This is a genomic window from Clostridium sp. DL-VIII (assembly GCF_000230835.1).
Classification (GTDB): Bacteria; Bacillota; Clostridia; order Clostridiales; family Clostridiaceae; genus Clostridium.
Genome location: NZ_CM001240.1, coordinates 3,887,479 through 4,002,821, shown reverse-complemented (window position 1 = coordinate 4,002,821; position 115,343 = coordinate 3,887,479). Strand labels below are relative to the sequence as shown.

Genomic DNA, 115,343 nt, shown 5'->3' with positions numbered 1-115,343 from the left:
ATTTCAACAATTTTATAGTATAGCTGACACATTTATTGTTGGACGTACTATAGGTATTAATGCTTTAGCTGCCGTTGGTTGTACAGGCAGTATAATGTTTTTGATTTTGGGCTTTGCTCAAGGTTTAACAGCGGGTCTTTCAATTATTACGGCTCAGAAATTTGGTGCAGGTGATAAAAAGGCAATTAAAGAAAGTTATTTTACAGGTATAGTAATTAGTATGATAGTAACTATAATTCTTACTGTTATAAGTACAATTTTTGCAAGGACTATATTAGAGGTAATGAATACACCAGTGGAAATTATAGAGGATGCATATAACTTTGTATTTATTATATTTCTTGGAATAATAGCATCAATGTTTTTTAATTTTTTCTCAAACATTATAAGAGCATTAGGTGATAGTAGAACGCCACTACTATATTTAGTGGTAGCATGTATTTTAAATGTAGTTTTAGAGTTTGGATTTATTTTGATTTTTAAAATGGGGGTAAGAGGAGCTGCACTTGCAACTGTGATAGCACAAGGAGTTTCCGCTTTATTATGCATATGGTACATAAAAAGAAACTTACCAATACTTAAGTTAAAAAAGAATGATTTAAAAATATCAAAGGATGTTTTTATAGAACATGTAAAGATGTCCTTACCGATGGCCTTCCAAGCATCTATAATAGCAATTGGTGCTCTTATAGTACAATTTGCACTTAATAATTTAGGTGCTGTTTCTGTTGCTGCATATACAGCAGCTCAAAAAATTGATAGTATTGCAATTCAACCAATGATGTCCTTTGGTATTACAATGGCTACCTATACAGCTCAAAATTATGGTGCTAAAAAATATGAAAGAATAAAAGAAGGAGTAAGAAAATGCATTCTTATATCAGTAACCTTCAGTGTTATTGTTGCAATTATTAATATATTTGGAGGCCATTTTCTAACAGCAATGTTTGTTGGAGATGAGCAAAAAGAAGTTATTTCATTATCACAAACATATTTAACATCTAATGGAATTTTTTACTTTGTACTTTCGCTGCTTTTTATATATAGATATACCCTTCAAGGCTTAGGCCAAAGCTTTATTCCAACTATTGCAGGTATTATGGAATTATTAATGAGAACTTTTGCTGCAATAATGTTATCAGGACCATTTGGATTTTTAGGGGTATGTTTATCAAATCCTTTAGCATGGTTTGGATCATGTATTCCACTTGCTTTTGCGTATTATATTACTATAAGGAAAATAAAACATGACCAATTGGGAAAAGAGAAATATATAAATGACAGTGATATGAGTGAGTGTAGTTGTATGAATAAGTAATAATAAAACTAAAACGTCTAGCTGCAGTGGCAACAATAAACTAATTTTCTACTTTAGACATATCTAAAAACCCATGAAAATCTGAATTTTGGATTTTTGTGGGTTTTATTTTATAGATTTAGAAAAAGGTTTCATATATAATCTTAGAAATGATTTTATTTTTAGATTTTGATATGACGGAGTGAATAAAGATAAATATTAAAATGCATCAAAAAAAGATATTTATCCAATGACAAATATCTTTTTTATTGACACAACAAAATAAAAACGATACAATGAATTAGATATCGCATAAATTATTATGTATAATATACTTCTCTAACTATATTATACATCTTCAAGAAAGTGATGTCAATAGTGTTTGGAAATAATTTCACTAAATTATTTTTTAAAGGAGTGAAACATTATGAACAATAATGACTTAGAATGGAAACTTGAACATGAATGGCTGCAGGAGGTGCTTAAAGAAGCTCAAAAACAATTTGATGAAAAACGTAATTTCAAAGAAAAATTTAAAAGTGACGCAATTGAACTGCAAAGGGAGTTATGGGAGGATGTAGGTTCTGTTTCTATAGAAAATGGATTAGAACAAATTGTAGGTTTCATGCAGTCTATTAATACCATGAAAATACAGAAGAGAAGCCATGAGTTCACAAGAAAGCTTGAGGAAAAATACGAAAAAGTACTTTTGTCACCATATTTTGCAAGGATGGATTTTATTGAAAAAGGTGAGGAGAGGGCTGAAAAGTGCTATATAGGAATATCCAATCTTATTAATGATGATTTTGACTTTCTAGTATATGACTGGAGAGCTCCAATTTCTAGCATGTTTTATGATTATGAAATTGGAGGAGCAGAGTATAAATGCCCTGAAGGAACTGTAGATGGGAAACTCACCCTTAAAAGGCAGTATAAGATTAATAATGGTAAACTTGAGTATATGTTTGACAGCAACCTTAAGATAGATGACGAAGTATTACAGGATATCTTGAGCAAAAACACTGATAGCAAGATGAAGGCTATTGTAACAACTATACAAAGAGAGCAGAATAAAGTGATTCGTAATGATGAGTATAAAAACCTGATTGTTCAGGGGCCTGCTGGAAGTGGGAAAACATCTGTTGCTCTTCATAGAATTGCCTATCTTTTATATAAGAATAGAGATAAAATAACTCCTCGAAATATAGTGATATTTTCTCCAAACGACATTTTCAATGAGTATATTTCTAATGTATTACCTGAACTTGGAGAAGATAATATGAATCAGACTACGTTTAAGGAGTATATGCACAAAGCCTTAGGCAGTGAGCTTAACAAAGAAAATTATAGCGAAATGATGGAGGCTATTTTAACCTCAAAGAAGGAAGCAGCTTATCAAATAAGGATCGATAATATAAAATTTAAAGCTTCAATGGAATTTATAGATATATTAAAGAGGTACGTAATCTTCCTAGAAAAAATGGATAGAAACTTTAAAGATATAACATTTAGAGGCAAGCTGATAATTTCTACGCGGGATTTAGAAGAACTGTATTTCAAAGATTATGTACAGCTGCCACTAAAGAGGAGGCTTCAAAAGATAAGGGAGAGAATTTTATTTCTTTTAAAACCTTATGAAGAACATCGGATAGAAGAAGTAGCTGATGAACTTAAGAATTCGGATTCGTATATGGATAAAATTGAAATTATGAAACATAGTACAGCTAGAGTAAAGGACGAGCTAAAACAGCTTTATTATGAAATCAATAGAATGACAGAGTTTAATTTACTGGATATTTATAAAAAGCTATTTGAGAACCTAGAGTTTTTCTTAAGAGATTTAAATATTGAATACAAGGAGAAAAAAATTGATGAAATAAAAGGCTATACTTTAGAAAACCTAAGGATACGAAAGCTTAATTATGAGGATCAGCCGCCACTCTTATATCTAAAAGGTGCACTGGGAGATCTTCCTAAAACCTCAGAAATTAAATACGTTATTATTGACGAGGCCCAGGACTATTCACCGCTGCAATATGAAATTTTTTATCAGCTCTTTAACCATGCAAGTATGACTATACTTGGAGATTTAAATCAATCCATAAACCCATTCATGAATGTAGGCGATTATAAGAATATCTCTCATATATTCACAGAAGATAGTACCTGCATAATAAATTTAACTAAAAGCTACAGATCCACAATGGAAATTACTAAGTTTTCAAGAAGGCTGCTAAAAAAGGAGATTGAGGCTCAATGTGTAGAAAGAAGTGGAGAAGAGCCTTTACTTCTTGGATTTTCAGATGAAGATGCAATAAAAGAAAAACTTCTTGAAGATATAAAAATATATAATGAGAAAAAATATAAATCCATTGGTATCATAACAAGAACCGCAAAGGAAGCAAATGAGGTATATAATTTCTTAAAAGATAAGATTGACGTTAAGGTAATAGTGAAGGATGATGATGAATATGTGAGTGATACCTTGATAATCCCTTCTTATCTTGCTAAAGGATTAGAATTTGATGTAGTGCTTATATATAATGCAGGAAATGAAAATTACAATTGTGAGGAGGAGAGGCTTTTGATTTACACTGCTTGTACCAGAGCACTCCATATTTTATGCGTATACTACTTAGGAAAGATGACATCATTGATTGAGTAAAGTATAAGTCTTGTTTTTAGATTTTAAGATTTTTTATAAAATTTTATGATTTTTTGCAACACTTCTCTAAGTTGGATTGTATTACTAATAGAAGACACAATTGAAAAATAGCTAGTCCATCTGCTAGTCCCTCTAGTAGGCTATGTTGTATCAGGCTGATTAGGCAGATAAACTTAATATGTCCGGTCAACTATGAGTGCTATCTGTCTTCTTGTCTGATGAAATAAATATATTCATGGCAATTTTGGGACTTGTTATTTTCATTCATGTGTCTAAAAAGAAAAATTAAGATATAAGCACATAAAAATAAATATAATACTCGATTATACGAGCTTAGAAGGAGTAGATAAAATTATGAAAAAATTAATGATAGGTATATTAACAGCAGTAACAATTATGGGGATGTCAGCTCAAGCATTTGCAGCAGATTCATTTAGTCATAAATCTAATCCAGCGCAGATCATCGGAGGTGATATTCCAATATCAAACTCTGCACCTAAAGATGTGGATATCAACAAGGTATCGATAGGCGGGAAAAATATAGAGCTTGGAGTAAATGGTGTTTCAATATATAAAGGTAAGATTATGGTTCCGCTAAACACTACAGCAGAAAGTCTTGGGTTTAAAGTTGAGGCAGGTAATGATGATAAAACTATAACCTTAGATAATGGTAAAATTAAAGTAAATGTTTATGTAGGAACAGATGGTTATTTTATATTAAACAATGATCCTAATTCTATGTCAGTGATGATGATGCATATATTAGGTGCGGAAACTATAAAGATTGATAATGTTGTATATGTACCAATTAATTTGTATAATGAGATATTAAATGATAAAAAAACAGTAGGCAGTTTTTTTGTAAGGAATAAAGATGGACAATGGATTTATTCAATTAATGGAGATCTTGCAACAGGATGGAAGTTAATAAATAATAAGTGGTATTTTATGAATAATAATGGCATAATGCAAAAAGGTTGGGTTCAAACTAATGGCGTGTGGTATTACTTGTTAGATGATGGAGAAATGGCTGTAAATACAGTGACTCCAGATGGATATAAAGTAGATCAAAGCGGTAAATGGGATGGTAGTCCAGCATCTACTGAAGGAATTCAGACTCCAGGTGTTGACGATTTAATAAATCCAGTCGTAAATTATGACACTATAGAAGATGCTCAAAAAATATTAAAATATAAAATCACAGTTCCAAAGGAATTATTAGGTAAATATAATATCAAGTATATAAATACTATATCAAGAGAGTTATTTCAAATATGCTATGTAAGTAATCAAGGTGATATTTTATTTAGAATGGGACAAGGAACTGAAGATATAAGTGGTGACTACAATAACTATACAACTAATAGTACAATAAATATAAATGGTAGCAATGTTAAACTAAAAGGAGACGATAATCTAGTTAAAGTTGCGGCTTGGAGTGCAAATAACATGTCATATTCTATTTCAGTAAATTCTGGCATGGCTCAAGATGATATAATAAAAATAGTAAAAAGCACATTTTAATCATAGATATCAACTTTGAACTTAAACTTATGTGGTGATTAATCGAAATTACATACATTTTTATTCCATAGGACTTATGAAATTTTCACTGGAAAGTTCTAAATGCGAGCTTGCATCCATTTCTGCATGCCCCCGAAACAAGTTCGTGACAAGCAGTAAATGGAACAAGCTATAGAGGAAACTCGACTCACATTCGTTCACTGAGTAAGCGATTCACACCAAATCACAGATTTGGGTTCTCTGCTTAAGAACTTTCATCAGCTTAATTTCAAATGCCTATTTCATAAAAATGTATATAATTTCTAGTATAGGTACACACAAAAGTTTAACTAAAATAGATAATATATATAAATTCTTGAATTGTTTATCTATATAGATAAACAATTTATAAACTTAACTTATATATAGAATAATTATTCACACTTGTTAGATCCTAAGTTGGTCTCTTCACTAGAAATCATAAATATTTTTATAGTTTTTCGGAATAAAAATATTTATGATTTCGGTAAGTTACCACATAAGTCTAAGTGTAAGGAATACATTGTGCTGCTGGATGGAAGGATGAGTTTTTTATGAAAGAGGTTTCATTGCGTACGGATGAAATTATTTCACAAGATTTGGATCAGTATGGAGATATGCTGCTGAGACTTGCATATTCATATATGAAAAATATATATGATGCAGAAGATGCTGTTCAAGATGTTTTTATACAATTGCTTAAAAATATGGAAATATTTGAAAGCGAGGAACATAAAAAGCATTGGCTTATTTGTGTCGTCCGAAATATCTGCAAAAATAAATTGAAATCAGCTTGGTTTAAAAAGCATGTAGAATTAACGGACATGCCTTATTACGATGAATATAAAGATAATAATGTTTTAAATCAGGTTCTAAAGCTCCCACTGAAATATAGGGAGATCATTCATTTATATTATTATGAAGGATATACCACGGTTGAAATATCAAATATAGTGGATAGGAAAGAAGCAACAGTAAGATCATTACTTAGCAGAGGAAGAAACCTGCTAAAAAAAGAGCTAAAGGAGGAGTATGATTTTGAGTAAGAGATATAATGAAGAAATAAATAAAATAGTAATGAATGATGATATGAAAAAAAGAATACTCCAAAATGTCTTGAATGCAAGTGAAAATGGTGATGAAAAAAATATTAAAGTTGAAACTACTTTACCAAAGGTAAAAAAATCTAATAATATTAAAAGAAATATGCAGGCAGCTGCAGCAGGATTTACTGTAATTTTATGTTTAAGTATAGCTAAAGCTTATCCTATGCTTCTAAAAAGTGCACCTGATGGTCTAAAACAGAATGAAGCATCAGAAAATCATGATGATGAAAATAATGACTTAAAATCCAGTGATGATAATGAAGTGGTTAATAATGAGGATAGCAAAGAAGTCTCTGGTAATAATAAAGAAGATCAAACCTTAAATCAGAATAAGAATAATCATAATAGTGGTGATGGTTCTAAAAAAGAAGAGAATAATGCCAGCTCAGAAATAGAAACAGAAGAAAAAAACAAGTATAACTCACAATCAAACTCAGGCTCAGAGGTAGTGCAAAGCCAAGCAGCACCAACTGATGATAATAAAGCTACAGGAAATTCAAATATTTCATCAAAAACAAATACAGAAGAAGCTGTTAATAATAAAGGAAATAGTAATGTAACAAGGCCAGAAACCCAAACACCTCCTGGGGATAAAAAGGAAAATAGAAATGTAGCAGGCACAAAGCCAAAAGCAGAATCTGAAGATGCAATGCTGGATAAAATGCGAGTAAATAATACAGATAATAATGTTTCAGAGAACTCAGTTATGTCAGCTGAAGATGTAAATTATAATCAAGAATATAAGACCTTAGATGAAGCTGAAAAAGCATTAAATTTAAAAGTAAATTCATTAAAAACAGTGCCTAAAGGTTATGAAATGGAAAACGTAAGCACTATATCAAATGAAATAATACAAGTAGACTATAATAATGGTAATAGCAATATAACTTTCAGAGCAGGTATAGGCACTGATAATATAAGTGGGGATTATAATGTGTACCAAGTTAAGAAGACAGTTAAAGTAAATGGACTAAATGTGAATTTAGAAGGAAACAAAAGTGAAGAATATAACTTAGCTGTATGGGAAAAAGACGGCATATCATATTCAATTTCAGCTGAAAATGGAATTGACGAAAAAACGATATTGGATATGATTTCGTAATATCTGAAGGACGTACTTTTTGAGTATCACGGAATTTGAGTTATAAATATTAGCTTAATAAATAAGATAAGTAAATAATATAATAAAAATAGCTGAGGCTTTCTAGATTCAGAGGGTCTCAGTTTTAATTATTTAATGATATTGTATATCAAGCTTTGTCATATTTAAGTTTTATTGAATATTATTAATTAATAAAAGTTTTGAATGGAGTGCGATATATGAAAACTATGGATAAATTTAAGTTTTTTACAAGGTTTGCTGAGTTAGATGGGCTGAAAAACGTAGATGCAGGTAGCAAGATATTGAGAAATTTAGCTGGTCGTGGTGATGAGGTTTGCTTAGGGCAAAGACAAGTAGGAGAGAGAAGTTACCATATTTTCTATTTAAACAAGAGTGAATTTTGTGTTTATTATCATGGAGGTGGCACAGATTCACTATATTGTTCGGAGAAATTAGATGACGTTTTAGGTTATGTAAACAACTTAAAGGCCGAAGATTTCAATTACTAGGGAAATATCTTCTAATAGTTTTTGAAATCTCTAAATTTGGGTAACATGTTAAATTAAAAAAGGGTATAATTGAAGTTTTTGATAATGCACATGAAAATAAGTATTATCAAAAACTTCATAAACAAGATTAAAAAAGAATTAAATATTATAAGTTTATTATTTTTTATAAATTTATTTATTTTTGTTTGTTAATACTAATCATATATCTCTCGTAATAATTTTTTTGTTATAGTTAGTAATTCTCAAAATCATTAGCATTGTCCCACATAGAATTAAATCCTACAGAGTATTCTTTAACTATGTCAGGCTTTTTCATAATTGTTGAAGCATCATTTTCATTTGCACCATCTTCTAGGTAGTTATAGCTGCCTCCTAAAGTTTCAGTATCATCTATTATAATAAAGTTTAAATGTGTTAACCCTGTAGGAGTATTTATTTTTATAGGAATACCACTTTGTCTAAACTTGTCCAAAATTTCTTTTTGAGTTTTGGAATTAGATTTTTCTGAATCTGTTATTACTTTAACATCAATACCTCTTTTCTTGGCATCTAAAATGGCATTAGCTAGGTCTTCTTTTGTAATTAAGTAAGCAGCAATATCTAAGCTCTTTTGTGCTGTATTAATTTCTTTAATCCAAATATCATCTGAGCTTTCATTTTTTTGAGTTGAATAAGTTCCTGTTTGACTATTATCTTCTGGTTGTGTGTTTGGCTTTGGGCTAGCAGTTTCACCACACCCAGAAAGTAATAGTAAAACTGATAATGCTGAAATTAGTGATTTAGAAAGCTGTTTTTTTTTCATAAAATTTCCTCCGTGGTTAAGATATCAATTATAATGCAACATGAAAAATGTAGCTAAATAGATTCTCTTATTAATTTAAAATTGCTAGTATTTAACTCATATAAGTTTAGCACTATAGATATCAAACTTTAAACTTATGTGGTAGCTTACCGAAATCACATACATTTTTATTCCGCAGGACTTGTGAAATTTTCGCTGAAAGTTCTAAATGTGAGCATGCACCCATTTCTGCATGTTCCCGAAACAAGTTCGTGACAAGCAGCAAATGGAACAAGCTATAGAGGAAACTCGACTCACATTCGTTCCCTGAGTAAGTGATTCACACAAAATCATAGATTTTGGTTCACTACTTAAGAACTTTTAGCAGCTCAATTTCAAATGCCTGCTTCACAAAAATGTATATGATTTCTAGTATAGATACGCACAAAAGTTTAACTTGGATAGATAAATATTCTATATAAGTTAAATTTATGATTTATTTATTTATCTATATTATTATATATTTTTTATATTTAAATATAAAGCATTAAATAACAAGTAACTTTAATACTACATTTTCTATATATACTTAATGAATAGTGTAAAGCAATTTATGAAAAAATAGAATTAAAATCTATTTAAGGTATAGGAAAAATGTAGAGAGGATAAGTATTTATGAGAAAATTTATGAGTATGGTCTTTGGAATGGTATTAGTCTGTATTTTTATGATACCTGTTTCTTATTGTAATGGAGACACTGGGGATACCAGTGAAGCTGCTGATAGTAAAATTTATGAATTGCAGCAGAATGCTTTTAAATACTATCAAGTCGAGCATAAAGGAACTTTAGGAATTCCTATTTCATGTTCATGTGAAGGGTCTGAGGCGGGGGATATTAGAAAATATACAGTAGAGCCTAAGTACTCTGAATCCATTAAGGATAATAAGATTGAAATAACTATTTCACAAGTTAATGTTACTGATTCAGAAAATAACTTCAATTCAATTTTAAAAGATAATAAGTATATAAGTGATATAAAGCTAGATAAGCTTGATGAAAATACAGTAAAAGTTAATATTGAGACCTCTGGAAAAATAGATATTAAAGTAAGTCCAGTAAAAAGGAGATATTCTTCACTCGGAGACGATAAATATGAATTTACAACTTTTATAGGAGTTAACTTTGAAGAAAAAGTTAAAGATAATTCTAAAATAATAATTGTTGATCCTGGCCATGGTGGCTCAGAGCTTGGAACAACAGCTAATTTTACCTATGAGAAACAGTTGAATTTGGATATATCTAAAAGAATAAAAGAAAATCTTGAAAAAGCAGGATATCGTATATATATAACTAGAGATGATGATAGCAATGTAGAATTACTTAATAGAACAGATCCTGCAAATCTTTTGAATGCAGATTTATTTTTTTGTGTACATAATAATTCACTTCCGCTAGACGTAAGTATGCAGTGTGTTCATATGTTTAGAGGAACTACGGTACTATATAATTCAACTGCACCAAAATCAGGAAGAAAATTTGCTACTATACTTGTGAGGGAAGTAGCTAGTACCATAAAAACTAATATATATCCACTTCAGGATAGACCAAATCTTGCAGTGTTATCATCAGCATGGTGCCCGGCAGTGCTTATGGAAACTACTGTTTTGACTGATGATGGTGATACAAAGATGATGATGCATAGGATTAACAGCCAGAAAGTCGCAGATGCATCACTTAGAGCTGTAAATAAATATTTTAATGAAAAAACTGAGTGAGGTGGGGATATATATGAGAGATACAAAGACTATTAATAGGTTTGTTTCTTTTACTGCAATTGCGGCATTAATTTTTATTTCATGTAACATGAGTGTAAAAGCTGATACAGGAGGAACCGATTTTGAACATGCGGATTTTGGCACTGTTTCAGGCTTAGCAGTTGAAAAACAAAATCCATATGTTGAATATGCAGGAGTTGACCATTATCCAGTTATAAGTGGTGACAGTGCTAAGATCAACATGACCTCCAAATATAACGGAGGTTATTCAGATTATGGTAACTATGATCCAGTGCAGTATAGAGTGTTTATAGCTAAGGGTGAAGAAAAAGGATACATAGAATTAACTAATGGATATTCAAATGCTATTCCTGCATACAATGAATTTGTTATAGAGGATGATAAACCATTAACTGAAGGTGACTATAAAGTTATGATTTTTGTAAAGAAATCTTCATCTAATGGACTAGATAAAAATTCATATGGAGCTTATGACAATATATATAATTTTAATTTTACCTGCTATGGCAGTTTAAATGCCCCTAAAAATGATGATTCAAAGGTTTCTAATTTATCTGGTAATATTGTAAATGACGGAATGGCTGTAGAAGATGATGATTACATATACTATGTAAACAGGGTTGGAGATGTTTATGGCGCAGCTCCTGATTATTTATATAAAATAAAGAAAAATGATCTTCCTAGAAAGGATTTTTGTGACTTAAGCTATAACACAAAAGTAATTCCAAATAGAGTATGGAATCTTAATCTTGTAGATGACTGGATTTATTATAGCAATTGGAAGGATCCTTTTCATCATAGTATAAATAAAGTTAAAAAAGATGGAACGGAAGACACCTGCATAGTAAATGAGGCAACAGGTAATATGTTTGTGGAAGGAAATTGGATATATTATGTTAAAAGAACAAATTCTCATTCAATTGAGTTAAATAATATATACAAGATATCCTTAGATGGTACCTGCAGAATAAAGCTTAATTCTAATGGTACAGAAGATATGACTGTGGGTAATGAATGGATTTATTATACTAATATATCTGATGGCTATAAAATCTATAGAATGAAATTAGATGGCAGTGAGAATACAAAAATTTGTGATGATGAAACTTTATTTATGACAGTGCATGAAGATACCGTATTCTATAGCAATAAGAGCGATGATAATAAGTTATATAAAATAAATGGAGATGGAACTTTGAAAGCTAAATTGTCTAATAACAAAGCTACATTTATAAATGCAAGCAAAGAATATGTGTATTATGTAAATTATTCAGATAATGAAAATCTTTATAAAGTTCGAGCTAGTGGAGGGAAGTCTAAAAAAATCTCTAGCGAGTATGGAACTAATATAACAATTCTTAAGGATAAAATATATTTTAATGGCATGTTTTATAAAGAGTGAATTTTGCGTTTACTATCATGGATGCGGTGCAGATGTATTATGCTCTTCAGAGAGATTGATTATATCATAAAGGAATGGCTAATTTATTTCTTACTAAGTTTGTTTACTCAGAAATCTATGGATATCCAATTTATCAATTAGGCTTATATAGAATAATCATGTATAATTATTAAACTTTTGCGTGTGCTTATACTAGAAATTACATACATATTTGTGAAAGAGGCATTTGAAATTGAGCTGCTCTAAAGTTGTTAGTGAAAGGTTGTTCTAGTTGATGCTTGTCCTCAACTGGCTTGAAGAGCATGCAGAAATGGGTGCAACCTTTCACCTAGAACTTTTCAGCAAAAATTTCATAAGTCCTGTAGAATAAAAATGTATGTGATTTCGGGAAGCTAACACATAAGTTTCTATATATCATAATTTATCCTTAAGTTTTTCAAGGTCTTTTAACCCTTGATAGATTTCCTCTCTTGAAAAGTTATTTTCCTTTAAGTGTTCGTCACTTTTTTGCAGGAGTGAATTATAAAATTCAATTGCTATTTCATGAACTTCCAATGAATTATTTTTTTCTAATTCATCAAAAATCAAATCTTCTGCTTTATTGTAATTTCTTTCATGAACAGTTTTAGTAAAGATTATTTTAAATAGATCTATTGAATCCATCTTATCCATATTAATTTTTATACTACTTTCTTCTTTTTTATTAGCGATAATCTTGCCAATAGATTTTCCTAATTCATTAATAAGTTTTTCAATATCCATATACTTTAGCCTCATTCTTAGATAAACATAAGATCTTTAGATAATAATCTACCAAAATTATTTATTTAAAATTAACAATATTACTTAAATATCTTTGTATTTATCTTCTCTTTTCTCTTTCATATCTTTTGATATTTGACCTAACAATGTTAAAATTATAAATACTAAAATAAAAATGCCTAGAAAAAATTCACCAATTTTAATAGGTGTTATTGCTTTGCCCATTGTTCTAATGGAAAGTAAAATTGCAAATAATAATGTAGCTATTGATGAAGATATAATGCTGTAAATTAAATTACTTTTTATAGAAGGTTCATTATTATTAAAACTCCATAATCCATTTTTTAAACAGCTCCAAATTGTAAAAAGGCCTCCACACGCAAGTATGATTGTTTCACCAGACACTTGCTTTAAAGTGGCTTTCATAAATAGCAATTGTACTATAATTACTATTACTGATATACCAAACATAACTCTAAATCCTAGATGTTCGCATTTATAAAATTCTTGTTCTTGACGCTCATCAATTTTTTTATTCATTATTACCATCCTCCCAAAAAATATCATTTAATGTTTTTCCAAGTGCTTTACAAATAAGAATGCATAATTGCAATGAGGGATTAAATTTTCCGGCTTCTATCATGCCTATTGTTTGTCTTGTTACGCCTACTTTATCTGCTAATTGCTCTTGAGATAAATCCATAGAGGCTCTTGCAGATTTCATTTTAAGATTTTTCATTTACATTCCTCCTTGTGTAATTTAGTTATACTATATATTGTACTTAATGTCAAATATATATTGCATTATAAACGTTATACATGGCATTTAAATGTAGAAGGAGTTAATTGTAAGAGCTTAATAAACATAACAATCCCTAATAGTGTAACAAGTATAGGTAATGCTGCATTTTCTGATGTAGTAATTTAGCAAGTGTAACAATCCCGGATAGCGTAGAAAGCTTAGGGTATCAAGCATTTTATGGCTGCGATAATGCTGTGTTTTATGTTGAGAGCGAAAAAATAAAACAATATTTAATTAGTCGTGGTATATCTGCAAGTAAAATTATATTAAATACTAAGTACTAAGTAGGTAGTATTATAGAGCAGTGTAAAAGCTACTCTATTTTATGATTCAAATTAATGTAACGTATTCATAAGTCATGACCACACGTTTTCACGGTAGTCATGACTTTATATTAAGCATTTGTAATAAGAGTTACCCCCATATCAAAGGCTTTTTCACAATCAACAGGAAATTGTTCAGCTTTTTGTTTTGCTTTTTCTTTTTCAGAGAACATAGAAGACTCGAATTTCTCATAATCAGAAAATTGATAAGTATTATAGCTATATAATGATTCTAGTGGTTTTCCTGTGGTCCTTGCAATCATATTTTCGCGTAAAGTTAAACTTTGCTTAAGTCCAAATTCATCAATTTGCTTTTCTGTTGCATTCATAGTATAAATAAATCCAACTGGTGTTTTCTTAGGATAAACTGTTGGTATTTCTAGGCTATATATGCTATGAGAAAATAAGAAACGTTCTAAAAGTGAAATCATTCCAGCAGTAATATCCATATAATAAATAGGGGAACCTAAAATAATAGCATCTGCTGTTTCTAATTTTTCAAGAATAGGGGTTAAATCATCTTTAATTGCACATTTACCATGCTCACCATTTTTTCTTTTACAGGCAAAACAGCTTATACATCCACGATATTTTAAATCATATAGGTTTATAAGTTCAGTTTCTGCTCCTTTTGAAGCCGCTCCCTCAAGAGCTTTCTTTAATAAAGTCGCTGTATTCCAATTTTTACGTGGACTACCGTTAATAGCAATAATTTTCATAAATCTTCTGCTCCTTCACACATAAATTAATATTCATTTCATGATATAATTATATTATTAAATCAAAAATATACTAGTACGCAATTTTTTTTGACTAGGTATATTAAAATTTACTAAAGGAGATTATTTATTATGAACGACAGAAAAATTGATAATTCTATAAATACCCCTGTACAATATTTACTTAAGATACTTGGTGGCAAATGGAAACTGCCTATACTATGTATATTAATGAAAAAGGGAGTAGTACGTTTCAATGAGTTAAAAAGGGAACTTGATGGAATTACTAATATGTCACTAAGTAACTGCTTGCAAGATTTAGAACAGCATAAAATAATAAATCGTGTACAATACTTAGAAATGCCTCCTCGTGTGGAATATTCCTTAACCGAAAATGGCAAAAAGTTACTTCCTTCATTAAAGGGTATTAATGACTGGGTAAAGGAACAATTAGAAATTAATGATGAAAACTAAATAGTAGAATTAATATTTTAAATTTTATTGACAAGTTGTACAATTTATATAAACTTATTAGTGGACAAGGAGGAAATTATATGAAAAAAATAGTTATAAGATTAATGATTGTAATAATATTATTTTCGTTAATTGGATACAATGATATTCCAGGGAAGCTTAAGAAAGTATATAATGATAGAACAAAATATACAGGAATAAATGTAAATGATATAAAAGAAGAAATTATTGATGCTAACGGCCCCGACATAGAAAGCAATAAGAGAGCGACAGTAACATATAATCCAGATAAAATAACAGATGAATCTTTAAGTAATTTTTATAAAGATAAGATCGATGGAGATGGATATAGGTATTATACTTTAATAAATGAGAAAGATAAGACACAGGGGATAGTATCAATGGGATGTATAAATGTATTAGCTTATGCTGAAATAGATGATATGGGATATATAGTAAGAGTACATAAAAATTTTGAAGTTAAAATAGACGATGAAGAAACAATAGATTAAAAATTTAAAATCTAGTGTCAACTAATATATAGCAATCATTCTCAACAATAAATCTTAAGGAGATTTGCTCGATTCATTGGAAATAATTAATTAATTTATTTGCGTTCTTTAAAAGTTAGGATAATAATTTAATCTTTGTCATAAAATCAAACCCCACTATAAATTTAATATCTATAGCGAGGTTTGATTTTTTTCAATTATTGTGAAGTGTTTTTTTGTTAATTATTTATATATTACCTTAAGTTGACGACATTAGTTTAATTTTAAAGCTGTATATCTATAAACTAAACATAAAAATGAATCTAAATTTCTGGTTTCTTAGCAGAAATACTATCTTCTTGTTTAGTTGTTTCTGACTCATTAGTTGAGATATTATTTGTTTCATTAGTTAGAGGAGAAGTGGCAGTTTTACTCATGTTTACTATTGATCCATTAGAACTTGCCATATTAGCTAAAATCATGCTCAAAATTCCTTCCATAGCATTAGGGGTTTTTCCATCAGCACCACCCATAAATACTGTTTGAGGTACAAGTGGAGATTTATTTATCTTTAGGGCCTCTGCAAAAGCAGTTAATACGCTTTGTTGAACTTGTAATTCTGGTCCGCCATAAGCTTCAACTAAAGCTTTGGCAGCAGTACCTTTTGCAAGACCAACTTTTGTTTCTTGTTCTGCAGTAGCTTCCGCAACAGCTTTAATATTTAAAGCTTGAGCGGCACCTACTTTTTCAAGCTTGAAGGCTTCAGCACTAGCTTGCAGTTCTACCTGCTTTGCATTAGCAGCAGCATTAAGCTCAGTAGCTTTTGCATTGGCAGCAGCTTCAGCTTCTTTTGTATATTTTAAGGCATCAGCTTCTTGAGTTCTCTTATATTTATCAGCTTCAGCAAGCTTTTGAGTTTTTAATGCTAATTGTTCAGCAAGCTTTAATTCAGATTTACCTTTATTATCGGCAACTTCTATATCGATACTTGATTGAGTAAGGGCTGCCTGAGCTGCACTTTTAGCAATTGCTTCATTAAGCTCTCTTTGTTTTTCTGCTGATTTTTGTTTTGCTTCATTTGTTTTAATTTCTTCAAGAGCAACTTGCCTGTCTCGAAGTTGTGTAAGGATAAGATCAATTCTCTTATCTGTTGAAGAAGCAGCAGGTGTACCTATTAAGACTTCTTGTAATTCTAAATCATATAGCTTAAATTTTTCTTTCATTTCTTGTGATGCTTGTTCTTGAATAGAACTTCTATCTTGTACTAATTCAATTAAAGTCTTGGTTTGTCCAATGTTTTTAAAATAACCAGCAACCATAGGATCAAGGGATTGCTCAATAAGTAATTTAATATCACCAAATCTTTGGATTACAGAAGAAGCTTTTCTATAATCAATATTAAATACTACAGTAAGTGGAAGATTAGGTTCAAAAGCATCTTTAGTAATTAAACTAATTTCTTTTAAGTTATCATCTAGTTTGTGATCTCCAACCTGACCACTAATCCATTTTAGTATAACATTAGTAGTAGGCACTGGAATGATTTTACCTGCATAAGTATTGAAGGGATACTTACCTGGCATCATACATTCTTTCCAAATACCTTTTTTGCCTTGTTCAACAAGTTCTCCATGAGAATAGTCTGAGCCAGATACATCTTCACCTTTGTCACCAAAATAACTTACTACAACACCAACGTAGCCGATATTTATGATACTTTTTGGAACTATGTCCACATTTGCAAATAATCTATTAATAAAGTAAACACCATCAGTTAATACCTGCATCTGCTTACCTTTTCTACCACCAGCAGCTAAGAATTTTTCGGGTTCTTGAAAGTTGTTGTGGTAATATTCATTTGCAATGCCTTCACCAACTAATGGAGCAATTATAGCTCCATTATCTGGAGTAGGCCCTTCATTAACAGTGACAATTCCAATTGTGTCTTTAGTTTTAATAGTATTTCCGAATTCATCTTGCTCAAGATTTTTTGAACTTGATATAACTACAGGAAGAAAGCCGTTAACTCTTAGTAAATCACTTCGCATGGTTTCTATTTGTGCTGATTCATCCTTTGATGTAAATATTGAGTGAACTTTATCCTTTGTAATTATTATAAACTGAGCTAAATTAAAGGCATAAGTACCTTCACGAAGAACCTGCCTTTGTGGACCTTTTTGTCCACCATTATTTAAAAAGGCAACTACATCCTGAAAGGATTTGCACTCTCGGACAACTTTTCCTAAAGTTTGTCCATCTGAAAGGCTTTCACCAGATCTTGCAAACACATAACCTATTTGCCCTTGTGGGATAGTTACAAGTCTTACTTTTTTTACTTTATACTTAAATGGTGTTTTAAAATGAACACCAGCTCTAAGTACTTGTGGCTGATAACCAGCTTCACCTTTTAATGCAATTAAGCCATCAGCGGGTACAGAGCCTTTTAAGCTCCACCATTTTTCTACTATGCCTACTTCATCTGTTCCGATACTTGTAAATCCTATGCCATAAAGTATTACAATTAGGCCTACGATTCCAATACCTGCAAAAATTAAAATTGATATTGTTTCTGAATTCATAAAATTTCCTCCTAAATTTTTTGTATTTTTTAGAGATATCTCTGTTTAAATGGTATAGATAGTAATATATTCCTTTAGAAGACAATTGTAAATGTCCAAATAAGTCAAATTTATTCACTAGATTTATAAAACTTCTTATCTATAATTAACTAATGATTGCTATCTTTCACAATGTCACTCAATCACTCTAAAGCTACCTCTTTTATATTCATTTAATAATAATATTTTATTGATTATTGATTTAACACACTTTCTATAAATTAAATTCTAAGAAATTTTTTAAATTATATTTTCAGAAGAAAAGAATTATTAATGGATAAAATAAGATTCGAATTATGTTTGATAATGTAATAAATACAAATATAAAGGATTTTTAAGAAGAATATAGAAATATTTATATGGTAGGGAAGGAGGAAGGAGAATGAGAAAATTAAAGAATAGGAGTTACGTATTTGATAAGAGTCCTAAGAAAAAATAAAATAAAGTTATATAGAGACAAAAATATCATCTAGACTGATTAAATATAATTTTTATTCTAGCCATTTGTTATTAGATATCCGTATATTTGATTCATAAAAGTACCATCTAATGCATTAAAATATATATTTTAAGCATAAAAAGAATTATTAATATAAAAATTCTCTGTAATAGCTTAGATATTTTGAGGTGTCCTTTTTGTGTAAAAAAATATACATTTAAAGTAGATAACATTGAATTTTGTAAAAAATATGATTAAATTTTGTAATATGCAAAGCTATAATGTTATTAATAATTCAGAAAATTATTTAGTAACATTGTTGAAAGAGCTTAGGAAACAGTGTAAAGTTATTATAATAGTGAAAAATGTCGATTTTGAGCGATTTGTATTTGAAAAGTATAGTAATCATTTAATTACAGCTATTAAATTGACATATTTATACTAAAAATAATGAACAAAACATAAAATATATTATAAAAGGGGTAGAGTTAAAATGAAATTATTTATTAATTTAAGTGTTAAGAAAAAACTTGTTGCAGTATTTTTTGTAATTTGCATTTGTATAGTTGCAATAGGAACTGAAGGTATATTGAGTTCGGCTAAAATAAATAGTAATGCAGATATCTTATATAGATGTAATTTACTATCTATTAAGGATTTAGGAGAAATTAAAGGAAATATAAATGATATGAGGGCTACATATAATAGGCTTGTTTTTGAAAAGGATAATACAAAATTTAATGACTATTTAAAGGTTATTGATGATCTAGACAAAAAAAATGATCAAAGCATGAATGAATATGGAGGCTTAATTACAGGTCAAGAAGAAAAACAAACTTATAGTGATTTAAAAAGTGACTTGGCAAAATACATAGAAGTAAGAGATAAATCAATTGAACTTGCGAAGGCTGGTAACTATGATGAAGCGATTAAAATTAGCAATGGTGATTTAACAACAATTAAAAATTCTTTACTTGATAACATACAAAAAAGTATTGATGCAAATACAAAAGCTGCGGAGCAAGCTAATTTAAATAACAAAACTCAGTTTGCTAGTGTTAGATATACAATAATAACATTTACAGCTGTAGTATTTTTAATTATTCTTGCTATGGCATACATATTAAGTAAAAATATATTATATCCATTGAGAAAGATAAAAGAGTTAGCGCAAAGATTATCAACATATGATTTTTCAATTGCAATTGAACTTACAAGAAAAGATGAGTTTGGACAAACAGGTGAAGCTTTAAATGCAGCACAAGAAAATGTAAAAAGCTTAGTAAAGGCTATTATGGAAAATTCACAGGATTTAAGTGCAGCATCACAAGAACTTTCAGCGACTGTTGAAGAAATATCATCAAAAGCTGTTACAATAGATGAAGCAGTAGACACTATTGCATCTTCTATGCAAGAGTCTAGTGCTGTTACAGAAGAAATAAATGCATCTATTGAAGAAGTGGATTCAAGTGTTAATATACTCTCTTCTAAGGCCATGGAAGGAAGTAATAATGCAGGTAAGTCTAAGGAAAGATCTATAGAAGTTAAAAATAATAGCAAAAAGGCTATTGATCAAACTAGAGAAATATATCTTGAAAAGCGGGAAAAAATGCAGAAAGCTATCGAAGAAGGGAAAGTAGTAGATAGTATAAAGGTTATGGCAGAAACAATTGGAAGCATAGCAGAACAAACAAATTTACTTGCATTGAATGCTGCAATTGAAGCGGCAAGAGCAGGAGAGCAGGGAAAGGGCTTTGCAGTAGTAGCAGAAGAAGTTAGAACGCTTGCAGAGCAATCATCTGACGCAGTAGTAAATATTCAAAGTACTATTGCTAAAGTTCAGCAGGCATTTAATAGCAGTATTAGCACAGGTAGTGATATGCTAGAGTTTTTAAGTAAAAATGTCCATGAACAATTTAATGATTATAGTGAGGTTGGAAATAAGTACTACAATGATTCGGATTTTGTAAGTAACATGTCTGAAGAAATTGCTGCCATGTCTGAAGAAATTACAGCTACAGTCGGACAAGTTAGTGAAGCTATTCAAAATATGGCTGTAACATCACAAAAATCAAGTGAAGAAGCTGAGATGATAAAAGATAGCATGAATGAAACTACAAAAGCTATAGAGCAAGTAGCATTAACTGCACAAAATCAGGCAGAGCTTGCTCAAAAACTTAATGAAATGGTACAGAAATTTAAGCTATAATTACTATGAAAAAAATTTAATTAACCAAGTAAATAAAATATATTAAATTTTAAAAACGTAAGTAAGGTTAAATAAAGAAATCCCTATAAAGTGTACAGTACAAAATGTTCACATTATAGGGATTTTATTCTTTGTAACATATATAGTAGCTATTTATTTTTATTGTATAATGTTATAAAATATTGCGTGTGATTATTTAATTCGGAGAGATGTAAAGCATGAAAAATAATATTAAATTTTATGAAAAAGGATCAATTGAAATTCTGCATGGAGAAAGTAACCATTGCTTTCCGCTTCATAGCCATGAAGGTTTTTATGTGGGAGCTATTACTAAAGGTAGCGCATTATTTACTATAAGTAACACAAGGTGTTTATTAAAGGAAAACATGATTTTTATTGTACCATCAAATACTGGAATAGCAATAACAACTGAGTCTAAATATGAGTATATAACAATATGTTTTAAAAATGAGTTGGGAAAGCAAGTTGAAAATATTAGATTTAATAAATATTTTATTGAAATGAAAAAAACTGAAGATATGTGGAATTTATGTGAAGCCTTTAAAAGCAGCCATAATGAAAAGCAGTTTTTAGAGTCAATTCTTGATTTAATCAGCAGTGCTATAGAAACAGATTCTTTATATGTAAATGTTCCTAAAAATGAAACTATATTATTGATTGCTGAATACATAAAGAAAAATGCAGATAAAAGATTTGATTTAGATGAACTTGCAAGAAAGTTTCATTTATCAAAGTACCATTTAATTCGTCTCTTTAAAAAAGAAATGGGAGTAACACCTAACCAATATCATATACAAGCAAAAATGAGGATTTTAAAAAACTATATACATGATTCTGAATCAAAGGTGAATTTAGCTCACAATCTAAGTTTAGTTGACCAAAGCCATTTATGTAAGCAGTTTAAAAAGCTAATGGGTGTATCTATTCAAAGTTATAAAAAAAACCTTACCAAAAAGTGAGCAATATTTTACAATCTTATTTCTTAAGAATATGCTATTATATAGGTGTAAGTAAGTTATATAATAAATAAATTATTTATGGTATATTTATTGGGAAAAGGGGTTTTTATTATATGAAATTCTTTGCTGTAATTATTTTTGTAAATTCTTAGGTGATCATGAATTTTATGGAATTGTTGTAAATCCCTATAGCACAAACTTAATGCAGCAGCTGTAAAGAATTACGGTGACATCCGGTTATTGTACAAAAAATAGTTAATTTAAGGGGAATACTATAGACATTTGTAACGGATTTGAAAACAAAGCTGTCTCAGAGTGATTTTTTAATCATTCTGTGGCAGCTTTGTTTTTTATATCATTAATATTATTTTTATACTATAATTAAGAAATATATATACTAAAATGTGCACATTTTTTACGTACATTATTTTTATGTTATAGTGGCGTGCCATAGAATAAAGACTTAAATATTTTACAAAGGAAAAGGTGTAGTTAGATATGAGATTAGATAAATTTCTAGCGGCAGCAGCTGTTGGAAGTAGAAAAAAAGTTAGAATTTATATTAAAGAAGGTAGTGTAAAGGTAAATGGAGAAATTATTACTGAGCCTGCAATAGAAATTGATGAAAGTTATGATGTTATTGAATATCTTAATAAAACAGTTTTATATACTGGAAAAGTATATTATATGTTTCATAAACCTGCTGGCTGCATTACTGCAAAAACTGATGAAGTTCATAAAACAGTATTTGATTTTTTTTATGAGGATAATATGAGTGGAGTATTTCATGTTGGGCGATTGGATAAGGATACAGAAGGATTATTATTGCTTACAAATGACGGTGAATTTGAACATAAAGTTATGTATCCAGAAAAGCATATTCAAAAAACTTATTTCTTTTGGGCGTTAGGTTCATTAGATGAGGCGGATATAAAAAAATTAGAGCAGGGGATATACATTGGACAAGATGAAGAGATATTAACAAAACCTGCAAAAATAGAAATAGATAAATTTGGAACGTACAAAGACTTAAAGCATGAAATAGATATTAACAGTATGAAGAATGTAATCTTCAATCATTATAATCAGCCAGTTGTTTCTGGTTATCTTACTATTTCAGAAGGCCGTAAGCACCAAGTGAAACGTATGCTAAAGGCAGTAGGTTGCTATGTAATATATTTAAAGAGAATTTCTATAGGAGGGTTAACATTAGATGACTCTTTAAAGAAAGGTGAGTATAGAGTTTTAACAGAATTAGAAATTCAAGAGGTATTAGGGGCATAAGAATACTATTAAGTGTTGTTATGCTTATATTTTTAGAATAAGATCATTAAAACAATAAGGTTATTTATAAAAAAATAGTTGATTAATTTCATAGCTGAGAGTAATATAATATTATAAAATAAAAGATAGCAAAATATAATTGAGTAAAATTTATTTTAAAATAAATGAATTATGAATTATTAATTGGAATATTATAACTTGTATATTATAAAAAAATATACAAATTGTTAATAGAAGAGGTGATGTAATATGAAAGATATTATTATTATTGGAGGAGGTCCGGCAGCACTTACAGCGGCATTGTATGCAGGAAGAGCAGGACTAGATGCATTAATGATTGAAAAACAATATGAAGGAGGGCAGATAGTTAATACAAATGAAGTAGAAAACTATCCGGGATTTCCAGATATAACAGGTTCAGAGCTTGCTAATATCATGTATGAGCATGCAAAAAAATTCGGTGGAATCATGAAATATGATGAAGTAATTGACTTAAAAATAGATGGTGATATAAAAAAAGTTATAACTGGTTCTCAAACTTATGAAAGTAAGGCAGTAATTTTATCAATGGGTGCAAAGCCAAAGAAATTAAACATTGATAAAGAAGATGAATTTCTGGGGAGAGGAATATCTTACTGTGCTACTTGTGATGGAGGATTTTATAGAAAAAAAGTAGTTGCTGTTATAGGTGGAGGAGATACAGCAGTGGAAGATGCTCTTCATCTTTCAAGAATTGCTGAAAAGGTATATGTAATTGTTAGAAAAGATTTGTTAAGAGCTAATAAAGCATCCCAAAAAAAATTACTTGAAACAAATAATGTAGAAATAATTTGGAATAGCATAGTTACTAAGCTTAAAGGCGAAGAAAAATTGAGTGGTTTAGAAATTAAAAACACTAAAGATGATGTGGTAAAGGATTTAGAAGTCAATGGTGTTTTTGTGGCAATAGGAAGTGAACCTCAAACTGAATTGGTTAAAGATTTAGTAGCTTTAGATAAAAATGGTTATATTATTGCAGATGAAAGCTGCAGAACAGATATAGATGGAATTTTTGCAATAGGAGACATCCGAACAAAGGAAGTAAGGCAGGTGCTTACAGCAGCTGCTGATGGAGCGGTAAGTATATATGGAGCTGAGAAATATTTAATAAGCCACTAAAAATGATTATAGAATAGATTTTATATAAGTACATTCGGGAAGAATGTACTTATATAAGTCAAATTTCAGGGAAAGGGATCATACAACTTTCATGCATGTATTCATCACATAGCCCTCCCATAAGGTATCTTATTAATTAGTATAATGGATATTTTAGAATATAACAAGCAAGTCATTTATAAGGTTTGTCTTAAATATGACACAGATGATAATTGAAGAAATTATAGAGAATGGATTAAGCAATAAGACAGAAGTTATGAAACTTCTCAATTGATTGAAAATATATATTAAATTATGTATCTAATAAAATAATACAGTGTTAATATAAATATATAGACATAATAATTTAATTAGAGCAGGTGAAATGAATGAAAAATGCAATAGTAGTACAAGCTATGAGAGAGTTGGATATAGATCAAGTACTTAAATTATGGAATGAAATCTTTGGAGAATCGTTTCTTGAAAGTTCTGTTACAAAAGAGGAGTTAGAAGTATACTTGAAAAAAAATCCAGATGCTAGTTCTGTAGCATGCACAGATGATGGAAAAATAATTGGAGCTTTATTATGTGGAAATGATGGTATAAGAGGATTTATATATCATATTGCTATATATGAGCAATATAGAGTCAATGAGATTAAAAAAAGATTGTTAGATCGTTCTTTATCAAAGCTTAAGGAAGTGGGCATCAAAACAGGTTTTATTTTTACGGAAAATAATAATCACGATATGGATGTAGCGTTTAATTCTATAGGCTGGGTTGTAATCCCTAATGAAATTAACTTAGGTAACTAATAGACCTTTTATCATGCTAAAAATTTTAAGAATAAAACCATGCATAGGAATTTGTATTCTAGTTTATGCATGGTTTTTAGTTTTGCTCAAGGCTTTTATAGAGCTTGAAAACTGCCTATTAAATCATGAATATTAAATTGTTGAATTTTAAGCTTAATTATGGATCTTTTAAGCAATAGATATGTACTTGAAATTTTTATTTTGTTATTATCAGATTATAAAAATGTGCAGTTAAGTTAGCTTAACGTTGAATATTAAGAGCAAAAATTTATAATATAAAACTTATTATATGCTAAAGGAATAGTTAATAAAATTGAGTTTGCATTAAGGACAAACTTTTTAAATATTAGGTATATTGTAAGCAAAAGCCGCTTTGTAAACATTTAAATTAAAAAATAAAGCATAAAAACTTATCATTATTATTAATTTGATGCCTCAGGTTTAGTACATGAAAATATGATATTGACCTTAACTAACGCAATTACAAAATGTTTTCTATATTTGCGTTATCGAAGGATAATATAGAACTTAACTTTAAAGTAGTTAAGTAAACCAATTTATTTGTTGCACAGAACATATAAAAATTTCTTAGAAAGGAGGTTTGGCTAAAATGTAGTCAGTCATCTTTAGGTTAAATATATTTTTAAGAGGGAACTTAAATTATATTTTAGGAGGTAGTTTAATAATGATTAGAAGAAACAAAAAAATTTTATCATTAACACTTTCTTTATCCCTATGTGCTACTATGCTTATGGTACCAACGTTTGTTACAAATGCTGAAACTGCTGGAAATTTAGGCTCGGACAGTAAGGTTGCATCAGAAGTCTCTGCAGAAAATACTACAGGATCAGCAGCCTCTGTGAAAAATATTACAGAGAATGCTGAAGTATCAACTAATATAGCATTGAATAAATCAGCAACATCATCATCGATTACAGGTGCAAATACTGCATCTTTAGCTTTTGATGGAAATACAGGAACTAGGTGGGAATCTACTCAAGGAAGTGATCCTCAGTGGATAGCTGTAGATTTAGGAGCAAACTATAGTATATCAGGAGTAAAATTAAATTGGGAAACTGCAGCTGCAAAGGATTATAAAATCCAAGTATCAACAGATAATACAAATTGGGTAGATGCATATACAAAAACAGGTGGAACAGGTGGAGTAGAAAATATAACTTTTAATTCTGCTGTAACAGGAAGATATGTAAGAATGTATGGAACATCAAGAACAACTATATATGGCTATTCCTTATGGGAATTTGAAGTATATGGAACACCGGATGATTCTGGACCAGTAGATGGTAATGTTGACTTAGGACCAAATGTTAAAATATTTGATCCATCCATGTCAAGTGCAAGCATACAAAATACTGTAGATAATGTATTTAACCAAATGGAAACTAATCAATTTGGTGATGAAAGATACGCACTTTTATTCAAGCCAGGTTCATATAACGTTAATGTTAATGTAGGATTCTATACTTCAGTAATGGGCCTTGGAAAAACACCAGATGATGTTAACATTACTGGCGCAGTTCGTAGTGAAGCTGATTGGATGGGAGGTAATGCAACTTGTAATTTCTGGAGAACTGCTGAAAATTTTGCTGTCACTCCAACCTATTCATCAAACAATTTAGCACCAGCAGGAACTTTAACTTGGGCTGTATCGCAAGCTGCACCAATGAGGCGTGTTCATGTTAAGGGTAGTATGTCATTATGGGATCCATTAGGAACTAATTATGATTATGCTTGGTCTAGCGGAGGATTCATAGCCGATTCAAAAATTGATGGCTCAATTACTTCTGGATCACAACAACAATTCTTCACTAGAAACAGTCAAATGGGATCTTGGAATGGTGCCAACTGGAATATGGTTTTCGTAGGTAATAATGGTGCACCTACAAATGATAATGCTTACCCATCAACACCAAATACAGTTGTTAATCAAGCACCTGCTGTTAGAGAAAAGCCATTCCTTTATATTGATGATAGCGGAAACTATCAAGTTTTTGTACCAGAGCTTAGAAAGAATGCTCAAGGAATAACTTGGTCAAATGGAATAGGGCAAGGTACATCTTTACCTATTGATCAATTCTATATAGCAAAACCAGATACTGCTACAGCTCAAAGTATAAATCAAGCGCTTAACCAAGGGAAGAACATTATTTTTACTCCTGGAATATATCATCTAAGTCAGGCAATCAATGTAACACGAGCTAATACAGTTATCTTAGGTCTTGGACTTGCAACTTTGATCCCAGACAATGGTACTGCAGCAATGAATATTGCAGATGTTGATGGCGTAAAAGTTTCTGGACTTCTTTTCGATGCTGGAGCAAAAGATTCACCAGTATTATTACAAGTTGGACAAGATGGCAGCTCGGTTGATCATTCAGCTAATCCTACAAGCCTTAGTGATTTATTCTTTAGAATTGGAGGAGCAGGAGTAGGAAATGCTGATACAAGCTTAAAGATAAATAGTAATAATGTTATTGGTGATGATTTCTGGGTATGGCGTGCAGACCATGGTGATGGTGTTGGCTGGACAGTTAATAATGCAAAAAATGGTGTCATTGTAAATGGTAATAATGTAACAATGTATGGATTGTTCGTTGAACACTTTGAAGAGTACCAAACTTTATGGAATGGTAATGGCGGAAAAGTATACTTCTATCAAAGTGAATTGCCATATGATGTTCCAAATCAAGCTGCTTGGATGAGCAACAATGGTACTCAAAATGGTTATGCTTCATATAAGGTAGCTGATTCAGTTACTTCTCATGAGCTTTATGGATCAGGTATTTACTCTTACTTTAGAGATGCTGTTGTGGCTGAGAATAACGGAATAGAAGTTCCAAATGCTTCTGGAGTAAAAGTACACCATGCATGCTCTGTATTCTTAAATGGTAATGGTGAAATAACACATGTAATAAATAATACAGGTGGTACTGTAAAATCTGGTACTATGAAACAATCTATCAATGATTATCCTACAAATTAAAAATAGCTCAATATAAAATTAGAGATACGTTAAGATATATTAGTTAAATATAGTATGAGATTATATTATAAATATAGTTGAGTCTCGTAAAAAAACAAGGTCTCATAGCATGTAATATTTTTATTATAATGCTATGAGGCTTTTTACTTAAATAAGAAAATGGTATGTAATTTTATAGATAGTGCTCTAGTACACTTAAGTTTCATCATAAGATTTATGATAGAGTGCAATAGAGTGTTTACTTATATAAAAATATTTAATTAATTTGAGTTGTCAGATATAATAGGAGGGGAGTAAAAATAGATTGTAGAGAAAACGGTGATATATTCCAAAGATAAGAGGTAAATATGACACAGAAAAACATAACCGTAAAGAATCGAAAAAAAGAAAGATTAAAGATTAATAATCTAAATGAGCTTAAATGTGCATTAAAAAGAGAAGGGTATAACATAAATGAATTTGAGGAAGAAAAATTTAAAGAAGAAATTACACAAACTTTTAAAATAGATAGTAGTGTTGTGGAGAGATTACATACGTGCATTAAAGATGCTGATGTTATATATAGAGCAAATAATATTAGAGATTTTATTGATTATATAGAAAAAATGATATTATTTGAAAATGAACATAACAAGTTATATAAAAAAATAAGTGAAGTAAAAAAACTACATATAGATAGAATTGAATATGAAAGAGAGCCGAGATATCAGGAGAACGTTGAACATATCATAAAGGACATAGAAGAGATAAGACGCTCTACATCGGGAATAATAACAGAAAAAGAAAAAGCAAAATTGGAAAGTTTAGAGAAAGAAATAGGGAAGGAATATATTTATGCAAAGGATATTGAATTGTTAAAAAAAATGATTTCTAGTAAAAAAGAAAACGTAAAAGAGGAATATGATGATAAAACCAAAATTAAAACAATATCAATAGAAATACCTAAGCAGATTAATTATCATTATATTATACCTAAGAAGGGTACAGTAGAGTATCATGAGCATTTAACAAATAATATACCAAGAATGCAGCGTTTAACAAAGAATATAGCTAAATATATGAAGGCCTATGAAAGAGAAAAAACAACGTTTAAAATAGATCAAAGTAAAACATTACAGGATTCTATAAATATAGCATTAGCAGTATTTGATAATAAGGAATTTAAAGCAATAAGCGGCAGTAATGATATAACAAATTATTGCATCGCACCACCACAAAGTGCAGCAACTTTTAGAAGTAGTAAGGTTAATAAATTAGGTAAATTAGGGATAGGATATGATAGAGTTAACGATAGTGAAAAAAAGATACTTGAGGAAATACATAAACAAATAGAAGCAAAAGTATTGAAAAATGAAGGGAAACTTATTTTATATAGTAAATGGGAGCCGTGTCCAAGTTGCTATTTTGTAATTAGTCAGTTTTGTAAAAAGCATCCAAATATAAAAGTACAAGTAAAATATAGTAGAAGATATGGTGAATAACGGAGTCATAATTGAAGGCTTGTGAAAAGTAAAGAATCGTAAAGATAGCACTTCACCTTACCATAAAATCCACAACAAAAGTTGTGGATTTTTACATGTGAGAAAAATATATAAATTGAGAAATTAAGAAGAAATTAATTGATATTTAATAGGAATGTTACATGTAAAGCTTTTAAAATATATTATATATAAAAGTTATGTATATTTTATGCATAATATTAAAAAACACTGTATAAAAATGGTATAAAAGCCAAGTACAACTGGAGATATTAAGGATAAAATGTTAAAATATATATATTGATGCATAAAATTATGTTTGGAAAATACATAAAAAAAGTTAGTATATGGAATGTAATTACAGTGAAATAAGGTAGAAGTAATGATAATAATTTATCCTATGAAGCTTAAGGAAAGAAGGGATTTTATAAGAGTAGACTAGCAGAGTAATAGCTTAAATTAAAATCACAACATATACTTAAAAATTCTAATAATTTAAATTACATTAAAAAATAGTATAGGTAATAATTGTACATAAATTGCAAAATAAAAGTATCATCACGTAATATGTCCATAGAAACTAAGCCACATGAGTAGAAGGATAAGAAAAGGCTTTACAATAGAAGCAAATTTTGATTGTAAACTAATTTACTTGTTAGCTGCTTTTAAGGTTTAAGAAATATGCATCTATACTGCTACAATTGTAGTATTTGGGAGGGGCAAATAAATGAAATTTAAATCTATAAAGAAAAGACTTAGTGTGACATTTTTATTAATAATCTTAGTGCCTATGTGCACAGCAGGTATCATTTCAAATATAATACTTTATAATAATCTTAAAGCTTCTTATGTTAGTTCAATAGATAAGTCCATAGAAGGGGTAAACAATGTTATAGATCAAACTTATAATAGTTATGAAGCGGAGTTATCTCAGATAACTGAGAATTCAATAGCGAAGGCGGCACTTGCAAATCCCAATGGCGATGTGGTGAAAAAAGAACTTAAGGGAATAGTTAAAAGCAATCCGCAAATATTAAATGTTTATATTGCAACAAATAATAAAAACATGTATATATATCCTGAAACAACTCTTCCAGAAGGCTATGATCCAACAGGAAAGTCGTGGTATAAAGACTCAATTTCGAGTAGTAAGGTGCTTTGGCAAGATGCTTATAAAGATTTAGCAACTGGTAAGACTGTAGTAACAGCTACGAAGCAGATATTAGATGATGCAGGAAATCCGATAGGGGTTGCTGGAATAGATATTGATATAGAAAATATAGCACAGCTGTTTAATAACACTAAAATTGAAAACACTGGTGAAATATTACTAATGGATAAAACAGGAATAGTGTTAGCCACAAAAAATCAAGAGTTGTCAGGGGAAAATTTAAATCCTGATAGAGTGAATACTAATGTTGATACACAAGACCAAAAGGTAGAAAATGCTTTTAAGGATAAATCTGAAGTATCATGGGTGAAATCAATATTAGAAAATAAATCAAATTTTATGCAGGATAAATTTAATGGGAAAAATAAATTTATTTACTCATTAAATAATGAGAAATCTGGTTGGAAATTAATTGGAATGATTGATACCAGTGAGGTATATTCTAAAATTATTTCTAATGCTGTAATACTTATCGGATTCTCCCTTTTATTTATTATAGCTGCCTTAGGAGTTGGGATATCAATTTCTAAAAACCTAACAAATCATATTAATCATTTAAAAGAAGCTATGAAAAAAGGTGAAGCTGGTGATTTGAGAGTAGTCACAAATATAAATAGTTCTGATGAGCTTGGAGAGCTGGGAAAAAGATTCTCAAATATGATTGATAGTGTTAAAAGTTTGGTTATATCAGTTAAGGATTCTGCGGATCATGTATTAGATTTCTCTAAAGATCTCACTAAACAGGCAGAAGAAGTTACTACCTCTTCAGAAGAAATATCAAGAGTAATCGATGAGATCTCAAAGGGAGTTCAAGAACAAGCTTCTGAAATAGACAGGGCGTCTGATATTGCAACTGAATTTAATAATAACTTATCAAAAATTAAGGAATATAATAGCAAAATCACTACTGAAAGCCATGAGATGGAAGTCAGCAGTGAAAGGACAATGGATGCATTTAAAGAACTTAAGACAAAAAATGAAAGTACTATAAATGGAGTTTCACAAATTTCTGAGAGTATTGGAGTTTTGGTGAAAGAAACTGAAGACATTGGACAAATATTAAGTACAATATCAAATATTTCCTCTCAGACTAATTTATTAGCCTTAAACGCTGCTATAGAAGCAGCAAGAGCGGGAGAGTCTGGAAAGGGATTTGCTGTAGTTGCAGAAGAGGTTAGAGTACTTGCTGAACAATCTGGTTCATCTGCTGAACATATTAGAAATATAATTAATAAAGTTATAGAAACGACAAAAACTGCAGCCGTGAATATGGACAATATAAGATCTGATGTAGAAAATCAAAATTCAGCGGTTTCTATTACAGAACAAAGCTTTGAAAAATTAAATAAATCTATTGCAAGTATAATAGAGAAAATTTCTTCAATGAATGAAAATATTGAATCAATGTTAGTTAATAGTAATCTGCTTACTTCAAATATACAGAATATTTCATGTGTATCTGAGCAGTCAGCAGCTTCAACAGAAGAAGTAAATGCTAGTGTAGCTAATCAATTAAATGATATACAAAATGTTAAAACTCAAGCAGATGAGCTTCATAATTTAGCTCAGAAATTGGAGGCTCTTATAGAAAAATTTGAGGTTTAATATATACTATGTTATTTTACTAATTCAATAATTAAGGATATAACCAAGTGGATTTTCACTTGGTTATTTTTAATTAATTAATGCAAAATCAAAAAATAAGAAAATAGCAGCCGGGTATATACGTTTATTTAATACTTTAGGGCTACTATTTTATTTCATATGTTTTAATTACCAAATCTGTTGAAATGGTCACTTGAAACTCCTTGATCCTCTACGGATTTATGTTTCCTATTAGGATTATGATTATGACCTTCCTCAGTTATTGGAGTTTGATAATTGCATTTCTCCATTCTTGCCTTTTTATTATCTGGTTGACTATCCTTTGTCATTAAAACACCTCCTTAGTATGTCATAGTTTACTGAGTTAGTTTATACTGTATAGTACAAGTTTATACGGTATAGTACAAGTTTATCCATTTATCTTTATTTTTTTCAAAAGTATATTTACATTATCTTCAATATAATATAAAATGTGTATAAAATAAAGGCAATTAAGAACAAATTTCACAAATATATATTTTTATAATATATTTTGATTTTAAAATTTTCTATAAATTTCAAATAATGAAGCATAATGAGTTCGTCATAAATAAGCATATCATAAGAAAACTTTCATTTTTTTATTTATCATAAGAGAAATCAATAAAATAACTCCAGCTATAAAAAGAATATATAAATATTAGAATAAGTCTGTTTTAAGCAAAGCTCCAATTTTAATAATAATAATTTAAAAATGAATATATTGATAAAGTAATGAGAAATAAAGAATGCATTCTACCAATATTGAATCGTAATGCATATATTTAACATAATTTTAAGATAAACCTAAAAATGTTTTGATATAGTATGAAAATAAACAAGAAAAATTTTTATTGAAGGGAAAGAGTTATGTATTTTGATTATAAGCTCGTTATTTAACAAGATTTCCAATAGTTAAACTAATGAGTGAAATACATAAGAAAATTAAATGGGTAGGTATAAAAACACATATAACTTGAGAATGAAAGGGGAAAAGAAAAATGTATGGTAATCAAACAAATCTAACAGATATTAAAGCATTAATATTTGAAAATGTATCAAATGTAACAGGTCACAAAGTAGTAGATCTTGACTTAGAAATGTTTCTTGAAAGTGATTTAGGTATTGATTCAATAAAAATGGTCACACTTATGAATCAACTAATGAAACTTGTGCCAGCTGAGGATTTAGAGAATTTCACTTTTAAGTATCCTATAACATATTTAATGTCTATGCAGACAATAGGAGAAATTGTTCTTATGTTTGAGGAATTTTATAATGTAGAAGGATTAAATGAAGAAGTTTATGAGGAAGAAGTATCAAATAAGAAGGTTGAAACAATAAATAAAATTGACATTAAAACAATGGTATATGAACTTATATCAAATGTGACAGGACATAAAGTAGCAGATCTTGATTTAGAGATGTTTCTTGAAAGTGATTTAGGTATCGATTCAATTAAAATGGTAACTCTTATGACTGAGCTAATGAAGCTTATACCAAAAGAAGAACAAGACAATTTCAATAATAAATATCCAATAACTTATTTAATGTCGCTGCAGACAATAGGCGAAATTGTCTTTATGTTTCAAGAATTTTATAATACAGAAACTTTAACTAAGGATGGAGCAAAAGAAAAAACTGAAGCAGAAGAATTAGTGATTTTAAATGCTCAATATCCATTCCTAATATCGTATTGGTCAGTAGGAACCTTAACTATCTGTTCAGGAGTAAAGCTTGAAGGACAGTTAAATTTAGAATTGCTCCAAGAAAGCTGGCTTGAATTAATAAAAAGGAATCCAAGCTTAGCTTCAGGATTTGAAAGCAGAGAAGGTTCAAAGAGTTTTAAAGATTATAAGCTTAAAATTCATAATAGACCGTTATTACCTAAAATCAATGTGCAGGATATAAGAAATCTGCCTGAAGAAGCTAAAAATCAAACTATAAGACAAATAGTTGAAGATATAATTAATAATCCTTTTGATATTTTTAAATTTCCACTTCATAAGTTTATGGTTATTCAAACAAGTTACATGCAATATGAATTAATATTTGCGAATAACCATTTAGTCTCTGATGGCCTTTCTAATCAACAAATTCTTAGAGAAATCCTAGAGATATATTCAGGAAAGATGCAGGGAGTAAATATTAATCTTCCAAAAAAATTATCAAGAGATGAATATAACAATGCAGTTTTAGAAATAAACAATTGGAATAGTCCAGAAGAAAATAAAAGTTTGGAAAAGTATGTACAAGTAAATGGTAAAGCAAAACATAAATTTAATCCTTTTAACAATAACAAGGCAAATAATGATTTTGCATTAGTTAAGGCACAAAAATATTGGTTAAATGAAACTTTAACTAAATCACTTTTAGAAAAGTCAAGAATTTGGAGAGTCTCTTTATTTACTCTTATAGTTTCTGCATATTTGAAAACTATAAGAGAATTGGACAAAGAAAATGATGAGATAATTATAAACTTACCAACGGGTGGGAAAGTATATCCAAACATTGATGCAACAGGAATCATAGGATGCTTTGCTCAGAATATGGCATTAAATTTTAAAACAAGAGCTTCTGATGAAGATTTAATAGATTTTGTAACAGAAGTAGATAAAGAAATAAAAGAAAATATATCTGGAGGAATAGATAGAGCACAAATTTGCAGAGCTGCTAAAATGGCAAAAGAACAAGAAATGCTTGAAGATGGAAAGATGCCAAAGACAACAGCTTCAATTGTACGTTCTAGTTTAAAATCAAATCTATATCTATCTTTTGTTGGCGATACTAAGCTTAAAGAAACTTACGGAGATTTAAAGGTAATTGATTATGAAGCATATACCTCAACAAATGCAGGCGCTATAGATAATCTGGTTGAGCTTTTCCATAATAAAATTATTATCACATCTAATTATGACAGTTTACATTTTAACGAAGATAATATAAAAACACTTGTTGAAGCGTTTATTAGTAATCTTGAATTATTTGCAAGTTATCAAATAGAGATAAAAGATGATGAAATTAAGTCAAAAATTATAGAAGATAATAGGTTAATTGAAGAGCTTACAGAAATAGCTGAAGAGGTTTGTGTAACTGCTATTAACAAAGATGATATTAATAAAGATTTAGTAACAGCCTTTGGAGTTGATTCCCTTCAACTTATACGTATAATAACAAGACTAGCTAAGCTTCATAAAGGAATTGATAAAAATTCTTTATTTAAATGTAGAACTTTAAGTGAAATGGCTTTAGTAATAGAGAATAATAACAGCAAGCATGAAAATAAATCAATTATAGAAGTAAATTCACAATATGCAGATGAAATACCTTATATGCAAATTGTTAAGCAATGCAGGGAAACACCTGATTTAACAGCAATATTGTATAAAGATGAAAACATAACTTATAGAGAGTTAGATAGAATGTCAAACAAAATTGCTAATTACCTTAGAAGTCAAGGAATTAAAAGAGACTCTCTTGTTGGAATAATGGTGTATCCAGGGCCTATGATGCTTATTGGTATGCTTGGTATCATGAAAGCAGGTGCAGCTTATGTGCCAGTAGATCCTGTTTATCCAGCTGATCGTATTCAATATATAATGAAGAGCGCTGGTATAGAGATTTTACTTACTGAGCATGGTCTAAAGGAATTTTTAAGTAGATTAATAGAAAAAGATTCAAATGTACAAACTCTTATGTATTTAGATCACGGAACTCCTATGAATTTTGCAGATGATTATAATCAGGTGCTAAAAGAACACTGGATGGAAGTTTCAGATGCTGCTCCTGAATATATAAATTCACCAGATGATTTGATGACAGTATTATATACTTCTGGGTCAACAGGAAATCCTAAAGGAGTTATGCTTGGACATAGGGGGTATATGAATCGCTTAAAATGGCATCAGGATACCTTCAAATTAAAATTAGGTGAGCGTGTTGCTCAAAAGACCTCTTGTTGCTTTGATATTTCAGTTTGGGAGCTTTTTTGGCCATTAATGTATGGAGGCATAGTGTGTCCTGCAAGAAATGATATTGTTAAAAATCCATGGGCTTTAGCCGAATGGTTAATAGATACAAAGATAAACGTAATGCACTTTGTACCATCCTTATTTGGCGAATTTGTAAATTCTTTAGAAGATGATGATTATAGTTTTAAGGATTTAAGATGGTTGATTTTCAGTGGTGAAGCACTGCCAATGCCAATAATTCAAAAATGGATAGATAAGTATGGATTAGACGTAGGTCTTGCAAACATGTATGGACCTACAGAGGCATCAATTGATGTTACTTATCACAAAATTGATAAAAGACCTGGGGCAGACGGAGAAAACACTATTCCAATAGGAAAGCCTATCGCCAATGTTTTTATAAAAAACTTAGATAAAAATATGAAAGAACTCCCTGAAGGAGAAATAGGTGAGCTTTGGATTGGTGGGATTCAACTTGCTAAAGGCTATAAAAATAATAAGGAAAAAACAGAGGAAGCTTTCAAACCAAATCCATTTAAGGAAATTCCGGGAGAATACTTATATAAAACTGGAGATTTAACTACAAAGAAACCAGATGGAAGTTATGAATATCTCGGAAGGATAGATAATCAAGTGAAAATAAGAGGCTTTAGAGTTGAACTTGGAGAGATTGAAGCAGTACTTGGTGCCCATCCAAATGTAAATGAAGTTGCTGTAATTGCAATTGATTATATTGAAGGCCAAAAGCAGTTAATTGCATGGATGGCAGGGAGTAGAACTGATGATAGTGAGTTAAAAGAATTTATATTAAAAAAATTACCTTATTATATGGTTCCACATCATTTTGAATGGACAGCTGCTTTGCCAAAAACACCTAATGGCAAGCTTGATAGAAAGGATTTAAAGGAAAAATCTAAAATGAGTCTAAGTGGAGAAAAAGTTGAAGCCTTTGATACAAACAAGCTTAATATGAAAGATTCAATTGTAGAAGAGATTCCATTAGCACCTGCACAGAAATTTTTAATGAGTTACTTTGATTATCCATATCAATGGACAGGATATACAAGATTTTTATATAAGCAGCCTTTAGATTGCGATATGTTTAATAAAGCTTTAACTATAGTAGCTAATAATAATGATGCGCTAAGAAGTATATTAGTTAATAAAGACGGAAAATGGATGCAGAAATTTGTATCAGATGATCAAATAGTAGAAGCAGATTATTATGATGGTTCTCATCTTAGTGAAGAAGAGAGAAATGAAGAAATAAAAAATTTAATTAATGAAGTTATTAAGAATTTAGAGGTAGATAAATGGCCGCTTTGGAAGGTGGTTGTTATAAGGGTAAATGATTCTTCTTATGATATTTCGGTAGTTGGGCATCATTTAATTTCTGACCTTATAGCAAATCAATTATTGTTTAAAGAAATATGGAAAATTTATAAGGAGCTTATTTCTGATAGTGGTGATATTAAAATAGAAGAAACAAAATCATATAAGGATTTTGTTCTTGAAGTTAATAAAGAGAAAAATAAAAGAGCTGCAGAATTTATAGAGTATTATAAGAAGCAATTTCCTTCGGAGTCATATTCTTTTAGGATTAAAGAGGAATTGAATTTAGGAAATAATAATGAAGGATCAGCTGAATTACTAACTTTTACTTTAGATAAGGCTGAAACTTTAAAATTGCAGACTACAGGGAAAAAGTATTTTGGAACAAGTTTTTATTCAATTATTCTTGCTCCTCTTTATAAGATGCTTCAAAAGAAATACGGAAAGCAATGGGTGGTTGTCAGTCATAGAATGAATGGAAGAATGCTTGATAACAGTACATTCTTTGATACTGTAGGAAACTTTGCAATTAACTATCCTTTAGGAATTTCTATTGATAGTGACGAGAATTGGGGAAAAATAGTTAATAAGATTACAGATGGAATTAATAAGGTGCCGCTAAATGGTATAAGTTATGATTTGATTTCAGAGGAATTACCAGCGTATATGTATCCAGATTTAAAATTAACTTCTATAAGAGCAAATTACTTAGGAAACAGAAATAATAATGAGTATGATGTATTTGAATTTTCAAAGGATGAAATGGACAGGAGATATTCGCATCCTGAGCAAAAGAGAATTTCTTCAATTGAATTTTTCTTTTCAATAGTAGATGGGAAGCTAATTTTAGAAATAGAGTATTCTAAAAATAAATATGAAGAAGCTACCATAAGAACTTTAGGAAATGAGTATATTAAAGCAGTTTCTGAAATGCTTTCTTATATAAATAATAAGGAAAATTTAGTAGTAAGCAGTGGTTTAAAACCTCTTGCACCAGTAAAAGAAAATAAAAAGCAAGGTGTTTTAACAGATAAAGTCGTAATTGTAACTGGTGGAGGCAGGGGAATAGGAAAAACAATGGCTATTGAAGCAGCAGGGGAAGATGCTAAAGTTGCAATTATTTCTAGAACAGAATGGGAGCTTAAAGAAACTGAACAAGAGATTAAAAAAATAGGAGGCAGAGTTATTTCTATAGTAGCAGATATAAGCAATTATAGTGAAGTTTCTGAAGCAGTAAATAAAATCATCTCTACCTATGGGAAAATAGACGTATTAATAAATAATGCAGGTATAACAAAATTAGAAGCATTTAGTGGTATGGATGCTGATGAGTGGAAGAATATTGTAGAGGTAAATTTGTTCGGTACTTATAATATGTGTAAAGCCGTTACACCTCATTTAGTTAGTCAAAGATCAGGAAAGATTATTAATATGGGATCAGATTCGTCCTTTATTGGATACCCTCTAATGAGTGCTTATGCAGCTTCAAAACACGCAGTAATAGGATTTACAAAATCTCTGTCGGAAGAATTGAAATTAAGCAATATTCAAGTAAATGCAATTTGTCCAGCTTTTGTTGATACAAATATGACACCAGAAGCTCTAAGAAAAAAAGCTATACCTACTGAAAAAGTTGCTGATTTGGCTGTATTCCTAGCTTCGGATAAATCGGATTATATAACAGGAGAAGCTATTAAAATATTTGGAAATCAAGATATGTACTGGTTTGGAGCACATCAGATTCCAATTATTAACGCTGCAATTAAGGCACAATCAAATAAATAGGGGGAGGAATTCGAATTTATGCCTTTAAAACAGAAAATGCAGTCACTATTTTCTAATAATAAATGGATTCTTTTTGTAATAGGTTTACTTATAGGTGTTGCAATGGGGATTATAAATCCCCTCTCATCAACACATTTAAAGTCCAATAATGTAAATAGCTTATGGATTGGAATCATATCCTCGTCGTTTTTCTTATTCATGTCAATTGGATCTATTTTAGTTGATAGAAAAATGAGAAATAAAGATATTAAGGGAACTATATTAATAGGTGCGGTAATTTCAGCAACGGCTTGTGGAATTTTCCCCTTTTCATCTAATTTGGTTGTTTCACTCTTTTTAATGATATTTATGGGTATTGGTCTAAGCTTTAATTTGGTTGGAGTTCAAACCATGCTTCAAAATTTAACAGAAGAAAGTTCAAGAAGTGTAATTAGTGGTTTGTATTCACTATGCTTTGCAGTGGGTTTTGTATTATCTTCTGTCCTCGGACCTGTATTTTATGAATGGAACAATTGGGTGCCATTTATATTTCCAATATGTGCACTTCTAATTTGTCAAATAGTTATACATGCAACTTTTAAAGAAAAATTATTGTTTTCCACAAAACCAAAGATAAATACACTTAAGAAAATATCTATAGGACTTCAAGGTGGATTTCTATATGGTTTTACTGAAACAACTTTAACAACCTTGTACCCAGTTTTTTTAATACATGAACAGTATGACTTAAGAATTGCTGGATATGCTTTGGGTATATTTGTACTTGGAAGTATTATAGGGACTATGCCTATAACGTATCTATCAGATAAGCTCGGGCGTGAGAAAGTCTTATTAATGAGTATTATCGTTTCTGTATTCACAATTGCTGGAATAATGATTTTTGATAATTTTATCTTAAGATTGATATTTTCTTTCTTATCAGGATTTATTATTGGGCCTATATATCCATTGGCTATGGCAGTATCAGTTCAAAATTTGAGTAAAGAAGAGATACCTTCAGGGACTTCATTATTTACTTCTTTTTATGGTGGAGGCTCAACTATTGGCCCACTTCTCTCATCGGCGGTTATGAGCATGTTTGGAGATAATTATATTTTTAGTGTATGTTTACTATTATTTATTACATTTCCTGTTGTAATGTATTTTAAAAAAGTCAGATATGAATCAGAATCAGGATTTGATCTATAAGTATTAGAATTTTGTTAGGAGATGAAACTATGAAGGATAATAATATAAAAATGTCAATTTCTTGCGGAAAACCTATAACAAATAAATATTGTAATAAGATGAATATAGGTAACTTATTAATAGAAGCTGCAGAAAATAAAAAAGATAAAGGAATATTATTAGTGCAGGGGAATGACTCAGATATCTTTTTGAGCTATGAAGAAATATTTGAAAAGGCAATGCTTTGTTTAGGAGCTCTCCAAGAAAAAGGTATAAAGCAGGATGATTTTGCGATTATTTCCTTTCAAAATAATATTGATTTCATTATTTGTTTCTGGGCTTGTGTACTTGGAGGAATTGTAGTTGTTCCAATTTCTACACCTTCAGCCTTTAAAGGAAAAAATGCTTCTTTAGAAAAACTTATAAATGTTTGGAATACTTTAGAGAAGCCTGTAATAATAAGTGATGCGAGTATTATTAAGGGCATGAAGAACAATGAGTTATATTCTGAATGTCAAGAGATGAATATGCTTGATATATCAATTTTAAGAGAAAATACAATAAAGGGTAAAATGAATTTATCAGAAATTGAGAAAACTGCTTTTGTACAATTTAGTTCTGGAAGTACAAATACTCCAAAGGGAGTTATATTAACTCACAAAAACTTATTGACTAACATAGAAGGAATAATTGAGAGTGGAGGTTTGACTTCAGAGGATAGAGTGCTTTCTTGGATGCCATATTATCATGATATGGGGCTTATTGGTTTTCATATTTCCTTAATTGCCTTAGGAATGTTCCAAATAAATATGAATCCTATGAAATTTGTAAAGAGACCTACTCTTTGGTTTGATTTAATTTCGAAGCATAAGATAACAATGACCTCTAGTCCGAATTTTGGGTATAGATTACTTCTTAGAAAAGTTAAAGATAAACATCTTAAGGAGTGGGATTTAAGCAGCTTAAGATTAATTTTTAATGGTGCAGAGCCTATTTCAATGCCTTTGGTTAATGAGTTTATGGAAAAATTATCTGAATGTAATTTATCTGAGACAAGTATGTTTATGGTTTATGGAATGGCAGAAGCTTGCTTAGCTGTAGCATTTCCTCCAGTAAATTCAAAGCCTCTAAGTCATTTTGTCAGCAGAAATAGTCTTGTAAATAAGTCAAAAGTTGAAGAGGTGGAGGAATGTGCTAAAGATGCACTTCAAGTAGCAGATGAAGGCTATCCAGTTGCAGGGATGCAGGTACGTGTTGTAAATGATGAGGGAGAAATAGTTTCAGAGAATGTGCTTGGTGAAATACAAATTAAAGGTGATAATGTTACAAAAGGCTACATAAATAATCCAGAGGCTACAGCGAAGTCTTTCCAAGATGACTGGCTTAAAACAGGAGATACTGGCTTTATAATTGATGGAAGATTATGTGTAACAGGTCGTATTAAGGATATAATCTTTGTTAATGGACAAAATTTCTTTGCTCATGACATAGAGTTTAAATTAGAGGAAATAGAAGGTGTAGAAACAGGAAAAGTCGTAGTAGGCGGATGGCATGATGAGAAAGAAGGAAGAGAAAAGATTGCAATCTTCTCATCACTTCGTGTAAAAGAAGATGAGCTAAAGAGTTTTTATGGAAATATGCTTAGTAAAATAAGTGAAACCTTCGGAATATATATTGATTTCGTAGTTTTAGTAAAAGCCATTCCAAAAACCACTAGTGGCAAAGTAAGACGTTTCCTGTTAGTACAATCCTTCTTAGATAATGAATTTGCAGATAGTACATTAACTTCTGCAGAATTATTACTTAATATAGAAGAAAAAGCTGAGGAGGCAGATGAAGACGAATCTTTAGTTTTAAATATAAGTAGAGATAAGATAAAAGAAATTTGGGCAGATGTATTAGAAAGACCAGCACAAAGTATAGGCTATAATCAATCCTTCTTTTCTTTAGGTGGAACTTCAATAAAGGCAGTCCAAGTTTTAGGGGTGCTTGAAGATGAATTAGATATAACCTTAGGTCATGATATTTTAATTAATTGTAGAACAATAAATGAGATGGAGGAATATCTTAAAAGTTTCTCTGAGAGTAATAGCATATTAACTAATATTGATGAAAAAATATCGGGTGAAGTGGAAGAAGAAGATGGAATAGCTGTAATAGAAATGTCCTGCCGTTTCCCAGAAGCTTCGTCACCAGAGGAGTTTTGGAATAATATCGTAAGTGGTAAATGCAGTATTAGTGAAGTGCCAGAAGAAAGATGGGATGTAAATCAATATTATAGTACAAGTGGAGATCCTACAAAAACCTATTGTAAAACAGGTGCATTTATAGATAAACCATTTGATTTTGATGCCAAATTCTTTAATATATCTGATGAAGAAGCAGCAGTCATGGATCCGCAGCAAAGAATTATATTAGAATTAGTATTTGAAATACTTGAAAGAGCAGGATACTCTAAGAAAAAAGTTAGTGGGGAAAGTATATCCTTGTATATTGGCGCTGGTACAAATACATATCAGGAATATCACTTTAACACATTAAATATGTCAAGTCTTAAGAATTTCGACAGCTTTAACTCATTATCAAAAGAAGTTCAAGAATCTATATTAGAAGAATGGAAGAATAAGCTTGGTGTAACTGAATTCCACACAAACTTGCTTGTTGATAATATTCTTAATATGATCGCAGCAAGAACTTCTCAAGAATTTAATTTTAAAGGACCAAGCATGGTGGTTGATACTGCTTGTTCATCTTCTTTAGTGACAATTCATTTAGCTTGTGAAGCTTTAAAAAAAGGTGAGTGCGAATTAGCTATAGCAGGAGGAATTAATCTTCTATTAACACCAACTCCATACATTTATTTAAGTAATGCAGGTGCATTATCAACAAGTGGTATATCAAGAGTTTTTGATGCTAAAGCTGATGGATTAGTACCAGGAGAAGGCGCAGGTTTAGTTTTATTAAAACCTCTTAAAAAAGCTTTAAAAGATAAGGATAAGGTCCTTGCGGTTATTAAGGCAAGTGCTATAAATAATGATGGGCATTCTATAGGCGTTATGGCACCTAATCCAGATGGTCAACGTGAAGTAATTGAATCTTTGTATGTTAAAAGTGGAATAAATCCAAGAGATATACAATATATAGAAGCTCATGGTACTGGAACAAAAATCGGAGATCCAAGTGAAGTAAGAGCTTTAAGCAATGCCTTTAAGAGATGGAATCCAGAAAGTAATTCTATGGCAATAGGATCAGTTAAAGCAAATATTGGGCATTTGCTTAATGGTGCAGGTATAGCGAGCTTTATAAAAGTAATTTTAGCAATAAATAATAAAACTATGCCTCCAAACGTAAACTTAGATGAACTTAATCCATCAATTAAATTTGATAAAACACCTTTTTATACAATGCTAGAAGCAAGAAAATGGGAAGTTCAAGAAGGAAAAATGAGAAAAGCAGCAGTTAATTCCTTTGGTTTTGGAGGAACAAACTGCCACATGGTATTAGAAGAAGCACCTAGTGAAATTATACCAGCAGTTGAAGTCCAAGATTATTCAAGAAACAAATATGCTTTAAATCTTTCAGCAAATAGTGAAAAATCGTTACAGTTAAAGATTAATAATTTAGTTAAGTATCTCAAAACAAGTAAGGAAAATAACTTGGGAGATATATGTTATACAGAAAATGCCTTAAGAACTTCCTTTAATAAATACCGTTATAGTGTTGTTTCAGAATCAATAGAAGATTTAATAAATGAACTTCAAAATATAAAAGTAGAAGAACTTAATAGTGACGCACAACATAAAGTAGCATTAATGTTCACTGGACAAGGCTCTCAATATGTTGGAATGGGAAGAGAGTTATATAATAAACTTCCTATTTTTAAAGGATATGTAGATGAGTGCAGTGAGGTCTTTTACCCATATCTAAATGAAAAAATAACTGATTTGATTTATAGCGATAAGGCTGATGAAAGCATTTTAGCTCAAACTAATATTACGCAGCCTGTAGTATTTACTATGGATTATGCTTTTGGAAGACTTCTTATAGATTTAGGAATTAAACCGGCTTATATGTTAGGACATAGCGTTGGAGAATGGGCGGCAGCTTGTCTTGCAGATGTAATAACTTTAGAAGACGCAGCTAAAATAGTTTCTGCTAGAGGAAAACTTATGGGCAGCATAAAATCCTCTGGCTGTATGTGTGCAGTATTTACTTCAAGCGAAAAACTTGAAATTTTATTTAAAGAATTTGAAGGAGCTGTCTGGATTGCTGCTTACAATGGAACACATCAGGTTATCTCAGGAGATGAGGCAGATGTAGAAAAGTTCTGTAATAATTTACTTAAAGAAGGTATAGGCTTTAAGAAATTAAAGGTATCTCAGGCTTTCCATACACCGCTTATGGAACCAATATTAGATGCATTTAGAGAAGTGCTTAAAGAAGTGAAATTTAATTCTCCTAAAATACCTGTAATTTCAAATGTTACAGGAAAAATAATGGATGAAGCTTTTGATACAGAATATTGGATAAATCATATTCTTTCTTCTGTAAAATTTGAACAAAGTATAAAATATTTGTCTTATAAAGCTGTAGATGTGCTTATTGAATGTGGACCTGACAGAGTATTATCAAGAATGGCAAGTGGAGTGCAAGCTCAAAGTGCTAGAACAATTCTATCTTTGTCAGATCGTAAAATGGAGTCTTTTGATGTATGCTTAGCAGCACTTTCTTCATTATTTACATTAGGGTTTAACGTAGATTTTGAGAAGTTTGAAAGTGAAATTTACTATAATAAACTTCAATTACCATCATATCCTTTTGAAAGGAAAACCTATAAGCCTGATTTTGGAGACGAGAGTATTAGGGTTCCTGACGAATGGTTTTATAACTGGAATTGGAAACCTGAACCTCATAAATATGCTGACTCAGAAATCAAAGGGAATATCGTAATATTCAGTGATAATAGCGAAATTGAAGATGAGTTTGAAGAAATATTTAAGACAAACAAAATCTACGTTGTTAAAGTAGGAACAGAATATAGATTTGATGATTATAGCAAATTTATAATTAATCCAATAGCAGAAGAGGATTATGTTAAAGTCTTTAATATTATTCAAGGACCTGTAGGTGCAGTAATACATCTTTGGAACTTAAATAAGGAAAGCTTCAAATTGGAATTCGCATTTGATGATAAGGTAATGCATGAGGATATTTACAGTGTATTGTATATAGGAAAAGCTTTATCAAAACTAAATATAGAAAAAACAAAATTACTTTTAGTGACCAATAATGGTGTTTCTGTAAATGAAGAGAATAAGATTTCAAGTCCACATCAGGCTAGTGCTATAACACTTGCACAAGCTTTAGATCAGGAAAATGCTTTTATAGATTCATATTGTATCGATGTAGATAAAAAAGAATATGAATCTAATAGAGAAATTGCTCAAATTTTATCTGATGAAATAAAGCATGATTTAAGCAAGGAAGGAATAGTTGCTATTAGAGGTGGAGTAAGATTTATAAGAGAATTATCAGATGCTATTAAATTTAATCAAACTTCTAAGATTAAATTTAATGATGGTGAAACTTATTTAATTACTGGAGGCGCAAGTGCTGTAGGCTCTGAAATAGCTAAGGTTATTGCAAAAAAAGCTAAAATAAATCTTATTTTAACAGGTAGAGAAGAATTGCCATTAATAGAAAAGTGGGAAGAGGAGCTGGCTAATAATACAAGGTATGCTAAAAAGATAAGTATAATAATGGAACTAAAAGAACTTGGAGCAAATGTAATTTATGAAGCTGTAGATGTAACAAAAATAGGAGATATGAAAGCTCTAGTGGAGAGAATAGCCGATGAATATGGAGCTATCTATGGAGTTATTCATGCAGCAGGAACCTTTGATTCCAAAACTTTAAAACTCTTGGATAAGAATATTAAAGTCATAAATAAGATTATAGAGCCAAAACTAAAGGGTGGTATAATAACTGATTTAGTTACAAGAAAAGAACCATTAAAGTTTTTTGTTATGCTATCTTCAGTATCTTGTTCAGAAAAGCTTTGGTCAGCAGGTGTTGGTGATTATGCAGCTGCGAATGCCTTTTTATCAGCATATAGCTATTATAGAGCAGCTGATAATGCACCAGGGAAAACTATTGCTTTAAATTATTCTCTATGGGCAGGAACTGGAATGGGATCTGATTTTGGAAACGGTGCTTTACTAGCCTTAAAAGCTCAAGGGTTAAATCCTCTTCCTGCTAAAAAAGCGGCAGAAGCCTTTATAAGAGCTTTATCAGTTGAAAGTCAAAATGTTATTCATATAATAGATAAAATTGAGATTTCAGATGTTGAGAAATCTTCAACTATTAAAATGCCTCAAGTAAACTCAAGAAAATTAAAAAATATAAAAGAAATTGTTTATAAGGTTATAGCAAAACAGTTAAAGGTTGAAGAAGATAATTTTGATGTTGGAAAGAATTTTCTTGAGTTAGGTTTAGATTCACTTGGGGCAGTAAAGGTTATGGAAATGCTTGGAACAAGTATTGGCATGGAGCTATATCCTACTTTAATATTTGAATACCAAACTCCACAAGCTTTAGCAGAATATATAGAAATGACTTATTTAGAAGGATTTGAAGAAGCTGCAGTTAGTAAAATTAATGATTTGGATACAGAGGTTATTGAAACTGAAAGGTCCAAGGATATTGCAATAATCAGTGCTAGTCTTAGAATACCAGGTGCAAATAATTTGAATGAATACTGGAGAATTCTAGAGAATGGAGAATGCGTAATAAGAGAAATACCAGAAGATAGATGGCCTGCAAATGATCACTATAGTGAAGATATGAATTCTGCCTATACATCATATTCTAAATGCGGTGGATTTATAGATAATCCATATGAATTTGATCCTTTGTTCTTTGGGATGTCTCCAAGTGAAGCAACTGTTACTGATCCACAACAGAGAATTTTCTTAGAGATAGCATGGGAGGTTATGCAGCAGGCTGGCTATGGTGGAAGATATTCCACAAATAATATTGGAGTTTTTGTGGGAAGTGAGCAAAATGGATATTCAGAGCATTTTAATAACTATAGAATTTACATGGAATTAAAAGATAAACTGTTAAAGAATCAAACCTTCAATAATATGGAGTCTAATGAAAAAAGTGAAATTATGTCTAATATATTAAATGTACTTAAGCCGGCAAAGATGGTGCCTGATGCAGTAGCTGGAAATAGCCTAAATGAGGTGGCAGCTAGAGTAAGCCATTGTTTAAATCTTAGTGGACCAAGTTTAACAGTTAATTCAGCTTGTTCATCTTCGCTTTCAGCATTGCATTTAGCTTGCGAAAGTATTAGAACAGGGCAATGTAAGATGGCGATAGTTGGAGGCGTGAACTTAAATACTAGTCCTACTCCATTTATTGGATTAAGTAGAGTTCAAGCTTTATCAAAAACAGGTGCGTGTTATCCATTTGATGACAGAGCAGATGGAATGGTACTGTCAGAAGGAGCAAGTGCAATCTTATTAAAACCATTGGAGGATGCAATTGCAGATAACGATAATATAATGGCTGTAATTAAAGGTTCAGCTATGAATAATGATGGACATTCTCAAGGTATAACAGCACCAAGACCACAAGGACAAGCTGATGCAGTAATAAAGGCATATTTAGATGCAAAGATTAATCCAGAAACAGTATCATATGTAGAAACTCACGGGACTGGTACACCTTTAGGAGATCCAATTGAAATTGAAGGTATGGCTAAAGCATTTCGTGCCTTTACTTCGGAAAAAGGATTCTGTGCTATAGGATCAGTTAAATCATCAATAGGCCATATGTTATCAGCATCTGGAATAACTAGTTTAATCAAAGTTGTTCTTGCTCTAGAAAACAAGAAGATACCACATACAATAAACTATAACAAGACAACAACTAATAGAAATATAGATTTTGCGAACTCACCATTTTTTGTAGCAGCTGAAAAAACGATGGAATGGGAAAGGAGTGGTGTAACTCCGTTAAGAGCAGGGGTAAATGGTTTTGGCTTTGGAGGGACAAATGTTCATGTGATTTTAGAAGAAGCTCCAGAAAAGAAGAATATTGAAAAGGGAGAGGAAGATTTTCCTTATTTATTACAGTTAACTGGTAGGAATCAAAGTGTTATAAAAAATATAGCATTGAATCTAAAAGAATATGTTAAGGGGCATGAAGGCTTAAATACTGCTTCAATTTGCTTTACTATAAATAGTAATCAAAAAGAATTAAGTACTAAAAATTCAGCTGTAGTAGAGTCAAAGGAGCACTTGTTAGAAATACTTACTCACTTAATAAATAACGAGGATAGTGAATGTATTTATAAAGGACGATCTAACCCAAATAGGCAAACAGAAGCTTATTTAATTTTAGATGGTAATATGAAAAAAGTTGAGAAATGTAAAGAAGACTTAAGTTCACGATTTGATGCTTTCAACATTGCATATAAAGAGTGTTTGAAGGTCGTAGAGAAAAACATTTCTAATGAAGAAATATTAGATTTTGAGAGTTTTGCAGTTCAATATGCCTTCGGAGTTTTACTAAGTAATTTTGAAATGAAGATTTATGGGATAATTGCAGAAGGAACAGGAATTTTAGCAGCATCTGTTTTGACTGGAAAAATGAGCTTAAAGCAAGCATTAGAAGAAATAGTAGGAACTATTAGAGCTGAAAAGGATGATGTTTTAGAAGGCGATAAAAATGCAGTATATTTAAATTGTTCTATATTAACATCAACAGGAGTTTTAGAAGATGTATTTAATGTTTCTCAAAATGATGATAAAAATATTAAAAGTTTAAATGTATTCGCTAATAAAAATCAAGTGATTATCTATCCGGGCAACTTTAATGAAATTAAAAACAAAGAATTTTATGATGATAAAAACTTTAACTGGATAAATATGGATATAACTAGAAATCCAGTAAAATCTATTATGTCAGCCTTTGCTAAAATATATACTCTTGGAGTTAGATTTAATCCAAGTAAATTATTCAAGGGAAACATAAAGAAAGTAATGCTTCCAACTTATCCATTTGAAAATGAAACTTATAAAGTATCTTTTGAGGAAGAATTAACTTATAAGGAAGCGGACTATATTTCGATGCAAAGAAATGGATTAAGAAAGATGGAAATGAAGCACGCACTTTCTAATAGTGAAAAAAGATCGATTTCTAATCAACTGGCTATAGACATAGAAAAGTAAACTATCTAGAAAGGCAGCGAAATAGGTAAGAATTATTAATCTTATTTAATGCAAAGGGTTGTGTAGAAAAATAACAAATTAAAGATTTTGTATCATGCACAGATGCAAATTGACCTAATAGATTCACTATGATGGCAATTTGTCTACTTGACTGATGAAGAACATCCATACTTTGGACTTGTTATTTATTTTCATGTTCTTAAAAAATATGTAGGACATGCAGAAAGGTATGATACAAAATGCTTTCTCATTTAAAATAAACTCAATTTATATGAAAGATAAAGGAGTCTTGATATGATAAATGTAAAAAAGATAGTGATAATTGCAATATGTATTGCAGCTTTATCTGGAGGGATTTTTGGAATTAACTATTTAATCTCTTTATATAATTATAAGAAAATAGTTAGTGAAATAAACATTAAATCTGTTGATTTATCAAATGTTCATGATGGAACATATACAGGTTCCTGCGATGCTATCTTCGTAGGTGCAGAGGTTGAAGTTACAGTTAAAGATAAGAAGATTACAGATATTAAGCTTCTCAATCATAAAACTGAAAAAGGGAAGCCGGCAGAAGTTATTGTAGATGATGTAAAGAATAAGCAAAGTTTGCAGGTAGATGCTATTTCAGGAGCAACAAATAGCAGTAAGGTAATTTTAAAAGCTATTGAAAATGCTCTTGAGTCTGGTGAATCTTAAAAATATTAAAGTAAGTTGAAAAAGTATATGGTGTAATAAGATGACTTTGAAAGTTTCAATATTTGCATCAAATAATTTTATAAGGGATGATAAAATGGATTTTAGAGAGATGGGAAAATCATTAAAAAGTGAATTTAATAGTTTTTTTGAGAAAATTATAAATGGAGATAATCATATTTCAAAAGAAACATTTTTAGAAGCTAGAAATAAAATTAATCCTAAGGCTCTTATTGAACTAAATAATGCTATAAATGAAGTTATTTACGAAGAACCAAATCGTAAAAATCTTTGGAAGAAGTATAGAGTATTAGCTTTTGATGAAAACCTTATAGAAATTCCCAATATCGAGTCTTTAAGAGATGAATATGGACAAGATAAAAGTCAAAATGCTACATCTGTAGTGGTAAAAGTCTGCTGCATTTTTAATGTTGTAAATAATATAATTTTAAGCAGTAAAATAGATAAGAGTGATGTCTCAAAAGAGCACATGACTATAGATATGCTTTCTGGAATTCTAGAAAAGAGCTATAAGAATGACTTGATATTATTTGAAAGAAACCATTATTCTAAAGAAATATTTTCTTTCTTAATAGAAAATAATATTAAATTTCTTATGAGAATATCAAAAACAGATTTAAATAAAGTAACTATAGAAAATAAAAAATATCCAATATTTAAGATTGAACATAACAAAAGGATTTATAAAGTAAGAGTAATACGTTTTATTTCTTCAGTATCAGAGGGAGAGTTTTTAATAACAAACTTGTTAGACAAGAATTTAGGAGCTCAAGATTTTATAGAACTATTTCTTATGAGATGGGGAGAAGAAGCTGTGTATAATGATTTGAAAGATAAAATTCAAGTAGAAAATTTTACTGGTACAACGAAGAAAACCATTGAGCAAGACTTTTACGCAATGATTTATTTGTTTAATATGATTGAAATGAGTGGAAGCCAATATAACCAGATTAAAGATAAATTAAATATTAATCATAAGAAAAAAAGTAATTTAAAGCTGCCGATTGGAATTCTAAAAGAAAAGTTATTAACGATTCTTTTAGAAAATAGTGAAACAAAGAGGAGAATTATGTTTAGAGAGATGATGCTGCAAATAAAAAGAGAAGTGCATCTTGCACAAGAGATAAATAATGCCTTTATTGAAGAGGAATTCAACTCATATAAAGTTAAAGTTTAGAAATAAGAGTCTTATTAATTGTATGTACAATTTCAGCAGTATGTTCAGCTATGAAAAAGTGTCCTCCAGTAAAATTTAAGAAAGTGCACTTATTTTTTGTATGTCTTTGCCATTCATAGATATTATCATTTATTAAATAGTCATCGTCCCCATACAAAATTGTGAATTCACAATCAAGGATATCATCTTTTTTAGAATAATTATATGACTCAACAGCTTTAAAATCAGATCGTAATATTGGAAGAAAAATGCTCATCCACTCTTTGTTTTCTAATGCTTCTAAAGGTGTTCCACCTAACTTTAAAAGTTCTTCTTTAAATTCTATATCATTTAAAACATGAAGAGTTTTATAGGGATTTATCGCATGAGGTGCTAGCCTGCCTGAAAAAAATATATGCCTAGGAGCAGGATAATCTAATTGTTTTAATTTATGGCTGAGTTCGTATGCTACAATGGTTCCCATACTATGTCCAAAAAATGAAAAGCTTGTTCCATCTAAATGAGTCTTAATACTTTGGAAGGCATCTTCAACTATTTCATTTATATTATCGTATATAGGAGAGGTAAATCTTCTTCCTCTTCCAGAATATTCTATAGGTATTAATTCAATTGAAGGGGAAAGTAGTTTTCTCCATTTTTCATATATTATAGAGGAGCCTCCTGCATAAGAAAAGCAAAAGAGTTTAAATTTTTTCATAAGTATCATCTCCTAATTTTAAAAATATTAATATATAAGTAAGTCATCTAAGGTCTTAAAAATAATTTCGTTAGGGAAAGCATCATGAGATGTGCATACAGATAATTTATAATTTTTATCTATATCATATTGCTTAAAGAAATACTTCTCACAGTCATTTGGAGCTTCAAATATAATATTATCATCATTATTCATACTAATAGAAAAAGAACGTAAATCTAAACTTAAACCTCTGCCACGAGCTTTAATATAGCTTTCCTTTAGTGTCCATAATACATAAAAATACTCCTTCTTTTCTGAATCATCCTTTTCCATAAGATCAGAATATTCTTTTTTGGCAAAGAAAGATTTTACAATATCTAAATCAATTTCATCAATTTTTTCTACATCAATACCTACTTCATGCTCACTAATGGCACATACTACCCAGTTTCCGGAATGGGAAAGGTTAAAGTAAATAGGCGGAGTATGCGCAAAATAGGGTTTTCCATATGTATTATAGCCAAATAATATATCCTCATTTTTTATTTTCATATTTTCGATTAAAGCATGTCTAACTAAAATCTCCGCAGCTAGAGATCTATCAGCATCTTCTTTTCTCATAAATTTGTTTGTTTTCTCACGTCTTTCTACTGATACAAAAGATATAAATTTATTAAATAGCAAAGGTGAAATATTTTTACTAATATTTAATGCATATATTTTCATTATTATTTTAAGATCCTTCCAAATTTACTAAGTATATAACTTATTCTACCATAAAATAAGAAACTAGTTCAGGGAAATATGTTAAATTCATGAATTACAATGTTAAATTACCATTTTATAATTAGCCTTATCAGTAGAAGAAAGTACAATGTAAAGAAATTATCTAGTGATTGTTGAAAAATAGCACAAATTAGGGTAAAATCATTACAAAAACTAAAAAAGCTCTTGAATAAGTGGCCTAACAGCCACAGAGGTTGCAAAAGGCTTAATGAAATGGTACAGAAATTTATAATATAGTTATTATTTATACTTTAGGAGGAAATTATTTTGGTAGAAAAAAATAAGAAATATAACATCACAAGGCTTGATAATTTGAAAGATAAGGAGAAGCCGGGAGTTATAGTTGAGTCAGAAATGCCATTATCTAAGTCAATGCTATGGAAATTGCAGTCGGATTTTTTTGAGAATCAAGGTCCAGAGGCATGGATTAAAGGAATAGTACCTCAATACATAACAACAAACACATATATTGCAAATCAATATGCCAAAACTGTTTTTGGATATTTGAGAGATTATGCTTCGAGAGAAGATATAAATAAAGATAGTGTAATATACATAATGGAGCTTGCGGCAGGAGTTGGAAGGTTTACGTATACTTTTTTAAAAAGATTTTTACACATGATTGAAAATTCTTCATTAAGAGGTATAAAGTTTAAATATATTGTAACTGATTTTGCAGAGAGGAATATTGAATATTGGCAAAGTCACAGCTTTTTAAAGCCTTATTTTGAATCGGGAGTACTTGACTGTGCAACTTTTGACATAGCTAAAGATGATGAGGTTAAGCTTAGATATAGTGGGGAAACCTTATCAAGTGGAAAAATGAAAAATCCTTTGATTTTATTTGCAAATTATACCTTTGATAGTCTTCCTCAAGATACTTTTTATGTGAACTCTGGAGAACTTTTTGAAGGACTAATTACAGTAACGTCGCCAGAGGAAAAGGGTGATCCTGAAGATAAATCAATTCTTTCAGGTTTGGATTATTATTATTCAGATAAGAAAATTGAAGGAAATGATTATTATGAAGATGAAAATTTTAATAATGTGCTTTTATATTATAAAAATTCTTTAGAAGATACAGCATTTTATATGCCAATAATTGGTTTAAGGTGTATTTCAAGATTAAGAAGGTTATTTAATGGTGACATAATTCTAATATCTGCTGACAAAGGTTATAAAAATGAAGAGGCTATGTATAAAAATTATCATCCATTTTTATCAAAGCATGGATGTATTTCTATGACAGTTAATTTCCATGCTATAGAGTTATATTTTAAAGATCTAGGTGGAAAAGCAATACATAGTTTATATGAACATGAAAATATAAATGTATCACTGTTTTTATTTAGCGAGAGTAAGCATGAGTTTATAGAGACTTCAATGGCTTATAACGAGGTTATTGAAACTATAGGGCCAGATGATTTCTATAACATGAAAAAAGCAGTTATGCCTTTAAGTAAGTCTTTAACTACAAGAGAACTTTTAACATTCCTTAGGTTTACAGTATGGGATGCAAGAACTTTACTTGAATTATATAATATATTGCTTGAAAGAATAGAGGTTGAAGAAAACTTCCCCAAGGCTGAACTAATTGATTCTATCAATAAGGTTTTCGAATATTATTTTCCTATTGGTGAAGAGGGAGATTTAGGATATTACTTTGGATCCATATTAGGTTATTTAGGACGCGATGAGGATGCCTTAAAGTTTTTTGAAACTTCCTTGGAATTTTATGGAGAGTGCCCGGAAACTAATTATGAAATTGCACTTTGTTATTATAACTTACAAGAAATTGATAGAGCCCTTGAATATACAGAAAAATCTTTGAGTTTAGATTCAGATTTTGAAGAAGGTAAAAATTTAAAAATCATGATTGAGAACATATTAAGTGAAAGGTAATTAACTGTACTGGTCTAAGGTAGAGGATGTATTTTATGCGTTTAAGATTTTGAAGTCCCATTAGTTTTTTTACATGAATATATGTGAAAGACTATAAACCTCATAAACAATGTTATATTAATGCGCTTGCTACATTAGACCAGGCTCTTTTTGAATAGACGGTTTTTATCCCAAGCTTTTTTGCTTCTTTTTTTATATGTTCAGATAGTTTATGATTAACATAATCAATAAAAATTATTATTATATCAATATTCACAGGTATTTCTGCACATTTATGATTATTTTTTCTTCCACTTATATGTTTAACAATATAAAAGCCTTCTTCATAAAGATGGAAACTTATCATCTTGATATTATCCCCGCCAACTATCATAATTTTCATAGCATTCTTTTACCTCCTTATCAACTATATTTTTGAATATATAACTTTTAAAATTGGAGTTTTTTATATCATGTTTATGTACTAAAATTTTAATATTTTATAACCTTATAAATCCGATAGAAATACTATAAATTAAATATAGTGCCTTTTATTTATTTTGTCAACTACAAATAAGAAATTATTTATTATAAGATATAAATTATAGACAGCAAGAGATAGGAATGCTATAATGACAACAAAACATATAGGGTTACTATGAAATGAATTTAATTATAAGGGGGATCTTAAATGACAGAACGTGAATTTTTTCATATATCAGATGATAAAATTAAGTTATTTTTTAGAGAAGTTGTGCCTGAAGGCCATGTACAAGGTGTAATATGTTTAGTTCATGGATTGGGGGATCATAGCGGATGGTTTAAAGAGTTAGTGAGATTCTTTGCCAACAATAATTTTGCCATTTTAGCTTTTGACTTAAGAGGTCATGGAAAGTCAGATGGTAAGAGAGGGCATATTTCTTCATATGAAGCTCTAATGAATGATATATCATTGCTTTTAAATATAGCTAAGGAAGAGTTTAAAGGATTCCCTATATTTTTATATGGACATAGTTTTGGAGGAAATCAAGTATTAAATTATGCGCTTAGATATCATCCGGATATAGCTGGAGTTATAGCAAGTGCTCCATGGTTAAGACTATATTCTAATCCATCAAGAATAAAATTATATTTCACATTTTTAATGAGTAAGATTAAACCTTCATTTATTGTTGATAATGTAGTTAACGGAGCTAATTTATCACATAATCCTAATATTGCAACAAATCAGGAGAAGGATCCTTTAGTACATAATTTTGTTTCGGCATCGCTTTTTACTAATGCATATAAGACCGGTGAGTGGGCTATAGAAAATGCGTCAAATCTTGACATTCCATTACTGCTTTTTCATGGTGATTCGGATAAAATCACTTCTCATATTGCAAGTGAGACATTTATAAAAAAAGCACCTTCTAATTTGACTACTTTTAAGTTATGGAAAGGACTATATCATTCTCTTCATAATGAAATATTAAATATTGATATATTCACCAATATACTTAATTGGATAAATGCTATAAAGATTTAGAAAAATGAAAATATGGAGAGAGCTTAAAAAAGAAGTTATTACTGTCGGAATATTTAAATAAGATAAGATAGACTAGCTCTCATATGATGATAGAATTATGATAGTGGTATATATGGACATAAATTTAATAGTAATGGTGCAGCAATTAAACTTAGTATAACATATTGGACATACAATGTTGAACTTTGTGTGTCCAATATTAGTTACATAAGTTAAATAAATGATAAATTGCAAAATTCAAAAGGATAGTAGTTAATTCTTTGGGGAGTCATAGTTGGTGTTAAAGATCCATGTATTCTTAACCTATCATTTAAAACGTTCCAGTTTATGTTCCTAATAAATGTTGATATATACTTTCCTTTATCAGTACCAAAATCCATGAAATATGCATGTTCATAAAGATCCATAACTAATATTGGGCAAGAAAGCCATACAGCGCCAACATCATGCGCATCACTTCCTATTATATGAAGACTATTATCTATAGAATCAACAGAAAGTACGGCCCAGCCTCTCATAGATAAGCCCACATCTGTAAGATAGGATATAAAATTATCATAAGAAGAAAACTGTTTTAGTATAGAATTAAGTATAGGACCACTAGGAGTATTATTACCTCCGATCATGTTTTCAAAATAAAGCTGATGAAGTTTTACGCCATCTAGTGCATATGTTTCTCCAAGTTTTAAGCAGCGCATTTTTGAATATGTTGCATTGCTGCCAGTGTAATCATCAGGCGTATAGGGAGTATTCCAAATTTCATTTAATTTATTTATATAACCTGTATAAAGCTTGTAATGTTCATTAAGTTGTTTCATTGATATTCCTTGAACTGATCTAAAATCATATGGTTGAGCTTGTATATTATACATAAAATCACTCCTGCAAAATATATCATTATATACTATGTAATAAAGGTTTAATTGTGAATGCAGATATAAATAGATGCATTTATTGACTATGGCTATATATTGTATTATATTAAAAATAAGCAAAAAAACTTATAAAATTATCAATATATATTTAAAAAAAGTGATAATTTGATTATTGGAGGGCTATAAATGAAAGAAATTAATATGAAATATGGACAAGGCGATATGAAGGCTTTTATTGAAGAAAAAAATATTCTTGAGGTAATTGAAAGCAACTCATTTAAAAAAGATAAGACAGAGGATGAAATTATTTCAGAGGCACTATGCAATCCTATTGACAGTAATAGGCTTAAAGATATAGTTCATGAAGGGGAGACCGTTTGTGTAATAATTTCAGATATTACAAGAAGCTGGCAAAAGCCACATAAATTTTTATATAAAATTGTAGAGGAGTTAAATGCAGGCGGAGTTAAGGATGAAGATATTGTATTTCTATCTGCTCAGGGCACACATAGGAAACAAACAAAGGAAGAACATGAAATACTTCTTGGGGAAAATCTTTCAAAAAGGTTTGAAGTTTATGATCATGATTGTTTTGATGAAGAGAACATGGTATATCTAGGGGATACAACCTATGGAACACCTGTTAAAGTAAATAAAAAAGCTGTTAACTGTGATCATATAGTTATTACAGGGGCGATTGTTTATCATTTCCTTGTAGGTTGGTCAGGAGGGAAAAAGTCAATACTTCCTGGGATTTCCTCATTTAAGACAATATCTATGAATCATTCACTTTCTTTAAATGAAGGACTTGGAAGTGGAACAAGAGAAAAGGTATGTTCGGGTAATATTATAGAAAATCCTATACACGATGATATGATGCAGGCAGCTGCTATGGTGAAACCATCTTTTATGTTTAATGTAATAATGGGACCAGATGGTAATATAGCTGGCGCAGTTTCAGGAAATTATATAACGGCTCATGAAGCGGGAAGAAAATTAGTAGACAGTATTGATGGTGTTAATATAAAGAAGAAATCTGATATAGTCATTGCAAGTGCAGGAGGGGCACCAAAGGACATAAATCTTTATCAATCTATAAAAACCTTAATAAATGCAAAAGAAGCAGTAGTAGATGGGGGCACTATAATAGTACTTGCTCAATGTAGTGAAGGTATTGGAGAAATTAAAGATATTAAGGATATGATATTAAATTTTGATAATATGCTTGATAGAGAAAAAGATCTTAGAGAACATTATACTATTTCAAAGTTTGTTGGTTACTTTTTCTGTGAGACTGGTGAAAAGTATAAATTAATTCTAGTTTCGGAAATTAATCCGGTTTTACTTAAGAATACAAAAATTATTTTGACTAAAACATTGGAAGATGCACTTAAAATTGCTTATGAAGGCGAAAATAAAAATCTTACAGTAAACCTTATGCCTCATGGAGCAACTACTCTTCCTAAGCTAGTTTGATTAATCCTCCAGTGTGGTACAGGTCTCCTTATCAATGAATATCATGTACAGTAAGAAATTCATAATGAGGAGATAAGTTATCATGGAGGAGCAAGAAAAAAGTAAGGAAGATAAAACTGAGGAGTTAGAACAGCTTCAAGTAGGAGCGGCGAGTTCCAATAGTGTATTTAAGAAGAGCGATTATGGAAAAGAAATAGGTGTTTTATATAAGGAAGGTGGAGATGTAAAAATCCACAATGGTAAAATAGTAGGTAATGATGGTCCAGGATATATAGTAAATCATTGTATTGATGCAAATGGTACACCTTTCAAATTTGATACCTATTATTTTTATAATGTAAGTTATTTTTACCACAATAAATTCAAGACCAAGTACCATCATCGTCCAATTATAAACGCTAAAATAATGGATAGTAAAAATGTATTTTGCTATTATGGAATAAAAAAGGGAAGCAAAAATTATGATACTCATAATGGTTCATTTGTTTCTTTCACTTATAAGGATAAGAACGGAAATCCTGTGACAAGTAATAAATATAGTGAGTTTTTAAGCTATAAATACAGTCCTAGTAAAGTAATAGAAATAGTATATGGTCATTTTATAATGCAGATTAATCCAAAAACTCATAAACTCAGTTTGCAGCCAGAAATAGCTACTGCAACACATGTTCAACATTTTACTGAAATATTATATAAATTATATAACTAAAAAAATACTCATATACTTAATCAATGCATTAATTGAAGGAAAAAGTATATGAGTATAATTTTATTGAGCAATAAGGCTGAGAGTACTTGATTGAATTTGAGCTGCTTCAACGCTTATATAATTAAGCTCAACCTTAACTACATATCTATATTTTTTAGGCAGTGTATTGCTATCAAAATAGCTAAAGGTAATAAAATCATTTTTTTCTAAAGATATATTTACCAAAGTTCCGTCTTCAGGAACTTCTTCACCTAAAATTATCTTATAAGGAACTGAGGTTAATAGTTCAAAATTTTCCTCATTCTTATATCGATATAATGAAAGAACAAATTCAATCCAGTCGTTTGCTGCAAGATTAACATATAGATTGCAAATGAAATCTAACTTAACATTTGATAAGTTTCTGTTATTAAAATCAACGTCTAAGGCTACAACGATGTTCTGGTAATTTATATTTTCAAGATCGATGAAGCCTCCGTTGCTACTCTTTATAATTAGAGAATTAGGCGCCTTAGGATACATGGTATTAGGGCTATTCCCCATGGTATAACATCTCCTTTTTTAATCTTTGGTATAATTTTGATTTTCTAAAAGGAAAATTTTAAAAGAGTATTTAAACTATTATATTCGGAACTATTATAAAAAGTTCAGCAGGGAACAAAATGGACATGAACCCTATATAATTTAAAGCTCATGCCCATAGTTTTTTTATTATATTATTTACTAGTATATTAGCTTATTGGTAGCAGCCTATAGTATATCTGTTTGATCATTAGTAATTAACTTGTCGGAAATGATATATCTTGGCCTTTGCTTAGTCTCATTATATATTTTACCAATATATTCTCCTATAACTCCAAGGGATAAAAGCTGAATACCGCCAAGAAGCCAAATAGAAAGAGCTAGGGAAGTCCAGCCAGGCACAGTTTCCCCGAAAAATTTAACTATAAAAGTATAACTTAATGCTATAAAACTAAATAAGACTATGAAAAATCCAAGAAGTGTAATTAGTCTTATAGGCTTTATGCTTAAAGAGGTAATTCCATCTAAAGCAAAAGCGAGCATTTTCTTTAATGGATATTTAGATTCTCCTGCAAATCTTTCATGGCGTTCATATTCTACTATAGAAGACTTGTATCCGATTAAAGGGACTATACCTCTGAGAAATAAATTTACTTCTTTAAACTGACTTAAACCGTCTAAAGCACGTCTACTCATAAGACGATAGTCAGCATGATTATAAACAGAATCAACGCCAAGTTTATTCATTAATTTATAAAAAATTAAGGCTGTTGTTCTTTTAAAAAATGTATCTGTTTCTCTTGAGGACCTTACGCCATAAACAATATCGCTTCCTTCATAGTATTGTTCCACAAATTTATCTATAACATTCACATCGTCTTGAAGATCTGCATCTAGTGATATGGTCATATCTGCAAATTCTTTAGCGGTCATAAGTCCCGCAAGTAATGCATTTTGATGTCCTCTATTTCTAGAAAGATTAACACCAGAAAATATATTATTTTGATTATGGAGCTCTTCTATTATATTCCAAGTTTTATCTTTTAAACCATCATTAACGAAAAGGATTTTACTATCTTTAGAGATAACTTCATTCTTCATCAAAGTAGTAACTTTTTTTATTAATCTTTTAGCTGTTTCATGTAAAACCTCTTCTTCGTTATAACAGGGAATTACTAGGTATAATGTATCGTTCATAAAATTGCCTCCAATTGAAAATACAATATTTTCGTGTTTTTTGTGTATTTAAATGTTTCTATTAAATTAAGTTAATTGATAGATGAAGTTTCAAATTGTCCGCTTAAATCATATAGTTTAGTTGATCCAGCTTCACCGCCAAAACCTCCGAATTTTTGATTATTGTTTTGTATATCTGAAGTAGTTGAATCTTTCCACTCACTATCTGGAACAAGCTTTCCATTTTCAGCAATCCAGTTTGTAATTTGGCTATTTGAATTAGAACCTCCAAAGCCTCCTCCCATACGATTTCCACCATTAATTAGTGCATATCTTATAGAACCATCAGCAACTAATTGCCTAAATTCTTCTAGAGAGATTATTTGATCTGATCCGCTAAATCCGCCTATAGTCATAACAGGTTCACCGGTCTTAAGTATTAAATCAGAAGCATAAGTCATTGCAGAAGGGACTGCAACAAGGTATTTTTCATTTTGTTTATTGTTTTCTAAAAATTGTATAAGCTTTGTATTGCTGCTGTTACCGAAATTCCTATTTTGATGTCCTGATGCAAGTTCCAAGCCCGCAGCAGGACTACTTCCATTCATTGGATAAAATAGAGTAGTAGAAGACCAAACAAAAGGTGCAGTTAAGATGCCGATAAAAGCAATACTAGTCAGTACTATATTTGATTTTTTTCCAAATGTTTTTTCAGGCTGAATAGAAATTTTTCTTCTTATGATAGCATTTATAATCAATGCTATAGATGCCCCTATGCATAAAATTCCTGTTGTTATAAGTGTAATTTTATAGCTATTTGAAGTTTTATAATTAGGAGATAGAATAAGTATTTCTATAAGCCCATTTACGACAAATACTGCTGGTAAAATCAATTTTTTTAAGCCTGCTTCATTATAAAGTTTCCACATGGCTGAAAGTCCAATTCCAGTTAAAGCTGCAATGGATGGAGCCATTGTTGTTAAGTAATACGTATGAGTTACATTTTTTGAAAAACTGAAGTATATAAATTCAGGCAATAACCATGTAAACCATAATAGTAATGATAGCTTTCTTTTATTATCAAAGCGGAATAATCTAATCTTTTCTTCTAGTGCTGCAATTATGGCCCCGATTATGGCAAATGGTAAAAGCCAAGATATTTGATCTGATAAATTGTTATAAGTAAATAATCTTGTAATACCGGTTTTTGAATTGTTGCCCATACCGCCTCTACCTGCTGGCATTTGATCGGGCGATGTACCAGAATAATCTTGTGATGAACCATCATGACTTTGTGGTGCACGATTTTGATTTAGTGATCCATAATCTTGATTTTGTAATGCTAGCTCCTTATTCCCTAAAGCATGGTCTTGATCTTGTTTGGTACTGTCTTGATTTTTTGATTTTTGTGATTGATCATCAGTACCTTTACGAGCATTTCTTCCACCTAGACCTATTCTTTCTAAACCGTTATGACCTATAATTAGCTCCATAACAGAATTGTCGGTGCTACTGCCAATAAAAGGTCTATCACTTGCTGGTACTAAATCTACAATTAAAGCCCATGAAAGAGATACTACAAGAAGAATTATTCCACCAGCAAAAAGATGTTTAATTTTAGTTTTATAAGGTATTGTGGTTGAAAGAAAATATGTTATAAAGATTGCGGGAGCCAACATATAAGCCTCAACCATTTTTATATTAAAGCCAATACCTACTAGTACCAAGCTTAATATAAGATATTTAAATTTACCTTCTTCAGCGCCTCGAGAAATAGCGACGCATGCAAGTAATAGACATAAAACAAGTAGATTATCAATTGTATTATTTCTACCTGCTGCTACAAAAATAGGAGTAGTTGCAAGGCACAATGCTGCAACTAATGCAGCTAAAGTTCCAAAAGATCTCTTTACAAGATAATAAATTATCCATACAGAAATTACTCCAGCAAGTGCTTGTGGAAGGATAACGCTCCATCCACTAAAGCCAAATATTTTTGCAGATATAGTCTGCAGCCAAAAACCTACTGGTGGCTTATCGATAGTTACAAAACCAGAAGGGTCAGAAGATACAAAAAAGAAATTTTCAAGGCTCATCATCATACTCTTTACACCTGCAGAGTAATAAGTATTAGCATTTCCTTCTATACCTAAATTGGCAAAGTTTAATATTATAGATAACAATAAAATTATTCCTATCCCAAAGTTTTCCGTTTTATGTTTCAATTTTTCTGTCACAATAATTTCCTCCTAAATTAAAGATATACAGTTTTTATAATGATCAGGTTAAATTGTTAGTACAGGCTTTTAAATTTTCAGATTTCCCAAAAACCCAAAATCTATAACCTAAAAAATTAACTACTTGAGCTAGTATCATTGCAGCAATTTTTGATATAAAAGGATTTATAGAATTATCTTTCATTAATATACTTAAGCCAACTAAACTTACACCTAGTGAAGCTGAATTAACAACAATAAACTGAATAATTTCCTTTGTAGTCTTCTTATTTGTTTTTGCATCATTGAATGTCCAAAACTTGTTACAGAGATAACTGTTTAAGGTACCACTGGAATAAGACACTACCTGACTTATAACATAGTTAATACCAAAAAAACTATTTAGCAAGGAAAATACTCCAAAGTCAAACATAGTGTTTAAGCATCCAACACAACAAAACCGTATAAGATTTTTATAGTTTGTATTATGAATAAAGGTGTTGTAAATGTTTTTTACAATAGTCATGTGATTCGCTCCTTAACTTGACGTACTTTATTATCAATTTTAAGAATATTGTCTTTATGTACTTATAATAAGTTTTAATTTTGTCAGCCAAGTGACGGAAATGTTACAGTTTAGTTACAAAATTTAAATATAACGGTAACATTGTTTTATTCCTTGTAAAAGTAAATTTGTAATAGTATAATTTGAAAGCAATACTGTAAATTAATTTTATTTTCGGTATAATATTTTAATAAGTAACAGAGTAACAATTAAGATTTAATTAGATGGAGTGAAGACATGACAGATTATTATGAATTATTAGGTGTAGATAAAAATGCATCAAAAGAAGAAATAAAAGAAGCTTATGAAAAACAGGTAAAGAAGATAAAAGAAGAAGTAGTCAATGAAAAACGGCTTAAGCAATTTTTAAAGACATTTGATGAGGCATATGAAGCTTTAAATAGCATTGAAAAAAATATATTAAAGGATGAAAATACAACACTAATTATGAAGCCACAGGAAGTGCAAAAAGAATTAGAGGATAATAATAAAAGTCCTAATTATTTAAATGTAAATGATTCTAAGAGGAAAGATAGAAGAGCTGGTAGAAGAAATGAGACTTTTACCAAAGATGGAGTTTCAAAAAAAGAAGATAAGAAAAATAAATTAAATGGTGAGAAAGAAAAAAAGGGCAGAAGACAAAAAATAGCTGAAAAAAATTCTAAAAATAATAATAAATCAGTATTAAATTTGCTTATGCTGCCCTTTAAAATATTAGCTTTACCAGTAATAGCAGTATTATCAGTAATAATATTATTACTCCAGATTATAAATATAATTTCATGGATAGCAACTAAAATATTAATCGTTGGGTCTATATCTGCAGGAGCAATACACTTATATCAGGTTAAGCTAGGACAACCTATAAATTATAATATATTGATTTTAGCTGGTTTAGTGTTACTTACATCATTCTTTTTACCATATATCTTAAAATTTGTATTGAAAATTTTACAAAAAATGAATGATACATTAAAAGGTTTTGTTCGTGGAAAGTAGGTCTGAAGCTGGAAAATAAGAATCAAAAGCGACGTATTAACATAAATTAAAAAAATACTATAGTTAATGCCATATAAATTTAATTAAGTATATTTTTAAGATCCAGCAGATTAAATATTTCATAGGTTGGTATGAAGTTAGTTTTATTTACAAGTTTTTTTGGATTATACCAACATGTATCAATATTAAAATTAATTCCGCCTTGTATATCAGAAGTTAAGCTGTCTCCAATCATAAGGAGTTTACTTTTATCTGTGTAATTTATACCTTTTACTGCTAGTTCAAATATTTTGGGGTCGGGTTTTGATACACCTACCTCTTCAGAGATGATTATATTTTTAAAAAACTTTGCTATGGAAGATTTACCTATTCGATTGTCTTGTACATATTTAAGACCATTAGTAACCATGATTAACTTGTAATCTTTGCTGAGACTTTCTACTAAGGATATACTGTCTTCATATAGAAATGACGCTTTAGCTAAATGCTCTCCATAGAATTTTGAAAATAGAACCTCATCAAATTTTATATTTAATTTGTCAGAAAATCTTTTAAATCTTTCAATTTTTAATTTCTCTTGGGTAATAAGACCTTCTTCAAGTTCTTTCCATATAGCTGTGTTTACTTCATTATAAATTTTCAGATGATAATTTTCATCATAATCTATATTAAAGTCAAGAATTGCATTCTTTAGAGCTTGTCTTTCAGATTTCTTAAAATCAAATAATGTTTCATCTGCATCAAATAGTATAATTTCGTATTTCATAAACGGCCTCCTAAGTTTTAGTTATTTACTTTGCTTAATATATAAGTTACCATAGTTATGCAAATTTATATAGGACAAATGTCGTATTTTAAGGAGGATTTATGAAAAAAATATTAGATAAAGATCTCTTATATAAATATTATATTAAGTATGAAATAGAAAGAATTTTTGATAAAAATATAGTTAATTATGTACAGCTTAATTTTTATGAAAAGGGAGAGCTTATATTAGAAGCAGAAACAGAACTGAAATATTATTATATGCTTGTAGATGGAAAAGTGAAAATATCATACCTTTTTGAAAACGGAAAATCAATGTTTTTAAAGTTTTATAAAGATTTCGTTGATATAGGAGATTTAGAATTTTTAAAAAATGAGCCTATAAAATGCAATGTTGAGGCTATAGAAAATACATATTTAATTGCAATACCAACAGCTATTCTTAAAAAACATTATATGGATAACACCAATTTTCTTCATCATTTGATAGATTCCTTAAGTGAAAAGCTTGATGGGACAATAAATAACAGTTCTTATAATTATGTATATCCTCTTATTAATAGATTGGCTAGCTATTTACTTGAGCACCTGACAGGTGAAAATTGCATAATTTTAGACTCATCCTATAAAGAAATTTCTCAATTTTTAGGTACGACTTATAGACATTTAAGCAGAACCTTTAAAGAATTAGAGGCAGCGGCAATAATAAAATGTGAGAATAGGAAGATATACATATTAAAGAGAGAAGAACTTAAGGAACTATCAAAAAATTTTTACATAAAATCTCTATAGTACGTAGAAAAGTTTGAAGCTAGCTTTTGCTAGCTTCAAATTTATCTACATGTAAAATTGAAGGAAATAATTTCATCCAAAGCAATACAACTACTATGGTTCCTATTCCGCCAACAAGTGCGGCAGGTACAGTTCCCAGTAAAGATGCAGTAGTACCTGATTCAAATTCTCCAAGTTGATTTGAAGTACCTATAAATATCATATTTACAGAACTTACTCTGCCTCTCATGTAATCAGGAGTCTCAAGCTGTACAAGAGTTGAGCGAATAACTACACTTACAACGTCAGAAGCACCTAGCACAAAAAGTGCAAAGAAAGATAGAATAACAGATTTTGATACTGCAAAAACAATAGTAGATAAACCGAAAAAGATTACTGCTGTAAACATAGTTCTTCCAACCTTATGTTTTAATGGATTTCTTGCAAGGTAAGCAGACATTAATAATGCACCAATTGCAGGGGCTGATCTTAATATTCCAAGACCAAAGGAACCTATCATTAAAATGCTGCTGGCGTAAATTGGAAGCAGCGCTGTAGCTCCTCCAAATAATACGGCAAACAAATCTAAGGAAATAGCTCCAAGTATAATTGGTTTACTTTTAATAAAAGTTATTCCAGCAAAAAGTGATTTTATGTTTGCTGTCTCATGCTTTGATTCTTCCCTTCTCATTGAGATTTGAGATACAAGAATGCTGGATATAAAGTACAAAGCAGCAGAAAGGCCGTAGACCAAAGTTGCTCCAAGGGAATAAAGTATACCTCCAAAAGCAGGACCAATTATAACTGCAAACTCTGAAACAGAGGACATCAAAGCAGAAGCTCTTGGAAAGATATCTTTCGTAACAATATTAGGGAGTAAAGCCTGCATTGGAGGTCCTTCGAAAGAATGAGCAACGGCAATAAAGAAGATGATTATAAGAAATCTTTCCTTAGTAATCCACCCACTGAAGTTTCCTAATGCTAAAATTAATATAAAAGCACTTTGAGTGACCTGACTAAAAGAGATTATTTTTCTACGATCATATTTGTCAGATATGTGTCCAACAAAAAGTGATAAAAAAAGCATTGGCAAAAATTGAACTAGTCCCACAAGACCTAGATAAAAAGCAGATTGTGTTAGAGAATACATATGCCATCCTATGGCAACTGTTAACATTTGATATGAAAAGTTAGTAGATACACGTGCTAACATAAGTCTTCGAAGTGAGCTATTCTTTAGTAAATTAGAGTTGTTGTCTTTAGCTGAAATCATTAAATTGACCATCCTTTAAATTAAATTCATTATCTTAATAGTATATACCCGTATAATATGTGATATCAAGGACAAAAACTCAATTATTATCTGTATATAAAAATGTTGGAAGAATTAATAATATGATTTTACGAGAAAACTTAGGAATTATGGCTAATTATTGTAATAAAAAATTAATAAAAATACTATTGGTAAAAAAATGAGATTGGGTTACAATAATATAAGTAAAAAACTAGAGAATTAATGGAGAAAAAGAAATGAAAGAAAAACTAAAACAATTAATACATATTAACTGGTTATTTGCATTCATGGTAGTTGTAATCCAACTTAAATCTATGATACTTTTATCAATGCTTAGAACACCAGATTCATCAAGTATTGATGTAGGAGGAATTTATTTTGGACCTCCTGTATTATGGGCACATATAGCTATTATAACGCTGATTTGCAGTCCAATACTTTTCTTTAAAGAGAAAGGCAGATTAAGAGCTGCACTTGTAATCGATGTTATAATTACAATTATTTTTATTGCAGATATATGGTATTACCGTTCTAATGGTACTTTTTTATCTATCAGACATTTTATACATCCTGAAATATTTAATCCAACAGGAAAGAGCTTATTTAATATTAGATTAGTAGATATATCATTTATTATTGATTTTATTATACTTTTTGTTATTAATAAATTTATTACGAGGGTAAAAGAAGACAGAAGCAGATTATCTTTAAGATCTTTGAAAGCTGTAACTGTATTTTTATTAAGTGCCTTTATTATTGGAATAGCTCATTATTGTGCAGATGTTAAAGACACACTTCAAGGAAGAAGATTCTTAAGCCAGTCTTGGGCTCCATTTCAAACCTTTAGTGATATGAGTCCCTTAGGATATCATGGGTTTGATATAAATTTTTTTAAAGACAAGAATAAAGCATTAACGGATGAAGATAAAAAAGATATACAAAATTGGTTCAATGATAATAAGGAAGATATTCCTGATAATGAGTATAAAGGAATGCTAAAAGGAAAAAATGTAATAGCGCTGCAAGTAGAATCGTTAGAAAACTTTGTTATTAACCAAAAAGTATACGGACAGGAAATTACACCTAATTTAAATAAATTATTATCAAACAGCTTATATTTCAATAATATATATGAACAAAATAATAACGGGACAAGTTCCGATTGTGACTTGTTAGTTAATGCGTCTGTACTGCCAATAAGAGAAGGTGCAACAGTATTTTCATATCCTTGGACAAAATATGATTCACTTCAAAATATACTAGTAGGTAAAGGGTATACAACAATGTCTACTCATGCAGAGCTACCAGGAAATTGGAACTGGACTGAAATGCATAAATCTTATGGGGCCGAGCAAATACTAGATGTAGGCCAATTTAATCAAGATGAAGTAATAGGACTCGGATTATCAGATGAATCTTATTTAAAACAGATATCGCAAAAGCTTACAAGCGAAAAACAGCCGTTCTATGCATTTATGACAACATTGACTAGTCATGGACCATTTGATATGCCAGAAGATAAGAAATATTTAAAATTACCAAAGGAGCTTGATGATAATATGTTAGGCGCATATTTCCAAGCAGTAAGGTATACTGATGAGGCTATTGGTAAGTTTATGGAATCACTGGATGAGCAGCATTTATTGGATAATACTGTTGTTATGATTTATGGAGATCACTGTGGCGTTCATAAATTTTATGAGGACGATATACAAAACTCGCCTTTAGAAGGAGATTGGTGGAAGGATAATCATAGGCAGATTCCATTTTTAATCTATTCTAAAGATTTAAAGCCGGAGGTTATATCTAAAGCAGGTGGACAATCAGATTTTAAACCTACAATTCTATACTTGCTAGGATCAGATAGAAGTGAGTTTGACAATAATTCGGTGGGAAGAGTACTCGTAAATACAAATAGAGATGCTACTATTTTAAATGAGGGCCAGATTATGGGGACACCAAAAGATGATAAAGAAGTTCAACATTTAAAGGATACATTTAAAATTTCTGAGGATATAATTTCTAAAAATTATTTTGGGAATATAAATAAGCAAAAGTAAATTTATTTATATGCTAAATCAGAATAGCGTAAAGTCTACTGCTAGGTTGATATAGAAGAATATTATATGAATTTTTATCAGTAGAAATTAAGGGATTTTAATGGAGACAACTTTCAGCTCTTATTTTGTGAGGAAATATAGAAGTGTATAGTAAAATAATAATATATAAATAATATTCATAGAGGAGAAGATACAATTATGAAGAATGTGTATTTATATAAAACCTCAATTGGAAATGTAGTTATTGGCGAAAATGGCTTTGGAGTTACTCAGATTTGTTTTGGTGATAGAATCCCTAAAGATGCGGAGTTTATAGAAACACCGCTGCTAAAAAAAGCCAATGAAGAACTTCAAGAATATTTTTCAGGTAAAAGAAAAGTATTTGATTTACCGCTTGTGATGGAAGGAACAGAATTTCAAAAGATGGTTTGGAAAGCATTAAGTGAAATTCCATATGGAACAACTTGTAGTTATAAAGATATAGCATTAAAAATAGGAAATGAAAAGGCATCTCGCGCAGTAGGTATGGCTAATAACAAAAATCCAATACCTATTATTGTTCCTTGTCATAGAGTTGTTGGAACTAATGGTAAATTGGTTGGATATGCAGGCGGGCTAGATGTAAAACAAAAACTGTTAGAGATAGAAAAAGGAAAATAATATTAGAGTTATATTTTATATTAAATTCGGTTTTAAATGTGATATAATAAATTGCATTATGTGAAAATTATTACACAAAGTAATATAAAAAGAAGTAAAGTGAGGATACGATATGGAATCTAATCAAAATATACAAGGAAAGATTAATAAATTTTTAGAAGAAAATAATATAAAAACAACAGGCGGAGAAATAAAAAGTGAAAAGCAATTATCATCAGTCTTGAATAAATTAGCAATGGGAGATTTAAATAAAGGCAGAATTGACAAAGCTCTACATTTTGCAGAAAAAGCAATAGAATTTAATGAAGAAAATTATTATGCATATTATATAAAAGGTTTAATATATAGAGAATTGAATAAGGCAAAGGAAGCTATTGATGCTTTTGAAGTATACTGTAATAAGACTAATGATCCATTAACACACATATATATGGGGATTTCTTATGCAGAATTAAATGATGTTGATAATGCATTAGATCATCTTAGAAAAGGTGAAAAGAATCTTTCGGAGAAAGAAAAAGAAGAACATATGAATTTGATTTGTGCAACATATGAATGCATAGGAAATATTTATTTACAAAGAGAAAATATAGTGGAATTCACTGAAAGAGATAAGTATAGCATAAATTATAAAACTGCAGTAAGATACTATAAAATGTCACTAAAAATTAATAGAAGGAATTGCGATTTAATTAATAAATTAGCAGCCTGCTATTATCACTTAGAAGATTTAAATAAAGCATTATATTGCTATGAGCAGGCAGCTAAAATTGCTCCAGATAATAGTATGTATTTAGAAGCAATACAAGAAATGAAAGAAGCAGGCGCTAAGTCAGAATCAGCAGGATTCTAAAAAATTAAAATAAAATATTAGAAGTATAAAGAGAGGAAACTCTGTTATAGATGCTTTGTAAAATATGAAAGCAGACTTATATCACAATAGGTAGTGCTTAGGTCATATTTTTATGGAAATTATATAACAATAAGTTATCTCTCTTTTTTATTTCATAAATTAGCCATAATTCATATAATAGGGCGCGAAAATCAATTTGTTATATGTAAGTAAAATGAAAATTCAAGTGTATATAAAGAGCTTTTGACACTGATAGAAATACAAATGTCTTTCGTGGGTTGACAGATTCTATTATATAAGATAGTATATAGATTGTTGATAATTGTCATTTAGTTGAATAGTTATTGATTTTATAGATAAGAAATCAGCTGAAATTAAAGAATTTCTATTAAAATTATAAAAAAACCATGGATATTATAAATATATAAATATTGAAATTCATATATCAAATTTTAAAGGTTTATTATATCTCAAATTAATATGGGGGGCATATGTATGAAGAGAAAAATTTCATTGCTTTTGGCGCTGGCTATGATTACTACATTTACATTAGCGGGCTGTTCTAAATCAGATACAAAAGCAAATGTGGACAGCGATGTCATTAAAATTGGTGTATTTGAGCCTATGACTGGTGCTAATGCAGCAGGAGGGCAGCTGGAAGTAGAAGGTGTTAAGCTTGCAAACAAACTTTATCCAACAGTAAATGGAAAAAAAGTTGAGTTGGTTTTCGCAGATAATAAATCTGATAAGGTTGAAGCAGCAAGTGCAGCTGCAAATCTTGTTGAGCAGGAACATGTAAATGCTATTATAGGAAGCTGGGGTAGTGGTAACTCTATGGCAGCTGGAGATGTTGTACAAGATGCGAAGGTTCCAGCAGTTGCAGCATCAGCTACAAATCCACTCGTTACCGCAGGAAATGATTATTACTTTAGAGTTTGCTTTATAGATCCTTTCCAAGGTACAGTTATGGCAAAATATGCAGCTAATAAATTGCAGGCTAAAAAGGTAGCACTTCTTCAAGAAGTTTCTAGTGATTACTCAGTTGGAATTTGTAAATTTTTCAGTGATGAGTTTATAAAACTTACAGGAGATAAAAATGCTATTGTGGCAAAAGCAAGCTATAATACAGGCGATCAAGATTTCACTGCTCAGCTTACAAACCTAAAGAGCAGCAATCCAGATGTTATATTTGCACCAGGTAACTTTACAGAAGGAGCTATGTTAATAAAACAAGCTAGGCAGCTAGGTATCACAACTCCTATAATTGGAGGAGATACTTGGGAAACACCAGAGTTCATAGATATAGGACAAGATGCGGTAGAAGGAACAGTATTTTCAACCTTCTTTGCAAGCGAAACTCCTTTAACAGAAGAATCAAAGATCTTTCTTGATGCATATAGGAAAGAATACAATAAAGAGCCAGCAGCGGTTTCTGCTTTATCTTATGATGCATATATATTAATTTTAGATGCCATAAAGAGAGCTGATTCAGCGGATCCAGTAAAAATAAGGGATGAAATTGCTAAGACTAAAGATTTCCCAGGTGCAGCTGGAATAATAACTATAGATGAAAATAATAATGCAGTAAAAGACGCAGTATTAAAAGAAGTTAAAGATGGTAAATTTACTTATCTTGATACTATAAAAGCAGAAGGGAATTAGGGGTGAAATTATGACATTAAGTATATTCATGCAATATCTAGCAAATGGAATTTCATTAGGAAGTTTATATGCCCTTATAGCTATAGGTTATACTATGGTTTATGGAATATTAAAGCTTATAAACTTTGCTCATGGAGATATATTTATGATGGCAGCTTACTTCGCATTTTTTGGAGTAGCTACATTTGGACTTCCTTGGTATTTTGCATTTATAATAGCCATAGCTATAACAGGAGTTCTTGGAGTGACTATTGAATTTGCAGCATACAGACCACTTAGAAATGCACCGAAAATATCAATTTTGATCTCAGCTATAGGTGTATCTTTCTTACTTGAAAATTTAGCAGTTGTTTTATTTGGAGGAATGCCAAAAGCATTTCCAACACCTGAAATATTTACACATGTATTTGTTATAGGTGGAGTATCCGTTCAAAACCTTACTTTTATAATTCCTATAGTAACATTAATTTTACTATTTGGATTAGTGCATTTGGTTAATAATACAAATGTTGGTATGGCAATGAGAGCAGTTTCTAAAGATGTTGAAACTGCAAAGCTAATGGGAATAAAAGTTAATAGAATAATCTCTATTACCTTTGCGATAGGATCAGCTTTAGCCGGTGTTGGAGCTATGATGTGGTCTACCAAGTATCCTCAAATCATCGGTACTATGGGAATAATTCCAGGACTTAAATGCTTCATAGCAGCCGTTATAGGTGGTATTGGAGATATTAAGGGAGCAGTTATTGGAGGATTTCTTCTTGGTATAAGTGAAATCATGTTAGTTGGTTTCCTTCCAAGTTTAACTGGATATAGAGATGCATTTGCATTTATACTTTTAATTGTAATATTACTATTTAAGCCTACAGGAATAATGGGCAAAAATTTGACAGAGAAGGTGTAAAAATGAACAATAAAAAAATATATTTAAATATAGCTCTCATTGCAATTGTATTTTTACTCTTATCTGTTGCAAATAGTGGCTTAGACTCATATAAAATCAGAATTTTAAATTTATGTGCAATATATACAGTTCTAGGACTAAGTATGAACTTAATAAATGGATTTACTGGTTTGTTTTCTTTGGGACATGCTGGGTTTATAGCAGTAGGTGCATATACAACAGCATTACTTACAATGACTGAAAAAGTTAAAAATCAAAATTTCTTTATGGAGCCATTAGTGTCGCCACTTAATCATATATCAGTTCCATTTGTTGTGGCATTACTGATAGCTGGCCTTTTATCAGCACTTATAGCAGTTTTAATTGGTGCACCAGCTTTGAGACTTAAGGGAGATTATTTGGCTATTGTTACTTTAGGTTTTGCAGAAATAATAAGAATAGTTATTACTAATCTTCAAAGTTTAACTAATGGGGCTTTAGGTCTTCGTGGTATTCCGCATGCAACAAACTTGTATTGGAGTTTTGGAATAGCAATTGTAACAATTATAGCCTTAATTTCACTTATAAATAGTTCTTATGGAAGAGCCTTAAAAGCTATTAGAGAAGATGAAATTGCAGCTGAAAGTATGGGAATAAGTTTATTTAAACATAAAGCAATAGGTTTTGCTATTGGTGCTTTCTTTGCTGGAGTAGGCGGAGGCTTGCTTGGTAATTTAATGGGGACAATAGATCCTAACATGTTTAAATTTAGTCTTACATTTAATATACTGCTTATAATAGTTATTGGTGGTATGGGAAGTATTACAGGAACAGTTATTTCAGCTTTTGCTGTAACAATACTTGGAGAAGTTTTAAGATTCTTAGATATGGAGAAGCAATTTGATCTTGGAATTTTAAAATTCACTGGAATACCAGGCTTAAGAATGGTTGTATTTTCAATTCTGCTTATGATTATTGTGCTGTTCTTTAGACAAGGAATTATGGGAACAAAGGAATTTTCATGGAAAGCATTATTTAAATATACTAGTAAAAAACCTCTAGAAGAAGGAGGGGACAAGTAATGGCATTACTAAACGTGGAAAATGCAACAATGCAATTTGGAGGACTTACAGCAGTAAAAGACTTTAATCTTCAAATTAATGAAGGAGAAATAATTTCTTTAATTGGTCCTAATGGAGCAGGAAAGACTACAGCATTTAATATGATAACAAATGTTTACACACCAACTAAAGGTAAAGTTATTTTTAATGATGCAAATGTTACGGGGATGAGACAAGATAAAATAACTCAATCTGGCATAGCAAGAACTTTTCAAAATATAAGATTATTTAAAGATTTAAGCGTACTTGATAATGTGCTCATTGCAAATCATGTTCATATTAAATCAAACTTTATTGAAGCTATGTTGAAGCTTCCTAGATATAGAAAAGAAGAAAAAGAAATGATTAAAAAATCTCTTGAACTTTTAAAAGAAGTAGGTCTTGAAGATTTAAAAGATGAAAAAGCAAGCTCGCTTCCATATGGTAAGCAAAGAAAGCTAGAAATAGCAAGAGCACTTGCAACTAACCCTAAACTTCTTCTTCTTGATGAGCCTGCAGCTGGAATGAATCCAACTGAAACAGAAGAGCTTACGGCTTTTGTTAAGGAAATTAAAGAAAAGTTTAACCTATCTATTTTTATGATAGAGCATCATATGAATATGGTTATGAGTTTATCTGATAGAATACAGGTTTTTGAATATGGAATAACTATAGCTGAAGGTACGCCTTCTGAGATACAAAATGACAAGAGAGTTATAGATGCATATTTGGGGGTATCTGAAGATGATTAAAATTAATGATTTAGTAGTAGCTTATGGTGGAATAGAAGCTTTAAAAGGTATAAGTTTAGAAGTACCAAGTGGTAAGATAGTAACTTTAGTTGGAGCTAATGGAGCTGGGAAAAGTACTACCTTAAAATCCATAGTAGGTCTTGTTAAACCTAAAGGTGGAAGCATAGATTATGAAGGTACAGATTTGACAAAGCTTAATACTGAACTTATGGTTAAAAAAGGTATAGCTTTAGTTCCAGAGGGAAGAAGAGTATTTGCAGATCTTACAGTACTAGAAAATTTGAAAATAGGGGCTTATTCAAGGAAAGATCGAGCAGGAATAGCTGAAGATATGGAGAAAGTATACTCGCTTTTCCCGAGGTTAAAAGAAAGAACTTGGCAATTGGCAGGTACTCTTTCTGGTGGAGAGCAACAGATGTTAGCTATAGGAAGAGCTCTTATGTCTAGACCAAAATTAATAATGATGGATGAACCTTCCTTAGGGCTTGCTCCGATAATAGTAAAAGAATTATTTGGAATAATTAAAAGAATTAATGAAGAAGGTATGACAGTCCTTTTAATAGAGCAAAACGCTAATGCAGCTTTAAAAATAGCTGATATAGGTTATATTATGGAAACAGGAAAAATAACCTTAAGCGGATCAGGAAAAGAATTGCTATCTAATGATGAAATTAAAAAGGCATATCTTGGAGAAGCTCTGTAATACAAAAAATTATATATAATGGAAAATTACAAGTCATATAGGACAGTAAGTTGACTTGTAATTTTTTATGTGGTGCAGATAAGAAGAATTAAATATTAGGGGGAAGATTTCTATGAAAAGAAAAATTTCATTGCTTTTATTATTAGTAATGACGACTTCTTTTACATTAGCTGGTTGTAATTCTAATTTAAACAAAAAAGTATATGTAGACAGCGATGTAATTAAAATTGGAGTATTTGAACCAATGACTGGGGCCAATGCTGCAGGTGGACAACTAGAAACAGAAGGGGCAAAACTTGCAAACAAACTTTATCCGACTGTTCTTGGAAAAAAGGTTGAGTTAGTTTTTGCAGACAATAAATCTGATAAAGTGGAAGCAGCTAGTGCAGCTGCAAATCTAATAGAGCAGGAGCATGTTAATGCTATTATAGGAAGTTATGGCAGTGGATTTTCAATGGCAGCAGGTGATGTTGTACAAGAAGCTAAGGTTCCAGCAGTAGGGGTTACTTGTACAAACCCTTTAGTAACAGCAGGAAATGATTATTACTTTAGAGTTTGTTTTATAGATCCTTTCCAAGGAACTGTCATGGCAAAATATGCTGCTAACAAATTAAATGCTAAAAAGGTGGCAATTCTTCAAGAAGTTTCGAGTGATTATTCAGTAGGTATTTGTAAATTTTTTAGTGATGAATTTAAAAAGCTTACAGGTGATAATAATGCAGTTGTAGCAAAAGCCAATTATAATACAGGAGATCAAGATTTTACAGCACAGCTTACAAATATAAAAAGCAGTAATCCAGATGTAATATTTGCTCCAGGTAATTTTACAGAAGGTGCTATGTTAATAAAGCAGGCAAGGCAGCTTGGGATTACAACTCCTATAATTGGAGCTGACACATGGGAAACACCTGAATTTTTGGATATAGGTAAGGAAGATGTTGAAGGAACAGTGTTCTCAACTTTCTTTGCAACTGAAACACCTATAACTGAGGAGTCAAAGATTTTTCTCGGCGCATATAGAAAGGAATATAATAAGGAACCAGCAGCAGCTACAGCCTTAGGGTATGATGCGTATATTTTGATTTTGGATGCGATTAAAAGAGCTGACTCTGCGGATCCGGTAAAAATTAGAGATGAAATTGCAAAGACAAAAAATTTCCCGGGTGCAGCTGGAGTAATAACAATAGATGAAAATAATAATGCAGTGAAAGATGCAGTTTTAAAGGTAGTTAAAGATGGTAAATTTACATATCTTGATACTATAAAAGCTGATGAAAACTAATTTGATTTTCAAAGATAATTTTCATCATTGATAAATACTGGTATCTTTTGAGGCAGAGAAATAAGTTTTTTAAATACATTAATTTAGAAGACTATATCCCCTAGTGCATAAGAAAAAATTATATAATATACCGTTTTATGGTTATATTGATGCATTTTCCTAATATAATAATATCATGTGAAATTTTATTAATTAATATACTAGATGAGGGGGAATATATGTGTCTTTAGTTATACTTATAATAATATGTGTATGTGTAGGGATGTATATAAGAGCTAAAAAAAATAATAACAAGAATATTAATAACGTTGTGGAAGATTATTATCACAATACTTACGAAAATATTCCTAAGGATAATATCAATGTAAATAATCAGGATATAAACAATCATAACATGGCTAATCAGGTTGTTAATAATCAAAACTTATTTAATAAGGAAAATGACTCTTATTATAAGGAAGATTCACAATTTAATAATATAGAAGATAATTTTATCGATAATCCAATAGCACATGACAATAATAATGACTCTGAGCCACTTGAAAATAGAGAGGTTCAAGAAGAGTATAGTTATGATAATAACAACGCTAATGATGATTCTTATGAGAGCAATGAAGATGAAAGCAGTGACGATAATTACGTAGAGAACGGTGAAGATGGTAATTATGATGAAGAAAATGATAGTGTTGATGCCGAGAATGAAGAAGAAAAGCATGAAGAGAATAATTATGAATATAGCAGTAATGATGATTCTAACAATAATTAATATAAGAATGAATTTTCTACATGGAAAATTTATTCCATAAGTTATTATAAAACAGAAGCTGTTAAATTAGGAAGCTTAAAATTACTAATATAGCAGCTTCTTTTTTTGTGTTTAGCTATAGATAAACAAATTCTAAATTTTATGTATATATAGAATAATTATCTATTTAAGTTAAACTTTTGTGTGTATCTATATTAAAAATGTATGTGATTCCGATAAGTTACTACATAAGTCTAAGTTCAAAGTCCTATACTTAAGAATGCCATTAATATTTTACAACGCTTTTAAAATTCTATGTTATAATTTAGTTATATATTTTGAACCTGATGAATTTCAAGAAATATAGTATGAAAGCAAGTAAACCAATTATTTAAGTAAATAAAGTATTATGCAAAAGGGAAAGATGGTTATGTTTTTTATAGGTGTATTTGGAATAGAAAATAAAGATAAAGAAATAAAAGTTTTAGAAAATATAAGCTGCAAGAAATGTAATTCTATAGTTACAGGTAAATTAATAAAGAATTTTGACTTTTTCCATTTCTTTTTTATTCCTATTTTTAAATGGAATGAAAGATATTATATTATTTGCGATAGATGCAAGGTTTTATATAGTATTGAAAAAGAAAAAGGAAAAGCTATTGAACGTGGCGAGGATATAAATATAACATATTGGGATTTGCAAGAAATAAATCAAGAATATTATTCTGATAATTATTTCCAAGGAAATATATGTAAAAATTGTGGTAATAAAATTGACCCTAATTTTAAATATTGCCCTCATTGTGGAGCTAAAGTATAAGAGATTTAGAATTATCTTAATAAATGATTCTAATTTTAAAACTCACTGGTAGAACACTTTGTTTTATAAATTATTTTAGATAATTTATAAAATGTTATTTACAATGAAACAATGTTACGTTATTATAATATTAGGATCCTAAATTTAAAGAGCGAATATATAATTATACGTAACAATGTTACGCTGTAAGGAGAAAATATGAATAATTTATATGATATTAATTTAGAGGGAATAGGGAAAGTAAATGGAGGCAGTTACAAGGATATTAAAATCTCAGGAATAGGAACGATATTAGATGAGGTTGTCTGCCAAGAAATTATTTGCGAAGGCGTATGTAAGGCAAAAGGAAGCATAATCTGTAACAATATTTCAGTAGAAGGAACTTTTGATTCATGCGGAAGTATTGAAGCTAATGATAAAATTTCAATTAGTGGGATAATGAAAGCTAATGGAAATATTCAAGGAAGAGAAATAACCATTGATGGGAAAATTAAAATTTCAGGATTGTTATCCGGAGATAAAATTAAAATCATGTCTATGGGAAGAAACATTGTAAAGGAAATAGGTGGAGAAGAAATAATTATATTAGAGCATAAAAAAAATTTCATTAATAATATCTTAATGCCTAATAAATTGACAAGCAATTCTATAGAAGGAGATATTATTGAGCTGGAAAATACAGAATGTGAAATAGTTAGAGGAAAAAATATAACTATAAAGAGTGGCTGCAAAATAAAAAGAGTAGAATATACAGGTGAAATTAGTGTTGATAAAAATTCTAATGTTGAAATGCTTATAAAGGTGGAATGACATTATGTTGAAAAGTGCAGATAAGCTTTGGAGTTCGGATTTTCTTATTTTATGGCAGGGACAGCTTGTTTCAACATTGGGAGATGCAGCATATAGTGTAGCTTTAGGCTTTTGGGTACTCACGGTTACAGGTTCAACCTCGCTAATGGGATTGCTCATGGCTGCATCGACATTACCAGGAGTATTAGTATCTCCTTTTGCTGGAGTGCTGATTGATCGCTACAATAGAAAGCATTTATTGATTTTAATGGATATGATTAGAGGCATATGTATAATTCTTGTTTCAATTGCAGCTTTTAAAGGGATAATAGCAATTTGGGAAGTTTTTGCAGCTGGTATTATATTAAGTGTTGGGGGAGCTATATTTCGCCCAGGAATAAATTCTTCAGTACCTGATATTGTTTCAAGTTCAAAATTGCAAAATGCAAATTCTCTATTAGCCATTGCTTCTACTGGATCACAAATGATTGGTAATATAGCTGGAGGTTTTATTTTTCAGATACTTGGAGCGCCATTACTGTTTTTGTTTAATGGACTATCGTATCTTTTTTCTGGAAGTTCACTACTTTTTGTAAATATTCCAAAGGTAGAAAATAATAAGGCAGAAAATTTTTGGAAAGATATGAAGGATGGATTTTTTTTTATGTGGAAATTAAAAGGGTTAAGATATATATTGCTTATGGCAGCAGTATTAAATTTCTTTTCATTTATTGCAATAGTTCTTTTTTTGCCCTTATTTCAGACAATACCTTATTTAGGAGCAGGTAGATATGGGATAGCAATGGCCTGCTTTACTGGTGGAGCAATGGCAGGTTTTTTATATTCATCTGTTGTTACAATTAAACCTGCCAGAAGACTGCAAGTATTTATTTTATCAGCTATAGTGTATAATGCTGGACTTATTGTTGCAGTGAATCAATCCATTTTTATGATAATGACAGTATTTTTAATCATTGGAGGTTTCTTTAATTCAGTTGTAAATGTTATGCTGTTATCTACGGCACAGGCAGCTACGCCTCAGGAAATGAGAGGAAAAGTTATGGCTTTTATGAGTATGACGACTCAAGGGCTTACTCCTTTTGCTATGGCACTTGGTGGGATATTAGGAGGAATCATTTCGATTAAAATCGTTATTTCTATTTCGTTTTTAATTGTTATAATTTTAGTCATTCCATTTTATTTTATAGAATCTTTTAAGGCATTTATAACTTGTGATTATGGAAAAAACAATCTGGTAGAAAACATTGAAAGTTAAATATATTTATTAATAATTAAGAAAAATATTCAGTACGGTAACTTTATATGAGATAATTTAAGGATGTGTGAAGATGAATAATTTAAATTCGATTAAGATTATAGGAAAAGGTACTATAACCAATGGAGAATATGAAAAAGTATCTATTTTAGGTGAGGCAGTGGCTTTAGAGGAATTTCACTGCGATTATTTAAATGTCATAGGGACTTGTAACTTAAAAGGAAAAGTAATTTCAAACAAAGTGAAAATCTTAGGAGAAGCAATATGCGAGCAAGTCGTAACAACAGATAATAAACTTGAAATTTTAGGACAATTAAAGGCTTTGGAAGACTATAAGGCAAATAAAGTTGAAGTTTTAGGTCAAGGAATATTTAATAAAAATTTATTTTTTGGAGAAATGGATATCAAAGGAGAAATAAAAGTATCTAAAGATTGCGAGGGAAATGTATTTAATAGCAGAGGAAAATTAGAGATAGATGGATTATTGAGCGCTGAGGACATATATATAAATCCTAATGGCATTAGTACAATAAATGAGATTGGTGGAAGTAAAATTATAATTAAAAAGAAAAGTTTGTTTTCATTAAGAGAGTCTATTGTTATATCCAATGTAATTGAAGGCGATTATATTGAATTAGATAATACACAATGTAAGATTGTGCGTGGACATGATGTTAAAATTTTAGCTAATTGCAGAATTGATAAAGTTGAATATACAGGAACTTTAACCGTAGATAAAAACAGTATAGTAGGTGAAAAAACGTGTCTGAAGAATTAATATCAAAGAAAGAACTTTTAGAAAAGCTACAAATATCTTATGGACAATTATATAGATGGAAAAGAAAAAAGTTAATTCCTGAAGAATGGTTTATAAAGAAGAGTGTTTCTACAGGACAAGAAACCTTTTTTCCTAAGGATGAAATTATTGCAAGGATAAATAAGATATTAGAGCTCAAGGATGACATTTCCCTGGATGATCTTGCAAATCAATTTTCATATAAGGTTGGAAATGTCACATTAAAAAGATCATATCTTTTAAAAAACAATATAGTATCAGCTAGTATTTTAGAGAGATTTGAATCAGTTATTAAAAATAAAAATGAATTATATGAAGAAAGTAAGTTATTTGCATTATTTGTATATGAAAGACTTATAAATCTTGGATTTTTCAATTTAGAAGAAATTAATGAAATAACCACATCTTTATTAAAAAATTACTCAAAATTAAGTAATGAAAATATGATTATAATTATAAGAAGGAAACTTGGAATATGTTATTATTATGTAATAAGCAGTGAACCAGAGATATTAATAGATGAAAGCTCTATTGAAATAGCAAGATTTAAGATTAGGGATATTTTAGAGAAAATACGTGAATTGCAATTAGTAATATAAATAAATATAATATAAAAGATAAAACATGTGTTACTAAAGAAAGATTGGAGCAAATAATGAAAGTTAAAATTTTTATGCCCAAGTATATGGCTGATTTTAAATGCATAAATGCAAAGTGTACTGATACATGCTGTGCAGGCTGGGACATTAATATAGATGAGAATACCTATGAAAAATATTCAAAGAGCATTGGTGATTTTAAAAAGCTTTTAGATGGAAAATTTACTGAAAACAAAGAAGAACATGACGTTTTTACTCATGGATTTATGATACTTAAAGATGAAAGTAAATGTCCATTCTTAAATACTAATATGTTATGTGATATACATGGTGGATTTGGTGAAGAAAATCTATGTATTACATGTAAAAGTTATCCGCGAGTTTTTAATATTGTAGATGGAGTCTACGAAAAAAGTGGCTTGCCTTCTTGTGAAGAAATATGCTTTGAAGCATTATTAAAGAAAGACAAAATGGAGTTTATTGAGACTTACGAAAATATTGATGAAGAGGGGATTGAAATAAGAAGAATTATTGATAGCGAGGCCTTTGAAGGGAGTGAGAGCCTTCTTCAATATTTTTGGGATATCAGAGTTATATCAATAAACATAATTCAGTCAAGAGAATTTTCCATAGAGGAGAGATTAAATATTCTTGAAGACTTTTATAGAAATATTGAAGCTTTTAAAAATTCGCAGGAATTGGATGCTTTAGAAGAATTATTATCAGACTATAATGATGAATTAATAAATTTGGAGGCAGCAAAAGGTTTCCCTTTCAAAGAAGAAAAAGAATTTTATGATACTCTTGCAGACAAGAAACTCTTTGATAATGTAAGAAGTATAAAACTTAAAGAATGCTTGAAAGAATATACAATCGGAATTTCAAGTAATAATGATATAATTGAATATCTAAACTGCATGCCAGAATATCTTGAAGGCTTAAAAAAATATGATTATATATTTGAAAATTATTTAGTTAATCAGATTTTTAAGGATCTAATTCCTTTTAATAAGGGGGAGAAGCTGGCAGACAGCTTAAAAACATTGATCAACAGCTATAGAATAATAAAGACCTATGTTATAGGAATTGCGATAAATTCTAAGAAGGAAATTAATGAAAAAAATGTCATAAGAGTGATTCAGGCCTTAAGTAAAGATATAGAGCATAATAAGGTATTTAAAGAATTGTTGGGAAAATAAGATTATACTATATAAACTTTATTATGATATTGATAATTTAGGTTATAAGTATTCAGTTATCGAGTTAAAGTAATAGCAATTTATATAGGTGTCAATATATTTTTCTAGAGATTGAAAAAAGAAAATATAAAATGGTAAAAAAGAAATGTAAGGCAGTAACTAAGATTGAATTTAGTTACTGCCTTACTTAATTTGAAAGAAGTTTGAATTATAAAGTATACATTTGACTGGCGATAGTAAATGTGGAATGAAATAAGATTTAAGAAAATTACATAAGAATTAGATGGAAAATACAGAATATTATGGATAAAAAATACGTAAAAATGCTAGACAAGATATCATATTAAGCTATAATATTAAATGGTAGTATTTATTAAGTACAATATTATACGGGCGGAGGAATTTTATAGTGGGAAAGGTATCATTTTTTGATATAGATGGAACTTTATATGGATTCGATGGAAAAGTGCATAGAATTCCGGATAGCACCAAGATAGCTTTGAAGAAATTTAGGGACAATGGAAATTTAGCATTTATATGTAGTGGAAGGCCAATGAGATTTATTAATCAAATTTTTGGTCAAGATATGTTTGATGGATATATATGCACAAACGGAACATATATAATCTATGATGGAAATTGTATTTATAATAAGACCGTAGATGCAGAAATTATAACAAAACTTAAAAGTGCGTTTGATGAACTTGGAATAAGGTGCAGCTTTGTTGGACAATATAATGGCTATCCATACAAAATGGAAGAAAAGGAAATGGAAAAGTATAATTCTCAATTTAAAGGCGAATCATATTTAGTGAGGACATGGGAATCAGATAGTATACAAGTAAATGCACTAGATATTTTTTATAGTAGTGAATATCATCTTAACAGATGCAAAGATTATTTTAAAGATGATTTAATATTTAATACTCATGGAGCTCATATGTCTGCTGATGTATCTTTTAGAAATTTTGATAAGTCAGATGGCATTAGGTATATTAGTAACTTCTTAGGAATAAGTAGAGAAGATACCTTTGCTTTTGGAGATGGCTATAATGACATAACAATGTTCAAAGCAGTGGGTGTAGGTATAGCCATGGGAAATTCAGTGGAAGAATTAAAGGAGATAGCATCATACGTAACAGGTAAGATTTTTGATGATGGGTTATATAACGCTATGAAAAGCTATAATTTAATCTAATGATTTCATGTATCATAAAAGTAAAAGATAAAAGGTTTACATGACTTTTGGCTTATATAAACTGGATTTTTTATAGAATAAATTTGTTATATTATTGTAAATTGTATATACATTTGTAAAAAATACATCTTAAACATTTTAACTTTATATGGATTTAAAGCAAAAGAAAAAAATCAACTAAAATTGCATGTAAAGCATGATTAAATTTTTAGTATTAGGAGGATTAACTTGAATTATACACTTTCTGATTTAATACAAAAACTAATTGACATTGAAAAAGATTTCTTTAATATATATGTAATGCTGGAAGAAATATTTAAGAATAATTCATTAGCAATATATGCAGTGATTAAAGTGATTAAAAGGCGGGAAAAGAAGCATATTGAGTATTATGAAAAATTAAAAAGTAGCTTAACAGATGAGTCAGATGAATCTATTGAATTTTATTTATATGACAGAATTTCAAAATTATTATCTGAATTTAAGCATAATATTAAATTACCAGAAATTAAAAATACTCAAGGCTTAATTAAATATACAGTTGAATTTAAAAGGGACAATATAGGTCTTCTGGTAGATGTACAAGGACGCTTATTAGAAAAAATAGATGATGTAAATAACAATATATATAAGATTTTATCTCAAGTTATAAAAGATGAAGAAAAGCAGGAGAAAATGTTTGAGAAGTTACTGATATCTAAATGACTAAGCTCATATAAAACATATTTTTTGAATTCAACCACGTGTGTAACATTTGTTACTGTATGTATTCATGCTTTTTAATATAATAGTAACAAGATAAAGTTTATTGAAATGATTAGTTCACTAAACATAGATAATATTAGAAAGCAGGAGGAAAATTTATGATTACTAAAGAAATGACATTAGCTCAAATTATACAGATAAAAGATGATGCACCACAAATCTTAATGAGTTTTGGGATGGGATGCGTTGGGTGTCCATCATCTCAAGCTGAAAGTCTTGAAGATGCAGCAATGGTACATGGTTTAAAGCTTGATGAACTATTAGAGGCTTTAAATAAATAACATCATATAGATTAATTATATTTAGAGGCCGCTGAAAATGAGTTTTTTCAGTGGCCTTAATTCTAATATCAAATCATTATTAATCCTATTAGAAGAAATATAGAGAGTAGAACATTTTATACAAAACAGTGTTATAATAGATTAATGTTAAATCTAGTGATGAAATAAAGATAAGCTCACAAAAATTATTATATAATAACATGCTGTAAAACAAGTACTTAGAATGAATGTAAAAAGCAGTATAGGAGGATGGATTATGAGTTCTGGAAATCTTCAAAAAATTAGAGACGGGAAGAGAACTTTTGGAATAACACCGCATATTCCTGGTGGATTTATCACTGTAGATATTATGCAAAAAATTGTGGATGTCACAAAAAAATATAATGGGATATTAAAAATAACATCAGGTCAACGTATTTTGATAACTAACTTAAAACAGGAAGACTTGACTAACATATGGGATGAGCTTGGGATGGAGCCAGCAGTAAGGACACAAAATTCAATAAAGAATGTTGAGATGTGCCCAGCAGGATACTGTAAAAGATCAAAATTTAATACTATAAGCACTGGTATGAAGCTTTCGAAAAAATATCAGTGGATGGAAATGCCGTGTAGAACTAAAATAGGTGTAGCTGGGTGCAGAAATGCATGTGGAAGTGTATATAGTAAGGATATAGGAGTGATTGCTGATAAAACTGGATTTATAGTAGCCGCTGGAGGATCGGGTGGATACAACCCTAGAATGGCAGATATAATTGCGCAGGATGTAACTGAAAAACAAGCATTAAAGCTGATTGACAGTATTATTGACTATTACAAAGAATTTGCAGAGGCTGGAGAAAAATTGGGATTTTTTATTGACAGGATCGATATTGAGAAGTTTAAACAGGAAGTAATTAAAGCGGCAGAAGTATAAAAATATAAATTAATAATACTTAATTATAAACTAGTTAGAAGAAATTAATTATAAAATATATAGAATTGGCGTTTATAATCGGAGGAAAAGATGAGGAAAATTGAAGCAGTCATATTTGACATGGATGGAGTAATATTTGATACAGAAAGGCTTTATTTAGAGAACTGGAGAAAAATATTTAAAAAGTATGGATATGAGATGACAAAAGAAATTTACATATCAGTAATGGGGAAAGGAAGAAAAAACGCTATTAAAACATTTCTTGAGATATACGGGAAGGACCTTCCTATAGCACAAATGTATAAAGAGAAAGATGAGATGTTCATGCGGGAAATTGAAGAAGGTAAAGTCCTCGTTAAGCCAGGCGCTGAAGAAATATTGAATTTTTTAAAAGAAAATGAATATAAAATAGCTATTGCAACTTCAGCTAAAAGAGATAGAACCTTAAGGCAGTTAAATATGTCTGGAATGATTAAAAAATTTGATGTAATAGTTTGTGGAGATGACATAAAAAATTCTAAACCGGATCCAGAAATATTTTTAAAAGCAGCGCAAAAGCTTTCGGTAAATTACTCAAATTGTATTGTCATTGAAGATTCAGCTGCAGGTATTAAAGCAGCTTTCAATGCTAAAATGATTGGAATGCATGTTGAGGATTTAAAAAAAGCAGATGATGAAATATTAAAGTATTGCAATAGAAGTTTTAAAGATCTATTTAAAATTAAAGAATATTTTGAAAATTAAATGGATAGAATGTTTAGATAAAAGGGCATTTGAGGAATTAAAAAGAATAAAAACATCCTTAATGTCATTTTTTATTCAATATTGTCATTTTATTAAGGAAATTTTATTTAAAGTGTTATATAATAATATAGGATTCTTTATGTTATTATGCTAAAGTAACATACTTGGAATATTTGAATGTATACCAAACAAGTGTTGATTTATGCGTATTATATAATGAATGGAAAAACAACTCATAAGAGATAAGGAGTAGTATTATGGAAGATAAAAAAACAGCATTTATACAAAGTTCATTAGGATCAGTTTTTACTGTTTTTAGTGATGATGAATTAAAAGAACTAAGCGGTGGCAGAAAAATAGCTATATGCGGAAAAGTTAATAATCCTGGAATTATAGAGGTTTCAGAAGGGGCTACACTTAATGATATAATAGAATTATGCGGGGGACTTATAAATAAAAGCAGTTTTAAGGCAGCTCAAATAGGACTTCCTTTTGGTGGTTTTTTAACAGAAGAGAGTTTAGATGAAGAGTTCGACTTCGGATTATTTTCTGAAAATATTGCAAGAACTATAATTATTTTATCTCAAGAAGATTGTATAATTCAATTTGAAAAATTTTATATTCAATATCTTCTTGCAAAAATAAAAGATGGCTCTTACAAGAATTATGAAATAGTTAAAGAAGACATAACTGAAATGTTTAATATTTTAGATAGAATTAGTAAAGGCGTATCTGATATGCGTGAGATCTATATTTTAAGAAATCTTGCAGTAACAGTAAAAAGCAAAATGAATCAAAAACATAATATAATGGAAGAAATAATTGATAAATTTTATGATGAAATTGAAGAACACATAGAAGAAAAGAAATGTTATACATCACAATGCAGTCATTTGGTTAAGTTAAATATTACAAGTAAATGTATTGGTTGCGGAGCATGTAAAAGAGCATGTCCAGTTGACTGCATAGATGGAGAATTAAAGAAGAGACATGTAATAGATTATAATAGATGTACTCACTGTGGTGCATGTGTATCTGCATGTCCTGTTGATGCTATAAGTGTTGGTGATAATACACTTTTATTTCTTAGAGATTTAGCTACACCTAATAAAGTAGTAATAACTCAAATGGCACCAGCTGTTAGAGTTGCTATAGGTGAGGCTTTTGGATTTGAACCAGGAGACAATGTAGAAAAGAAAATAGCAGCAGGTCTTAGAAAATTAGGTGTGAATTATGTATTTGATACTGCTTGGGGTGCTGATTTAACTATAATGGAAGAAGCGGCAGAGCTTCAAGACAGATTAGAAAGACATTTAGCTGGGGATGAGAGTGTTAAACTTCCAATCTTAACTTCATGTTGCCCATCGTGGATTAAGTTTATAGAACAAAATTATGCAGATATGCTAGAGGTCCCTTCTTCAGCAAAATCACCTATGGAGATGTTTGCTATAGTTGCTAAAGAAATATGGGCGAAAGAAAAAGGTCTTTCAAGAGATGAAGTAACATCCGTTGCTATTATGCCTTGTATAGCAAAAAAATATGAAGCATCAAGACCAGAATTCTCTGTTGATATGAATTATGATGTTGATTATGTTATTACAACAAGAGAACTTATAAAAATATTTGAAAATTCAGGAATAGATTTAAAAAATCTTGAAGATGAAGAGATAGATACAGTAATGGGTGAGTATACTGGAGCTGGAATTATCTTTGGTAGAACAGGTGGAGTTATAGAAGCTGCTACAAGAACCGCTCTTGAAAATATAACTAAAAAGAGAATAGATAATATAGAATTTGAACAGCTTCGAGGCTGGGATGGTTTTAGAATATGTGAACTTGAAGTTGATGATATAAAGCTTAGAATTGGTGTGGCTCATGGTCTTAAAGAAGCTGCTAAGATGTTAGATAAAATAAGATCGGGTGAAGAATTCTTCCATGCTATAGAAATAATGGCTTGCATCGGTGGCTGCATCGGTGGCGGTGGACAGCCTAAGATAAGAAAAAACAAGCAGGAAGTTTTAGAAAAAAGAGCAGAGGGATTAAATAATATAGATAGATCTAAAACTCTTAGAAGATCTAATGAAAATCCTGAAGTTATTGCAATTTATGAGAAATATTTAGATCATCCATTAAGTAATAAGGCACATGAATTACTTCATACTAGATATTTCCCTAGAATTAAAAAGAGTAATGATTAGGTTTAAGGTTTAAAATTTAAAGGAAAAGGGTTATCTCAGGAAAGTATTTTAATTTGAGATAACCCTTATATTTTTGAGAAAAAATATAATATTTTTAGGATTTTATTATAATAAAGTATGAAAAACTACCTATTTATTCTAAATAATATTTTTTAGAACAAAAATATATGAGTTTTTTAGTTATAAAATAATAAAGATTGTATGTTAATATATTGTTATTTTAAGAACTAATTAACTTTATTGGAATTAAATAACGTAAAATATTATTTTCGCAACAATAAAATAACTTATATGGAAAAATAGGTTAGAAATATATTATAATAAAAAGGATGCAATATTAAATTTAGGTTAAGTTTTATTAAAAATAGTTTAAATTTTTATTAAAATAGAATATACTAGTACAGGATTGTGTTAACTAATAATTTGTCGAAGGTTATATTTTATAGGGAGATGTGATAATAATGTTTAATTTAAATCCAAAAGAAGATAAATTCTACAAGATGTTTATTGATGCGGCTAAGAATGTCGATGCAGCTGCAGAAACTTTAAGGAGCAGTCTAGATTCTTTATCTAATATTGAAAATGATGCTGTTAGAATTGAAGAATTGGAGCATATAGGAGATAAATTAGTTGGTACTGTAGTTAAACAATTAAATGAGTCTTTTATAACTCCATTTGATAGAGAAGACATATACAAGCTAATTAAAAGATTAGACGATATATTGGATTTAATAAATTCAACTGTACATAGATTTGTAATGTTTAACATTACAGAAGGTACAGAAGGTTCTAAGCTTTTAGCAGATTTGCTAATAAAATGCACAAAAGATATTGTAGGATTAATGGGTGAACTTCACTTAATCGGAAGCAAAAATAATATTCTTGAGAAGGTTATAACTATAAACAAGCTTGAGAGTGAAGCGGATCGCATTTTTAGAAAAACAGTTGGAGAATTATTTAGAAATGAAAAAGATCCAATAGAAATAATTAAATGGAAAGAAGTATATCAATTATTAGAGAATACTATAGATAAATGTGAAAAGATTGCAAATATTGTAGAGGGAGTTGTCATAAAGAATGCTTAGTACTATGACTATAACAATATTAATAGTAATAATGACATTAATATTTGACTTTATTAATGGATTTCATGATACGGCAACTGCAGTAGCTACTTCCATAACTACTAGAGCTCTTAAACCAAAAACTGCAATAGTTATATGCGCTATATTTAATTTTATTGGAGCATTTTCAGGAACTGCAGTTGCAAAAACTGTAGGTGAAAGTATTGTGAGCCACAATGATATGCCTCAATGGGTTATATTAGGAGTATTAATATCGGCAATAATATGGAACATAATTACATGGTATTTTGGTATTCCAAGTAGTTCTTCACATGCATTAATTGGTGCACTAGTTGGTGGAGGAATAGCATATAATTGCAGCTTTAATGTGGTTAAGTGGAATAATCTATTTAATGAGGTAATAATATGGATATTTATAGCACCTGTAATAGGATTTACAGTAGGATATTTTTTGATGATAGCGTTAAATTGGATTTTAAGACCATTTAAGCCTGGTATAATAAATAAAGTATTTTTAAGACTTCAAATTCTTGCAGGAGCATTTATGGCATTAAATCATGGTGGTAATGATGCACAAAAATCTATGGGACTTATAACTATGGCATTACTTAGTGGTGGAGTCATCAGTTCATTTGATGTTCCCATATGGGTTATAGCATGTTGTGCTATAGCTATGGCTCTTGGAACAGCAAGTGGAGGAAAGAAAATAATTAAAACTATGGGAAGCGGAATGGCTAAGTTAACACCAGTAAATGGTTTTGCAGCTCAAACTGGTGGTGCTGCGGTTATATTCTTAGCAACATTTTTCCATGCGCCAGTTAGTACAACCCATATAATTTCAACAACAGTTATGGGAGTTGGAGCATCAAAAAGATTTAAATCAGTAAAATGGGGAGTTGCTCAAAATATAGTTTGGGCTTGGATTTTGACTATTCCAATTACAGCAACCCTTTCAGCATTAATTATATATATAATGAAATTATTTGCATAATATTTTCGAATAAATAATTTGATGAAAAAATTTTTTCAATATAACAATAGCCTGCAGATTCTTATGAGATGAGAATTTGCAGGCTATTTTACATAATTTTTATTTACACTTCTTATTGCATTGATTGCAATTGGAATTATTTTCCGATGACTCTAAGTGAATCATAATTTCAGTATGAGCTAATGATTTTTTTATGTCATTTTCAATTTTATCACATATATCATGAGCATCTTTAATTGTCATATTTTCCGGAAATACAAGATGCAAATCTACATATCTAATTCGCCCAGATTTTCTTGTTTTAAAATCATGATAATTACAAAACACTGCAGAAAATTTGTTTATGCTATTCTTTATAATTTCAATTTCATCGTTAGACAGTTTTACATCTAAGAGCGGATTGAATGCAGAGATTAATAATTCAACGGCTTCTTTTAGTATAAAGATTGCAACTGAAATTGCAACAATAGGATCTAGATAATTTAATTTGGTTATCCATATAAGGAATAATCCAATTCCAACGCCAAGTGACGTATAAACATCTGTTTTTAAATGTAGCGCGTCAGCTTCCAATGCTATAGAATCTTCTTGTTTAGCAACTTTGTATAATTCCCTTGATACAATATAATTTATACCAGAAGAAATGAACATGACAATAAATCCAAAGCCTACAGACTCCATTTCACCAGGATTAATTATTTTTCTTATTGCTTCAATTATTATCCAAATTGAAGCGGCCAGTATGAGAAGTGCCTCAATTACCCCTGAAATATTCTCAACTTTCCCATGACCGTAGGGATGTATATCATCAGCTGGCATATCAGATATCTTTACAGAAAAGAAAGCTATTATAGCAGCCAGTAAATCCATAGTTGAATGTATAGCTTCTGATATTATGCTTACTGAACCAGTTGTGAGTCCGACAATCAATTTGAGAATTATTAAAGTGCTATTTGAAAGCAATGACAATCTAGCAACTTTAACTTTTGAATTCATATAAACTACCTCCAAACTCAATTAAAGCTTTATCAGTTGATAAAACAAATTAACATTATAATATACCTAAAAATAGTGAAAGTCAATGAAAAATAGAGCTAGTACACACTATCAATTGATAATGAAATGCAATCATTTTACAATTGGTAAGTTAAATTAAATATATTAGCTTTTTTTGTGAAATTGAATATCTTGGTAATGTAAATACTATTAATATAATAATATGGAGGAAGAGTGGGGAAGTTAAGTTATGATGAATTAATACTTTTAGATAGTTTTATATATTTAGATTGGAGTTCTGGGGAGGATGAATTTCTTATAAATATAATATATGATTTAATGAATGCTGAGAATTTTCCTGAAAATATTAAGATAATGGGAGATTGTTCAATACAGCTAGAGAAAAGTGAACGTATAGAAATATTTGAGCAAATTATAAATAAGCCTAATCTTGGAAAATTAAAAATAAAAGATATTAGTCGAGATGAAAATGGAGTTAAATATGCATGTTTTATAGATGATGAAAGTAATAGTACAGTTGTATTCAAGGGGACGGTATCGAAAAGTGAGTGGAAGGATAATGGGATGGGAGCATATGAAAATGAAACACGGGAGCAAATTGATGCCTTAAAGTATATAAATGGACTTAAATATAACAATATAACTATCACTGGGCATTCAAAGGGAGGTAATAAGGCTCAATATGCAGCTATATTGTCTCCTAAGGTACGTGAATGTATATCTGTTAACGGACAAGGATTTTCCAATGAATTCATAAAGATGTATGAGGCGGATATAAATAGGAATAAGTTTAAAATAACAGCTATAAATGCAAAATACGATTATGTAAGCTGTTTATTTAACTCAATTGCAGGGAAAAAGCATTATATTGAAACAGAAATTCAGCTTAATCCATTTGATTATCATAAGATTAATATACTTTTAGATGGTAATGGAAAATTAAGAAAAGAAACTAATGAAGCAAATTTTTCAAAAATAATTAATAAATTTTCAGAAGCTGTAATAACTGACCTACCAAGAGATGTAAAAAGTTTTGTTACTAATAAAATCATAAGTGTAGTTGAATTGATTTTATGTAAAAAAGAAAACAAAGACGATCCGCTGAAGGTAGCAGGAGAAGTATTAACATTGTTTTCTTATGATAACGATATGAAAAGCTTAGACATTTTCAGTATAGCATATCCTATATTGGAAATTCTGATCTTGCCATTATTATTTTGGAATGATCTTATTGATATAGAGGAAGAAGGATCTAAGGAAATTTTTTCAGGCAGTATGAACAATATTGAAAGTTTTGGACATGAAATAATAAAAAAGATGAAATTTTTTAATGGGAATGAAATTGAACTAATAAATAATATAGCAAAAAGCTTTGATAATCTAATTGATGATCTTAGACATGAGATTTGAAAATTGAGGTTTTACTTTTGAAAAAAAGAGTTATTTTATAGATATAAAATTATAAAGGCAGATTAAGTTATAGTCTGCCTCCGCTTCTATTACTTCATATAAAGCTATAAAAATATGTTTGAATATTTCTATGTAAATTTGTTTATATTAATATATTTAGCTATGAATATATGTATAAAGAAAAATATCTTCATATGAAAAATTTTTTATAGGAAAATAGATAAATATTTATAGGAAACATGCAGGTTTGAAGGGCATAAAGGTAAATTTGATAAAGAGGAGGCAAAGATAAAAGCTGGCGAGAATAAAAAAATTATATAAATGTAAATGTGATTTTAAGAGTTTACATAAAGTAAGCTCTTATTTTGTGGTAAAATATATTTATTATTTTAAGAAAGGTAAGAAAAATTAATGATTGAAAGACTAACAGTATTAGCGGCATTATTTTTATTAATAGTAGGAGTGTATTTAGATAACAAACTAATAGGAGTATCTAAATATGAAATTAAAAGTGATAAAATACCAAAGGAATTTAATAATTTTAAAATAGTTCATTTATCAGATTTTCATAGTCATTCATTTATTGGAAACACTAATAAAATTGTTAAAAAAGTTGAAGATCAAAAGCCTGATATTATTGTTATGACAGGAGACATGGTTAATAAGTATGACAAAAAATTTGACAGATTTTTAGAATTAGCACAAGTATTGAGCAAAAAATATAAGATATATTATATTGTAGGAAATCATGAACAGCGTTTAGCAAAAAGTGACTTAAACCTAATTCTAGATAGATTAAATAAATTAGGTATTAAAATATTAAAAGATGAAAAAATAGTTCTAAGACGAAAGAAAGATAATTTAAATATTTATGGAATTGATATTCCTCTTAAGTTTTATAAAATAAGAAATAAGCCATTAGTAAATTTGAATGAGGTAATTGCTCCAGTGCTAGAGAGATGTAAGGAAGAGGAATATAATATATTACTTGCGCATAATCCCTTATATTTTGAAAAGTATATAAAATATAATGTAGATTTAATTTTATCTGGGCATGTTCACGGAGGAATGATTAGATTACCTTTTTTAGGAGCATTGCTTTCTCCTGAAAGAAAATTTTTCCCTAAATATAGCAGTGGCATATACGAAGACAATAATAAAAAGATGATTGTCAGCAGAGGAATTGGACATAGTAAACCGTTAATAAGAATATTTAATATGCCTGAGATACTAAGTATTACTTTATTAAATTCGAGAAAGCCAGACTAAATATAAAGAAAGTTAAAGCTTAAAAGTATATAAATTATTACATATGTATTTTTTGCAAGTGAAATTAAAGTTATGTACCATTTCAATATGTCAAATTAAATTAAATTAAAAATATCATATATTTTTATTATCGGGGCACAATATATGTGTACCCAAGAAAAAGTTATTTCTAATTTAAGGAGGTATTTAATTATGGTACATGATAAGGACCATTCTACAAAACAAAATTTTAATAGTAAAAGTATCTGGAGCTGGATAGGAAGATTAGTTCTAACAGCAGTAATTTTAGCAATAGTATCATTCTTTACACCAGGATTTAGTATTTCTGGTATGTGGTCATATTTAATAGCAGCACTTGTAATTAGTATATTAGATTATTTAGTAGAAGCTTTCATGGGAGTTGATGCATCTCCATTTGGAAGAGGTATAAAGGGATTTGTTATAGCTGCTATTATACTGTATGTAGCACAATTTTTTGTTCCAACTATGAGCGTATCTATAATTGGAGCAATCTTGGCAGCCTTAGCTATTGGTATAATAGATGCAATAATGCCAGGCAAAGCAATGTAATAAAATACTTATAATCATAATAGGGATGATTTTACTATCATCCCTATTATATTTAGTATAGTTTTATATTCATATGAATTTTTAGTTAATGTATAAACATAGAACCAAAATTTGATTTGGTTCCTATCATTATTTTTCTTATTTCTTTAACTTAGTATAAATATGATGATAATATGCTATTCATGCAATTCCAATGGTAATCCATCAGGATCGCTAAAAAAAGTAAATTTTTGACCAGTATATTCATCTATTCTAATTGGCTCTGTTTCAATCCCATTGGCATTTAACTCTTCAATTATATGTTCAATGTTTTCTACATGGAAAGCAAGATGTCTTAATCCGCAAGCCTCCGGATATGAAGGTCTTTTAGGGGCTTTAGGCATTGAAAAAAGTTCGATTTCACTATTGCCTATTTTTAAATCTAACTTATATGAATCTCTATCTTTTCTATAATTTTCACGAATAATTTGAAAGCCTAATATATTCACATAGAAATTCTTTGATAATTCATAATTTGAAGCAATAATTGCAATATGATGTATAGAATTCAGTATCATAATAAATCTCCTTAGTTTTTTTTATATTTTAGCATAAAAATTGCTTCAAATATAATATTATCTTAGACAGTTATAAAAAATGTTAAGCTAAATCATGTATCTGTATTTAATTTGTGTGTTTAAATAAATATATAATGATAATTTATATAATGTATTGACAATTAATTTTATAAAGAGTAGTATATAAAAAAAGAAAATTTTAACTTCTATGAAAGGAAGAGTAAATATAATATTAGTATCTTAAGCGAGTAGAGGCTGGTGGGAGCTCTATGAGAAAATTTATATTGAAGACATCCTGAAGAAGCTTATCTGAAATCTATTAAAACATGAAAAAGAAATTTTAGTAGGATAAGCCGGACTCCTCCGTTAAAAGGCTAAAGATGACTTAGTAATTTACCTTTGTCAAAGTAGAATGGCACCGTGAAGATATAGCTTTCACTTCTATAAAATGAAGTGGGAGCTTTTTTTAATAAATGGGCCCATTTAATTTTATTCTTCACAAATTATAGGTTTAATAATAAGTCAAAAAGGGTGGTACCGCGAAAATAATTTTTGCCCCTTGAGTTTAGCTGACTCAAGGGGCTTTTTGAATTAGTAGTATTATAAAGGAGAAATTATGTATGAAAAGAATAATGATAAATGAATTAAAGAATTATATAAATAAAAAAGTAGAAATTAAAGGCTGGGTGTATCGAATAAAAAGATTAAAATTAATAACCTTCATTATAATGAGAGACAGAAGCGGCTTAGTGCAATGTGTAATTGATAATGATAAATTTAAAATGAATGAAATCAGGCTGGAAAGTGTAATAAGAATTAGTGGAACTATCAATGAAAATGAAAACAAATTTAATATGTTTGAGGTGTATACTGAAGAATTAGAGGTTATTAACAGCGCTTTAAGTGAATTGCCAATTGAAATAAATAATAAAAACCTTGATGTTAACTTAGATACAATGCTAAATAATAGAATGCTCAGTTTAAGGCATGCTAAAGTTAATTCGATATTTAAAGTACAGAATATAATAACCCAAGGTTTTAGAGAATTTTTAAATAATGAAGATTTTACAGAAATATCTACTCCAAAGCTTGTGGAAGAGGGAGCAGAGGGAGGAACAGAATTATTTAAGGTTGAGTATTTTGAAAGACGAGCATACTTGGCACAAAGTCCTCAAGTTTATAAGCAGATGATGGTTGGAGCAGGTTTTGAGAGAGTTTATGAAATAGGGCATGTTTATAGGGCAGAAGAGCATAATACCAATAGGCATTTAAATGAGTATATAAGTATGGATTTAGAAATGGGATTTATTAAAGATGAAGAAGATTTGATGAATTTAGAAGAGAATTTATTAAAATTCATACTGCAAAGCGTGTTAGAAAAAGGAAAAAAATATTTAGATATTTTAAATGCTGAAGTTCCTCAAATTGAAACAAAAATACCAAGGATGAAATTTAGTGATGCTATTGAAGTATTAGAAAAACAATATGGTAAAACAGGCTTAGATGGAGATATTGACCCAGAAGGAGAAAAATTAATTTGTAAGTATGCAAAAGAAAACTATAACAGTGATTTTATATTTTTAACTAATTATCCAAGAAAGAAAAGACCAATGTACACTTTGCCTTTTGGTGAGGATGAAACTCATAGTTTTGATTTACTATTTAGAGGAGTTGAAATTACAACAGGTGGTCAAAGGATACATGAATATGATATGCTAATAGAAAATATAAAATACAAGGGATTGAATCCTGAGAATTATATAAGCTATACTTCAAACTTTAAGTATGGAATGCCGCCACATGGAGGGTTGGCTATAGGACTTGAAAGAATAACAGCTAAACTTTTAGGATTAGAAAATGTTAGAGAAGCCAGTTTAATACCAAGGGATAGAACAAGATTGGCTCCATAATACGAGGAGGTTAATAAATGAAATACGATTTTGAAACTTTAGTAAGCAGAAAAAATGTAGGATCTAGTAAGTGGAATTTGATGAGTAAGACTAATGAGAAGGTTACTGATGACATAGTGCCATTTTCAGTTGCAGATATGGAATTTAAAAATCCACCAGAAATTATAGATGGATTAAAGAAATATTTAGATTCAAGTATTTTGGGATATACTCAGGCTACAGATGAATATTATAAAGCAGTATGCAACTGGATGGAAAAGAGGCATGATTGGAAAATAAAAAAGGAATGGATTGTAGAATTTTCGGGAGTAGTTCCAGCATTATATACAATAGTCAGGGCGCTTACAAAAGAGGAAGATGGTGTGCTTATTATGACACCGGTATATTATCCATTTTACAAGGCAATTGAGGATAATAAAAGAAAGGTAGTAAAAAGTCAGTTAATGCTTTGTGAGGATCATTATGAGATAGATTTGGAAGATCTAGAAGAAAAGGCAAAATTAGAAAGCACCAAATTGATGATTTTATGTAATCCACACAATCCAGTTGGACGTGTCTGGAGTGAAGATGAATTAATAAAGATAGGGAAGATATGCATAGATAATAATGTGCTCATAGTATCTGATGAAATTCACTTTGATTTAATAATGCCTGGCTTTAAGCACACAGTTTTTGCAAGTATTTCAGAGGAATTTGCAAAAAATTCCGTTATATGCACTGCACCAAGTAAAACTTTCAATTTAGCAGGACTCCAAACTTCTAATATCATTGTTTCAAATAAAAGAATAAAAGATAAAATAGCAAGCGAAAAGAGAACTGCTTCTGGAAATTCAGGGCTTAATATATTTGGTTATAAGGCATGTGAAATTGCTTATAATGAATGTGAAGAATGGCTTGATGAATTAATCCAGGTTTTAGATAGAAATAAAAAGATTGTAGAAAATTTTGTGAAGACACACTTACCTGAAATTAAAGTTGTCAATTTAGAAGGCACATATCTTCAATGGCTGGACTTTAGAAATTTAGAGAAAGACCATAGATCTCTAGAAAAATTTATGACAACAGAAGCTATGCTATTTTTTGACGAGGGTTATGTGTTTGGAGATGAAGGAAGAGGCTTTGAAAGAATTAATTTAGCATGTCCGTCTAATGTGCTTGAAGCTGCCTTGCAAAGATTGTTAGAAGCAGTAAATAGATGTTATAAATAAGTAAATCAAAATGAACAAAAGAGATTGAATAGTCTGTTTAAAGAATTAGGATTACCTGGAGCAATCTAGATAATAAAGTTAAAAGATTTATAAAGATAACAATTAATTATATTAGTAATGAGGCGAATTATTTGAATAGTAAAAAGAGACCTAAACTTAAAATTCCATTAACATGGAAAGATAGAACTTTAATTTTAATATCAACAGTGCCTATTGTATTTGTAATAATATATTTAAAAATAAGCTGGAATAGTATACCTGAAATTATTCCGACTCATTTTAATTTCTCGGGAGTTCCAGATAGTTTCGGAAAGAAAACTAGCTTATTTGGAATAATTGGATTAAGTGTAGGTATGCATTTGCTTCTAGCTGTATTATCCAAAGTTCCTAGGTGTTATAATTATAGTGTTTCAGTTACGGAAAAAAATGTAGAAGCTTTATATAAGGTTGGAAGACAGCTAATGCTTTTAATTGATTTAGAGATATCATATATGCTTAGTATACTTACATGGCAAAGTATACTAACTGCCATGGGAAAAATGACCGGAGTAGGTGGTGGAATGATGGTAGCAATTATAGGGATTATGTTTGCTACCATAATATATGGAATTATAAGGATGATTAAAGTTCAAGGACAGTAATGTAGCTATTATTTTTATGAAATTAATTTAGAATTCTATTTAACATTAGTCTTATATTTAGTAAAATAATACATATAAGGTAAAATTATTTTTGGATATCTATAGGAGAATTATGAAAAAGATTAAGTGCGGTAATTTTATAAAAAATATATTGGCGGTAGTACTAATAGTTTTTATATTTAGTGGACAAACAATTGCATTTGCAAGAGCAGGAGGTGGAGGATCAGGTTCATCCAACGGTAGTACATCTCATGCCAGTACATCGCATAGTGATAGCTCATCTCATAGACATTGGTCAACTATGAGATCAACAGAAAGGCCTGATTTTATAGATATTATAATAATTATAGGAATATTAATTTTGATTATTATTTTTGTACCGATAATTATTCGAAAAGTAAGGCTAACTAAAAATAAGTATAAAAGTATTTCAGTAATAGAGAATTTATCTAAATGTGATGATCATTGGAACTATGACAATTTAATGAAAGACATAAAGGATGCCTTTTATATGATACAAATTGCATGGAGAGAAAGAAATCAAGAGTTAGCAAAGGAATATGTGAGCGAATATTTGTATGTTAAACATAAATTTAAAACTGAAGAAATGAAGTTGTCAAAAGAAAAAAACATTCTTGAAAATACGGTTCTGATAGATGCAATACCTATAGGCCTACAGGATTTAGGGGGAATTGATAAAGATTATATATGGGTTCATATAAAGGCAAAATGTAGAGATTATACAATAAATGAGGAAACTAACAAGATAATAGATGAAAAATCCTCAACAAATGATTACTTTGAGGAATATTGGAAGTTTATAAGAACAGAGAAGAGATGGGTACTAGATGATATAAGACAAATAGACCAGATAAAAGATTTGGATTTCTTTAGAATAGATGCACCTAATAAGTATTATTAAAATTGTTGCCTCTCCACCATAAACCACGATTATTTGTATGAAGCTTAAATAGCTATTTACAAGTGATCGTGTTTTTTGCGTTATGTGGATAGTGTTTGAATTAAACATAAGAAAATTTACAGGCTCAATTTATAATATATAGTATGTAAGTTGGCTTACATCAAAGTGTGTAAGCTAACAGCTTTTATCCCGTTCATAATAAAGGCTTGTGTTTTTTTTATATTGTATTCTCTATTATCGTTATTAAAATAGCAATATTGAGCACAACTATATACTGATGAGGAAATTAGTTTGACTAATATATTTATGTCTTTAGAATCGACTTCATTTCTAACTGCCATACTATTTAATATTTTTTCAATAAGATTTTCTATTTTATATTTTAATAAATTATCTACAGTAGAAGCTATAGATGTGGAATCAATTTTGCGCTTTTCATAAAATGAGGTATTGTATTCGTAAAGGAATAAAATAAGTTCCTTTATAATTCCCTCATTCAAATGTGTAGCGTTTAAAATTTCTATTGGTAACATTTCTTCAAAGCAATCTATAACAAGTTCTTCTAGCAAAATATACTTATCTAAATAATGAGCATAAAAAGTTGCTCTATTTATAGTTGCCTTTGTTGTAATATCCTTAATTGTTATATATTTAAAGTCTTTTTCCTCAAGTAATTTGACAAAAGATTCTTTAATCAAATTTTTTGTTCTTACTGCTCGTGGGTCTTTTTCATTCATAATTTATCTTTAATCTCCTTTATTAACACAACAGATTTTATAAAATGTTGCTTACACAACACAGTTAAAAATCTATTGGTTGTAGCTTTATGAGTAATCAAATATTATATTAACATACACTTGAATCTTAAACAACACATGTACAATAGGAGGGAATATAATGAAAATTTTAATGATAGGCAGAGGAGTAATTTCAACACAATATGGGTGGGCTTTAGAACAAGCAGGGAATTATGTAACATTTTATGTTCGTCCAGGAAGAATCAATCATTATGGCGATATAGTGAATTTAAAGATATTAGATGGTAGAAAGAATAAAAAAGGTGATTTAGTAAATAAAGCTTGGAAAATCAAAATGATAGAAGAATTGTCATCTAACCATGATTTTGATTTGATTATGGTTAGTGTAAATCATAATCAATTAAGTAATATAATAAATTGGCTAGAACCACTTGTTAATAATTCAACTGTTTTAATATTTAATAATATTATTGATGAGCCATTAAATTCAATTGGATCAATACCAAAAGAGCAAGTCGTTTGGGGATTCCCAGGAGCCGGTGGATCTTTTATAAATAAGAACACATTAGATGGTGGGTTCATGAAAAACATATTTATGGGCTTCATTGATAATACTACTAATAAATCTAGATATAGCATGGTAACTAGTTTATTTAAAAATGCAGGTTTTGGTATTTCTGAAAAGAAAGATATGCGTAATTGGCTATGGTTTCACTTCATTACTAATGCAAGTATGATGGCTGCAGCATCAAAAGTGGGTTCACTTAATAATCTATTTGATTCTGCAGATGCCTTTAAAGATTTTACTTTTATATTAAGGGAACTTATTTCATTAATGGATGCTAAAGGCTCTAAGGTAAGTTTATTAACAAATATTGCAGTGAATCTACCTGCAGGTATTGTGGCGTTTGTAATGAAATTAGCATTGGCTGAAGGTAAGCTGCCAAGAAAAATAATGAGAAGTGCTAGCGGGAGTGAAAATCTAAAAGCTGAAAGTAATGTGATATTTGTACGCGATACCCTTGCTGAAGCACGTAGATTAGGGATATCACTTCCACGACTTGAATCTTTAGATTCTCCTATTTATAGAGAATTGTAGTGATATATTAAAATATACAAAGAGGGAAAATTCAGATATAATTGAAAGATTTGAACCATATGCTTATGGAGCGTAGCTCGGAAATGCTTATTCAGAATTAAGTAATCCAGTAGACAGCATATATTATTACATGACTATGATAAAAAAATTAGGAGGAGGACTAGAAACAGCAAGTCAAATGGATGAAGAATTTGCAATAGCAATTGATAGAACAATTTCATTAACTGGACCTTTAGGATTTATATTGATAGAATTATAGATGATTAAAAGGAATACATAGAGCCATAACAGCTTTAGAGTATTCCTTTTTTTTATTTTTATGAATGTACTAGATAATTTGGAATAAAAGTTTTTGTAATGCTTTGTAAAATTCAAAGCAATAGTCAAAACAAACTTAAAAGCATTTATTAAGAATTCTTATACTAATGTAACAAAAATGTAATTTTAATGAAATGCAGTTAAATTGATGAAAGAAATAGAATCATATAAAATAAGTTATATGAAGTGAAGTTAAAAAGATGAGTAACTATAAAATAAATAAATAATAATAAAACAGTAAGATTAAATGACAACAATTCTGATACAAAGAACACATAACAAAATATACATCAAATTTTTAAGTTGTTATTCTTAGAGGATTAAAGAAAAAGGAGAATTTATAGATGAAAAACATATTAGATATAGAAAAAATTGAAAAGTATTATGGCAATAAAGGGAATTTAACAAAGGCAATAGATAATATAAGCTTTAAGGTAGATGAGGGAGAGTTTGTTGGAATAATGGGGCCTTCTGGAAGTGGCAAAACTACCCTTCTTAATTGTATATCAACTATTGATAGTGTTACTGCAGGAAAGATATTGATAAATGGTAATGACATTACAAGGTTAAAATCAAAAGAATTAGATAAGTTTAGGCAAAATGAGCTAGGTTTTATATTTCAGGACTTTAATTTATTGGATACACTTACAGCTTATGAGAATATTGCTTTAGCCTTAACAATAAAGGGAGAGGACACCTATAAAATAGATAAAGAAATACAAGCAATAGCAGAACATTTAGAAATAGGAAAAGTACTTAATAAATATCCTTATGAGATGTCAGGTGGGCAAAAACAAAGAGTTGCTTCAGCAAGGGCAATTGTAACTAATCCATCTTTAGTTCTTGCTGATGAACCAACAGGGGCACTAGACTCAAAATCAGCGAGGCTGCTTCTTGAAAGGTTTGAAATTTTAAATAATAATTTGAAAACTACAATACTTATGGTTACCCACGATTCTTTTACAGCAAGCTATGCTCATAGAATACTTTTTATTAAGGATGGAAGAATCTTCAATGAGCTCATAAGAGGTAAGGACACAAGAAAAGAATTTTTTAATAAAATCATAGAAGTTATATCCGTTCTTGGAGGTGATGATAACAATGTATTTTAAGCTGGCCTTTGGCAATATAAAAAAGAGTTATAAGGATTATACTATATACTTCTTAACATTAATATTAGCTGTCTGTATATTTTATAGCTTTAATTCTATAGATTCACAAAAGGCACTCTTTGATATAAAATCTTCAAATGCTAATTATATAGAAAAACTAACAGTTACTATGTCTTATTTTTCAATGTTTGTATCAGTAATACTAGGAAGTTTAATATTGTATGCTAATAATTTTCTAATAAAAAAACGTAAAAAAGAGTTAGGTATATATATGACTTTAGGAATGGGAAAGAGAAAAATATCTAAGATTTTAGTAACAGAAACTTTCATGGTAGGCGCTATATCTTTAGTTGCAGGCCTTATATTGGGAATGGCAGCATCACAGGTCTTATCTACTCTTATCTTAAAGCTGTTCGATGTTTCTATGAATGAATATAGATTTATAGTTTCTATGAATGCTATAGGAAAGACTATATTATATTTTGGAATAATGTTTTTACTTGTAATGATTTTTAATGTATTTGTTGTTTCTAAGTACAAAATAATCGACTTACTTTCAGCATATAGAAAAAATGAAAAAATGAAATTTAAAAATCCATATATATATTTGACAGCATTTTTGTTAAGTATAATATCTCTTTCAGCTGTATATAAATTTCTATTAAAGATAGGGATAGATACATGGAATCCAATGTTTAGGCCAGCACTAATTATTGGTGTAATTAGTACAGTACTATTTTTCTTTAGTTTATCTGGAGTTATATTATATTTTTTAAATAAAAATAAGAAGGTATATTTCAAGGGATTGAACATATTCGTTATAAAGCAGGTAAATAGCAAGTTTAATACACATTTTTTATCAATGTCAGTAATATGTTTAATGCTATTTACTACAATACTTGTATTATCTACAGGAATAGGTCTTAAGAAAAATTATGAAGCAGGCCTTGAAAAAATAACACCTTTTGATGCTAGTGTGATCATATACCCTCAGGGTAAAAATATTTCTTTAGATGAAGTGTTTAGTAAAATTGATTTTAAAATAAGTGAAAATGAAAAATATACAACTTATGATGAATATGCTTCAGCAGTAGAACTTAAGGATTTATTTAAAACTGAAGATGATGCTTTTAAAAGTTATACAGCAAGCTTTGTAAAAATATCTGATTACAATAAAATATTAAAACTAAAAGGTGAAAAAGAAGTTAATTTAAATAGTGATGAGGTTTTAATCTTATCAAATTATAACAAATTAGCTGATCCAATTAATGAAAAATTAAAGCATAGCAATAAAGTTAATATTAAAGGAAAAGGGTATATAGCGAAAAATCACAAGGCACTACAAGAAAATCTTGAAACTTCTATAATGGCAGAAAATTATTGCACTATAGTAATAAATGATGAGTTTTTACCAGAGAGTAAAGTTTATAAATCCGTGATAGATGTAATGTATACTGATAAAAATAGAGAAAAAAACAATGAAAAATACCAAGAAATTTATAATAATTCTTTGATTGGTGGTAAGTATGAAAGCATAGATGTCCCACATATGGATGCCTATTCAAAGGATGCCATTTATTTTAAGGAAAAGGGAGCTTCAACTTCTGAATTATTTCTTGGTTTATATTTAGGTATGATATTTTTGATATCAAGTATGGCTGTATTATCACTTCAGCAATTATCAGAAGCTAGTGACAGTATAGAAAGATATAAAGCTTTAAAGAGAATTGGTGCTAATAAAAAAATGATAAATAAAACCATCTTTCTTCAAACCTTAATATATTTCAGCCTTCCAGTAATTCTTGCATTATTTCATTCAATTGTTGGCATTATTGTAGTTAACAAAGAGATAAGTAATTTCAATCAAGTAGATATTAGATTTTCAGCGTTAATGACGGCTGTAATATTTATTGTAGTATATGCAGGATATTTCTATACAACATATACAGGCTATAAGAACATAGTGAAAAATAGCATTTAGCTATACAAATACCATTAGTATTTATAAAGAAAAATTCTCGTAGTTAACTAAGAATGGAATTATGATATTTCATTACTTTAATAATATAGAAGAAATACAGTAAAGAAAGGTTTTTTGTAAATGAAAAAGTTTCTTATTTACTCTCGCCAAAGAACAAATAAGAAACTTTAAAATGATTATCGCTACAAGTGTTAAAGATGATCGCCAAGGTTAGATTATTTATAATCCAACTAAGGTTCTGCACCAACAGAATCTGTGACAAAAAAGCTAAAACTACAAGTATATAATAATCGCTACAAATATTATTATAACATAACTTTAGTGTGTTTTTTTAAAATTAAAATTATGCTATAACTGTTGTAATTAATCCTATGAGATACATACCTAAGATTTCACTTACACTTGGAGTTTTTTAGGTAGTTTATTATTGCAATACATGTAATTATTACTTATAGATTAGCTCTTTAACATTTGTAGTTAAAGGAGTTAAAAATGAATAAATTAAATGTAGTATTTACTAAGTTTATGAATACAATATTAAAAATCGTATTATCAATTGTTATTGTAGCAAGTGTTGGTATGTTGTTTGTTACTATTTTAGACTTTAATGCAGGCACTATAGTATTTACTTTTGCTATAATGAGTTCACTATTTTTAGGATATAAAATAATAAATTCTAATCTTAATAATAAACAAAAAATATGTTTATTAATCTTAATGGCAGCAACAATTAGAATCCTATGGTTATTAAATGCTGATAATACACCTGTTTCTGATTTTAAAGTTATGTATGAAGCTGCTAAAGCTTTTGCTCAGGGGGATAGCAGCTACTTTAAAGGAAATTCATATATAGCAAGATTTCCACATCTAACGATAACAGTTCTATATATGTCACTAATTGAATATTTATCTCCTCAGTATAATTTATTAGTGATGAAAGTTATAAACTTATTTTTAGGGTTACTAGTGTTAGTACTAATATACTTTATAAGTTATGAATTGTTCAATGACAAAAGGAAAGCATTACTATCATTATTAATAGGTAGTATATTCCCACCGCTTGTTACCTATACTTCAGTGTTTTGTAGTGAAAACTTGGCCATGCCTTTTTATTTATTAAGCGTATATTTATTTTTTAAGAGTATGAAAAATGATAAATATAAATTTCTTGGTTTTAGCAGTGCATTTTTAGCAATTGGGAATCTATGTAGGATGATTGCTATAGTGATTTTAATTGCTTACAGTTTGTATATTATACTTTACCTAAAGGATAATATATCAAGAAAAGTATTAAATATACTCTTTATTATTACACCTTATATAATGATTATGGTTTTAGTTAGCAATATTCTTAAAAATATGGATATTACAGAAAACCAATTATGGAGAGGCAGTGAACCTAAAATAACAAATGTGCTAAAAGGAACCAATATAAGTAACCTAGGAATGTGGAATGTTGAAGATGCACAAATGATAGAAAAATACTTAAATAACTATGATGAACTTGATGAAAAATGCAAAGAAACAATTTATTTAAGGTTAACTAGTAATTCACCTATTAAATTAGTGGTTTTCTATGTAGTAAAACTTGCTGCTCAGTGGTGCGTAGGAGATTATGGAGGATCCTTATGGACTCAAAAAGATATACCTGAAAATCAAATCATATTTAAAATTGCAACTTTTGGTTCAATGCCTTTTGAGTTATTTTATATTATTATATTAATTTTGATATTTCTAGGATTGAAAGATAGAAAAAATATTGATGCAGAATCAAAATTAAATTTGCTCTATTTAATATTTTGTGGATATATAGCAGCTTATTTAATTACTGAAAACCAGAGTAGGTATGGGTATATTGTTTGTTGGTTATTTATTATATTATCTGTTGAGGGGAGAGATAATTTAGAATTATTAAATCATATTTATAAACTACATCAATTTAAACTTATAAAATTGATTGGTGATAGGATAAGTTTAAATGAAATAAAATATTCAAGAAATTCTGAAAATATTGCAAATAATGATGGGGAGAAAAAGTTGAAGAAATGTGTGCAAGCGATAAAAAATAAAACTTATTAACTTAACAAGATCATTATATATCTCACTTTTTTCGATAGTTTGACTATAAATAGTATATTTGCTATAATTCAACAAATGAACACTTTTGTTATGTACTTTTTTATGTTTTGATTAAGATATTAATTATAACAAATAATTTCTAAATGTTCTGTTATGACTGTAATAAATTATAAGTAGTGTAAGGTAATACGAGAGGAAGCGTTATGAGAAAAATTATTGTTATTGAAGATGATGAAGTTATAAGGGAGGAATTGCAAAGTTTTTTAGAGAGATATGGATATGAAGTGAAGGCTCCTTTAGATATGGATAATATAATAAATTATATTAAAAGTGAGAACGCTGAACTTATATTGCTAGATATTAATCTGCCTATGTATGATGGTTACTATATATGCAGGGAAGTACGCAAGACTTCAGAGGTACCAATCATAATAGTTACGAGTAGAGATAGCGAAATAGATGAGCTTATGAGCATGAATTTGGGGGCGGATGACTTTATTACAAAACCTTATAATACAGAAATACTACTTGCCAGGATAACAAATATTTTAAAAAGGACTTATGGAAACATAAAAATTAGCAATATATTAAGCTACAGGGATTTTGATTTAAACCTTTCAAATGCAACGGTTATTTGTAAAGATAAGTCTTTAGAGTTAACTAAAAATGAGGTTAAAATACTATCATTTTTGATAAATAATAAAGGAAATATAGTAAAAAGAGATTCTCTTATAGAGTATCTTTGGAAAGCAGAGTATTTTGTAGATGACAGCACTTTAAATGTTAATATAAATAGATTAAGAAAGAAGCTTGAAGAAATAGGAATAGAAAATCCAATAGAGACAAGAAGAGGAATGGGGTACATTATGCCATGACTATAAGTGAATTTCTTAAAGATAAAGCTATTGTAATACTATGTAATACTCTTTTTTTTATTATATTGTCAACAATAATGTTTGTTATAAATGTTAATTTAATTATAGTTATGTTTGTTTTTTGTATATGGTTTTTTCCGTTGGGGTCTTATATGACTTTAGAATATATAAAACATAAAAAATATTTTGGGGAAATTGACAGTTTGTTAGAAAAATTGGACAAGAAATATTTAATTCCAGAGATGCTAAAGGAAGCCGAATCTATACAAGGAGAAAAATTCAACTCTATACTTAAAGAATTAAGCAGAGATATGTATGAGCATGTAAAATATTATAAAGATTTGCAGGAAGATTATAGAGAATATCTAGAAGTCTGGATTCATGAAATTAAAACACCAATAGCTTCTTCAAAGCTTGTTATTGAGAACAATCAAAATGAAGTGACTAATAAAATAGACTTTCAGATAGATAAAATTGAAAGATTTGTTGAACAGGTACTTTACTATTCTAGAAGTAATGATGCTTATAAAGATTATATTATAAAACAAATTAATCTAGGTGATATAGTAAGAAATGTAGTAAAAAGAAACTATAGAGATTTCATTCATAAGAAAATAAAAATAAATATAAAAGACATTGATGAAATTGTATATAGCGATGGGAAATGGGCTGAATTTATCATTAATCAGATAATAGTAAATTCAATAAAATATTCAGGTAATAAGAATCCTCAAATTAATATATCATCAATGAAAAAAGCCAATTCGGTAATGTTATTTATAGAAGATAATGGAGTAGGGATAATAGATAAGGATATAGATAGAGTATTTGAAAAAGGCTTCACTGGTGAGAATGGAAGAAGATTTAGCAAAAGTACAGGTATGGGTTTGTATTTATGTGAAAAGCTCTGCTCAAAATTGGGAATGAAAATTACTATTGACTCTAAAGTTAATGAAGGAACCAAAGTAACATTAATATTTCCTTTATCGGGTATGGCAACTTTTAATGATGATTAAAAATGTATTAATTATTGGGAAAAGATATAGTCAAGAAGATATATATTAATAATGCTAGGCGATAAGATATATTTTAAAATCATATCTTATTTTTTATAAAAAATATAACTAAAAAAGAGGTATAAATTATGATAAAACCAATTGTAAAAGATGTATTGTTTTTAGGACAAAAATCAGAAGAGGCAACTAAAAATGATATAGCAGTAATTGATGATTTAATAGATACATTAAGAGCAAACTTAGAGCATTGTGTTGGGCTGGCTGGTAATATGATTGGAGTAAAGAAACGTATATTGGTGTTTACTGTAGGAGGCCTTATTGTGCCTATGATAAATCCGGTTATATTAAAGAGGGAAAAGCTTTATGAAACAGAAGAGAGTTGTTTATCTTTAATTGGCGTTAGAAAAACAAAGAGATATGAAATGATAGAGGTTAAGTATCTTGATAGAAACTTTAAGAAGCAAAAGCAAGTTTTTACTGGATTTACAGCACAAATAATTCAACATGAAATGGATCATTTTGAAGGTATAATAATCTAAGTATAAAGTTAGTAACTGATTTTACACTAGCATATATGTATGTTAGAATTAAGTACAAAAATGAAATCTTTTCGAAAAAGTTAGATAGATTTGAGGTGCTGATAATGAATATAAAGATAGTTCCTGGCCTTAATAACTCTGGACCAGAGCATTGGCAGACTATTTGGGAGAAAAAATATGGGTTTGAAAGAATAGCTCAAGAGGAATGGGAGTATCCTGTATATAAAGAATGGGAAAAAAATTTAATAGAAAGCCTTTCAAGAGAAAAGAGCTGTGATGTAGTATTGATTGCGCACAGCCTCGGCTGCCTGCTTACTGTAAAAGCCATGCCTAAGATACGAAAATATCTGAAAGCAGTCTTCTTAGTGGCTCCACCAGATCCAAACAAGGAACAATTTCCAAATTTCTTAGATTCCTTTGAGCATTTGCCAGAAGCTAACTTGGAGCTGCCTGGAATACTGGTTTATAGTGAGAATGATCAATATTCCTCATCTCTGTTTTGTATAGAAAAAGGTAAACAGTGGGGTATTGAAACAATGTCTGTTGGCAGAAAGGGCCATATAAATAGTGAATCCAATATAGGTGATTGGAGTGAAGGATTCAATTTATTTCAGAAACTATTAGAAAGAATTCAATGAAATAATAAATTAAATAATATTTACTTTTTCAATTCTTAAAGCACAATATCTTAAAGTAAGGATTCGTATCACAGGTGAATATATGAAAAAGATTATGAATGAACAACTAATTTATGAAATACTTTCAGTTGTAGAAGAAATACCTGAAGGGAAAGTAGCTACATATGGACAAATTGCTGGGCTTATTGGTAGAGACAAAAATGCACGACTTGTTGGGAAGGTTCTTAGCAATGCAGAATTTTATGGGGAATATCCATGCCATCGTGTGGTAAATCATGCTGGAAGGCTGGCACCGGGGTGGCAGGAACAACGATTTCTGCTGTTAGAAGAAGGCGTATCATTTAAAAATGAAAATCATGTTGATATGAAGGAAAATCAGTGGGACTGCTAGGATGGAGATGCACGATGAATGAGCAGGATTTTTGAAATTTTATAAATTTTAAAAGGAAAAGCAATTTTCAATATTTGTTTATTTACTATTAAAACTTAAACCAATGATATTATAAATTCCATTGGTTTAAGTTTTAATTTTTTTGAGTTAAGTGTGTGTATTAAGTATAGATAAACAAAACAATTTGTTTTTTAGAATAGGCAGCTCTTTATATCAAGGAGATTCCAGCAATATGATTAGAAAGCCGCTCGTAAACCATTTCTGCCATCTTCTCATCACTCTCTGTCATACCACTTTTGCACCAAATCATCAATACGTTGAAAAATCCCCCCGCAATGAATCCAATATTATATTTTTCAAATTCAGGAGAGCAGTCCATGGTGCATGTTATAGTTTTGGAGTATATATTAAGAAATTCAATAGACCGTTCAAGTATTAAGTGGGCTAATTTAGACCTTAGTAGGTTTTCAATAAATTTTTGATGTTGTCTAAAATAATAAAAAAATAAACGTGTCATTTCATAATTGCTAATTTCTTTATGATTTAAAAGAGTTGAATACTCTTTAAACATGTCATCCAAATGATCAATAAGGATATCCTCCATTATGTTGTAATTTCGATAAAAAGCCATTCGTGATACACCAGCTTTTTGCGATACTTCGGTAATAGAAATATTCTTAAAGTCTTTTTTCTCCATTAAAGACATAAGAGCACTAAAAATACTTTCTTTTGTAATCTTATTCTGTTCAGCATTGTATTTATTAGTCATAAACAATTTTCCTCCTTTTGTAACAGCTAGCCCATATGCTCTTGAATTATTTACTTTATCAAATTATACTGTACTCCATAAGAAGTTACAAGTGAAACACCTGAGAGGAGAGCGTTATGAAAATATTTTATTTTACAGCAACTGGCAACAATTTATATGTGGCAAAGAGAATTGGAGGGGAAAGCTATTCTATTCCTAAGTTAATGAAACAAGGACAATTTGAGTTTGAAGATGAAAAGATTGGTATTGTATTTCCAAGTTATTATGGAGGGGTTCCTAGAATTGTTGAGGAGTTTCTAAATAAAGTCAAACTAAAAAGTAAGTATATTTTTGCGGTGGTGTCTTTTGGATCTTTTTCAGGAGCAGTCATACCTGAGCTTTTAGAAATTGGAAAAAGAAATCAAATCCAATTTTCATACATTAACGAAATACTTATGGTTGACAATTACCTTCCAGTGTTTGATATATCTAAAGAGATGAAAAAAGAGCCAAAGAAAAAAATAGAAGAAAATCTTGTAAAAATAATTAATGATATCCAGGTTGAAAAAGTATATATCAAGAGACACGCTGCAGTTATAAGATCTATTGAACCAATATTAAAAAAGTTTTATTCTAGTACTAAGGCTAACCTTGAATATGATAAGAATTTCTATGTAGAAGATACCTGTAATAGCTGCAAAGTTTGTGAGAAAGTTTGCCCAGTAAATAATATTAATGTAGATACTAAACCTGTTTATAAAGGAAATTGTGAGAAGTGTTTAGCATGTATTAATCATTGTCCACAGAATGCTATACGTCTTAAGCAGGAAAAAAGTAAAGCTAGATTTATTAATCAAAATGTTAAATTGAAGGAAATAATAGAGGCAAATAATTAATTTTAAAAACTGGTAGGAATACCTGTCTGGATGGACATATACCTGCATCATTGGCTTTAGAAAAAATTTTCCGCACATTACACCAGTAACAGTCATCATGTTAAATTTGTTTTCCGTTCCAGCAGTTAGAAGAGCCCAATCTTCTACTTTTGTAAAAGGGTTAAAGTCAAAAGTCTTTAAATCTATTTCCTCAAAATTCATATAACCGCTCCTTTTTAGTGTCTTATTTGTAGTTTACAAAATAATGATATAATAGATAGCAATGAATATACAAGTATGAAAATTTTTTCTGTGTTAGTATAAAAAAATATACTCAATACGAAAATCTGAATCCATTATGGTGAGTTTTGTATAATTTGTATATAATATAAATGTGATAAAACACATATTCAAATGAAAATCTATATAATTGACATGGAAAAGGAGGCATGGCTTTTATGAATACACCTGTTATTTGTGCATAGCAGAGGCTATTGCATAAAGTAAATAATTAAATTATGAAATAGTCTTTGCTCGAATCTAAAATAGTATTAAATTTAGGAGGAGCAGGTAATGGGCTATTCGAGTGCTCGGGATGTTTTCCCTGAAAATATATTGAGAATTATACAAGAATATGTGGATGGTGAATGCATTTATATACCCAAAAAAGAAGAGAATAAAATGGCATGGGGGGAGCTAACCAAGAGTAAAGAAGAACTTTTGGTTAGAAACAATAAGATATATGAAGATTATTTATCAGGAATATCTATTCAAAACCTTTCAGAAACATATTATTTATCACCCAAAACTATACAAAGAATTATTTTACAAAAAAAGAATATATAATAATAGAAAGTACGCTATCTAATTTGTATTAGGTGGCGCATTTTTAT

General features: G+C 29.7%; 93 protein-coding genes and 1 other annotated feature (1 of these 94 running past the window's edge). Of the genes, 72 read left to right on the top strand and 21 right to left on the bottom strand.

Translation table 11 applies throughout. From position 1 onward, the window contains the following. The 6 genes from CDLVIII_RS18380 to CDLVIII_RS18355 all read left to right on the top strand — a co-directional run. Positions 1-1,318, top strand: partial view of an MATE family efflux transporter gene (locus tag CDLVIII_RS18380; protein ID WP_009170968.1) — the 3' portion only. 83 nt of this gene lie to the left of the window's left edge; 1,318 of the gene's 1,401 nt are visible here — the last part of the coding sequence; the start codon falls outside the window, past its left edge; its stop codon occupies positions 1,316-1,318. Between the two features lie 406 nt (positions 1,319-1,724). Then, positions 1,725-3,962, top strand: coding sequence for an RNA polymerase recycling motor HelD (helD, locus tag CDLVIII_RS18375; protein ID WP_009170967.1), 2,238 nt, complete (start codon positions 1,725-1,727; stop codon positions 3,960-3,962). A 354-nt stretch (positions 3,963-4,316) separates the two neighbouring features. Beyond that, positions 4,317-5,486, top strand: coding sequence for a stalk domain-containing protein (locus CDLVIII_RS18370; protein ID WP_009170966.1), 1,170 nt, complete (start codon positions 4,317-4,319; stop codon positions 5,484-5,486). A gap of 572 nt (positions 5,487-6,058) precedes the next feature. After that, the gene (locus tag CDLVIII_RS18365) at positions 6,059-6,550 is read left to right on the top strand and encodes a sigma-70 family RNA polymerase sigma factor (protein ID WP_009170965.1); all 492 of its coding nucleotides are present in this window, start codon (positions 6,059-6,061) and stop codon (positions 6,548-6,550) included. Then, positions 6,537-7,712 carry a hypothetical protein gene (locus CDLVIII_RS18360; protein ID WP_009170964.1) on the top strand — a complete coding sequence of 392 codons (1,176 nt, stop codon included), beginning with the start codon at positions 6,537-6,539 and terminating at the stop codon, positions 7,710-7,712. The genes CDLVIII_RS18365 and CDLVIII_RS18360 overlap by 14 nt, the downstream gene beginning before the upstream one ends. 218 nt (positions 7,713-7,930) lie before the next feature. Next, positions 7,931-8,221, top strand: a complete 291-nt coding sequence (locus CDLVIII_RS18355) for a hypothetical protein (protein WP_009170963.1) — start codon at positions 7,931-7,933, stop codon at positions 8,219-8,221. A 232-nt stretch (positions 8,222-8,453) separates the two neighbouring features. On the opposite strand, the gene CDLVIII_RS18350 is transcribed toward CDLVIII_RS18355, so the two are convergent. Next, positions 8,454-9,023 (bottom strand): phospholipase D-like domain-containing protein, encoded by a 570-nt coding sequence (locus CDLVIII_RS18350; RefSeq protein ID WP_009170962.1) that lies wholly within the window; start codon positions 9,021-9,023, stop codon positions 8,454-8,456. Positions 9,024-9,677: 654 nt separating this feature from the next. Between CDLVIII_RS18350 and CDLVIII_RS18345 the strand changes: the two genes are divergently transcribed. Beyond that, positions 9,678-10,778 carry an N-acetylmuramoyl-L-alanine amidase gene (locus CDLVIII_RS18345; protein WP_009170961.1) on the top strand — a complete coding sequence of 367 codons (1,101 nt, stop codon included), beginning with the start codon at positions 9,678-9,680 and terminating at the stop codon, positions 10,776-10,778. A gap of 13 nt (positions 10,779-10,791) precedes the next feature. After that, on the top strand, positions 10,792-12,201 hold the full coding sequence (locus tag CDLVIII_RS18340; RefSeq protein WP_009170960.1) for a DUF5050 domain-containing protein: 1,410 nt from the start codon (positions 10,792-10,794) through the stop codon (positions 12,199-12,201). Positions 12,202-12,615: 414 nt separating this feature from the next. On the opposite strand, the gene CDLVIII_RS18335 is transcribed toward CDLVIII_RS18340, so the two are convergent. The 4 genes from CDLVIII_RS18335 to CDLVIII_RS18320 form a co-directional block, all read right to left on the bottom strand. Further along, the gene (locus CDLVIII_RS18335) at positions 12,616-12,963 is read right to left on the bottom strand and encodes a DUF6483 family protein (protein WP_009170959.1); all 348 of its coding nucleotides are present in this window, start codon (positions 12,961-12,963) and stop codon (positions 12,616-12,618) included. Between the two features lie 84 nt (positions 12,964-13,047). After that, entirely contained in the window at positions 13,048-13,503 is a 456-nt protein-coding gene (locus CDLVIII_RS18330; protein WP_009170958.1) for a DUF6773 family protein, read from the bottom strand. After that, positions 13,496-13,702, bottom strand: coding sequence for a helix-turn-helix transcriptional regulator (locus CDLVIII_RS18325; RefSeq protein WP_009170957.1), 207 nt, complete (start codon positions 13,700-13,702; stop codon positions 13,496-13,498). Before CDLVIII_RS18325 ends, CDLVIII_RS18330 begins: the two co-directional genes overlap by 8 nt. 457 nt (positions 13,703-14,159) lie before the next feature. Then, positions 14,160-14,807, bottom strand: coding sequence for a flavodoxin family protein (locus tag CDLVIII_RS18320; RefSeq protein ID WP_009170956.1), 648 nt, complete (start codon positions 14,805-14,807; stop codon positions 14,160-14,162). A gap of 132 nt (positions 14,808-14,939) precedes the next feature. Here CDLVIII_RS18320 and CDLVIII_RS18315 point away from each other — a divergent pair, with 132 nt between their 5' ends. Both CDLVIII_RS18315 and CDLVIII_RS18310 read left to right on the top strand, forming a co-directional pair. Next, positions 14,940-15,281, top strand: a complete 342-nt coding sequence (locus CDLVIII_RS18315) for a helix-turn-helix domain-containing protein (protein WP_009170955.1) — start codon at positions 14,940-14,942, stop codon at positions 15,279-15,281. Positions 15,282-15,361: 80 nt separating this feature from the next. Then, positions 15,362-15,793, top strand: coding sequence for a hypothetical protein (locus CDLVIII_RS18310; protein WP_009170954.1), 432 nt, complete (start codon positions 15,362-15,364; stop codon positions 15,791-15,793). Positions 15,794-16,095: 302 nt separating this feature from the next. Here the strand turns inward: CDLVIII_RS18310 and CDLVIII_RS18305 are convergent, their stop codons facing one another. Next, positions 16,096-18,351 (bottom strand): SPFH domain-containing protein, encoded by a 2,256-nt coding sequence (locus CDLVIII_RS18305; RefSeq protein ID WP_009170953.1) that lies wholly within the window; start codon positions 18,349-18,351, stop codon positions 16,096-16,098. 971 nt (positions 18,352-19,322) lie between these two features. On the opposite strand from CDLVIII_RS18305, the gene CDLVIII_RS18300 reads away from it, so the two are divergent. From CDLVIII_RS18300 to CDLVIII_RS18265, 8 genes are all read left to right on the top strand, one after another. After that, complete coding sequence (locus CDLVIII_RS18300; RefSeq protein ID WP_009170952.1) at positions 19,323-21,038, top strand: methyl-accepting chemotaxis protein; 1,716 nt, start codon at positions 19,323-19,325, stop codon at positions 21,036-21,038. 218 nt (positions 21,039-21,256) lie between these two features. Beyond that, on the top strand, positions 21,257-22,018 hold the full coding sequence (locus tag CDLVIII_RS18295) for an AraC family transcriptional regulator (RefSeq protein ID WP_009170951.1): 762 nt from the start codon (positions 21,257-21,259) through the stop codon (positions 22,016-22,018). A gap of 498 nt (positions 22,019-22,516) precedes the next feature. Next, positions 22,517-23,302, top strand: a complete 786-nt coding sequence (locus CDLVIII_RS18290) for a pseudouridine synthase (RefSeq protein WP_009170950.1) — start codon at positions 22,517-22,519, stop codon at positions 23,300-23,302. Between the two features lie 249 nt (positions 23,303-23,551). Then, the gene (trxB, locus tag CDLVIII_RS18285) at positions 23,552-24,460 is read left to right on the top strand and encodes a thioredoxin-disulfide reductase (RefSeq protein WP_009170949.1); all 909 of its coding nucleotides are present in this window, start codon (positions 23,552-23,554) and stop codon (positions 24,458-24,460) included. A gap of 368 nt (positions 24,461-24,828) precedes the next feature. Further along, positions 24,829-25,254, top strand: a complete 426-nt coding sequence (locus CDLVIII_RS18280) for a GNAT family N-acetyltransferase (RefSeq protein ID WP_009170948.1) — start codon at positions 24,829-24,831, stop codon at positions 25,252-25,254. Between the two features lie 685 nt (positions 25,255-25,939). Beyond that, on the top strand, positions 25,940-28,258 hold the full coding sequence (locus tag CDLVIII_RS18275; protein ID WP_009170947.1) for a discoidin domain-containing protein: 2,319 nt from the start codon (positions 25,940-25,942) through the stop codon (positions 28,256-28,258). Between the two features lie 347 nt (positions 28,259-28,605). After that, positions 28,606-29,739 (top strand): deaminase domain-containing protein, encoded by a 1,134-nt coding sequence (locus tag CDLVIII_RS18270; protein ID WP_009170946.1) that lies wholly within the window; start codon positions 28,606-28,608, stop codon positions 29,737-29,739. Positions 29,740-30,463: 724 nt separating this feature from the next. Next, positions 30,464-32,512: a methyl-accepting chemotaxis protein gene (locus CDLVIII_RS18265; RefSeq protein WP_009170945.1), complete on the top strand. Its 2,049-nt coding sequence runs from the start codon at positions 30,464-30,466 to the stop codon at positions 32,510-32,512. A gap of 164 nt (positions 32,513-32,676) precedes the next feature. Here CDLVIII_RS18265 and CDLVIII_RS31430 read toward each other — a convergent pair whose 3' ends face one another. Continuing rightward, complete coding sequence (locus CDLVIII_RS31430; RefSeq protein ID WP_009170944.1) at positions 32,677-32,841, bottom strand: hypothetical protein; 165 nt, start codon at positions 32,839-32,841, stop codon at positions 32,677-32,679. Positions 32,842-33,531: 690 nt separating this feature from the next. Here CDLVIII_RS31430 and CDLVIII_RS18260 point away from each other — a divergent pair. The 5 genes from CDLVIII_RS18260 to CDLVIII_RS18240 all read left to right on the top strand — a co-directional run bounded on the left by CDLVIII_RS18260 (position 33,532) and on the right by CDLVIII_RS18240 (position 51,918). Beyond that, positions 33,532-39,618 carry a non-ribosomal peptide synthetase gene (locus tag CDLVIII_RS18260; RefSeq protein WP_009170943.1) on the top strand — a complete coding sequence of 2,029 codons (6,087 nt, stop codon included), beginning with the start codon at positions 33,532-33,534 and terminating at the stop codon, positions 39,616-39,618. 18 nt (positions 39,619-39,636) lie between these two features. Then, a complete protein-coding gene (locus CDLVIII_RS18255; protein WP_009170942.1) occupies positions 39,637-40,806 on the top strand; it encodes an MFS transporter in 1,170 nt (389 codons plus the stop codon). A 29-nt stretch (positions 40,807-40,835) separates the two neighbouring features. After that, on the top strand, positions 40,836-50,024 hold the full coding sequence (locus tag CDLVIII_RS18250; protein ID WP_009170941.1) for a type I polyketide synthase: 9,189 nt from the start codon (positions 40,836-40,838) through the stop codon (positions 50,022-50,024). A 294-nt stretch (positions 50,025-50,318) separates the two neighbouring features. Further along, complete coding sequence (locus CDLVIII_RS18245; protein ID WP_009170940.1) at positions 50,319-50,723, top strand: FMN-binding protein; 405 nt, start codon at positions 50,319-50,321, stop codon at positions 50,721-50,723. 40 nt (positions 50,724-50,763) lie between these two features. Next, positions 50,764-51,918, top strand: a complete 1,155-nt coding sequence (locus CDLVIII_RS18240; protein ID WP_009170939.1) for a transposase — start codon at positions 50,764-50,766, stop codon at positions 51,916-51,918. On the opposite strand, the gene CDLVIII_RS18235 is transcribed toward CDLVIII_RS18240, so the two are convergent. Both CDLVIII_RS18235 and CDLVIII_RS18230 read right to left on the bottom strand, forming a co-directional pair. After that, positions 51,908-52,615, bottom strand: a complete 708-nt coding sequence (locus tag CDLVIII_RS18235; protein WP_009170938.1) for a thioesterase domain-containing protein — start codon at positions 52,613-52,615, stop codon at positions 51,908-51,910. The two genes, CDLVIII_RS18240 and CDLVIII_RS18235, sit on opposite strands and share 11 nt — an antisense overlap. A 27-nt stretch (positions 52,616-52,642) precedes the next feature. Then, the gene (locus CDLVIII_RS18230) at positions 52,643-53,323 is read right to left on the bottom strand and encodes a 4'-phosphopantetheinyl transferase superfamily protein (RefSeq protein WP_009170937.1); all 681 of its coding nucleotides are present in this window, start codon (positions 53,321-53,323) and stop codon (positions 52,643-52,645) included. 327 nt (positions 53,324-53,650) lie between these two features. On the opposite strand from CDLVIII_RS18230, the gene CDLVIII_RS18225 reads away from it, so the two are divergent. Further along, positions 53,651-55,285, top strand: coding sequence for a hypothetical protein (locus CDLVIII_RS18225; protein WP_009170936.1), 1,635 nt, complete (start codon positions 53,651-53,653; stop codon positions 55,283-55,285). 112 nt (positions 55,286-55,397) lie between these two features. Here the strand turns inward: CDLVIII_RS18225 and CDLVIII_RS18220 are convergent, their stop codons facing one another. Next, positions 55,398-55,667 (bottom strand): DUF2325 domain-containing protein, encoded by a 270-nt coding sequence (locus tag CDLVIII_RS18220; protein WP_009170935.1) that lies wholly within the window; start codon positions 55,665-55,667, stop codon positions 55,398-55,400. A 288-nt stretch (positions 55,668-55,955) separates the two neighbouring features. Here CDLVIII_RS18220 and CDLVIII_RS18215 point away from each other — a divergent pair, with 288 nt between their 5' ends. Next, positions 55,956-56,792: an alpha/beta hydrolase gene (locus tag CDLVIII_RS18215; RefSeq protein ID WP_009170934.1), complete on the top strand. Its 837-nt coding sequence runs from the start codon at positions 55,956-55,958 to the stop codon at positions 56,790-56,792. A 212-nt stretch (positions 56,793-57,004) separates the two neighbouring features. Here the strand turns inward: CDLVIII_RS18215 and CDLVIII_RS18210 are convergent, their stop codons facing one another. Further along, on the bottom strand, positions 57,005-57,664 hold the full coding sequence (locus tag CDLVIII_RS18210) for a superoxide dismutase (protein ID WP_009170933.1): 660 nt from the start codon (positions 57,662-57,664) through the stop codon (positions 57,005-57,007). 189 nt (positions 57,665-57,853) lie between these two features. Here CDLVIII_RS18210 and larA point away from each other — a divergent pair, with 189 nt between their 5' ends. Next, positions 57,854-59,143, top strand: coding sequence for a nickel-dependent lactate racemase (larA, locus tag CDLVIII_RS18205; RefSeq protein WP_009170932.1), 1,290 nt, complete (start codon positions 57,854-57,856; stop codon positions 59,141-59,143). 82 nt (positions 59,144-59,225) lie between these two features. Next, positions 59,226-59,852, top strand: coding sequence for a hypothetical protein (locus CDLVIII_RS18200; protein ID WP_009170931.1), 627 nt, complete (start codon positions 59,226-59,228; stop codon positions 59,850-59,852). Between the two features lie 60 nt (positions 59,853-59,912). Here the strand turns inward: CDLVIII_RS18200 and CDLVIII_RS18195 are convergent, their stop codons facing one another. The 4 genes from CDLVIII_RS18195 to CDLVIII_RS18180 all read right to left on the bottom strand — a co-directional run bounded on the left by CDLVIII_RS18195 (position 59,913) and on the right by CDLVIII_RS18180 (position 64,292). Beyond that, positions 59,913-60,395 (bottom strand): hypothetical protein, encoded by a 483-nt coding sequence (locus CDLVIII_RS18195; protein ID WP_009170930.1) that lies wholly within the window; start codon positions 60,393-60,395, stop codon positions 59,913-59,915. 207 nt (positions 60,396-60,602) lie between these two features. Continuing rightward, a complete protein-coding gene (locus CDLVIII_RS18190; RefSeq protein ID WP_009170929.1) occupies positions 60,603-61,571 on the bottom strand; it encodes a glycosyltransferase family 2 protein in 969 nt (322 codons plus the stop codon). Positions 61,572-61,642: 71 nt separating this feature from the next. Beyond that, positions 61,643-63,787, bottom strand: coding sequence for a glycosyltransferase family 39 protein (locus CDLVIII_RS18185; RefSeq protein WP_009170928.1), 2,145 nt, complete (start codon positions 63,785-63,787; stop codon positions 61,643-61,645). A 43-nt stretch (positions 63,788-63,830) separates the two neighbouring features. Beyond that, on the bottom strand, positions 63,831-64,292 hold the full coding sequence (locus CDLVIII_RS18180; RefSeq protein ID WP_009170927.1) for a GtrA family protein: 462 nt from the start codon (positions 64,290-64,292) through the stop codon (positions 63,831-63,833). 276 nt (positions 64,293-64,568) lie between these two features. On the opposite strand from CDLVIII_RS18180, the gene CDLVIII_RS18175 reads away from it, so the two are divergent. After that, positions 64,569-65,330, top strand: coding sequence for a DnaJ domain-containing protein (locus CDLVIII_RS18175; protein ID WP_009170926.1), 762 nt, complete (start codon positions 64,569-64,571; stop codon positions 65,328-65,330). A gap of 79 nt (positions 65,331-65,409) precedes the next feature. Here CDLVIII_RS18175 and CDLVIII_RS18170 read toward each other — a convergent pair whose 3' ends face one another. Beyond that, the gene (locus CDLVIII_RS18170; protein WP_009170925.1) at positions 65,410-66,096 is read right to left on the bottom strand and encodes a YjjG family noncanonical pyrimidine nucleotidase; all 687 of its coding nucleotides are present in this window, start codon (positions 66,094-66,096) and stop codon (positions 65,410-65,412) included. Positions 66,097-66,197: 101 nt separating this feature from the next. Here CDLVIII_RS18170 and CDLVIII_RS18165 point away from each other — a divergent pair, with 101 nt between their 5' ends. Continuing rightward, positions 66,198-66,887, top strand: coding sequence for a helix-turn-helix domain-containing protein (locus CDLVIII_RS18165; protein WP_009170924.1), 690 nt, complete (start codon positions 66,198-66,200; stop codon positions 66,885-66,887). 19 nt (positions 66,888-66,906) lie between these two features. Here the strand turns inward: CDLVIII_RS18165 and CDLVIII_RS18160 are convergent, their stop codons facing one another. Continuing rightward, the gene (locus tag CDLVIII_RS18160; RefSeq protein WP_009170923.1) at positions 66,907-68,139 is read right to left on the bottom strand and encodes an MFS transporter; all 1,233 of its coding nucleotides are present in this window, start codon (positions 68,137-68,139) and stop codon (positions 66,907-66,909) included. Between the two features lie 257 nt (positions 68,140-68,396). Here CDLVIII_RS18160 and CDLVIII_RS18155 point away from each other — a divergent pair, with 257 nt between their 5' ends. The 24 genes from CDLVIII_RS18155 to CDLVIII_RS18040 all read left to right on the top strand — a co-directional run bounded on the left by CDLVIII_RS18155 (position 68,397) and on the right by CDLVIII_RS18040 (position 92,517). Continuing rightward, on the top strand, positions 68,397-70,220 hold the full coding sequence (locus CDLVIII_RS18155) for an LTA synthase family protein (protein WP_009170922.1): 1,824 nt from the start codon (positions 68,397-68,399) through the stop codon (positions 70,218-70,220). A 198-nt stretch (positions 70,221-70,418) separates the two neighbouring features. Then, positions 70,419-70,880, top strand: a complete 462-nt coding sequence (locus tag CDLVIII_RS18150; protein WP_009170921.1) for a methylated-DNA--[protein]-cysteine S-methyltransferase — start codon at positions 70,419-70,421, stop codon at positions 70,878-70,880. Positions 70,881-70,992: 112 nt separating this feature from the next. Then, the gene (locus CDLVIII_RS18145) at positions 70,993-71,733 is read left to right on the top strand and encodes a tetratricopeptide repeat protein (protein ID WP_009170920.1); all 741 of its coding nucleotides are present in this window, start codon (positions 70,993-70,995) and stop codon (positions 71,731-71,733) included. A 495-nt stretch (positions 71,734-72,228) separates the two neighbouring features. Continuing rightward, entirely contained in the window at positions 72,229-73,395 is a 1,167-nt protein-coding gene (locus CDLVIII_RS18140; protein ID WP_009170919.1) for an ABC transporter substrate-binding protein, read from the top strand. Positions 73,396-73,405: 10 nt separating this feature from the next. After that, the gene (locus tag CDLVIII_RS18135; protein WP_009170918.1) at positions 73,406-74,299 is read left to right on the top strand and encodes a branched-chain amino acid ABC transporter permease; all 894 of its coding nucleotides are present in this window, start codon (positions 73,406-73,408) and stop codon (positions 74,297-74,299) included. Between the two features lie 2 nt (positions 74,300-74,301). Then, on the top strand, positions 74,302-75,360 hold the full coding sequence (locus tag CDLVIII_RS18130; protein WP_009170917.1) for a branched-chain amino acid ABC transporter permease: 1,059 nt from the start codon (positions 74,302-74,304) through the stop codon (positions 75,358-75,360). Beyond that, on the top strand, positions 75,360-76,130 hold the full coding sequence (locus CDLVIII_RS18125; protein ID WP_009170916.1) for an ABC transporter ATP-binding protein: 771 nt from the start codon (positions 75,360-75,362) through the stop codon (positions 76,128-76,130). Before CDLVIII_RS18130 ends, CDLVIII_RS18125 begins: the two co-directional genes overlap by 1 nt. Continuing rightward, positions 76,123-76,833, top strand: a complete 711-nt coding sequence (locus tag CDLVIII_RS18120) for an ABC transporter ATP-binding protein (protein ID WP_009170915.1) — start codon at positions 76,123-76,125, stop codon at positions 76,831-76,833. The genes CDLVIII_RS18125 and CDLVIII_RS18120 overlap by 8 nt, the downstream gene beginning before the upstream one ends. A 112-nt stretch (positions 76,834-76,945) precedes the next feature. Then, on the top strand, positions 76,946-78,115 hold the full coding sequence (locus CDLVIII_RS18115; RefSeq protein ID WP_009170914.1) for an ABC transporter substrate-binding protein: 1,170 nt from the start codon (positions 76,946-76,948) through the stop codon (positions 78,113-78,115). 220 nt (positions 78,116-78,335) lie between these two features. After that, on the top strand, positions 78,336-78,881 hold the full coding sequence (locus CDLVIII_RS18110; protein WP_009170913.1) for a hypothetical protein: 546 nt from the start codon (positions 78,336-78,338) through the stop codon (positions 78,879-78,881). Positions 78,882-79,290: 409 nt separating this feature from the next. Continuing rightward, positions 79,291-79,680, top strand: coding sequence for a zinc-ribbon domain-containing protein (locus CDLVIII_RS18105; RefSeq protein ID WP_035301838.1), 390 nt, complete (start codon positions 79,291-79,293; stop codon positions 79,678-79,680). 198 nt (positions 79,681-79,878) lie between these two features. Beyond that, positions 79,879-80,490: a hypothetical protein gene (locus CDLVIII_RS18100; protein ID WP_009170911.1), complete on the top strand. Its 612-nt coding sequence runs from the start codon at positions 79,879-79,881 to the stop codon at positions 80,488-80,490. A 4-nt stretch (positions 80,491-80,494) separates the two neighbouring features. After that, complete coding sequence (locus tag CDLVIII_RS18095; protein ID WP_009170910.1) at positions 80,495-81,745, top strand: MFS transporter; 1,251 nt, start codon at positions 80,495-80,497, stop codon at positions 81,743-81,745. Positions 81,746-81,818: 73 nt separating this feature from the next. After that, entirely contained in the window at positions 81,819-82,523 is a 705-nt protein-coding gene (locus CDLVIII_RS18090; protein ID WP_009170909.1) for a hypothetical protein, read from the top strand. After that, a complete protein-coding gene (locus CDLVIII_RS18085) occupies positions 82,508-83,140 on the top strand; it encodes a YhbD family protein (RefSeq protein WP_009170908.1) in 633 nt (210 codons plus the stop codon). Before CDLVIII_RS18090 ends, CDLVIII_RS18085 begins: the two co-directional genes overlap by 16 nt. Before the next feature lie 56 nt (positions 83,141-83,196). Continuing rightward, positions 83,197-84,339, top strand: a complete 1,143-nt coding sequence (fliB, locus tag CDLVIII_RS18080) for a flagellin lysine-N-methylase (RefSeq protein WP_009170907.1) — start codon at positions 83,197-83,199, stop codon at positions 84,337-84,339. Between the two features lie 409 nt (positions 84,340-84,748). Further along, positions 84,749-85,537 carry a Cof-type HAD-IIB family hydrolase gene (locus CDLVIII_RS18075; protein WP_009170906.1) on the top strand — a complete coding sequence of 263 codons (789 nt, stop codon included), beginning with the start codon at positions 84,749-84,751 and terminating at the stop codon, positions 85,535-85,537. A 228-nt stretch (positions 85,538-85,765) separates the two neighbouring features. Continuing rightward, positions 85,766-86,242, top strand: coding sequence for a DUF1676 domain-containing protein (locus CDLVIII_RS18070; protein WP_009170905.1), 477 nt, complete (start codon positions 85,766-85,768; stop codon positions 86,240-86,242). Between the two features lie 158 nt (positions 86,243-86,400). Beyond that, positions 86,401-86,583, top strand: coding sequence for a DUF1858 domain-containing protein (locus tag CDLVIII_RS18065; RefSeq protein ID WP_009170904.1), 183 nt, complete (start codon positions 86,401-86,403; stop codon positions 86,581-86,583). A 256-nt stretch (positions 86,584-86,839) separates the two neighbouring features. Then, positions 86,840-87,499, top strand: coding sequence for a nitrite reductase (NAD(P)H) (locus tag CDLVIII_RS18060; RefSeq protein WP_009170903.1), 660 nt, complete (start codon positions 86,840-86,842; stop codon positions 87,497-87,499). 90 nt (positions 87,500-87,589) lie between these two features. Next, on the top strand, positions 87,590-88,243 hold the full coding sequence (locus CDLVIII_RS18055) for an HAD family phosphatase (protein WP_009170902.1): 654 nt from the start codon (positions 87,590-87,592) through the stop codon (positions 88,241-88,243). A 257-nt stretch (positions 88,244-88,500) separates the two neighbouring features. Beyond that, positions 88,501-90,441 (top strand): [FeFe] hydrogenase, group A, encoded by a 1,941-nt coding sequence (locus CDLVIII_RS18050; RefSeq protein ID WP_009170901.1) that lies wholly within the window; start codon positions 88,501-88,503, stop codon positions 90,439-90,441. A gap of 461 nt (positions 90,442-90,902) precedes the next feature. Next, positions 90,903-91,526: a DUF47 family protein gene (locus tag CDLVIII_RS18045; RefSeq protein WP_009170900.1), complete on the top strand. Its 624-nt coding sequence runs from the start codon at positions 90,903-90,905 to the stop codon at positions 91,524-91,526. Continuing rightward, positions 91,519-92,517, top strand: coding sequence for an inorganic phosphate transporter (locus tag CDLVIII_RS18040; RefSeq protein ID WP_009170899.1), 999 nt, complete (start codon positions 91,519-91,521; stop codon positions 92,515-92,517). The genes CDLVIII_RS18045 and CDLVIII_RS18040 overlap by 8 nt, the downstream gene beginning before the upstream one ends. 99 nt (positions 92,518-92,616) lie before the next feature. On the opposite strand, the gene CDLVIII_RS18035 is transcribed toward CDLVIII_RS18040, so the two are convergent. Beyond that, positions 92,617-93,513 carry a cation diffusion facilitator family transporter gene (locus tag CDLVIII_RS18035; protein ID WP_009170898.1) on the bottom strand — a complete coding sequence of 299 codons (897 nt, stop codon included), beginning with the start codon at positions 93,511-93,513 and terminating at the stop codon, positions 92,617-92,619. Between the two features lie 234 nt (positions 93,514-93,747). On the opposite strand from CDLVIII_RS18035, the gene CDLVIII_RS18030 reads away from it, so the two are divergent. The 3 genes from CDLVIII_RS18030 to CDLVIII_RS18020 all read left to right on the top strand — a co-directional run bounded on the left by CDLVIII_RS18030 (position 93,748) and on the right by CDLVIII_RS18020 (position 96,783). Next, complete coding sequence (locus tag CDLVIII_RS18030) at positions 93,748-94,944, top strand: Mbeg1-like protein (RefSeq protein ID WP_009170897.1); 1,197 nt, start codon at positions 93,748-93,750, stop codon at positions 94,942-94,944. 411 nt (positions 94,945-95,355) lie between these two features. Then, positions 95,356-96,213, top strand: a complete 858-nt coding sequence (locus tag CDLVIII_RS18025; protein ID WP_009170896.1) for a metallophosphoesterase — start codon at positions 95,356-95,358, stop codon at positions 96,211-96,213. A 192-nt stretch (positions 96,214-96,405) separates the two neighbouring features. Continuing rightward, the gene (locus CDLVIII_RS18020) at positions 96,406-96,783 is read left to right on the top strand and encodes a phage holin family protein (RefSeq protein ID WP_009170895.1); all 378 of its coding nucleotides are present in this window, start codon (positions 96,406-96,408) and stop codon (positions 96,781-96,783) included. Between the two features lie 176 nt (positions 96,784-96,959). On the opposite strand, the gene CDLVIII_RS18015 is transcribed toward CDLVIII_RS18020, so the two are convergent. Further along, positions 96,960-97,340: a VOC family protein gene (locus CDLVIII_RS18015; protein WP_009170894.1), complete on the bottom strand. Its 381-nt coding sequence runs from the start codon at positions 97,338-97,340 to the stop codon at positions 96,960-96,962. 199 nt (positions 97,341-97,539) lie between these two features. Continuing rightward, positions 97,540-97,903: a binding site (T-box leader), on the top strand. Positions 97,904-97,960: 57 nt separating this feature from the next. Here CDLVIII_RS18015 and aspS point away from each other — a divergent pair. The 4 genes from aspS to CDLVIII_RS17995 all read left to right on the top strand — a co-directional run bounded on the left by aspS (position 97,961) and on the right by CDLVIII_RS17995 (position 102,021). Next, a complete protein-coding gene (gene aspS, locus CDLVIII_RS18010; protein WP_009170893.1) occupies positions 97,961-99,250 on the top strand; it encodes an aspartate--tRNA(Asn) ligase in 1,290 nt (429 codons plus the stop codon). A gap of 17 nt (positions 99,251-99,267) precedes the next feature. Then, on the top strand, positions 99,268-100,458 hold the full coding sequence (locus CDLVIII_RS18005; RefSeq protein ID WP_009170892.1) for a MalY/PatB family protein: 1,191 nt from the start codon (positions 99,268-99,270) through the stop codon (positions 100,456-100,458). 131 nt (positions 100,459-100,589) lie between these two features. Continuing rightward, a complete protein-coding gene (locus CDLVIII_RS18000; RefSeq protein ID WP_009170891.1) occupies positions 100,590-101,099 on the top strand; it encodes a DUF1648 domain-containing protein in 510 nt (169 codons plus the stop codon). 112 nt (positions 101,100-101,211) lie between these two features. Then, positions 101,212-102,021 (top strand): Tim44-like domain-containing protein, encoded by an 810-nt coding sequence (locus CDLVIII_RS17995; RefSeq protein ID WP_009170890.1) that lies wholly within the window; start codon positions 101,212-101,214, stop codon positions 102,019-102,021. A gap of 155 nt (positions 102,022-102,176) precedes the next feature. Here CDLVIII_RS17995 and CDLVIII_RS17990 read toward each other — a convergent pair whose 3' ends face one another. Beyond that, positions 102,177-102,758, bottom strand: a complete 582-nt coding sequence (locus CDLVIII_RS17990; RefSeq protein WP_009170889.1) for a TetR/AcrR family transcriptional regulator — start codon at positions 102,756-102,758, stop codon at positions 102,177-102,179. A gap of 160 nt (positions 102,759-102,918) precedes the next feature. Here CDLVIII_RS17990 and CDLVIII_RS17985 point away from each other — a divergent pair, with 160 nt between their 5' ends. The 10 genes from CDLVIII_RS17985 (at position 102,919) to CDLVIII_RS17945 (ending at position 112,827) form a co-directional block, all read left to right on the top strand. Next, on the top strand, positions 102,919-103,878 hold the full coding sequence (locus CDLVIII_RS17985) for a 2-dehydropantoate 2-reductase N-terminal domain-containing protein (protein WP_009170888.1): 960 nt from the start codon (positions 102,919-102,921) through the stop codon (positions 103,876-103,878). Positions 103,879-104,014: 136 nt separating this feature from the next. Beyond that, a complete protein-coding gene (locus CDLVIII_RS32600) occupies positions 104,015-104,137 on the top strand; it encodes a hypothetical protein (protein ID WP_278245856.1) in 123 nt (40 codons plus the stop codon). Between the two features lie 403 nt (positions 104,138-104,540). Further along, complete coding sequence (locus tag CDLVIII_RS17980; RefSeq protein WP_009170887.1) at positions 104,541-105,308, top strand: ABC transporter ATP-binding protein; 768 nt, start codon at positions 104,541-104,543, stop codon at positions 105,306-105,308. Continuing rightward, positions 105,298-107,289: an ABC transporter permease gene (locus CDLVIII_RS17975; protein WP_009170886.1), complete on the top strand. Its 1,992-nt coding sequence runs from the start codon at positions 105,298-105,300 to the stop codon at positions 107,287-107,289. The genes CDLVIII_RS17980 and CDLVIII_RS17975 overlap by 11 nt, the downstream gene beginning before the upstream one ends. A gap of 492 nt (positions 107,290-107,781) precedes the next feature. After that, positions 107,782-109,368, top strand: coding sequence for a glycosyltransferase family 39 protein (locus tag CDLVIII_RS17970; protein ID WP_009170885.1), 1,587 nt, complete (start codon positions 107,782-107,784; stop codon positions 109,366-109,368). 203 nt (positions 109,369-109,571) lie between these two features. Next, a complete protein-coding gene (locus CDLVIII_RS17965) occupies positions 109,572-110,243 on the top strand; it encodes a response regulator transcription factor (RefSeq protein WP_009170884.1) in 672 nt (223 codons plus the stop codon). Beyond that, the gene (locus CDLVIII_RS17960) at positions 110,240-111,259 is read left to right on the top strand and encodes a sensor histidine kinase (protein WP_009170883.1); all 1,020 of its coding nucleotides are present in this window, start codon (positions 110,240-110,242) and stop codon (positions 111,257-111,259) included. The genes CDLVIII_RS17965 and CDLVIII_RS17960 overlap by 4 nt, the downstream gene beginning before the upstream one ends. A 128-nt stretch (positions 111,260-111,387) precedes the next feature. Beyond that, complete coding sequence (locus CDLVIII_RS17955) at positions 111,388-111,798, top strand: peptide deformylase (RefSeq protein ID WP_009170882.1); 411 nt, start codon at positions 111,388-111,390, stop codon at positions 111,796-111,798. Positions 111,799-111,902: 104 nt separating this feature from the next. Continuing rightward, complete coding sequence (locus tag CDLVIII_RS17950) at positions 111,903-112,436, top strand: alpha/beta hydrolase (protein ID WP_009170881.1); 534 nt, start codon at positions 111,903-111,905, stop codon at positions 112,434-112,436. An 82-nt stretch (positions 112,437-112,518) separates the two neighbouring features. Next, the gene (locus CDLVIII_RS17945) at positions 112,519-112,827 is read left to right on the top strand and encodes an MGMT family protein (protein ID WP_009170880.1); all 309 of its coding nucleotides are present in this window, start codon (positions 112,519-112,521) and stop codon (positions 112,825-112,827) included. A gap of 208 nt (positions 112,828-113,035) precedes the next feature. Here the strand turns inward: CDLVIII_RS17945 and CDLVIII_RS17940 are convergent, their stop codons facing one another. Then, entirely contained in the window at positions 113,036-113,596 is a 561-nt protein-coding gene (locus CDLVIII_RS17940; RefSeq protein ID WP_009170879.1) for a TetR/AcrR family transcriptional regulator, read from the bottom strand. 116 nt (positions 113,597-113,712) lie between these two features. Here CDLVIII_RS17940 and CDLVIII_RS17935 point away from each other — a divergent pair, with 116 nt between their 5' ends. After that, positions 113,713-114,471 carry an EFR1 family ferrodoxin gene (locus CDLVIII_RS17935; protein ID WP_009170878.1) on the top strand — a complete coding sequence of 253 codons (759 nt, stop codon included), beginning with the start codon at positions 113,713-113,715 and terminating at the stop codon, positions 114,469-114,471. 552 nt (positions 114,472-115,023) lie between these two features. After that, positions 115,024-115,296 carry a CD3324 family protein gene (locus tag CDLVIII_RS17930; protein ID WP_009170877.1) on the top strand — a complete coding sequence of 91 codons (273 nt, stop codon included), beginning with the start codon at positions 115,024-115,026 and terminating at the stop codon, positions 115,294-115,296. The last annotated feature ends 47 nt before the right edge of the window (positions 115,297-115,343 follow it).

Excerpts from the sequence above, each read along its gene's own strand:
- helD (WP_009170967.1), top strand. The coding sequence starts at position 1,725 with ATGAACAATAATGACTTAGAATGGAAACTTGAACATGAATGGCTGCAG.
- CDLVIII_RS18370 (WP_009170966.1), top strand. The coding sequence starts at position 4,317 with ATGAAAAAATTAATGATAGGTATATTAACAGCAGTAACAATTATGGGG.
- CDLVIII_RS18365 (WP_009170965.1), top strand. The coding sequence starts at position 6,059 with ATGAAAGAGGTTTCATTGCGTACGGATGAAATTATTTCACAAGATTTG.
- CDLVIII_RS18360 (WP_009170964.1), top strand. The coding sequence starts at position 6,537 with ATGATTTTGAGTAAGAGATATAATGAAGAAATAAATAAAATAGTAATG.
- CDLVIII_RS18355 (WP_009170963.1), top strand. The coding sequence starts at position 7,931 with ATGAAAACTATGGATAAATTTAAGTTTTTTACAAGGTTTGCTGAGTTA.
- CDLVIII_RS18350 (WP_009170962.1), bottom strand. The coding sequence starts at position 9,023 with ATGAAAAAAAAACAGCTTTCTAAATCACTAATTTCAGCATTATCAGTT.
- CDLVIII_RS18345 (WP_009170961.1), top strand. The coding sequence starts at position 9,678 with ATGAGAAAATTTATGAGTATGGTCTTTGGAATGGTATTAGTCTGTATT.
- CDLVIII_RS18340 (WP_009170960.1), top strand. The coding sequence starts at position 10,792 with ATGAGAGATACAAAGACTATTAATAGGTTTGTTTCTTTTACTGCAATT.
- CDLVIII_RS18335 (WP_009170959.1), bottom strand. The coding sequence starts at position 12,963 with ATGGATATTGAAAAACTTATTAATGAATTAGGAAAATCTATTGGCAAG.
- CDLVIII_RS18330 (WP_009170958.1), bottom strand. The coding sequence starts at position 13,503 with ATGAATAAAAAAATTGATGAGCGTCAAGAACAAGAATTTTATAAATGC.
- CDLVIII_RS18325 (WP_009170957.1), bottom strand. The coding sequence starts at position 13,702 with ATGAAAAATCTTAAAATGAAATCTGCAAGAGCCTCTATGGATTTATCT.
- CDLVIII_RS18320 (WP_009170956.1), bottom strand. The coding sequence starts at position 14,807 with ATGAAAATTATTGCTATTAACGGTAGTCCACGTAAAAATTGGAATACA.
- CDLVIII_RS18315 (WP_009170955.1), top strand. The coding sequence starts at position 14,940 with ATGAACGACAGAAAAATTGATAATTCTATAAATACCCCTGTACAATAT.
- CDLVIII_RS18310 (WP_009170954.1), top strand. The coding sequence starts at position 15,362 with ATGAAAAAAATAGTTATAAGATTAATGATTGTAATAATATTATTTTCG.
- CDLVIII_RS18305 (WP_009170953.1), bottom strand. The coding sequence starts at position 18,351 with ATGAATTCAGAAACAATATCAATTTTAATTTTTGCAGGTATTGGAATC.
- CDLVIII_RS18300 (WP_009170952.1), top strand. The coding sequence starts at position 19,323 with ATGAAATTATTTATTAATTTAAGTGTTAAGAAAAAACTTGTTGCAGTA.
- CDLVIII_RS18295 (WP_009170951.1), top strand. The coding sequence starts at position 21,257 with ATGAAAAATAATATTAAATTTTATGAAAAAGGATCAATTGAAATTCTG.
- CDLVIII_RS18290 (WP_009170950.1), top strand. The coding sequence starts at position 22,517 with ATGAGATTAGATAAATTTCTAGCGGCAGCAGCTGTTGGAAGTAGAAAA.
- trxB (WP_009170949.1), top strand. The coding sequence starts at position 23,552 with ATGAAAGATATTATTATTATTGGAGGAGGTCCGGCAGCACTTACAGCG.
- CDLVIII_RS18280 (WP_009170948.1), top strand. The coding sequence starts at position 24,829 with ATGAAAAATGCAATAGTAGTACAAGCTATGAGAGAGTTGGATATAGAT.
- CDLVIII_RS18275 (WP_009170947.1), top strand. The coding sequence starts at position 25,940 with ATGATTAGAAGAAACAAAAAAATTTTATCATTAACACTTTCTTTATCC.
- CDLVIII_RS18270 (WP_009170946.1), top strand. The coding sequence starts at position 28,606 with ATGACACAGAAAAACATAACCGTAAAGAATCGAAAAAAAGAAAGATTA.
- CDLVIII_RS18265 (WP_009170945.1), top strand. The coding sequence starts at position 30,464 with ATGAAATTTAAATCTATAAAGAAAAGACTTAGTGTGACATTTTTATTA.
- CDLVIII_RS31430 (WP_009170944.1), bottom strand. The coding sequence starts at position 32,841 with ATGACAAAGGATAGTCAACCAGATAATAAAAAGGCAAGAATGGAGAAA.
- CDLVIII_RS18260 (WP_009170943.1), top strand. The coding sequence starts at position 33,532 with ATGTATGGTAATCAAACAAATCTAACAGATATTAAAGCATTAATATTT.
- CDLVIII_RS18255 (WP_009170942.1), top strand. The coding sequence starts at position 39,637 with ATGCCTTTAAAACAGAAAATGCAGTCACTATTTTCTAATAATAAATGG.
- CDLVIII_RS18250 (WP_009170941.1), top strand. The coding sequence starts at position 40,836 with ATGAAGGATAATAATATAAAAATGTCAATTTCTTGCGGAAAACCTATA.
- CDLVIII_RS18245 (WP_009170940.1), top strand. The coding sequence starts at position 50,319 with ATGATAAATGTAAAAAAGATAGTGATAATTGCAATATGTATTGCAGCT.
- CDLVIII_RS18240 (WP_009170939.1), top strand. The coding sequence starts at position 50,764 with ATGACTTTGAAAGTTTCAATATTTGCATCAAATAATTTTATAAGGGAT.
- CDLVIII_RS18235 (WP_009170938.1), bottom strand. The coding sequence starts at position 52,615 with ATGAAAAAATTTAAACTCTTTTGCTTTTCTTATGCAGGAGGCTCCTCT.
- CDLVIII_RS18230 (WP_009170937.1), bottom strand. The coding sequence starts at position 53,323 with ATGAAAATATATGCATTAAATATTAGTAAAAATATTTCACCTTTGCTA.
- CDLVIII_RS18220 (WP_009170935.1), bottom strand. The coding sequence starts at position 55,667 with ATGAAAATTATGATAGTTGGCGGGGATAATATCAAGATGATAAGTTTC.
- CDLVIII_RS18215 (WP_009170934.1), top strand. The coding sequence starts at position 55,956 with ATGACAGAACGTGAATTTTTTCATATATCAGATGATAAAATTAAGTTA.
- CDLVIII_RS18210 (WP_009170933.1), bottom strand. The coding sequence starts at position 57,664 with ATGTATAATATACAAGCTCAACCATATGATTTTAGATCAGTTCAAGGA.
- larA (WP_009170932.1), top strand. The coding sequence starts at position 57,854 with ATGAAAGAAATTAATATGAAATATGGACAAGGCGATATGAAGGCTTTT.
- CDLVIII_RS18200 (WP_009170931.1), top strand. The coding sequence starts at position 59,226 with ATGGAGGAGCAAGAAAAAAGTAAGGAAGATAAAACTGAGGAGTTAGAA.
- CDLVIII_RS18195 (WP_009170930.1), bottom strand. The coding sequence starts at position 60,395 with ATGGGGAATAGCCCTAATACCATGTATCCTAAGGCGCCTAATTCTCTA.
- CDLVIII_RS18190 (WP_009170929.1), bottom strand. The coding sequence starts at position 61,571 with ATGAACGATACATTATACCTAGTAATTCCCTGTTATAACGAAGAAGAG.
- CDLVIII_RS18180 (WP_009170927.1), bottom strand. The coding sequence starts at position 64,292 with ATGACTATTGTAAAAAACATTTACAACACCTTTATTCATAATACAAAC.
- CDLVIII_RS18175 (WP_009170926.1), top strand. The coding sequence starts at position 64,569 with ATGACAGATTATTATGAATTATTAGGTGTAGATAAAAATGCATCAAAA.
- CDLVIII_RS18170 (WP_009170925.1), bottom strand. The coding sequence starts at position 66,096 with ATGAAATACGAAATTATACTATTTGATGCAGATGAAACATTATTTGAT.
- CDLVIII_RS18165 (WP_009170924.1), top strand. The coding sequence starts at position 66,198 with ATGAAAAAAATATTAGATAAAGATCTCTTATATAAATATTATATTAAG.
- CDLVIII_RS18160 (WP_009170923.1), bottom strand. The coding sequence starts at position 68,139 with ATGATTTCAGCTAAAGACAACAACTCTAATTTACTAAAGAATAGCTCA.
- CDLVIII_RS18155 (WP_009170922.1), top strand. The coding sequence starts at position 68,397 with ATGAAAGAAAAACTAAAACAATTAATACATATTAACTGGTTATTTGCA.
- CDLVIII_RS18150 (WP_009170921.1), top strand. The coding sequence starts at position 70,419 with ATGAAGAATGTGTATTTATATAAAACCTCAATTGGAAATGTAGTTATT.
- CDLVIII_RS18145 (WP_009170920.1), top strand. The coding sequence starts at position 70,993 with ATGGAATCTAATCAAAATATACAAGGAAAGATTAATAAATTTTTAGAA.
- CDLVIII_RS18140 (WP_009170919.1), top strand. The coding sequence starts at position 72,229 with ATGAAGAGAAAAATTTCATTGCTTTTGGCGCTGGCTATGATTACTACA.
- CDLVIII_RS18135 (WP_009170918.1), top strand. The coding sequence starts at position 73,406 with ATGACATTAAGTATATTCATGCAATATCTAGCAAATGGAATTTCATTA.
- CDLVIII_RS18130 (WP_009170917.1), top strand. The coding sequence starts at position 74,302 with ATGAACAATAAAAAAATATATTTAAATATAGCTCTCATTGCAATTGTA.
- CDLVIII_RS18125 (WP_009170916.1), top strand. The coding sequence starts at position 75,360 with ATGGCATTACTAAACGTGGAAAATGCAACAATGCAATTTGGAGGACTT.
- CDLVIII_RS18120 (WP_009170915.1), top strand. The coding sequence starts at position 76,123 with ATGATTAAAATTAATGATTTAGTAGTAGCTTATGGTGGAATAGAAGCT.
- CDLVIII_RS18115 (WP_009170914.1), top strand. The coding sequence starts at position 76,946 with ATGAAAAGAAAAATTTCATTGCTTTTATTATTAGTAATGACGACTTCT.
- CDLVIII_RS18105 (WP_035301838.1), top strand. The coding sequence starts at position 79,291 with ATGTTTTTTATAGGTGTATTTGGAATAGAAAATAAAGATAAAGAAATA.
- CDLVIII_RS18100 (WP_009170911.1), top strand. The coding sequence starts at position 79,879 with ATGAATAATTTATATGATATTAATTTAGAGGGAATAGGGAAAGTAAAT.
- CDLVIII_RS18095 (WP_009170910.1), top strand. The coding sequence starts at position 80,495 with ATGTTGAAAAGTGCAGATAAGCTTTGGAGTTCGGATTTTCTTATTTTA.
- CDLVIII_RS18090 (WP_009170909.1), top strand. The coding sequence starts at position 81,819 with ATGAATAATTTAAATTCGATTAAGATTATAGGAAAAGGTACTATAACC.
- fliB (WP_009170907.1), top strand. The coding sequence starts at position 83,197 with ATGAAAGTTAAAATTTTTATGCCCAAGTATATGGCTGATTTTAAATGC.
- CDLVIII_RS18065 (WP_009170904.1), top strand. The coding sequence starts at position 86,401 with ATGATTACTAAAGAAATGACATTAGCTCAAATTATACAGATAAAAGAT.
- CDLVIII_RS18060 (WP_009170903.1), top strand. The coding sequence starts at position 86,840 with ATGAGTTCTGGAAATCTTCAAAAAATTAGAGACGGGAAGAGAACTTTT.
- CDLVIII_RS18055 (WP_009170902.1), top strand. The coding sequence starts at position 87,590 with ATGAGGAAAATTGAAGCAGTCATATTTGACATGGATGGAGTAATATTT.
- CDLVIII_RS18050 (WP_009170901.1), top strand. The coding sequence starts at position 88,501 with ATGGAAGATAAAAAAACAGCATTTATACAAAGTTCATTAGGATCAGTT.
- CDLVIII_RS18045 (WP_009170900.1), top strand. The coding sequence starts at position 90,903 with ATGTTTAATTTAAATCCAAAAGAAGATAAATTCTACAAGATGTTTATT.
- CDLVIII_RS18040 (WP_009170899.1), top strand. The coding sequence starts at position 91,519 with ATGCTTAGTACTATGACTATAACAATATTAATAGTAATAATGACATTA.
- CDLVIII_RS18035 (WP_009170898.1), bottom strand. The coding sequence starts at position 93,513 with ATGAATTCAAAAGTTAAAGTTGCTAGATTGTCATTGCTTTCAAATAGC.
- CDLVIII_RS18025 (WP_009170896.1), top strand. The coding sequence starts at position 95,356 with ATGATTGAAAGACTAACAGTATTAGCGGCATTATTTTTATTAATAGTA.
- CDLVIII_RS18020 (WP_009170895.1), top strand. The coding sequence starts at position 96,406 with ATGGTACATGATAAGGACCATTCTACAAAACAAAATTTTAATAGTAAA.
- CDLVIII_RS18015 (WP_009170894.1), bottom strand. The coding sequence starts at position 97,340 with ATGATACTGAATTCTATACATCATATTGCAATTATTGCTTCAAATTAT.
- aspS (WP_009170893.1), top strand. The coding sequence starts at position 97,961 with ATGAAAAGAATAATGATAAATGAATTAAAGAATTATATAAATAAAAAA.
- CDLVIII_RS18005 (WP_009170892.1), top strand. The coding sequence starts at position 99,268 with ATGAAATACGATTTTGAAACTTTAGTAAGCAGAAAAAATGTAGGATCT.
- CDLVIII_RS17995 (WP_009170890.1), top strand. The coding sequence starts at position 101,212 with ATGAAAAAGATTAAGTGCGGTAATTTTATAAAAAATATATTGGCGGTA.
- CDLVIII_RS17990 (WP_009170889.1), bottom strand. The coding sequence starts at position 102,758 with ATGAATGAAAAAGACCCACGAGCAGTAAGAACAAAAAATTTGATTAAA.
- CDLVIII_RS17985 (WP_009170888.1), top strand. The coding sequence starts at position 102,919 with ATGAAAATTTTAATGATAGGCAGAGGAGTAATTTCAACACAATATGGG.
- CDLVIII_RS32600 (WP_278245856.1), top strand. The coding sequence starts at position 104,015 with ATGATAAAAAAATTAGGAGGAGGACTAGAAACAGCAAGTCAAATGGAT.
- CDLVIII_RS17980 (WP_009170887.1), top strand. The coding sequence starts at position 104,541 with ATGAAAAACATATTAGATATAGAAAAAATTGAAAAGTATTATGGCAAT.
- CDLVIII_RS17975 (WP_009170886.1), top strand. The coding sequence starts at position 105,298 with ATGTATTTTAAGCTGGCCTTTGGCAATATAAAAAAGAGTTATAAGGAT.
- CDLVIII_RS17970 (WP_009170885.1), top strand. The coding sequence starts at position 107,782 with ATGAATAAATTAAATGTAGTATTTACTAAGTTTATGAATACAATATTA.
- CDLVIII_RS17965 (WP_009170884.1), top strand. The coding sequence starts at position 109,572 with ATGAGAAAAATTATTGTTATTGAAGATGATGAAGTTATAAGGGAGGAA.
- CDLVIII_RS17960 (WP_009170883.1), top strand. The coding sequence starts at position 110,240 with ATGACTATAAGTGAATTTCTTAAAGATAAAGCTATTGTAATACTATGT.
- CDLVIII_RS17955 (WP_009170882.1), top strand. The coding sequence starts at position 111,388 with ATGATAAAACCAATTGTAAAAGATGTATTGTTTTTAGGACAAAAATCA.
- CDLVIII_RS17950 (WP_009170881.1), top strand. The coding sequence starts at position 111,903 with ATGAATATAAAGATAGTTCCTGGCCTTAATAACTCTGGACCAGAGCAT.
- CDLVIII_RS17945 (WP_009170880.1), top strand. The coding sequence starts at position 112,519 with ATGAAAAAGATTATGAATGAACAACTAATTTATGAAATACTTTCAGTT.
- CDLVIII_RS17940 (WP_009170879.1), bottom strand. The coding sequence starts at position 113,596 with ATGACTAATAAATACAATGCTGAACAGAATAAGATTACAAAAGAAAGT.
- CDLVIII_RS17935 (WP_009170878.1), top strand. The coding sequence starts at position 113,713 with ATGAAAATATTTTATTTTACAGCAACTGGCAACAATTTATATGTGGCA.
- CDLVIII_RS17930 (WP_009170877.1), top strand. The coding sequence starts at position 115,024 with ATGGGCTATTCGAGTGCTCGGGATGTTTTCCCTGAAAATATATTGAGA.